This window comes from Caenimonas sp. SL110, from assembly GCF_001044395.1.
Taxonomy (GTDB): domain Bacteria; phylum Pseudomonadota; class Gammaproteobacteria; order Burkholderiales; family Burkholderiaceae_C; genus Ramlibacter.
In genome coordinates, this window is record NZ_JANU01000039.1 from 57304 (window position 1) to 166384 (window position 109081).

94 protein-coding genes, 1 tRNA gene and 1 pseudogene (1 of these 96 cut by a window edge) are annotated in these 109081 nt (G+C 63.1%); 45 read left to right on the plus strand and 51 right to left on the minus strand.

The annotated features are described in order from the left end of the window. A protein-coding gene (locus AQ12_RS17255; protein ID WP_048441193.1) for an Hsp70 family protein crosses the window boundary here: on the plus strand, positions 1 to 1197 show its 3' portion. The gene continues 84 nt to the left of window position 1, outside the view; the window shows 1197 of its 1281 coding nt (coding positions 85–1281); its start codon lies beyond the left edge, outside the window; the stop codon is at positions 1195 to 1197. On the opposite strand, the gene nagZ is transcribed toward AQ12_RS17255, so the two are convergent. The 22 genes from nagZ to AQ12_RS17370 form a co-directional block, all read right to left on the minus strand. After that, positions 1194 to 2276, minus strand: coding sequence for a beta-N-acetylhexosaminidase (nagZ, locus tag AQ12_RS17260; RefSeq protein ID WP_048441194.1), 1083 nt, complete (start codon positions 2274 to 2276; stop codon positions 1194 to 1196). The two genes, AQ12_RS17255 and nagZ, sit on opposite strands and share 4 nt — an antisense overlap. Positions 2277 to 2298: 22 nt before the next feature. Then, positions 2299 to 2694: a holo-ACP synthase gene (acpS, locus tag AQ12_RS17265; protein ID WP_048441195.1), complete on the minus strand. Its 396-nt coding sequence runs from the start codon at positions 2692 to 2694 to the stop codon at positions 2299 to 2301. After that, positions 2691 to 3461, minus strand: coding sequence for a pyridoxine 5'-phosphate synthase (locus AQ12_RS17270; protein ID WP_048441196.1), 771 nt, complete (start codon positions 3459 to 3461; stop codon positions 2691 to 2693). Before AQ12_RS17270 ends, acpS begins: the two co-directional genes overlap by 4 nt. Next, positions 3458 to 4210: a DNA repair protein RecO gene (gene recO, locus AQ12_RS17275; protein WP_048441197.1), complete on the minus strand. Its 753-nt coding sequence runs from the start codon at positions 4208 to 4210 to the stop codon at positions 3458 to 3460. The genes AQ12_RS17270 and recO overlap by 4 nt, the downstream gene beginning before the upstream one ends. Positions 4211 to 4233: 23 nt before the next feature. Continuing rightward, the gene (gene era, locus AQ12_RS17280) at positions 4234 to 5208 is read right to left on the minus strand and encodes a GTPase Era (RefSeq protein ID WP_082151656.1); all 975 of its coding nucleotides are present in this window, start codon (positions 5206 to 5208) and stop codon (positions 4234 to 4236) included. Continuing rightward, positions 5205 to 5888 (minus strand): ribonuclease III, encoded by a 684-nt coding sequence (rnc, locus tag AQ12_RS17285; RefSeq protein WP_048441198.1) that lies wholly within the window; start codon positions 5886 to 5888, stop codon positions 5205 to 5207. The genes era and rnc overlap by 4 nt, the downstream gene beginning before the upstream one ends. 2 nt (positions 5889 to 5890) lie before the next feature. Next, positions 5891 to 6250: a DUF4845 domain-containing protein gene (locus AQ12_RS17290; RefSeq protein ID WP_048441199.1), complete on the minus strand. Its 360-nt coding sequence runs from the start codon at positions 6248 to 6250 to the stop codon at positions 5891 to 5893. A 30-nt stretch (positions 6251 to 6280) separates the two neighbouring features. After that, the gene (lepB, locus tag AQ12_RS17295; RefSeq protein WP_048441200.1) at positions 6281 to 7237 is read right to left on the minus strand and encodes a signal peptidase I; all 957 of its coding nucleotides are present in this window, start codon (positions 7235 to 7237) and stop codon (positions 6281 to 6283) included. A gap of 7 nt (positions 7238 to 7244) precedes the next feature. Further along, positions 7245 to 9056, minus strand: coding sequence for a translation elongation factor 4 (gene lepA / locus AQ12_RS17300; RefSeq protein WP_048441201.1), 1812 nt, complete (start codon positions 9054 to 9056; stop codon positions 7245 to 7247). A gap of 515 nt (positions 9057 to 9571) precedes the next feature. After that, positions 9572 to 11065: a DegQ family serine endoprotease gene (locus tag AQ12_RS17310; protein ID WP_048441278.1), complete on the minus strand. Its 1494-nt coding sequence runs from the start codon at positions 11063 to 11065 to the stop codon at positions 9572 to 9574. A gap of 124 nt (positions 11066 to 11189) precedes the next feature. Then, a complete protein-coding gene (locus tag AQ12_RS17315) occupies positions 11190 to 12239 on the minus strand; it encodes a MucB/RseB C-terminal domain-containing protein (protein ID WP_082151669.1) in 1050 nt (349 codons plus the stop codon). Between the two features lie 16 nt (positions 12240 to 12255). Continuing rightward, positions 12256 to 12855 (minus strand): sigma-E factor negative regulatory protein, encoded by a 600-nt coding sequence (locus AQ12_RS17320; protein ID WP_238587753.1) that lies wholly within the window; start codon positions 12853 to 12855, stop codon positions 12256 to 12258. A gap of 59 nt (positions 12856 to 12914) precedes the next feature. Next, the gene (rpoE, locus tag AQ12_RS17325) at positions 12915 to 13556 is read right to left on the minus strand and encodes an RNA polymerase sigma factor RpoE (RefSeq protein WP_048441204.1); all 642 of its coding nucleotides are present in this window, start codon (positions 13554 to 13556) and stop codon (positions 12915 to 12917) included. Further along, positions 13553 to 13996, minus strand: coding sequence for a hypothetical protein (locus tag AQ12_RS17330; RefSeq protein ID WP_048441205.1), 444 nt, complete (start codon positions 13994 to 13996; stop codon positions 13553 to 13555). The genes rpoE and AQ12_RS17330 overlap by 4 nt, the downstream gene beginning before the upstream one ends. 25 nt (positions 13997 to 14021) lie before the next feature. After that, a complete protein-coding gene (fabF, locus tag AQ12_RS17335; RefSeq protein WP_048441206.1) occupies positions 14022 to 15275 on the minus strand; it encodes a beta-ketoacyl-ACP synthase II in 1254 nt (417 codons plus the stop codon). A gap of 10 nt (positions 15276 to 15285) precedes the next feature. Then, the gene (acpP, locus tag AQ12_RS17340) at positions 15286 to 15525 is read right to left on the minus strand and encodes an acyl carrier protein (RefSeq protein ID WP_048441207.1); all 240 of its coding nucleotides are present in this window, start codon (positions 15523 to 15525) and stop codon (positions 15286 to 15288) included. Between the two features lie 109 nt (positions 15526 to 15634). Beyond that, on the minus strand, positions 15635 to 16378 hold the full coding sequence (fabG, locus tag AQ12_RS17345) for a 3-oxoacyl-ACP reductase FabG (RefSeq protein WP_048441208.1): 744 nt from the start codon (positions 16376 to 16378) through the stop codon (positions 15635 to 15637). Next, positions 16375 to 17325: an ACP S-malonyltransferase gene (gene fabD / locus AQ12_RS17350; RefSeq protein ID WP_048441209.1), complete on the minus strand. Its 951-nt coding sequence runs from the start codon at positions 17323 to 17325 to the stop codon at positions 16375 to 16377. The genes fabG and fabD overlap by 4 nt, the downstream gene beginning before the upstream one ends. A gap of 37 nt (positions 17326 to 17362) precedes the next feature. Further along, a complete protein-coding gene (locus tag AQ12_RS17355) occupies positions 17363 to 18340 on the minus strand; it encodes a beta-ketoacyl-ACP synthase III (RefSeq protein ID WP_048441210.1) in 978 nt (325 codons plus the stop codon). A gap of 5 nt (positions 18341 to 18345) precedes the next feature. Beyond that, the gene (plsX, locus tag AQ12_RS17360) at positions 18346 to 19395 is read right to left on the minus strand and encodes a phosphate acyltransferase PlsX (RefSeq protein WP_048441211.1); all 1050 of its coding nucleotides are present in this window, start codon (positions 19393 to 19395) and stop codon (positions 18346 to 18348) included. Positions 19396 to 19475: 80 nt separating this feature from the next. Continuing rightward, a complete protein-coding gene (gene rpmF / locus AQ12_RS17365) occupies positions 19476 to 19658 on the minus strand; it encodes a 50S ribosomal protein L32 (protein ID WP_048441212.1) in 183 nt (60 codons plus the stop codon). 114 nt (positions 19659 to 19772) lie between these two features. Then, a complete protein-coding gene (locus AQ12_RS17370) occupies positions 19773 to 20324 on the minus strand; it encodes a DUF177 domain-containing protein (protein ID WP_048441213.1) in 552 nt (183 codons plus the stop codon). Between the two features lie 26 nt (positions 20325 to 20350). Between AQ12_RS17370 and AQ12_RS17375 the strand changes: the two genes are divergently transcribed. Continuing rightward, on the plus strand, positions 20351 to 20956 hold the full coding sequence (locus AQ12_RS17375; protein WP_048441214.1) for a Maf family nucleotide pyrophosphatase: 606 nt from the start codon (positions 20351 to 20353) through the stop codon (positions 20954 to 20956). 12 nt (positions 20957 to 20968) lie between these two features. After that, entirely contained in the window at positions 20969 to 21724 is a 756-nt protein-coding gene (locus AQ12_RS17380; RefSeq protein ID WP_048441215.1) for an SAM-dependent methyltransferase, read from the plus strand. A gap of 22 nt (positions 21725 to 21746) precedes the next feature. On the opposite strand, the gene AQ12_RS17385 is transcribed toward AQ12_RS17380, so the two are convergent. From AQ12_RS17385 to AQ12_RS17395, 3 genes are read right to left on the minus strand one after another with little or no spacing between them, the layout of a single operon-like run. Beyond that, positions 21747 to 22751, minus strand: coding sequence for a S49 family peptidase (locus AQ12_RS17385; protein ID WP_048441216.1), 1005 nt, complete (start codon positions 22749 to 22751; stop codon positions 21747 to 21749). 1 nt (position 22752) lies between these two features. Continuing rightward, positions 22753 to 23118 carry a Rieske 2Fe-2S domain-containing protein gene (locus AQ12_RS17390; protein WP_048441217.1) on the minus strand — a complete coding sequence of 122 codons (366 nt, stop codon included), beginning with the start codon at positions 23116 to 23118 and terminating at the stop codon, positions 22753 to 22755. A 26-nt stretch (positions 23119 to 23144) separates the two neighbouring features. Then, entirely contained in the window at positions 23145 to 23813 is a 669-nt protein-coding gene (locus AQ12_RS17395) for an HAD family hydrolase (protein WP_048441280.1), read from the minus strand. Between the two features lie 125 nt (positions 23814 to 23938). Between AQ12_RS17395 and AQ12_RS22250 the strand changes: the two genes are divergently transcribed. Beyond that, positions 23939 to 29695, plus strand: a complete 5757-nt coding sequence (locus AQ12_RS22250) for a tetratricopeptide repeat protein (RefSeq protein WP_053076781.1) — start codon at positions 23939 to 23941, stop codon at positions 29693 to 29695. Here the strand turns inward: AQ12_RS22250 and AQ12_RS17405 are convergent. After that, positions 29642 to 30658, minus strand: a complete 1017-nt coding sequence (locus tag AQ12_RS17405) for an RluA family pseudouridine synthase (RefSeq protein WP_082151658.1) — start codon at positions 30656 to 30658, stop codon at positions 29642 to 29644. The two genes, AQ12_RS22250 and AQ12_RS17405, sit on opposite strands and share 54 nt — an antisense overlap. A 498-nt stretch (positions 30659 to 31156) precedes the next feature. Here AQ12_RS17405 and AQ12_RS17410 point away from each other — a divergent pair, with 498 nt between their 5' ends. Beyond that, on the plus strand, positions 31157 to 34492 hold the full coding sequence (locus AQ12_RS17410) for an Rne/Rng family ribonuclease (protein ID WP_048441218.1): 3336 nt from the start codon (positions 31157 to 31159) through the stop codon (positions 34490 to 34492). A 149-nt stretch (positions 34493 to 34641) separates the two neighbouring features. Here AQ12_RS17410 and AQ12_RS17415 read toward each other — a convergent pair whose 3' ends face one another. Genes AQ12_RS17415 through hemC form a run of 4 tightly spaced genes read right to left on the minus strand, consistent with a single transcriptional unit; the run spans position 34642 to position 38640 of the window. Next, complete coding sequence (locus AQ12_RS17415; protein ID WP_048441219.1) at positions 34642 to 35895, minus strand: heme biosynthesis HemY N-terminal domain-containing protein; 1254 nt, start codon at positions 35893 to 35895, stop codon at positions 34642 to 34644. Between the two features lie 5 nt (positions 35896 to 35900). Further along, positions 35901 to 36971 carry a uroporphyrinogen-III C-methyltransferase gene (locus tag AQ12_RS17420; protein WP_082151659.1) on the minus strand — a complete coding sequence of 357 codons (1071 nt, stop codon included), beginning with the start codon at positions 36969 to 36971 and terminating at the stop codon, positions 35901 to 35903. Next, entirely contained in the window at positions 36968 to 37741 is a 774-nt protein-coding gene (locus tag AQ12_RS17425; RefSeq protein WP_048441220.1) for a uroporphyrinogen-III synthase, read from the minus strand. The genes AQ12_RS17420 and AQ12_RS17425 overlap by 4 nt, the downstream gene beginning before the upstream one ends. Continuing rightward, complete coding sequence (gene hemC, locus AQ12_RS17430; protein ID WP_048441221.1) at positions 37738 to 38640, minus strand: hydroxymethylbilane synthase; 903 nt, start codon at positions 38638 to 38640, stop codon at positions 37738 to 37740. Before hemC ends, AQ12_RS17425 begins: the two co-directional genes overlap by 4 nt. An 88-nt stretch (positions 38641 to 38728) precedes the next feature. On the opposite strand from hemC, the gene ppc reads away from it, so the two are divergent. Continuing rightward, positions 38729 to 41524: a phosphoenolpyruvate carboxylase gene (ppc, locus tag AQ12_RS17435; RefSeq protein WP_048441222.1), complete on the plus strand. Its 2796-nt coding sequence runs from the start codon at positions 38729 to 38731 to the stop codon at positions 41522 to 41524. A 128-nt stretch (positions 41525 to 41652) separates the two neighbouring features. Here the strand turns inward: ppc and AQ12_RS17440 are convergent, their stop codons facing one another. The 3 genes from AQ12_RS17440 to AQ12_RS17450 form a co-directional block, all read right to left on the minus strand. Next, positions 41653 to 42777 (minus strand): AI-2E family transporter, encoded by a 1125-nt coding sequence (locus tag AQ12_RS17440; protein WP_238587754.1) that lies wholly within the window; start codon positions 42775 to 42777, stop codon positions 41653 to 41655. 125 nt (positions 42778 to 42902) lie between these two features. Continuing rightward, positions 42903 to 43643 (minus strand): LytTR family DNA-binding domain-containing protein, encoded by a 741-nt coding sequence (locus AQ12_RS17445; RefSeq protein WP_048441224.1) that lies wholly within the window; start codon positions 43641 to 43643, stop codon positions 42903 to 42905. Beyond that, entirely contained in the window at positions 43640 to 44680 is a 1041-nt protein-coding gene (locus tag AQ12_RS17450) for a sensor histidine kinase (RefSeq protein WP_048441225.1), read from the minus strand. Before AQ12_RS17450 ends, AQ12_RS17445 begins: the two co-directional genes overlap by 4 nt. A 43-nt stretch (positions 44681 to 44723) precedes the next feature. Here AQ12_RS17450 and argH point away from each other — a divergent pair, with 43 nt between their 5' ends. The 4 genes from argH (at position 44724) to AQ12_RS17470 (ending at position 55735) form a co-directional block, all read left to right on the plus strand. After that, entirely contained in the window at positions 44724 to 46115 is a 1392-nt protein-coding gene (gene argH / locus AQ12_RS17455; RefSeq protein ID WP_048441226.1) for an argininosuccinate lyase, read from the plus strand. A 226-nt stretch (positions 46116 to 46341) separates the two neighbouring features. Further along, on the plus strand, positions 46342 to 52260 hold the full coding sequence (locus AQ12_RS17460; RefSeq protein ID WP_048441227.1) for an MG2 domain-containing protein: 5919 nt from the start codon (positions 46342 to 46344) through the stop codon (positions 52258 to 52260). Positions 52261 to 52325: 65 nt separating this feature from the next. Then, positions 52326 to 54560 carry a penicillin-binding protein 1C gene (gene pbpC / locus AQ12_RS17465; protein WP_369799032.1) on the plus strand — a complete coding sequence of 745 codons (2235 nt, stop codon included), beginning with the start codon at positions 52326 to 52328 and terminating at the stop codon, positions 54558 to 54560. 26 nt (positions 54561 to 54586) lie between these two features. Beyond that, positions 54587 to 55735: an alpha-hydroxy acid oxidase gene (locus AQ12_RS17470; RefSeq protein ID WP_048441228.1), complete on the plus strand. Its 1149-nt coding sequence runs from the start codon at positions 54587 to 54589 to the stop codon at positions 55733 to 55735. A 24-nt stretch (positions 55736 to 55759) separates the two neighbouring features. On the opposite strand, the gene AQ12_RS17475 is transcribed toward AQ12_RS17470, so the two are convergent. Continuing rightward, a complete protein-coding gene (locus AQ12_RS17475; RefSeq protein WP_048441229.1) occupies positions 55760 to 56653 on the minus strand; it encodes a cytochrome c in 894 nt (297 codons plus the stop codon). A 181-nt stretch (positions 56654 to 56834) separates the two neighbouring features. Here AQ12_RS17475 and AQ12_RS17480 point away from each other — a divergent pair, with 181 nt between their 5' ends. The 4 genes from AQ12_RS17480 (at position 56835) to AQ12_RS17495 (ending at position 60346) form a co-directional block, all read left to right on the plus strand. Continuing rightward, positions 56835 to 58025: a DNA polymerase IV gene (locus tag AQ12_RS17480; RefSeq protein ID WP_048441285.1), complete on the plus strand. Its 1191-nt coding sequence runs from the start codon at positions 56835 to 56837 to the stop codon at positions 58023 to 58025. A gap of 274 nt (positions 58026 to 58299) precedes the next feature. Further along, positions 58300 to 59037 (plus strand): hypothetical protein, encoded by a 738-nt coding sequence (locus AQ12_RS17485; RefSeq protein WP_152682846.1) that lies wholly within the window; start codon positions 58300 to 58302, stop codon positions 59035 to 59037. A 133-nt stretch (positions 59038 to 59170) separates the two neighbouring features. Next, positions 59171 to 59434, plus strand: coding sequence for a hypothetical protein (locus AQ12_RS17490; protein WP_048441231.1), 264 nt, complete (start codon positions 59171 to 59173; stop codon positions 59432 to 59434). An 81-nt stretch (positions 59435 to 59515) separates the two neighbouring features. After that, positions 59516 to 60346: an enoyl-CoA hydratase-related protein gene (locus AQ12_RS17495; protein WP_048441232.1), complete on the plus strand. Its 831-nt coding sequence runs from the start codon at positions 59516 to 59518 to the stop codon at positions 60344 to 60346. 2 nt (positions 60347 to 60348) lie between these two features. On the opposite strand, the gene queF is transcribed toward AQ12_RS17495, so the two are convergent. From queF to AQ12_RS17520, 5 genes are read right to left on the minus strand one after another with little or no spacing between them, the layout of a single operon-like run. Continuing rightward, positions 60349 to 61209 carry an NADPH-dependent 7-cyano-7-deazaguanine reductase QueF gene (queF, locus tag AQ12_RS17500; protein WP_048441233.1) on the minus strand — a complete coding sequence of 287 codons (861 nt, stop codon included), beginning with the start codon at positions 61207 to 61209 and terminating at the stop codon, positions 60349 to 60351. Further along, positions 61209 to 62102 (minus strand): alpha/beta fold hydrolase, encoded by an 894-nt coding sequence (locus AQ12_RS17505; protein WP_048441234.1) that lies wholly within the window; start codon positions 62100 to 62102, stop codon positions 61209 to 61211. Before AQ12_RS17505 ends, queF begins: the two co-directional genes overlap by 1 nt. Next, positions 62099 to 62962 (minus strand): 2OG-Fe(II) oxygenase, encoded by an 864-nt coding sequence (locus AQ12_RS17510; RefSeq protein ID WP_048441235.1) that lies wholly within the window; start codon positions 62960 to 62962, stop codon positions 62099 to 62101. Before AQ12_RS17510 ends, AQ12_RS17505 begins: the two co-directional genes overlap by 4 nt. Beyond that, a complete protein-coding gene (gene yaaA, locus AQ12_RS17515; RefSeq protein WP_048441236.1) occupies positions 62959 to 63732 on the minus strand; it encodes a peroxide stress protein YaaA in 774 nt (257 codons plus the stop codon). Before yaaA ends, AQ12_RS17510 begins: the two co-directional genes overlap by 4 nt. A gap of 8 nt (positions 63733 to 63740) precedes the next feature. Further along, complete coding sequence (locus tag AQ12_RS17520; RefSeq protein WP_048441237.1) at positions 63741 to 64016, minus strand: hypothetical protein; 276 nt, start codon at positions 64014 to 64016, stop codon at positions 63741 to 63743. A gap of 62 nt (positions 64017 to 64078) precedes the next feature. On the opposite strand from AQ12_RS17520, the gene hemA reads away from it, so the two are divergent. From hemA to AQ12_RS17545, 5 genes are all read left to right on the plus strand, one after another. Continuing rightward, positions 64079 to 65338, plus strand: a complete 1260-nt coding sequence (gene hemA, locus AQ12_RS17525; protein ID WP_048441238.1) for a glutamyl-tRNA reductase — start codon at positions 64079 to 64081, stop codon at positions 65336 to 65338. Positions 65339 to 65487: 149 nt separating this feature from the next. Further along, positions 65488 to 66585: a peptide chain release factor 1 gene (gene prfA, locus AQ12_RS17530; protein ID WP_048441239.1), complete on the plus strand. Its 1098-nt coding sequence runs from the start codon at positions 65488 to 65490 to the stop codon at positions 66583 to 66585. Next, a complete protein-coding gene (prmC, locus tag AQ12_RS17535) occupies positions 66582 to 67409 on the plus strand; it encodes a peptide chain release factor N(5)-glutamine methyltransferase (RefSeq protein WP_048441240.1) in 828 nt (275 codons plus the stop codon). The genes prfA and prmC overlap by 4 nt, the downstream gene beginning before the upstream one ends. A 45-nt stretch (positions 67410 to 67454) precedes the next feature. Next, the gene (grxD, locus tag AQ12_RS17540) at positions 67455 to 67781 is read left to right on the plus strand and encodes a Grx4 family monothiol glutaredoxin (protein ID WP_048441241.1); all 327 of its coding nucleotides are present in this window, start codon (positions 67455 to 67457) and stop codon (positions 67779 to 67781) included. Positions 67782 to 67885: 104 nt separating this feature from the next. After that, entirely contained in the window at positions 67886 to 68881 is a 996-nt protein-coding gene (locus tag AQ12_RS17545; RefSeq protein ID WP_048441242.1) for an AAA family ATPase, read from the plus strand. Between the two features lie 6 nt (positions 68882 to 68887). Here AQ12_RS17545 and AQ12_RS17550 read toward each other — a convergent pair whose 3' ends face one another. Beyond that, positions 68888 to 69568, minus strand: a complete 681-nt coding sequence (locus AQ12_RS17550; protein WP_048441243.1) for a lytic transglycosylase domain-containing protein — start codon at positions 69566 to 69568, stop codon at positions 68888 to 68890. Further along, entirely contained in the window at positions 69565 to 71310 is a 1746-nt protein-coding gene (locus AQ12_RS17555) for a proline--tRNA ligase (RefSeq protein ID WP_048441244.1), read from the minus strand. The genes AQ12_RS17550 and AQ12_RS17555 overlap by 4 nt, the downstream gene beginning before the upstream one ends. A gap of 112 nt (positions 71311 to 71422) precedes the next feature. Between AQ12_RS17555 and AQ12_RS17560 the strand changes: the two genes are divergently transcribed. Together AQ12_RS17560 and AQ12_RS17565 are read left to right on the plus strand one after the other, a co-directional pair. Continuing rightward, positions 71423 to 72073: an RNA pyrophosphohydrolase gene (locus AQ12_RS17560; RefSeq protein ID WP_048441245.1), complete on the plus strand. Its 651-nt coding sequence runs from the start codon at positions 71423 to 71425 to the stop codon at positions 72071 to 72073. Further along, positions 72063 to 72566 (plus strand): CNP1-like family protein, encoded by a 504-nt coding sequence (locus AQ12_RS17565; protein ID WP_161799043.1) that lies wholly within the window; start codon positions 72063 to 72065, stop codon positions 72564 to 72566. The genes AQ12_RS17560 and AQ12_RS17565 overlap by 11 nt, the downstream gene beginning before the upstream one ends. Before the next feature lie 23 nt (positions 72567 to 72589). On the opposite strand, the gene proB is transcribed toward AQ12_RS17565, so the two are convergent. The 4 genes from proB to rplU all read right to left on the minus strand — a co-directional run bounded on the left by proB (position 72590) and on the right by rplU (position 75508). Beyond that, entirely contained in the window at positions 72590 to 73714 is a 1125-nt protein-coding gene (gene proB / locus AQ12_RS17570; RefSeq protein WP_048441246.1) for a glutamate 5-kinase, read from the minus strand. After that, on the minus strand, positions 73711 to 74778 hold the full coding sequence (gene cgtA / locus AQ12_RS17575; RefSeq protein WP_048441247.1) for an Obg family GTPase CgtA: 1068 nt from the start codon (positions 74776 to 74778) through the stop codon (positions 73711 to 73713). The genes proB and cgtA overlap by 4 nt, the downstream gene beginning before the upstream one ends. Before the next feature lie 102 nt (positions 74779 to 74880). Next, the gene (rpmA, locus tag AQ12_RS17580; RefSeq protein WP_048441248.1) at positions 74881 to 75138 is read right to left on the minus strand and encodes a 50S ribosomal protein L27; all 258 of its coding nucleotides are present in this window, start codon (positions 75136 to 75138) and stop codon (positions 74881 to 74883) included. A 58-nt stretch (positions 75139 to 75196) separates the two neighbouring features. Beyond that, positions 75197 to 75508, minus strand: coding sequence for a 50S ribosomal protein L21 (rplU, locus tag AQ12_RS17585; protein WP_048441249.1), 312 nt, complete (start codon positions 75506 to 75508; stop codon positions 75197 to 75199). A gap of 208 nt (positions 75509 to 75716) precedes the next feature. On the opposite strand from rplU, the gene AQ12_RS17590 reads away from it, so the two are divergent. The 9 genes from AQ12_RS17590 to AQ12_RS17630 all read left to right on the plus strand — a co-directional run bounded on the left by AQ12_RS17590 (position 75717) and on the right by AQ12_RS17630 (position 84326). After that, positions 75717 to 76646, plus strand: a complete 930-nt coding sequence (locus AQ12_RS17590) for a polyprenyl synthetase family protein (protein WP_048441287.1) — start codon at positions 75717 to 75719, stop codon at positions 76644 to 76646. 94 nt (positions 76647 to 76740) lie between these two features. Beyond that, positions 76741 to 76817 (plus strand) — tRNA-Pro (locus AQ12_RS17595). 185 nt (positions 76818 to 77002) lie between these two features. Continuing rightward, a complete protein-coding gene (locus AQ12_RS17600; RefSeq protein WP_161799044.1) occupies positions 77003 to 78715 on the plus strand; it encodes an acetate--CoA ligase family protein in 1713 nt (570 codons plus the stop codon). Positions 78716 to 78889: 174 nt separating this feature from the next. After that, on the plus strand, positions 78890 to 80626 hold the full coding sequence (gene pilB / locus AQ12_RS17605) for a type IV-A pilus assembly ATPase PilB (protein WP_048441250.1): 1737 nt from the start codon (positions 78890 to 78892) through the stop codon (positions 80624 to 80626). A gap of 32 nt (positions 80627 to 80658) precedes the next feature. Then, complete coding sequence (locus AQ12_RS17610) at positions 80659 to 81876, plus strand: type II secretion system F family protein (protein ID WP_048441251.1); 1218 nt, start codon at positions 80659 to 80661, stop codon at positions 81874 to 81876. After that, positions 81876 to 82718, plus strand: a complete 843-nt coding sequence (locus AQ12_RS17615) for an A24 family peptidase (RefSeq protein ID WP_048441252.1) — start codon at positions 81876 to 81878, stop codon at positions 82716 to 82718. The genes AQ12_RS17610 and AQ12_RS17615 overlap by 1 nt, the downstream gene beginning before the upstream one ends. Positions 82719 to 82720: 2 nt before the next feature. Further along, on the plus strand, positions 82721 to 83323 hold the full coding sequence (gene coaE / locus AQ12_RS17620) for a dephospho-CoA kinase (RefSeq protein WP_048441253.1): 603 nt from the start codon (positions 82721 to 82723) through the stop codon (positions 83321 to 83323). A 29-nt stretch (positions 83324 to 83352) separates the two neighbouring features. Beyond that, positions 83353 to 84108: a cell division protein ZapD gene (zapD, locus tag AQ12_RS17625; RefSeq protein ID WP_048441289.1), complete on the plus strand. Its 756-nt coding sequence runs from the start codon at positions 83353 to 83355 to the stop codon at positions 84106 to 84108. Between the two features lie 2 nt (positions 84109 to 84110). Further along, complete coding sequence (locus AQ12_RS17630; RefSeq protein ID WP_048441254.1) at positions 84111 to 84326, plus strand: DNA gyrase inhibitor YacG; 216 nt, start codon at positions 84111 to 84113, stop codon at positions 84324 to 84326. A gap of 35 nt (positions 84327 to 84361) precedes the next feature. On the opposite strand, the gene AQ12_RS17635 is transcribed toward AQ12_RS17630, so the two are convergent. From AQ12_RS17635 to AQ12_RS23565, 6 genes and pseudogenes are all read right to left on the minus strand, one after another. Beyond that, positions 84362 to 86404: a hypothetical protein gene (locus tag AQ12_RS17635; RefSeq protein WP_048441255.1), complete on the minus strand. Its 2043-nt coding sequence runs from the start codon at positions 86402 to 86404 to the stop codon at positions 84362 to 84364. Between the two features lie 110 nt (positions 86405 to 86514). After that, positions 86515 to 86994 (minus strand): NUDIX domain-containing protein, encoded by a 480-nt coding sequence (locus AQ12_RS17640; protein ID WP_369799033.1) that lies wholly within the window; start codon positions 86992 to 86994, stop codon positions 86515 to 86517. Beyond that, positions 86991 to 87863: an ATP-binding protein gene (locus AQ12_RS17645; RefSeq protein ID WP_048441256.1), complete on the minus strand. Its 873-nt coding sequence runs from the start codon at positions 87861 to 87863 to the stop codon at positions 86991 to 86993. Before AQ12_RS17645 ends, AQ12_RS17640 begins: the two co-directional genes overlap by 4 nt. Further along, the gene (gene argJ, locus AQ12_RS17650) at positions 87860 to 89086 is read right to left on the minus strand and encodes a bifunctional glutamate N-acetyltransferase/amino-acid acetyltransferase ArgJ (RefSeq protein WP_048441257.1); all 1227 of its coding nucleotides are present in this window, start codon (positions 89084 to 89086) and stop codon (positions 87860 to 87862) included. Before argJ ends, AQ12_RS17645 begins: the two co-directional genes overlap by 4 nt. 54 nt (positions 89087 to 89140) lie before the next feature. Further along, positions 89141 to 89563, minus strand: a complete 423-nt coding sequence (locus tag AQ12_RS23560) for a rhodanese-like domain-containing protein (RefSeq protein WP_369799035.1) — start codon at positions 89561 to 89563, stop codon at positions 89141 to 89143. 201 nt (positions 89564 to 89764) lie between these two features. After that, positions 89765 to 90265 (minus strand): annotated as a pseudogene (locus AQ12_RS23565) (MBL fold metallo-hydrolase); the annotation flags it as partial. Between the two features lie 177 nt (positions 90266 to 90442). Between AQ12_RS23565 and AQ12_RS17660 the strand changes: the two are divergent. The 15 genes from AQ12_RS17660 to AQ12_RS17730 form a co-directional block, all read left to right on the plus strand. Beyond that, positions 90443 to 91561, plus strand: a complete 1119-nt coding sequence (locus tag AQ12_RS17660) for a TRAP transporter substrate-binding protein (protein WP_048441259.1) — start codon at positions 90443 to 90445, stop codon at positions 91559 to 91561. A gap of 99 nt (positions 91562 to 91660) precedes the next feature. Then, complete coding sequence (locus AQ12_RS17665; RefSeq protein ID WP_048441260.1) at positions 91661 to 92281, plus strand: TRAP transporter small permease subunit; 621 nt, start codon at positions 91661 to 91663, stop codon at positions 92279 to 92281. Then, the gene (locus AQ12_RS17670) at positions 92278 to 94311 is read left to right on the plus strand and encodes a TRAP transporter large permease subunit (protein WP_048441261.1); all 2034 of its coding nucleotides are present in this window, start codon (positions 92278 to 92280) and stop codon (positions 94309 to 94311) included. Before AQ12_RS17665 ends, AQ12_RS17670 begins: the two co-directional genes overlap by 4 nt. Next, the gene (locus tag AQ12_RS17675) at positions 94311 to 95144 is read left to right on the plus strand and encodes a phosphate--nucleotide phosphotransferase (protein WP_048441262.1); all 834 of its coding nucleotides are present in this window, start codon (positions 94311 to 94313) and stop codon (positions 95142 to 95144) included. The genes AQ12_RS17670 and AQ12_RS17675 overlap by 1 nt, the downstream gene beginning before the upstream one ends. 75 nt (positions 95145 to 95219) lie before the next feature. After that, positions 95220 to 98546 carry a fused isobutyryl-CoA mutase/GTPase IcmF gene (gene icmF, locus AQ12_RS17680; protein WP_048441263.1) on the plus strand — a complete coding sequence of 1109 codons (3327 nt, stop codon included), beginning with the start codon at positions 95220 to 95222 and terminating at the stop codon, positions 98544 to 98546. A 138-nt stretch (positions 98547 to 98684) separates the two neighbouring features. Beyond that, the gene (locus AQ12_RS17685; RefSeq protein WP_048441264.1) at positions 98685 to 99458 is read left to right on the plus strand and encodes an ABC transporter ATP-binding protein; all 774 of its coding nucleotides are present in this window, start codon (positions 98685 to 98687) and stop codon (positions 99456 to 99458) included. Between the two features lie 2 nt (positions 99459 to 99460). Beyond that, positions 99461 to 100165, plus strand: coding sequence for an ABC transporter ATP-binding protein (locus AQ12_RS17690; protein WP_048441265.1), 705 nt, complete (start codon positions 99461 to 99463; stop codon positions 100163 to 100165). Positions 100166 to 100237: 72 nt separating this feature from the next. Beyond that, positions 100238 to 101437: an ABC transporter substrate-binding protein gene (locus tag AQ12_RS17695; protein WP_048441266.1), complete on the plus strand. Its 1200-nt coding sequence runs from the start codon at positions 100238 to 100240 to the stop codon at positions 101435 to 101437. 78 nt (positions 101438 to 101515) lie between these two features. Continuing rightward, the gene (locus AQ12_RS17700; RefSeq protein WP_048441267.1) at positions 101516 to 102400 is read left to right on the plus strand and encodes a branched-chain amino acid ABC transporter permease; all 885 of its coding nucleotides are present in this window, start codon (positions 101516 to 101518) and stop codon (positions 102398 to 102400) included. A gap of 2 nt (positions 102401 to 102402) precedes the next feature. After that, a complete protein-coding gene (locus AQ12_RS17705; RefSeq protein ID WP_048441268.1) occupies positions 102403 to 103356 on the plus strand; it encodes a branched-chain amino acid ABC transporter permease in 954 nt (317 codons plus the stop codon). A gap of 128 nt (positions 103357 to 103484) precedes the next feature. After that, positions 103485 to 104261 carry an SDR family oxidoreductase gene (locus tag AQ12_RS17710; protein WP_048441269.1) on the plus strand — a complete coding sequence of 259 codons (777 nt, stop codon included), beginning with the start codon at positions 103485 to 103487 and terminating at the stop codon, positions 104259 to 104261. 186 nt (positions 104262 to 104447) lie between these two features. Continuing rightward, complete coding sequence (locus AQ12_RS17715; RefSeq protein WP_053076784.1) at positions 104448 to 106223, plus strand: fatty acyl-AMP ligase; 1776 nt, start codon at positions 104448 to 104450, stop codon at positions 106221 to 106223. Between the two features lie 14 nt (positions 106224 to 106237). Further along, positions 106238 to 106480 (plus strand): acyl carrier protein, encoded by a 243-nt coding sequence (locus AQ12_RS17720; RefSeq protein ID WP_048441270.1) that lies wholly within the window; start codon positions 106238 to 106240, stop codon positions 106478 to 106480. Positions 106481 to 106527: 47 nt separating this feature from the next. Further along, positions 106528 to 107661: a fatty acid desaturase gene (locus tag AQ12_RS17725; protein ID WP_082151668.1), complete on the plus strand. Its 1134-nt coding sequence runs from the start codon at positions 106528 to 106530 to the stop codon at positions 107659 to 107661. 35 nt (positions 107662 to 107696) lie between these two features. After that, positions 107697 to 109081 (plus strand): condensation domain-containing protein (locus tag AQ12_RS17730; protein ID WP_048441271.1); only part of this gene is annotated, 1385 nt, incomplete at its 3' end.

Sequence of the window (109081 nt, forward strand, 5' to 3'; positions counted from 1 at the left end):
GCGCAGCTGGTGCCGCTGGAAGGCGGCGAAGGAACGATTCCCAGCGCCGTTTTTTTCAACGCAGAAGAGCGCACGATTCACTTCGGACGTGAAGCCATTGCCCTGTACCTCTCGGGTGTCGATGGCCGCCTGATGCGCTCGCTCAAAAGCCTGCTGGGCAGCAGCCTGTTGCACGAGCAGACGCGCGTGCCCGAGGGCATGGTGAATTTCCAGGATGTGATTTCGCGGTTTCTGAAGGAACTGGCGACGCGCGCCAACCGGCACCTGGGCCACGAGGTACGCCGCGTGGTCATCGGGCGTCCGGTTCACTTCGTCGATGACGCCCCGCAGCGCGACAAGCAGGCGCAGCAGGCGCTGACCAAGGCAGCCACAGCGGCTGGTTTCGATGAAGTGTCGTTCGAGCTGGAACCCATCGCGGCGGCCTTCGACTACGAGCGCCGCGTCACGCGCGAATCGCTGATCCTGATTGTCGACATCGGCGGCGGCACCTCCGACTTCACCGTCGTGCGCCTCGGGCCGGGCCGCATCGCCAAAGCAGACCGCAGCGGTGACATCCTGGCGACGAGTGGCGTGCACATCGGCGGCACGGACTACGACCGCAAGCTCAGCCTGGAGCGGGTGATGCCGCTGCTCGGATTGCGCCATCGCGGACCCACGGGGCGCGAAGTCCCCAGCTCCGTGTTCTTTGACCTGTCCACCTGGCATCTGATCAACTGGCTCTATGCTCCCAAGTCGCTGCGCGACATGCAGGAGCTGCGTACCAGCTACAGCGACACGCGACTGCACGATCGCCTGATGACCGTGCTCAATGAGCGCCTGGGGCACCGGATCGCGAGCGAGGTGGAGCTGGCCAAGATCCGCAGCTCGCAGTCGGATGCCGGCACGGCGATCGACCTTTCGCACATTGAAGCCGGGTTGGGCGCGCAGCTCGACGCGCAAGGCATGGGCGAGGACCTGCGCGGATTGCTCGAACAGGTGGTGGCCTGCGGCCAGGAATGCGCCAAAGCAGCGTCGGCAACCGGTGCCATCGACGCGCTCTACCTCACCGGCGGATCGTCGGCACTCAAATCGTTCCAGCAGGCGCTGGCGGTTGGCTTTCCGGGTGTGCCGATTGTGGAGGGCGACCTGTTTGGCGGTGTCGCATCGGGACTGGCCTACGCGGGACAGCGGCGTCACGGCACCGCGATTCCTCGTTAAGGCAGCAGCGACAGCGCGTGTATGTATTCGGGACTGCGCATGAGCGTGTCCCAATCCAGCGCTGGCTTGGACGGCAGCAGCGACAGGCGGCGATGCTCGCTGGCCGCCCTTCCCCGCCACTGGTCCTTGACCATGGCTTCACCCAGCCCGTCGAGCAACTCATCAACAGCGCTGCCGTCACCTGTTGACTGATTGCACAACAGCACGAGATCGCATCCAGCATTGAGCGCGGCAATGCCGGCCTCGGTGTAGCTCACTTCACGGCCGTCGATCACGCGCGCGCCGGCCATCGACAGGTCGTCGCTGAAGATCGCGCCGCCGAATCCGAGTTGCGCGCGCAGGATGTCGTTGAGCCATTTGCTGGAGAAACCTGCAGGTCTAGAATCGACCTTGGGATACACCACGTGGGCCGGCATCACGCTCGACATCACGGTGTTGAGCCACTTGTAGGGCACAGCGTCGTCATTGAGGATGGCGCGCAGGCCACGCTTGTCGACCGGGATTTCGGTGTGCGAGTCGGCCTTGACGAATCCGTGCCCCGGGAAGTGCTTGCCGCAGTTGGCCATCCCGGCCAGCAGCAGGCCGTGCATCAGGCTGCGTGCCAGCAAGGCGGTGATTCGCGCGTCGCGGTGGAACGCGCGGTCGCCGATGACGCTGCTGCCGCCGTAGTCCAGGTCGAGCACCGGCGTGAAGCTGAAGTTCACGCCACAGGCGCGCAACTCCGCGCCCAGCACAAACCCGGCAGCCGATGCCGCATTGGTTGCGGCCATCGCGCCTGCGCCCTCGCCGCCCCGGCCGTCCTTCATCCACATCTCGCCGAACGCCCGCATGGGCGGCAGGTGCGTGAAGCCATCGGTGCGAAAACGCTGGACCCGCCCGCCTTCATGATCGACGCAGATCAGCAGGTCTTCGCGAATCGAATGGATCTCGGCGGTGAGTTCGGTGAGCTGCTGGCGGTCTTGCCAGTTGCGCGCAAAAAAGATGAGGCCGCCGGTCAATGGATGGGCAAGCCGCTCGCGGTCCACCGCGCTGAGCGTGGTGCCGGCGATATCGAGGATGAGGGGTGCGTGTACGGGCATTTTGTTCACCGGAAAATGGGTTTCACGAATTCTTTTCAACAACGACGAAGCTCGCGGCGTAATCGGTTTCGTCGGTCACGGTCACGTGCGCGGTCAGGCCTTGGCCCTCGAACCATTCCTTGAGCACGCCGTGCAGCACGACGACCGGTTTGCCGCTGGGCAGGTTCGCGATCTCGCACAGCCGCCAGGTCATCGGCATGCGCAGGCCCATGCCGATGGCCTTGCTGAACGCTTCTTTCGCCGAAAACCGCGTGGCCAGATAGCGGACGCCGCGCTCGGGCCAGCGGGCCGAGCGCGCTTTCCAGACGCGCATCTCGCCATCGCTCAAGACCTTTTGCGCGAAGCGTTCGCCGCGCCGCTCCAGCGATTCGCGGATGCGTCGCACATCGCAGATGTCGGTCCCGATGCCGTAAATCATGACGCGCGCGAAAAGGCCCTGTCGATGCTGGCAAGGTAGGCCTTGATCGCACCTGCGTAGCCCATCTCCAGGGCGTCGGCGATGAGCGCATGGCCGATGGAAACTTCTTGCACCTGCGGCGCAGCCTTGAGGAATGCGGTGAGGTTGGCGAGATTCAGGTCGTGGCCCGCATTGACGCCCAGCCCTGCCGCCACTGCCGCTGCGGCTGTGTCGGCGAAGGATTTGAGAATCGCATCTTGCGTTGGTGTGCCGAAAGCCGAGGCGTAGGTTTCGGTGTAGAGCTCGACGCGATCGGCGCCCACGGCGTTTGCGGCTGCCATCGCCTGCGGCAATGGGTCCATGAAGAGGCTGACCCGCACGCCCAGGTAGTGCGCTTCGTCGATCAGCGGCCTGAGCCGGTCCGCATCGGCTTTCAGGTCCCAGCCGTGGTCACTCGTGAACTGGCCTTCGCTGTCGGGCACGAAGGTGCACTGATGCGGGCGCAGGTCGCGCACGAAGTCCATCAGGTTGTGGAACGGGTTGCCCTCGATGTTGAACTCGGCCTGCGGCCAGGACGTCTTCAGCATCGAATGGAGTTCGTACACGTCGCCCCGGCGAATGTGACGCTCATCGGGCCGCGGGTGGACGGTGATGCCCTGGGCGCCCGCTTCCAGGCACAGGGTTGCCGCGCGCGTGACGCTGGGGATTCCAAGGTGCCGGGTGTTGCGCACCAGCGCGACCTTGTTCAGGTTCACCGAAAGGGCTGTGCGGGATGGGGAAGATGTCATAGCGCCTGCAGGTCGATCATGAGCTGGCGGGTGCGCAGCGTGGAGACACCGCAATGGTAGTGCAGCAGCGCGCGCAGTTGGGGCTTGAGCTCAGCCATGACGGGCGCGGCGCGGCGCACGGTTGCATTGAACGGCGCTTCGTCGTCGAGCGCGAGTTGAAGCGCCTGCCATTGCGCGCCCGACAGGCTGCCACGCGCTTCCTGCTCGCGTGAAGCAACCAGGCCGGCTTCAGGCACGAGGCTATAGCGTGCGTCGGCGTCCAGCGGCCCCAGCGTGAGCGTTTGCCGGTCCAGCGCGGGCAACAGCCCAATCTCGCGCAGCAGCATGAGCTCGAACGTGCGCAGCACCGGCTCCAGGGCTTCGGCGTGCTCCGACGCAAGCACCGCGACTGCTGCTGCATAGGTATCGAACAGCTTGGGATGCGGATCGTCGCGTGCGAGCAGGCGGATGAGCAGTTCGTTGAGGTAGTACCCCGACAGCAATGCATCGCCGGTCGGCATCACGTGACCACCGACCCACTCCGCGCCCTTGAGCGTGCGAATTTCCGCGTCGCCACCGAACGAAACTTTGAGCGGCTGCAACGGCAGCAGCACCGGGCGGAAATTGGAGCTGGGCCGCTTGGCACCCTTGGCGACGAGCGCAATACGCCCGTACTGGCGGGTGAATACTTCCAGGATCAGGCTCGACTCGCTCCAGTCGTAGCGGTGGACGACGTAAGCGGGCTCATCGCCGATGCGCTTTGCGGCCATGTCGCTAGGAGCTCAACAGATGATCACTCGTAGCCGAAGCTGCGCACCCGCTGTTCGTCGTCGGCCCAGCCGGATCGCACCTTCACCCACACTTCCAGGAACACCTTGCAATCCATCAGCTTTTCGAGCTCCTGGCGCGCCTCGGTGCCGATGCGCTTGAGGCGTTCGCCCTTGTCACCGATGACCATCGCCTTGTGGCCGTCGCGTTCGACGACGATGGTGGCCGCGATCTTGACGAAGCGCTTGTGCTTGGGGCTTGGCTCTTCCTCGAACTTGTCGATGACGACGGTGGACGTGTAGGGCAGCTCATCGCCCGTGAAGCGGAAGAGTTTTTCGCGCACTGTTTCGCCGGCGAGAAACTTCTCGCTGCGGTCGGTGAGCTCATCTTCTGCGTACATCCACGGTTGCTGTGGCAGGTACTTGTCGAAGATGGCGAACAGCCGCTCCACATCTTTCGCATTCTTGGCCGACATCGGCACGACTTCGGCGAACTCATGCCGCGTGGCCATTTCCTGGATCCAGGGCGCGACGTCACCACGCCTGTGGATTTCGTCCAGCTTGTTGGCCAGCAGCACCACTGGGATACCTGGCTTGAACAGCGCAAGCACCTTCGCGTCGGCCGGCGTGAACTTGCCCGCCTCGACCACGAACACGACCAGGTCCACGTCGCCGACAGCGCCCAGAACCGTCTTGTTGAGCGAGCGATTGAGCGCCGTTGCATGGCGGGTCTGGAACCCCGGCGTGTCGACAAAAACGAACTGCGAATCGGCAACCGTGCGAATGCCGGTGATGCGGTGGCGCGTGGTCTGCGCCTTGCGCGAGGTGATGCTGATCTTCTGGCCGACGAGCGCGTTGAGCAGTGTCGATTTGCCCACGTTGGGCTTGCCGATGATGGCGATCAGGCCGCAGCGCTGGGAATCCGTGTTGGGCGTGGCCGGTTCAGCCGAGTCCGTCGGCGGCACGGAATCATCATCAGGAATGGAAGAAGCTTCGGTCATTTGCCCTTGGATCTGAGGGAGAGCAGCATGGCGGCCGCGGCCGCCTGCTCTCCGGCCCGGCGCGAAGCGCCAATGCCTCGCTCGACCGTGTTGAGTTCTGGAATTTCGCATTCCACGTCGAAAGTCTGCTTGTGCGCAGCACCCAGCGTGGCGGCCACGCGATAGACCGGCAGCTTCATCTTGCGACCCTGGAGCCACTCCTGCAGCTCTGTCTTGGGGTCTTTCGCAGCGGCGGCCATGCCCGGATTCATCTCGACATCCTTGTACAGGCGGTGCACCAGCGCTTCGGCCGGGCCGTAACCGGCATCGACATACACCGCGCCGATCACCGCCTCCAGTGCATCGGCCAGGATGGACGGGCGCTTGGTGCCGCCCGAGCGCATCTCGCCTTCACCGAGCTTGAGGATGTCGGGCAGGCCGAGGCCGACGGACAACTGGTGCAGTGTTTCCTGCTTGACCAGGTTGGCACGCACACGAGACAGATCGCCTTCAGCCAACGTACCCAAACGGGCGTAGAGGAGCGAGGAAACCGCCAGGTTCAGCACCGAGTCGCCGAGAAACTCCAGGCGCTCGTTGTGGTCGGACGAAAAACTTCTGTGGGTCAGCGCGCGCGAAAGCAGGCCCGCGTTTGCAAACTGGTGCTGCAAGCGGGTTTGTAATGCGGCAAGCTGTCCATCCACGGTTACTTTGACTGGCCCTGGTACTTCAGGAGCAGGTGGGCGGGACCGAACATGTGGATCTCGCGGTTGTAGGCGAAAGACACGACCACTTTGTCGTTGACCTTGGAGATCACGAGATCCTTGCCGGTGATGGACTTGATGTCGTCGATCTGCGCGGCCTTGTCAAAGATCTGCCTGACCTCAAGGACCGTGTTTCCGGCCGACGCCTTTTGCGCCGCCTTCAGCGTTGCCTGGTATTCCACGACGGTCGGGAAGGCCTGCGCGCCGAGCACGCCAAGGCAGGCCAGCACGCCGACCACGAAGAGCAGGCCGATGAAGGAAATGCCCCGCTGCCCAGTTCTGATTCCACGTTTCATGCTCATTACCCTCGATGCCTTCAATATCAACCAGACCTATTCAAACGACCCGATGCGCTTGAAGCTGCCGAAATTCATCCAGATGAAAAAGGCCTTCCCCACGATGTTGCGATCGGGAACGAAGCCCCAGTAGCGCGAGTCGAGCGAATTATCGCGGTTGTCGCCCATCATGAAATAGTGGCCCTCGGGGATCTTGCAGACAACCCCCTCGACACTGTAACGGCAATTCTGTTTACCCGGAAAGTTCTCGGCGCCGGGAATGAATGCGGGCCGCCGGTCGTCGTTGAGGATGCGGTGCTTGCGCCCGAGCAGGTCTTCTTCGAATTGCTTGAAATACTCCATCGAGTCTTCTTCGAAGAAATCGGCAACCGCCGTCTTGGTGACCGGCTGGCCGTTGATCGCAAGCTGCTTGTTGAGGTAAGACACTTCATCGCCCGGCACACCGACCACGCGCTTGATGTAGTCCAGGCTGGGCTTGGGCGGGTAGCGAAACACCATCACGTCGCCCCGCTTGGGCGCTGTGCCATCGGTGATCTTGGTGTTGAGCACGGGCAGGCGCAGGCCGTAGGTGAATTTGTTGACCAGGATCAGGTCGCCCACGAGCAGCGTGGGAATCATTGAACCCGATGGAATCTTGAACGGCTCGAACAGAAAGGACCGCAGGACGAAGACCGCGATGATCACGGGGAACAGGCCGGCAGTCCAATCGAGCCACCAGGGCTGCTGCATCTGACGGTGTTCGACGACCGCACGGGCCGACTCGCTGACCTGGCCCCCGCGGGCAAGCTGCTCGCGCTCCCATTGACGCACGACTTCTTCGGCGGCACGCCGCCTCTGCGGCAGGAAATACAGGCGCTCGGCCACCCAGAAAAGTCCGGTGACGACGGTGGCCAGGAAAAGCAGGAGCGCGAAGTTGCCTTCGACAAAACCGAAGTACCAGGCACCCGCGTACCCGAGAAAAGCCGCGAGTACCGCAGCGGTGAGAAATGGCATGTTTGCTTTAATCCTCGACTTGCAGGATGGCGAGGAACGCTTCCTGTGGCACTTCGACCGAACCGATCTGCTTCATTCGCTTCTTGCCTGCTTTTTGTTTTTCAAGGAGCTTGCGCTTGCGGCTGATGTCGCCACCGTAGCATTTTGCCAGCACGTTCTTGCGCAACGCCTTGATGGTTTCGCGCGCAATGATATTCGCGCCAATGGCCGCCTGGATCGCCACGTCGAACATCTGCCGGCTGATGATCTCGCGCATCTTGGCAACCACCGCGCGCGACCGGTACAGCGACTGGCTGCGGTGCACGATGATCGAGAGCGCATCGACCTTCTCGCCGTTGAGCAGGATGTCCACCTTCACGACATCGGAAGCGCGGAACTCCTTGAAGGTGTAGTCCATCGAGGCGTAGCCGCGACTCACCGACTTGAGCTTGTCGAAGAAGTCCAGCACGATCTCGCCGAGTGGCAACTCGTACGTCAGCATGACCTGCTTGCCGTGATACGCCATGTTGAGCTGGACGCCGCGCTTCTGGTTGGCCAGCGTCATCACCGGACCCACGTATTCCTGCGGCATATAGAGATGCACCGTGACGATGGGCTCGCGGATTTCTTCGATGCGGCCCTGGTCCGGGATCTTGGAGGGGTTCTCCACCATGATGGTTTCGCCGTCGGCCTTGACCACCTCGTACACAACGCTGGGTGCGGTGGTGATGAGGTCCTGGTCGAACTCGCGCTCGAGCCGCTCCTGGACGATTTCCATGTGCAACAGGCCCAGAAAGCCGCAGCGAAATCCAAAGCCCAGCGCCTGGCTCACTTCGGGTTCGTAGTGCAGCGATGCGTCGTTGAGCTTCAACTTTTCCAGCGCGTCGCGAAGCGAGTCGTACTGGTTGGCTTCGGTTGGATAGAGTCCCGCGAACACCTGCGGCTGGATTTCCTTGAAGCCGGGAAGCGCCTCGGTGGCCGTGAACGCCGCGCCGCCTGTGCCCGGCTTGATCAAGGTGACGGTGTCGCCCACCTTGGCAGCCTGCAGCTCCTTGATGCCGGCGATGATGAAGCCCACCTCGCCGGCTTCAAGTGCCTGGCGCGGCTCGCTGCCCGGCGTGAACACACCCAGGTTGTCGGCGTTGTACATCGCGCCGGTGGCCATGAGCTTGATGCGGTCGCCGCGCGCCAGGCGCCCGTCGACCACACGCACCAGCATCACGACGCCGACGTAGGTGTCGAACCAGCTGTCGACGATCATCGCGCGCAGCGCACCGTCGGGATTGCCGCGCGGCGCCGGAATGCGCGCGACGACGGCTTCGAGAATGTCGTCGATGCCCATGCCGGTTTTGGCCGAGCATGGAATCGCGTCGGTTGCGTCGATGCCGATCACTTCCTCGATCTCGGCCTTCGCGTTGTCGGGGTCTGCGTTGGGCAGATCCATCTTGTTCAACACCGGCACCACTTCAACACCGAGGTCGAGTGCGGTGTAGCAGTTGGCAACGGTCTGCGCTTCGACGCCCTGGCTTGCATCGACAACGAGCAATGCGCCTTCGCATGCGGACAACGAACGCGACACTTCATATGAGAAGTCGACGTGACCCGGTGTATCGATCAGATTGAGGTTGTAGATCTGTCCGTCGCGCGCTTTGTAGCGCAGCGAAGCGGTCTGCGCCTTGATGGTTATCCCACGCTCTTTTTCAAGATCCATCGAGTCGAGCACCTGCTCTTCCATCTCTCGATCAGACAGACCGCCGCAGCGTTGAATCAAGCGATCAGCGAGCGTCGATTTGCCGTGATCGATGTGCGCGATGATTGAAAAGTTTCTGATGTGATTCATCAACGGGAACGCTTAAGTGATTGAATTCAAAAGGCAGTGGACAAGAAAAAAGGGCGCGTCGAGTAGTGACGCGCCCTAAACCAACAATCTATGGCAACTGCGATAGTTGGAGCTTCATTGTAGGCAAAAAGCCCCGGACGTACAGCCAGTGCCATGCTCAAAAGGGGTCGTTGCAGACCAGCAACACGATTTTTATACACAAGTTATCAACAGAATCAGGGGGCAAGGTTTGGGACAACATGTGGGCGATCTGTGGACTGACTGTGCACGTCGCAGATTTGTCCCGTATCGTGGATTTCGAGCTGGCCGATATGCCGGTAATGGCCAATCTGGTTGCCCGATTCTATCCAAAAAGGTCGTTAGGCTCCGAAAAAGTTAGCGTTCGCAAACTTATCAGCCCGAAATACCGGCACCAAAATTTCGAGTCGAGCACCGTCTTTTTTTTCTGACTCCCCAAAATAAAGCCCCAAACCCGACTCCGGGATGGGGCTTTGTCTCAAGGTGGACCCGGTCTGTTACCGTGCCGGCCGGATCAGCAGGTAGGTTGCCAGCTCGCCGCGGCGAAGCAGAACCGGGATCGCCTTGGTCTTGTCGGCCTTGGCGACTACGGCGTCAAACTCTTTCACGCTGCCTACTTCGGTGTTGCCGATAGCGACGATCACATCGCCTTCGCGGATGCCGGCGCGCGACGCGCCTTCTGCCACAGCCTCGACCTTCACACCGCCCTTGATCTTGAGTTCCTTGCGCTGTGCGTCCGTGAGGTCGCTGACCGTGAGACCCACCGACTGCGCGGCCGGCGACGACTTCGGCTTTTCTTCCTTGGCTGCCTGGGCTGTGCGCGCTGGCTTCTCGGGCTCGACTTCTGCAATCACCACAGCCAGGTCCTTGAATCCACCACGGCGGAACACGGTCACGCTGCTGCGCGTGCCCGGCTTGACGCTGCCCACCAGGCGCGGCAGGTCGGTTGCACGATCGATCACCTTGCCGTCGAACTTCGTGATGATGTCGCCGGCTTCGACGCCCGCCTTGTCAGCGGGCGAGCCGCTTTCGACGCTGCGCACCAGCGCGCCCTGCGCCCGTCCCAGACCGATGGACTCGGCGACGTCCTTGGTCACCTGGTCGATCTGCACGCCGATGCGTCCGCGCTGGACGCGTCCCGACACACGCAGTTGCTCACTCACGCGCATTGCTTCATCGATGGGGATCGCAAACGAGATGCCCATGAAGCCGCCCGAACGTGAATAGATCTGGCTGTTGATGCCGACCACCTCACCTCGCATGTTGATGAGCGGTCCGCCAGAGTTTCCGGGGTTGATCGCCACGTCAGTCTGGATGAACGGCAGGTAGTCGCCGGTGTCGCGGCCCTTGGCGCTCACGATGCCGGCAGTCACGCTGTTCTCAAGGCCGAACGGCGAGCCGATGGCCATTACCCATTCACCGACCTTGAGGCGATTGTTGTCGCCGATCCGCACCGCCGGAAAACCCGCGCCTTCGATCTTCACGACAGCAACATCGGTGCGCTTGTCGGCGCCGATGATGCGCGCCTTGAATTCACGCTTGTCAGGCAGCGTGACGACGACTTCGTCGGCGCCTTCGACCACATGGGCGTTGGTCATCACGAAACCGTCGCTGCTCAGGATGAAACCAGAGCCCACGCCGCGCGGTTGCGTCTGCTCTTCATCCTGCTGCGGACGATTCGGGCGCGGCGCCTGTCGCGGCTGGCCGGGCGTTCCCGGCATGGGCTGGCCGAAGAAGCGCCGGAAAAACTCCTGCATCTCTTCGTCCATGTTGCCGGGAAGGCCGGAAGCGGAGCTGCTGCGAACGCGCTCCACGGTACGAATGTTGACCACCGATGGCCCGACCTGTTCGACCAGGTCGGTGAAATCGGGAAGGCCACGAACTGCCTGTGCGGAGACCGGCCGGGCTGGGACCAGCGCGATGGTCGTGCCCACTGCGAGCGCGGCCACGACCGCATACGCGCGAATTTTTTTCAAGTCGATCGTCTTCATGCTGGACATACTTTCCTTGGGAGATGGCGGGCTCGGGCAGCCCTCTCTGCTGAGAATGAAAACCTGCGAAATGGTTCAGCGGCTGATGTGCGAAACCTGGGTCGCATGGGGCCTAGATGGGGGCTTACTTGCGCCGCTCAAGGCTCTGCGCAAAGGCATTGAGCGTCTGCGAGGGCACTTCACCCACGGCAGTGAGCCACCAGTCCTGGATGCGGCGAGTCAGCGTCTGGGTCGCGCCGGAGGCGAAGATGCCTTCCTGCGCGTGACGCTTGGCGTCGTATTGCTCGACGAAAAGCGAGACAGCTGCAAGACCATCCGAAAAAATCCAGTGAATAGCGCCATCGCTGCCCGCACCGCCAGCGCCAACGGGACGCTTGTAGCAATTGATGGGCTTGAAGCCGGCAATCGCCGACTTCAGGTGCCATCCTTCAGCGGCTGCAGTGGTCTTGAGCGCTTCAGCCTTTTCAATGCGCCAGCCTTCAGTGGCCGACATCATCTGGTTCAACTTGTCGATGCGCACCGGCGCATCGAGCTGAAGCTCCGAGAAAGCGGCCTGCTCCAGCACTGTGCCGTCGGCATCGATGGTTTGAAGTTTCACCACCAGGCCCGACTTGCGTTCGCTCCAGATGCGGTAGCCGTAGCGCAGGTTGTCTTTGGGCGCCAACTGCACCACGTCGGCAGCGAATCCGGCCACACGGTCGCCACCCAGACGGCGTGCCGAGTAGAAATCAGGGATCGAACTGTCGCTGGACTTGATCAGGTTGGGAAACAGCCCGAGCGACTCGCGCTTTTCGGTACGCGCGACGCGCAGCTCCGGCAGGAAGGTCACGACTTCGTTGTTGCGACGGAAGGTCGAACGGGGTGCGCCGGTCAGCGACTCGACGCGCTCGACCTGCTGGTCGCCCTCGCACGCATGCCAGATGCGGGCACTGGACATGCTGCCGTTGTTGGAGAGCACCACAAACGTCCCGATGTAGCTTCGAAGCTTCGAGGCCTCGTGCATGCGAAGCAGCCACTCGCTGACACTGCGCTCGGGATAATGTGCGGCCGACGAAGCCTGCTGTCCGTGTGCAGGCGCCTGTGCCAGGACCAGGGCCTCTTCGGCCTGGGCCATTGCTGCGCCGCCTGTCAGCAGCGCGGCCATGATGAATGAGGTCCGTGGGAAGATTTCCATGCGCGAGCAGCCGCCTTCAGCGGCCCGCACCCTCATAGGTGGCGTTACGCAGGAAGCCTGCTGGCATTTGCAGCGCCGATGCGCCGCCGAGCTGGCGATGGGCCGCGAGGAATTCATCGAGCTTCGGGTCGCGCAACATCACGCCGCCCTTGGTACCGACCGCGCTCGCCAGCACTGGCACCGCCGATGCCGCCGGCGCAGCCGCAAGCTGCGCTTGCCCGGCAGACCCGGCGCCGGAGCCGGTCGCCATCGACCAGCCAATGGCGGCCACCGCAGTCACAGAAGCGAAGCCCGCAACCATCTTCCAGCGAAAGTTCGAGTCGTTGGCGGCCGGGCCATTGGACATCGCTGAAGCCGCCAACGCAGGCACAGGCTTGACTTCGACAGCCGGCAACGCGTGCTCCTGCTGCAAACGCATCTGCAAGCGGCCCATGAACACCGACGGCAAGGTGCCTGCCGCGTGCTCGCCCGATCGCAGGACGTCACCGATCAGGTGATAGCGGTGCCAGAGCTCGCGTGAAGCCTGATCGCCGCTAGCCAACGCCAGCCCCTCGTCGAACTCGACGCCCTGGAGTTGTCCGTCGGCCAATGCCGAGATGATTTCGTTTTTCTGCATGTCGTCCATCACAAACCTCGATCCCCTCGATTCCCTGATTTACCTATACCCATCTGGACTCACCAGCGCTTGCCTGTCTGGTTCTCCAGCATCGGTTTCACCTTCGCCGAAATCGACTCGCGTGCGCGAAAAATCCGCGACCGTACCGTGCCGATGGGGCAGTCCATCACTTCCGCAATCTCTTCGTAACTCAGGCCTTCGATCTCGCGAAGGGTCACGGCCTGGCGAAGCTCTTCAGGCAGCGCTTCCATGGCGGCATTGACCGCATTGGCGATTTCCTTGGCGGCCAACACCGTTTCCGGGGTCTCCGAGGTGGTTAGTTCGTTCTCGACGGCGGAAGTTTCATCTTCGTCGTCACCACTGCCGCCTCTCAGCGCAGATTCAGACACCGTCGGGTCGCGCTTCATGTCCACCAGCGCCTTTTTGGCGGTGTTCACTGCGATCCGGTACAGCCAGGTGTAGAACTGCGCTTCGCCCCTGAACTGCGCGAGTGCACGGTATGCGCGAATGAAGGTTTCCTGTGCGATGTCTTCGACCAGGTCCGAGTCTCGCACCATGCGGCCGATGAGCCTTTCGATACGCCGCTGGTACTTGAGCACCAACAATTCGAACGCCCGCTGGTCACCCGCGACCGTGCGCTCGACAAGCATGAGGTCGGTGTCGGCGGGACTGGGGGGTGGTGCTGGAGGAATCTTCGTCATGATGCCGCCGCGCCTGGCGCTTGCGGTCTGGGGCGCGAATATACCGCACGGCGCATGTCATCCCAGCGCTCAGGCCTTGCGCGGCGTTCAACCCACAACCATTGCGAGCCGGCTTCGGCCCGCCATTGCAGCAAGATCCACTGCTGCAGGTCGAGCGCCACTGCGACCGCGCCACCCGACGGCGTCTGGTGGGCCGACAGGTTCCATTTCTCGCCGTCCCACGCCATGCTACCGACCGGACTGCTTCGCCAGGTGATCGCTGCCAGACAACCGCTCCCTGCCACGAGCAGGCAGGCCACGACTGTGCGCCAACCCGGTGTTTGCGCCTGTAGCCACCACGCGCCAACAGCGGCCGCGCCGAGCAGCCACAACGCAATCATGGCAAAGCCTGCAAAGCGCGAACGCCCCACCGGATAGGTCACCGATGGGGCGCTGTGCATGGATGGCTGGATTTCAGGACAGCTGCTACTGGAGGCGCTTGAACACGAGTGTGCCGTTCGTGCCGCCGAAGCCGAAGTTGTTCTTCACTGCGATATCGATCTTCATCTCCCGCGCCTCATTGGCGCAGTAGTCCAGGTCGCACTCGGGGTCCTGGTTGAAGATGTTCATCGTTGGGGGACTCTTTTGCTCGTGCAAGGCGAGTACGGTGAAGACGGATTCGATTCCACCTGCGCCACCGAGCAAATGCCCCGTCATCGACTTCGTGGAATTCACCACGAGCTTCCTGGCGGCATCGCCAAAGGCTGCCTTGATCGCATTGGTCTCGTTGAGGTCACCCAGCGGTGTCGATGTGCCGTGCGCGTTGAGATAGTTCGCCTGGTCCATGTTGAGACCTGCATTGCGCATCGCATTCACCATCGAACGGCGCGGGCCGTCGATATCGGGTGCCGTCATGTGAAACGCATCGGCGGTCATGCCGAAACCGACCAGCTCCGCATAGATCTTCGCGCCGCGCGCCTTTGCGTGCTCGTACTCTTCGAGAACGACAACGCCAGCACCCTCACCGAGAACGAATCCGTCGCGGTCCTTGTCCCAGGGACGGGACGCCGTGGCGGGATCGTCATTGCGCGTGGAAAGTGCACGAGCGGATGCAAAGCCGCCAATACCCAGGGGGGAGATGGCGGCCTCGGAACCACCGGCGATCATCACGTCCGCGTCACCTGCCTGAATGAGGCGGGCAGAAAGACCGATCGCATGCAGGCCGGTTGTGCAGGCCGTGACAACGGCGATGTTGACGCCCTTGAAACCATACTTGATCGACACGTGACCGGAGATCATGTTGATGATCGAAGCCGGCACGAAAAACGGGGAAATGCGGCGCGGTCCGCGATTGGTAAGCTCGGCGTGCGTGTGCTCGATCATCGGCAAGCCACCGATGCCCGCACCGATGTTGCAGCCGATGCGGGTCGCTTCCTCCTCGCCCAGCGCATCGCCGGTGGGAAGTCCCGAGTCAGCAACGGCCTGGCAGGCCGCAGCCATCCCAAGATGGATGAAGCGATCCATGTGACGGGCTTCCTTCTCGGGAATGTAGTCCCCGATATTGAACCCCTTGACCTCGCCGGCAAACTTGCACGCAAAGTTCGACGCATCGAACAATGTGATCGGGGCAATGCCCGACTTGCCCGCCAGCAGGTTAGACCAGGACTCGCCCACCGTGTTGCCCACGGGGCTCACACAGCCCAGTCCCGTAACGACGATCCGGCGTCCGGTTCCAGTCATCGGCAATCCGTCAGGCCTTCTGGTGCGTGTTCGCGTAGTCGATCGCGTTTTGCACCGTGGTGATCTTCTCGGCGTCCTCGTCGGGAATCTCGATGCCGAACTCGTCTTCGAGCGCCATCACCAGTTCCACGGTGTCAAGGGAGTCTGCGCCCAGATCTGCCACAAAGGCTTTTTCACTGGTGACCTGGGACTCTTCCACGCCGAGTTGCTCGGCGATAATTTTTTTGACACGTGCTTCGATATCGCTCATGGTTCCCTCAGAGGGTTGTAAATGAATCCGCGATTTTAAGCTGCCCACGCCTTGGATTTCTGTAGGCCAGCACCGGGCGGATCAACCGGTGGGGAAAATCAATGCATCGTCACATGTACATGCCGCCGTTGACGTGTATTTCTTGTCCGGTTACGTAGCCGGCCTGCGGCGATGCCAACCATGCCACGGCATGTGCAATGTCGGCTGGCTTGCCCAGGTGCCCAAGGGGGATCTGGCCTAGCAATGCCTTTTGCTGCTCTTCGGGCAGGCTGGCTGTCATGTCGGTTTCTATGAAGCCGGGTGCAATGCAATTGACGGTGATGCCGCGGCTGCCCAGCTCCCGGGCGAGCGATCGGCTCATTCCCGCGACGCCGGCCTTCGCAGCCGCATAGTTCGCCTGCCCCGGATTTCCTGACGCACCGACCACCGACGTGATGCTGATGATGCGGCCGTAGCGCTGCTTCATCATCGTGCGCATCACCGCGCGACTCATCCGGAACACGGCCTTCAGGTTGGTGTCGAGCACCGCGTCCCAGTCGTCGTCCTTCAGGCGCATGGCAAGCATGTCGCGCGTAATGCCGGCGTTGTTTACCAGAACCTGCAGGCCGCCGTGCTCCTTGGCGATGGCGTCGATCACGGCTTCGGCAGCCTTTGCATCATTGACGTCGAGGGTGGCTCCCCTGCATCCCGCGTACGCCGACAAAGCAGCCGAAATCTTCGCGGCGCCGTCGTCGGTGGTTGCAGTGCCGATCACCTTCAGGCCGCGATGCGCCAGCTCCAGCGCGATGGCAGCGCCGATCCCACGGGAGGCGCCGGTGACCAGGGCAACCTGCCCTTCAAATTGGATACTCATTGAACCAGGCCCTTCACTTCGGCCAGCGACGCCGGATCGAACATCGCTGCGCCTGTCAGCTCCCCATCAATTCGCTTGACCATGCCCGCCAGCACCTTGCCCGGACCGCACTCGACAATCGTCGTGATGCCACGTGCCTTGATGGCCTGAACGCACTCGACCCAGCGCACGGGGCCAAAGGCCTGCGCGTAAAGCGCCGCGCGAATGCGGTCAGCATCGGTCTCGACCTTGACCTCGATGTTGTTGATCACCGGAATTTGCGGTGGCGAGAAAGACGTCGCAGCCAGTTTCTCACGCAGTTTTTCAGCCGCCGGTTTCATGAGGCTGGAGTGAAAAGGCGCCGAGACGGCCAGCGGCAGTGCTCGCTTGGCGCCGTTGGCCTTGAGCACCTCGCACGCCCTGTCCACTGCCGCCTTGCTGCCGGCAATGACCGTCTGCGCCGGATCATTGAAATTCACGGCCTCGACGACTTCCGGGGTGCCGGGCCCGAAGCTGCGAACAACTTCTGCGCAACCTTCAATGACCTTCTCGGCGCCCATGCCAAGGATGGCAGCCATCGCACCCGTGCCCACTGGCACCGCCTCCTGCATCGCCTGCGCCCGAAACCGCACCAGCGGCGCGGCCTGTGCGAGTGTCAACACACCAGAAGCAACCAGCGCCGAATACTCACCCAACGAATGACCGGCGACAACCGAGGGAACTGAACCGCCTTCAGCCAACCATGCGCGATAAGCGGCGACGCCAGCTACCAGCATCACAGGCTGCGTGTTCGTGGTGAGGCCCAGCACTTCCTTGGGCCCAGCCTTGATGAGCTGGCCAACGTCCTCACCCAGCGCGTCCGATGCTTCCCTGACAGCTTCCGTGACCGCCGGATGGTCGCCCCATGCGTCAAGCATGCCGACGGATTGGGAGCCTTGCCCCGGAAAGACAAATGCGAACGGTTTCATGAATGGAATGTGATTTGGGTTGGGGGCCGGGACAACGCTAGAAATCAACCAGCACCGCGCCCCAGGTGAAGCCGCCGCCCACGCCTTCGAGCATGAGCGTGTCACCCTTTTTGATCTTGCCACTGCGCACTGCAGCATCGAGTGCCAACGGAATCGAAGCGGCTGATGTGTTGCCATGCTGGTCCACCGTGACAATCAATTTGTCCAATGGGAGCTTCAGCTTCTTCGCCGTGCCCTGCATGATGCGGATGTTGGCCTGGTGCGGGATCAGCCAATCGATATCTTCTGCCGTCCGGCCAGCTTTGGCGAGCGTTGCACGCGCGGCATCCTCCAGCACGCCGACCGCGAGTTTGAACACGGCCTGGCCATCCATTTTCAGGAGCGGGTCGCCCATGACTTTGCCACCAGAGACCGTTCCCGGGACGCACAGGATGCCGACGTGCTTGCCATCGGCGTGAAGGTCGCTGGCCAGGATGCCCGGTGTGTCGGAAGCCTCGAGCACCACGGCACCAGCCCCGTCTCCGAAAAGCACGCAGGTTGTCCGGTCGGTGAAATCGAGAATGCGCGAGAACACTTCCGCGCCGATAACCAGCGCCTTGCTGGCTGCACCTGTCTTGATGAGGGAGTCGGCCACCGTCAGCGCATACACAAAGCCACTGCAGACGGCCTGCACATCAAATGCAGCGCAGCCGGCAATGCCGAGCTTGTTCTGCAGGATGCACGCCGCCGATGGAAACACCATATCCGGCGTCGACGTCGCAACGATGATGAGGTCTATCTCACCTGCGGCGATTCCCGCCGCTTCCAGCGCGTTGCGTGCTGCTTGCGCACCCAGATCGCTGCTGGTGACATCGGTCGCTGCGAAGTGCCGGGCGTGAATCCCGGTTCGGTCGACGATCCACTGGTCTGACGTTTCGACGCCGCTTGCCCCAAGTTCGGCCGCAAGGTCGGCATTCGTCACGCGGCGCGGCGGCAGGTAGCTGCCAGTGCCGGTAATTCGCGAATATCTGTTCATGTAAGTCAGGTGACGACGGCATCGGCCGTTGCTTGGGTCTCTTCACTGGCTGCCAGCAAGGGCCGCGCATGGGCGATCCGGGCCTGCACACGTTCCAGCAGCTTGTTTCGGGCCGCATCATACGCCCGGTTCAAAGCCTGCTCGAAAGCAAACTCATCTGCAGAGCCGTGACTCTTGAAGACAAGCCCCCGCAGGCCCAGCAATGCAGCTCCATTGTATCGACGGTAATCGACCCGGTTTTTAAACGCAGATAGGATGGGATAAGCAGCAATTGCCGCAATTTTCGTCAATGCGTTACGGGAAAACTCTTCCTTGAGGAACCCTCCGATCATTGAAGCCAGGCCTTCGCTGGTTTTCAGCGCGACGTTTCCGACAAAACCGTCACACACCACGATTTCGGTCGTTCCCTTGAAGATATCGTTACCTTCGACGTTGCCGTAAAAATTGAGATCGCCATTGTTGGCGGCAGATCGAAGCAATTCACCTGCCTTTTTGATCACTTCGCTACCCTTGATGATTTCCTCACCAATGTTGAGCAGACCCACGCTGGGCGACTCCACATTGTTCAGCGCAGAAACCAGGGCGGACCCCATGACCGCAAACTGCAGCAGATGATGCTCCGTGCAGTCCACATTGGCGCCGAGGTCCAGCACAGTGGTAGACCCGCCTTTGGCGTTCGGCAACGGAGATGCAATGGCTGGGCGATCAATGCCGTCTTCAGTCTTCAGGAGATAGCGAGCCAGCGCCATGAGCGCGCCGGTATTGCCCGCTGAAACGGCGACCTGCGCGTTGCCATCCTTGACCTGCTGGATCGCGACGCGCATGGATGAATCTTTTTTTCGCCGCAATGCCACTTCGACGGAGTCATCCATGGCAACCACTTCGGTCGCTGCGATGACTCGAGCGCGGGAGTGCTTGAAAGCGGCCAGCCTGTCGGCTGCACCCACCAGAAGCAGTTGGGCTTGCGGGTGATGATCCAGGAAATTCTTGCAGGCGGCGAGTGTGACGACAGGGCCGTGGTCACCACCCATGCAATCGACGGCCAGAGTAGTCATGGCACTAAATGTAATCGCGACTGACAAATGAAAAGGCCCGCACTGCGAGGCAGTCGGGCCTTAATCGATGCCTGTCAGGTTCAGGCGTCGTGCTTTGTTTTGAGCACCTTGCGGCCACGATAAAAGCCGGTGGGGCTGATGTGGTGGCGAAGATGGATTTCGCCGGTGGTCGGCTCGACTGCAATGCCTGGCGTCACCAGGGCATTGTGCGAACGGTGCATGCCGCGCTTGGACGGCGATTTCTTGTTTTGCTGGACGGCCATGATGGGCTCCTGGATTCAAGGCCCAGTGCCATGAAACATGACGCAAGGGCGGTTGGTTGGTGATTGCTGGGCGAAGCCCGCGATTATAGCCCACCGTCTCCCGCACGGCCATCACTAGCCCTTCTTGACCCCGGACTTGAGCGTCTCCAGGACGGCAAACGGGTTTTCCCGCGCGCCCCCAGCCTCCTCAAAACCGTCATCGACTGCAGACAATTGCACGCTTTCCGGGCAGATTTCATGGAACGGGGCGATTGGCATCTCCATCAGGATTTCGTCCTCGATGAGCTCCACCAGGTCGAAAGTCCGGCTCAGCGCGAGCACGTCTTCTTCCGACTCGTCATCCTGCGTGGCGGCGGTTTCCTCGTCGGCGACAAAGCGAAAGGACCGGTCGAAAGCAATGGGCACGTCCACCGGGCCCATGCATCGCTGGCAGGTCAGGGGCAGCTCGGTCGAAGCCTTCAGATGCAGCCAGACCTGCGGATTCACGTGACCAGGGTTGCGCAACTCCCCTTGGGCGCTCCAGGCCACCTGCGAATCGACTGCGCGACCTTGCGTTTCCGCAAAAATGCGCGCGAACTCGCGCACCGGGACTTCACCGTGGAGTGACGATCCATCTTCCGCAAAAGACTTCACATCGAGCCGACCTGCCGAGAACTGCCTTGTCATGCGGCCCAGTGTAAGAGAATCGAACGATGCCTGAAGCCGCCACCATGCCCACCAACCGCTCCATCGTGCTGGGTTCGAGCTCCATTTACCGCCGTGAGCTGCTGTCGCGCTTGCGATTGCCATTCGAGGTCGCAGTGCCTGACGTGGACGAATCGCCACTGCAAGGCGAGTCGCCGCGCGAGCTGGCCTTGCGGCTGGCGCGCGCGAAGGCTCTTGCAGTCGCAGCACGATTTCCGGATGCGGTCGTGATCGGGTCGGACCAGGTCGCAGATCTGGAAGGCGAGCCACTGGGAAAACCCGGCAATCACGCCAACGCAGTTGCCCAGCTCGGACGAATGAGCGGCCGCAGGGTCGTCTTCCAGACGGCGGTCGCGGTGGTTTGCAGCGCTACCGGGTTTGAGGCGGTCGACCTTGCGCCGGTCGAAGTGCGTTTTCGCGACCTCGGCGCTGCCGAGATCGAAAGTTACCTGAGGGCAGAGCAGCCCTACGACTGCGCAGGCAGCGCCAAGAGTGAAGGCCTGGGCATTGCACTGCTGGAATCGATCGAAAGCGACGACCCCACAGCGCTGGTCGGCTTGCCGCTCATCCGCACCTGCCAGATGCTGCGCGAAGCCGGCATCCGGCTGTTCTGAATTCAGCCCCCCATGCCACACGGCAAACTCTTTCTCGTCCCCGCGCCCCTGGATTTCGGCACCGGCTCACCGGGGCCCCTGTCGGGCGTGATGCCCGACAAAACACTGCACACGGCCTCGCTGGTCACGCACTGGATCTGCGAAAACGCCAAGAGCGCGCGGGCTTACCTCAAGCGCATTCATGAGGTTCATCCGCTCGCGCTGTCCCTGCAGGAGCAGTCAATCGTTGAACTCCCGCGCGAGGTGCACAAAAAGGGCGACCACGGCGGCGAATTCGATGCGCGACCCCTGCTTGCCGCAGCCCTGCAAGGCAGGGACATGGGACTGCTGAGCGAAGCCGGAATGCCTGCAGTGGCCGATCCGGGCTCGTCGGTCGTGCGCGCCGCTCACGACCTCGCCATCGACGTGGTGCCGCTGGTGGGTCCGGTCTCGCTCCTGCTGGCGCTGGCTGCCAGCGGATTGAACGGGCAGAACTTCGCCTTTGTGGGCTATCTGCCCCAGGATGCAACGCAGCGCGCCCAGCGCATTCGGGAGCTGGAGGCGGCGGCGTTGAAAGGACAAACCCAGATGTTCATCGAGACGCCCTACCGCAACCTCGCGATGTGGGAAGCGCTCGTGAAGACGCTGCAGACCCAGACCCGGCTTGCCGTGGGCAGCGCCCTGACGCTGCCAGCCGAGGTCACCGCAAGCCGCGCGGTGAAAGCATGGCGGGGCGCCCCCTGCCCGGTCGCCAACGATACGCCCGCCGTCTTCCTGATTGGCCGCTGAAGGGCCGGCCCGGCTACAGCAATCAGCGAATCGCCGGAATTGCCTTGAGGGCGCGCACGGCACCTTCGCCGATGGAAGCGCCGAACTTCTTGGCCAGCCGCTCTGCCACATTGTCACGACGGGTGTAGTCCACCAGGTCTTCGGCCTTGACCACTTCGCGGGCCACATAGTCGAGATTGCCCAACTGGTCGGCCAGACCCATGTCCACGGCCTGTTGGCCGGTCCAGAAGAGGCCGGTGAAGAGCTCAGGTGTTTCCTTGAGGCGCTTGCCACGGCCTGCCTTGACGGCATCGATGAACTGCTTGTGAATCTGGTCGAGCATCCCCTGGGCGAACACGCGGTGCTTTTCGGTCTGGGGGCTGAACGGGTCGAGAAAGCCCTTGTTCTCGCCGGCCGTCATCAGGCGGCGCTCGACGCCAAGCTTGTCCATGAGGCCGGTGAATCCGAAGCCGTCCATCAGCACGCCAATGCTGCCCACGATGCTCGCCTTGTCGACGTAGATGCGATCGGTGGCTGCTGCGATGTAGTAAGCCGCAGATGCGCACGACTCCTCGACCACTGCATAAACAGGCTTCTTGTACTTGGCCTTCAGGCGGCGGATTTCGTCGTTGATGATGCCGGCCTGCACCGGGCTGCCACCGGGCGAGTTGATGAGCAACACCAGCGCCTGCGCACCGGTGTCCTCGAATGCGCTGCGCATGGCGGCGACCACCGTCTCGGCGCTCGCATCGCTGCCCGAGGCGATCTCGCCCTTGATCTCGATGACGGCGGTGTGGGGCAGCGACTTGTCGGTGCTCGCGCCACGATGCATCAACGACCAGAACAGCACGACAAAGAACAGCAACCACGCCATGCGCGTGAACAGGCGCCAGCGGCGGTTCGTGCGCTGCTCTTCCAGCGTCGCAAACATGAGCTTTTCGAAGGTGGCGCGCTCCATGGCCAGGAGGCGTTCGGTTTCCCGTGCCGCAGCAGATGCCTGCGCGTGCGGCTCCTCCGGATAAGTCGCCGGAGGCTGTGTATCTTGCATGTCAGAACTCGATCGGTTTTAGGTTGTAGTCAGTATGCCAGTGCACCACACCCCCGTGTTCCGAGAGGATGATGCGAACAAGCCCTCCGCGGCAGGGCCCACTGGCACATTCGCCCGTGTCGGGCTGGTACACCGCGCCGTGCGTGCTGCAAAGCAGCCATCGGCCAGAGTCGTCGAAGAACCGGTTGGGTTGCCAGTCCATTTCCATCGCCACGTGCGTGCAGCGGTTGAGGTATGCATGAACCTGCCCCTGCCAGCGCACAGCAAACGCCCGGCAGGTCTGGCCGCCATAGGAAACATCAAACGGCACGGCCATGCCGCCATCTGCCAGATCGGTCGAACTGCAAAGGGGAATGACTTCTTCCATGGGGCTATCGCAGGCGCTGGGGATGGTCACGCATTTTCAAGTAGCCAGGCCCGCAGTTCGCTGACGCGGTGCGCGACGAACAACGGAGAAAGCGCATCGAATGCAGCGGGTTCGTGCGCGCCATAACTCACGCCGACAGACGCGCAACCGGCGTTCACGGCCATCTGCAAATCGTGCGTCGTGTCGCCGATCATGAGTGTGCGCTGCGGTGTGCAGCCGAACTCCTGCATCAGCTCCCTGAGCATCAGGGGGTGGGGCTTGCCGGCGGTTTCATCAGCGGTGCGCGAGCCGTGGAACCGGCCCTTGAGTTGCACGGTGCGAAGCGCGTCGTCCAGGCCGTGGCGCGACTTGCCCGTGGCAACCGCCAGCAGGTGCTGCCGGCCCCGCAGTTCGTCCAGCATTTCCAGCACGCCGTCGAACAGGACCAGGTCGTCCTGGTGCTGCGCGTAATAGTGCCGATAGCGCTGGCCCAGTTCAGGGTGTTTTTCCCTGGGCACGTCAGGCGCTGCGTGAGCCAGCGCCTGCGATAGCGCCATGCCGATGACATAGGAGGCGGCCTCCTCGGTCGGCTCGCGTCCGCCCACGTCGACCACGGCGCGCTGTATGCAGCGCACGATGATCTTCGTGGAGTCGAAAAGGGTGCCATCCCAATCGAATGCAATCAGGTCGAAACGGCGGGGGCGCGGCTGGGTCATGACCTGATTATCAAGGGCGCGCTGTGGCAGCGCTTGCAGGTATAAAGATGCAGCCATTGACACCGCCCTTGAAAAAAGCCCGACCGACCGCCCCGACCCCACAAGCAATTGCAACGGACCAGGCAATGAACCTGCTTGCGGGCGCGACTTCAGCACTGCGGGGCGGCAGGTTCGAGCAGGCCCGAGCAGCGTGCCTGAACGTGCTGGCCGATGACCCGGCAAACCCGCACGCCTGGCATTTGCTGGGCGGCGTGTTACTCCAGTTGGCCGACTTTGCAGGTGCGCAAGAGGCATTCCTGAAGGCGCTGGCGCTGCGCGACGACCCGCTCTTCCACCTGAACCTGAGCCGGGCGCTCCGGGCGCAAAAAAGACTGGATGCCTGCGAGAAGGCCCTGCGGCGCGCAATCGAGCTTGCGCCAGCCGCCGTTGAGATGCGGCACGAACTCGCTGACGTCCTGTACCGTGCCGGCCGATTCGAAGCGGCAGAAGGCGAACTGCGCAAGGCCATCAGGCTCAGCCCGCCATTTGCGCAAGCCTGGTTCCTGCTCGGCCACGTCCTGGGGCGTCGCGGGCGAGTGCGCGAGTCTGAACAATGCCATCGCAAAGCCCTCGAACTGGGACTCGCCACGGCGCAGTCCTGCCAGGGGCTGGCCGTCGCCTTGCATCGCCTGCGCCGCTGGGACGAAGCCGAAGCCATGTTCCGCAAGGCGCTGGCCCTCCAGTCCGACTTCGCAGCCGCCCTGAACGGCATCGGGACCTCCCAACGCGAGCGCGGCCAATTCCACGAGGCGGAAAGCGCATTCAGGCGTGCGGTCGAACTGGAGCCGGACAATTTCTGGGCCCTGAACAACCTGGGCATCGTGCTCGCGGACATGGGCCGCCGCGAAGAATCTGAAGCGGTCGTGCGGCGCGCCCTGGCGCTGCGACCGGAAAGTGGCGACTTGCAGCACGACGCCGATGTGCTGCTCAACATGGGAATGCTGCTGCTGTCGATGGGCCGGATGCAAGAAGGCTGGCCCTACTACGAAGCCCGGCACAAGCCGGACCTGTTCGATGGATCTATCCGTTCACCCGGCTATGCGTTTCCCCAATGGGCGGGCGAGCCTCTTGAAGGCAAATCGCTCATCGTCTGGAGTGAGCAAGGCCATGGCGACACCCTGCAGGTCGTGCGCTACGTGCCCATGCTCAAGCAGTTGGGCGTATCGAAGCTGACGTGGGTTTGTGGCGAACCACTGCGCGAGCTGATGGCAGCCGTGCCCGGCATCGACCAGGTGACGACAAGAGACACCGCTGCGCAGCCGCACGACTACTGGTGCTACGCGATGAGCCTGCCCATGCGCATGGGGACCACGCTCGAAACGATTCCCGCCCAGCTTCCTTACCTGCGCGCAGACCCGAACAAGGTGAGGCAGTGGCGCGACAGGATTCCCACAACGGGCATCAAGGTCGGGCTGGCCTGGAAGGGTTCGGCCAGCCATATCAACGACGCCCGCCGCTCGCTTGCGGGCCTGGCTGATCTTGCGCCCCTCTGGTCGATACCGGGCATCACCTTTGTGAGCCTGCAAAAAGGCGCGGGCGAAGACCAGGCGGTGAACCCTCCGCCGGGGCAGACCATCGTGGCGCTCGGTCACCTGTTGCAGGATTTCAGCGACACTGCTGCCGTCATTGACCAACTCGACCTGGTCATCGGTGTCGACACATCGGTGATTCACCTTGCAGGTGCGATGGGCAAGCCGACCTGGGTGATGCTGCCTTCGCTCGGCGTGGATTGGCGATGGCTCATTGGCCGGGACGATTCGCCGTGGTATCCGGGCACGATGCGTCTGTGGCGAAATGACGATCAACGCATTTGGGCGCCACTCGTGGAGCGCGTCCGAGCGGCGCTGGAACAATTTGCGAATGACCGTGCGGCAACGTCTATGAAACCCGTCCCTGCAATTGCTTCCCCCGTCGCAGAAGAATTCAAGGCCGCATTTGCTGCCCACCAGGCGGGGCGCGTGGACGAAGCGAAGGCCGGCTACGAAAGAGTCCTGCAAGCCGATCCCTCCCACGCCGATGCCTGGCACCTGCTGGGCGGCGTGATGCTGCGCGAAAAACGCTACGCCGAGGCCGAGCAGCACATGCGCAAGGCACTGTCGCTTCGCGAAGACCCGGTGTTCCTGAACAACCTGGGCCAGATGCTGCACTCGCTGCGACGCGTGGCGGATGCCAGGGCTGTCTTTCACCGCACCCTGGAGATCGACCCACACAATGCCGACGCGCATCACCTGCTGGCGGTGCTGCTGCTGCAGACCGGCAAGGTCGATGAAGCCCTGGCCGCACTCAGGGCGTCGATCGACTCGCAGGCCGACAACCCATCGACCCATCGACTCCTGGGCCACCTGCTGGAGCATTGCGGTCGCTTTGACGAATCGGAAGCCGCGCTACGCAAGGCCGAAAGCCTGGACCCCGATTCACTCGATACGCAGCTGTATCTTGGCAACACCTTGAACAACGCGGGCAAGCTGCCTGAGGCCGAGGCAGCCTACCGCCGCGCGATCGCGTTGCGGGACGATTCGGCGCCGGCCCACCACGGCCTTGGACTCGTCCTGCAGAAGCTGGGCCGCATGGACGAGGCCTGCGCTTCGTTTTCCCGCGCGATCGAAATCAGGCCCGACTTCGGCGCGGCAATCAATGGCCTTGGAATTGTCTTTCTGCACCGGGGCAAATTCCAGGAAGCCGAAGCCGCTTTCCGGCGCGCCCTTGAACTCTCGCCCAACGACTTCTGGGCCCACAACAATCTTGGCGTCCTGCTGCAACACACCGAACGCCGGGAGGAAGCGCAGGAGCGGTTTGCAAAGGCGATGAGCATCAAGCCGGGCCCGGACCAGCGCCTCAACGTCGCCATGCTGCACCTGGGCGACGGCCGGTTTTCCGAGGGCTGGGAGCTGTATGAAGCGCGGTTTGAAGCGCGGGCCGACTTCAAGACCGGCAAGCCCGACCTGCCCTTTCCGATGTGGCAAGGCGAGCCCCTGAACGGCAAGAAGCTGCTGGTCTGGCCGGAGCAGGGTTTCGGCGACATCATCCAGATGGCCCGATATGCACCCATGCTGCGTTCACTGGGTCTGGCGCGCCTCACCTGGGCCTGCGGCAAGTCACTGCGGCCGTTGCTGCTCCAGTTACCCGAGATCGATGAAGTCGTGGACCCGAAAGCAGCCCAGGCAAGCCATGACTACTGGTGTTACGCGATGAGCTTGCCGCTTCGCCTGGGCACCGAACTCGAAACCATTCCTGCGAAACTGCCCTACCTGCAGGCGCCACCAGACCGGATCGCTCCCTGGAAATCCCGCTTGCCCAAAAAAGGAGTGCGGGTCGGCCTGGTCTGGAAGGGCTCCAAGGTCCACAAGAACGACCAGAACCGTTCGCTGCCGGGCCTGGCTGCACTGGCATCGCTGTGGACGGTGCCGGGCGTCTCTTTCGTCAGCCTGCAAAAAGGCGCTGGCGAAGATGAAGCACTGAGCCCGCCCGAGGGCCAGCCGATCACTGCGCTGGGCAAACTGCTGCGGGACTTCGGGGACACGGCTGCGGTGATTGCCGGACTCGACCTGGTGATCGGCGTGGACACGTCCGTGATCCACCTGTCGGGCGCAATGGGCAAGCCGACCTGGGTGATGCTGCCCTCGTTCGGTGCCGACTGGCGCTGGCTGGTCGATCGTGAAGACTCCCCCTGGTATCCGGGCGTGATGCGCGTGTTTCGCGACAAACGCGCGCGCGACTGGGCGCCACTGATAGCGCGGGTGCGAAGCGAGCTGGAGCAATTCGTGCGCAGCAAAAAGCGTCCGCCCCCGTTCGTCCTCACGCCTGTGGGCGCCGCATCCGCGATTGCCAGCATCGACTCCGAAGAGGTGACGCCGGAAGTGCCCCTGTTCAAGCTGGTCATCACGTCGGCCATAACGACGCCCGCACCCGTTCCAGCACCAACCACCGCCGAAGAAGTCGTGCGCCTGGGCAATGAAGGCAGCCGGCTTCGCAAACTCGGCAAGACCGTCGAGGCAGAAGCTGCGTATCGCCGCGCACTCGACCTCGATCCGCAGCACGTCGAGATCGCTTTTTCGATGGCCAACCTGCTTCGCGCGCAGGGCCGTCACATCGAGGCCGAGGCGTTCTACCGACAGGTCATCCGGCTCGCACCCCAGCTTGCGAAGGCACACAACAATCTCGCCGTCTTGCTGCGTGCGATGGGACGCAGCGACGAAGCACAGGCGTCCTATCGCAAGGCCATCGAAACAGCGCCGGACTACGCCGAAGGCCATGCCAACCTGGGTAACCTGCTCGTCGCGTTGGGGCGCGAGGACGAAGCCGAGCAAAGCTATGAGCGAGCGATACAGGTAAGACCCGGCTTCGCCGCAGCTCACAACGGCCTGGGTGCCCTCTACATCCGGCAAAAACTCTGGCCGCAGGCCGAAGCGAGCATCCGGCGGGCGCTGGAGCTGCAGCCGGACCATGCCGATGCGTGGAACAACCTGGGCACGGTGCTGCAGGAATCCAGGCGCCTGGCCGAATCGGAGATGGCGTACTCGCGCGCGCTTGAACTCAAACCCGATTTTGCGGATGCAAGCAACAACCTGGGCACCGTCATGCAACGCGCAGGCCGCATCGACGACGCTGGCCAGGCCTACAAGCGCGCGATGGAATTGAAACCGAACGATCCGTCGTACGCCAACAATTTCGCCACCGTGCTCATGGACTGGAAAAACTGGGCCGAGGCTGAAGCGGCCTACACCCGCGCGATCGCGCTCAAGCCCGACTATGCCGATGCACACAGCAACCTGGGTGCGCTCTTGCTGCAGGTCAATCGCGTGGACGAAGCGCAAGCGTCGTTCAGGCGCGCGCTGCAGGTGCAACCCGACCTTCCCGAAGCGCGCCTGAACCTGGGTGTGCTGTTGCTGGGTCAGGGTCGATTCGAAGAAGGTTGGGAACACTACGAGTACCGCCATTCGAATCTGCTCAAGAACGCTGTCATGGCACAAGAGAAACTGCCGGGCCGCGAATGGAAAGGTGAACCACTCGAAGGCAAGACGTTCCTGATCTGGCCTGAACAGGGATTTGGCGATTCGATCCAGTTCGCGCGATATGCGAAGCAGTTGAAGGCACTCGGGGTCAAGCACCTCACGCTCGTTTGCCATCAACCGCTCAAGGCCCTGCTCGAAACGCTGGAAGATGTCGACACGGTGATTTCGGACCTGCGCGAAGTGGGCGAGTACGACTACGGCGCGTATGTCCTGAGCCTGCCGATGCGATTCGCAACCAACGGCGCCAACATTCCGGCCGCGCTGCCCTATCTGCAGGCGGACCCCGATCGGGTTGCGAAATGGAAGCCACGCCTGCCCGTTGCCGCAAGGCGGATCGGCCTCGTCTGGAAGGGCGCGAAGGGGCACCGCAACGACAAGGCCCGCTCGTTGCCATCGCTGGCCAGCCTGGCGCCGCTGTGGGCCGCTGCTGACACAGCGTTCGTGAGCCTGCAAAAAGGACAGGGCGAAGATGAAGCGCTCAATCCACCAGCAGGGCAACCCATCACGGCACTGGGCAGCGAAGTACAGGACTTCGCCGATACGGCGGCAATCATCTCGCAGCTCGACCTCGTCATCTGCGTGGACACGTCCATCGCCCACCTTGCAGGCGCGATGGGCAAGCACACCTGGGTGCTGCTCCCTTCCATAGGCACAGACTGGCGCTGGCTGACCGAGCGCACCGACTCGCCCTGGTATCCCGGCGTCATGCGGCTGGTGCGCCAGTCCACGCCGGGCGACTGGACGACCGCCATACAGGAGGTCGCCGATGCGCTGAAGTCAGTGGTCGCCAGCAAACCCCGCAAGACCGGGCGGAAGCGGCGAGGAGAGTGAAACCGGCTCACCCGTCGCAGGATGGGTGAACGTCAGCTTCCAGGCGTGCAGAAACATGCGCTTCAATCCCGCCTTCTGCAGCGCCTTGTTCAATTCGAAGTCGCCGTACTTGTCGTCGCCCAGTATCGGGAAGCCTTGTGAAGACAGGTGAACGCGGATCTGGTGGGTGCGGCCGGTCTTGATGGTGACTTCAAGCAGGGAGGCTGCGCAAGAATCACCCTCACCCCGACCCTCTCCCGCTCGCGGGAGAGGGAGACGAATCCGCTGGGCGACTTTGACCAGTGTGATCGAACGCATCCCGTCCGGGTCGCCCTGCGCCACCACTTTCACCCGGCGCTCTCCATCGGCCTGCAGGTATTTGTGCAGCGGTACGTCAATCACCTTCTTGTTGGCGGGCCAGTCGCCTGCCACCAGCGCGAGATAGGTCTTGCCGGTCTCGCGTTCCCGGAACTGGTCTTGCAGGTTGGTGAGCGCTGACCGCTTCTTCGCGATCAGCAGGATGCCCGAGGTTTCGCGGTCCAGCCGGTGCACCAGCTCCAGGAAACGGGCAGCCGGACGCGCCCGGCGCAATTGCTCGATCACGCCAAAACTCACACCGCTGCCGCCATGCACCGCCACACCCGCAGGCTTGTCGATGGCCATCAGGTGCTCATCTTCGAACAGCACCGGAAACTCACGGCCTGGCACGACGGCCTCGGCCTTTTCAGCGACCCTCTCGGAAATCCGGACCGGTGGCAGCCGAACCTTGTCCCCTGCCGCGACGCGTGTATCGGCCTGGGCGCGACCCTTGTTCACGCGCACCTCGCCACTGCGGATGATCCGGTAGACGTGGGTTTTGGGCACACCCTTCAAGTGCCGGATGAGGAAGTTATCCAGCCGCTGGCCGGCGGAATCTTCGTCCACATCCAGCCATTTCACCTGTGCACTTGCGGGGACAGGATCGCCCCCTATAATGTGTTTCACTAGCGTAACGCTGTAAGTGGTTGATTTGCCTTGGAGTTTAGTCCACGCACTCACCACGGGCACGCTGGAAGGTCGATGCCGCCATCGCGACTGAAGAAGTCGATGGCCAAGCCGGCACTTTGAAACATTTCGGAATATGAGTACGCCAAACCAAGATTTGGCGGACGGAACGAAGCGAGAACTCCTGTGTTGATGGCGATCCTCCTTGCATGCTGGCGGTGGCTTATGGGCCCTGCTGATGTGCCAGTGTCGCCGCTGGTTCGCCTAGCGTGGACCCCACACATCGCGCCACTAGCAGTGGCCACCCGGGCGCGCCCACGCGGCGCACCGCCTCTCGCCTTACTTCACGCCCCACTCCTCGCCCTGACACCACGCCAGCCCGGCTAACCGCCCGGCTGCTGCGTCGCGCCATCGCGATTCCTTCTCGTTTCAAAGCCGCCTGCAGGCATCGTTGGCCCGTTTTCGGGCCGTGATGTTTGAAAAGAAAAAGGTGACGCTATGAAGCGGATGCTGATCAATGCGACCCAGGCGGAAGAACGCCGGCTCGCCATCGTCGATGGACAAAAACTCCTCGACTACGAAATCGAAATCGAAGGGCGCGAACAGCGCAAGGGCAACATCTACAAGGCCGTCGTGACTCGCGTCGAGCCTTCGCTCGAAGCCTGTTTCGTCGACTACGGCGAAGACCGCCACGGGTTCCTGCCGTTCAAGGAAATCTCCAGGAGCTACTTCGCGCAAGGTGTGCCGGTCTCGCAGGCCCGCATCAATGACGTGATCAAGGAAGGCCAGGAACTGCTGGTCCAGGTCGAAAAGGAAGAGCGCGGCAACAAGGGCGCAGCCCTCACGACCTTCGTGTCGCTGGCCGGCCGCTATGTCGTGCTCATGCCCAACAACCCGCGCGGCGGCGGCGTCAGCCGGCGCATCGAGGGCGACGACCGGGCCGAGCTCAAGGAGAACATGGACCAGCTGGAATACCCGAACGGTATGTCCATCATTGCGCGCACCGCCGGCATCGGCCGCAGCGCACCAGAGCTCCAGTGGGACCTGAATTACCTGCTCAAGCTGTGGAACGCCATCGAAGGCGCGTCCAAGGGCGGCAAGGGCGCCATGCTGATTTACCAGGAATCGAGCCTGGTGATCCGCGCGATCCGTGATTACTTCAATCACGACATCGGCGACATCCTGATCGACACCGACGACATCTATGACCAGGCGCAGCAGTTCATGGCGCACGTCATGCCCGAGCACGCAGCCCGGGTCAAGCGCTACCGCGACGACGCACCGCTTTTCTCGCGCTTCCAGATCGAGCACCAGATCGAATCGGCCTACGCACGTGAAGTGAAGCTGCCGTCCGGCGGCGTGGTCGTGATCGATCACACCGAAGCGCTCGTCTCCATCGACGTGAACTCGGCCCGCGCCATCAAGGGCGGCGACATCGAAGAGACCGCCACCCGCACCAACCTGGAAGCCGCCGACGAAGTCGCGCGCCAGATGCGACTTCGCGACCTGGGCGGCCTGATCGTCATCGACTTCATCGACATGGAAGAGTCGAAGAACCGCCGCGAAGTCGAAAACCGCCTGCGCGACGCACTGCGGCAAGACCGCGCCCGCGTGCAGTTCGGCACCATCAGCAAATTCGGCCTGATGGAAATGAGCCGCCAGCGCCTGCGCCCGGCCCTGTCCGAAGGCGCATCGATTCCCTGCCCGCGTTGCGGCGGCCACGGCCACATCCGCGACACCGAAAGCTCGGCGCTGCAGATCCTGCGAATCATCCAGGAAGAGTCCATGAAGGACGGCACGGCCGCAGTTCATGTGCAGGTTCCGGTTGAAGTCGCTTCGTTCCTGCTCAACGAGAAGCGCCCTGAAATCTCCAAGATCGAACTCAAGCAGCGCCTGAACGTGATCATGGTGCCCAACAAGACGCTGGAAACGCCGAACTACCGGCTCGAGCGCCTGAAGCACGACGACCCGCGCCTGGACAACCTGCAGGCCAGCTATGCCATGGCCGAGGAAATCGAAGATCCGACGGCCGTGACGCGTCGCTCGCATGAGCGCACCAACAAGCAGGAGCCCATCATCAAGGGCGTGCTGCCGGACGCTCCTGCTCCCGTCGCAGTGCCCCGGCCTGAAGTCGTGAAGGTCGAGACCCCAGAGGCCATCAAGGCTGAACCCGCCGCAAAGGCACCGGCCGCCGCACGCGCTCCTGCACCAACGCCTGCGCCGGCTCCTGCCGAGACCGGTTTCATGGGCTGGCTCAAGGGCTTGTTCGGTGGTGCACCGGCACCCGCTGCAGCACCTGTTGCCGCGACTGTTTCGGATGCAAAGAAGCCGGAGCCGCGCGACGGCCGTGGCGGCCAGGGCGGCGAGCGCCAGGGTGGACGTGGCGACAGCCGCCGAGGCGGTCGTGGCGGTGAGTCCCGGGGCAATGGCCAGGGCGGCCAGGGCGGCCAGGGCAGCCGTGATGGCGAGCGCCAGGGTGGACGCCGTTCGGACGGACGCAATGAAGGACGCACCGATGGTCGACGCCCTGAGGGCGAGCCAAGGCGCGAACGCGTCGCAGCCGAAGGCGACAACCAGCAGCAACAGCGCGCAGGCGAAGGCCAGCGCCAGCGCGAAGGTGGCGAACAACGCCGTGACGGCCGTGGCGCAGAGCGCCAGGATCGTGGCGGCGAGCGCGGCGGTGATCGGGGCGAAGCCGGACGCGAGCCGCGCGAAGCACGCCCCCCGCGCGAGGCACGTGAGCCCCGCGAAGCGCGAGGTGACCAACGCGAGCCGCGCGAGCCACGTGAGCCGCGCGAACCCCGCACCGACGCTCGCCCGGACAACCGTGGCGAGCGACGCGATGACCCGCGCCAATCTTCCGAAGGCGTGATGCCAATGGACCCGCAGGGAACCGAGGCACAGGGCGAGCAACGTACAGACCGCGCACCGCGTGGTGATGGACGCCGTGAACGTGGTGGCCGTGGCGGCCGTGGCGGCGATCGCGGTCCACGTGACTCGGCGCAGCCCAACAGTGCACAAGAGGCCGAGGTCTCCGCACTCGCAGGCGCTTCCGGTTCAGTCGGAACCATATCCGAAGTGGGCGATTTCCAGGCACCTGCGGCAAACGCGGTGATGGAGTCGCACACCCACCAGGACGCCGCGCGACCTGACGCAGCCACCGGCGAAGAGCAGCCACGCGAGCGGCGCTCCCGCGACCGTTATGGCCGCGATCGCCGCGAGCGTGGTGACCGCGCACCGCGCGAAGAAGGTGCTACTTCACAGCTCGACGCTGAGCAACGTCCTGCCGATGCAGCCGAAGCAGCTCCGACCGGCGAGCGCCTGCGCTACCCGACCGGGTTCGCCAACGAAGATGCGTCGCACGCGCCGGCCCCAGAGGCGGTGCAGCAGGCAGAGCGCCCGGCTGCTCCTGCCCGTGAGGAGGCAGACGTCGAGCCGGCACGCGAGGCAACCCCCGCGCCGCGTGAGGCGATTCAAGCACCTCGCAGCCCAGTGCAAGCACCTGACCGTGCGGCCCCTGCACCGATCCAGACCCAGCCCCAGACCCAGCCGAAGAGCGGCATGCCCGTCGTGTCGAAGTTCGATCTTCCGGTTTCGGACCTCGCGCAAGTTGCGCAGGGCTCTGGCCTGGAGTGGGTGAACTCTGACGCCCAGAAGATCGCAGCCGTGCAGGCCGCGATCGCAGCGGAACCCAAGCCGGCGCATGTGCCGCGCGAACGTGCTCCGGCAGTCGTCTCTGAAGACGGTCCGCTGGTGCTGGTGGAAACCAAGCGCGACCTGCGCGACATGAAGCTGCCGTTCGAGCAGCCCCAGCAAGGGCAATTGCCGCTGTAAGGTGATGACATGCCGGACTTGATCCGGCATCCACCGCGCAGCGGCGTTGCGCCTGATTGACGATGGATTGCGGATCAAGTCCGCAATGACAGAAAAAACTCCCTGCCATGCAAGCCCCGGATCGATTCCGGGGCTGCAATTCATCCGGCTTACTCGGTAGCCGCGCGCTTCCAGGCCTTCGCGGCTGCGTCTTCATCGCCCCGCTCTTCCGCCAGTAACGCCAATGCGCGCCACGCGTTGCGGTGGAGGCGCACGTCACGCAGGCCCATCGCGGCCTGTCCCATGAGTTGCTGTGCCTTGCCCCAGAGCTGGCGCTTCATGCAAGCCATGCCCGCAAGGTATTGAAGCGTGGCATCTCGCGGGTTGGCTTGCTGCGCTGATTCGATACGAGCCAGCCAGGCTGCGTCCAGCGTATCGAGACCGGCTTCCAGCGCCTGCACCAGCTTCACCTTCACGGAATCGCCCAATTCGGCCTGGCGCTCCCACACCGGCGCGAGCCAGTCACGCGCCAACGCCGAATCCCCGCCCAGCGTCGTGAGCCGCTGCGCGGCATGCACGGCGAGTTCAGGCATCAGTCGCTCGGAACCCTCCAGCGAATTCCACGCGCGCTTGAGCTGCGCGACATCGTGCGCAGCATTGAGCAAGTCGATAGCGAGTCCGCGGATGATGCTCTGCGCAGCGCCGGCTGAAAACGCACGGTGTTTTGCAAGTAGTCGCGCTGTTTCCATCGCATCGGCCGAACGACGCGCCAGACGTGCCGCCTTCAGCTTGATGCGCAGGGCGATCGTGCGGCGCGACGCACCTTGCGACAGGCTGTTCAGCCACGTCATCGCGGCATCGGGTTCGCGATCTTCGAGCGACCAGCGCGCCGCACGCATCAGCGCGCCTTCGTGCGTTTCGATGGCGTCGCGCGCAGAGCTTTGCTCCAGCGCCTGCGTCAAATGCTCTTCGCGCGAGGGCCTGTCCTGCAATGCCTGTGCGCTTTCTGCGGCCAGCAAGTGTGCGAGCGTTCGCAGTTGCGTACCGTGAGGCACGCGCTGTCCCGCAGCATCCAGCGATTTCTCCTGGGCGAGTGCAACTTCAGCTGACTTGCGCGCACGGATGAATCGCCCTGCGAGCAGGTGTGACATGCCATCCAGAAAGGATGCATGCATCGCACGTTCCCTTTGCTGCGCGCGCCACCGCATGGCCTGCCTGGGCAAGTCGAACAATGCCGACAACGCCCCCAGGGCCAGGTGCAGCAGCACGAAGGCCCCGACCAGCAACAACAGCACCAGGTTCAATGAAAAATCGACACGGTACGGCGGCCAGTACAGCGTGATCGTGCCCTGGTTGTTGCCGGCGAACAGCGCCACCGCAACCGCGATGGCGAACAGGAGGAGAAGCCAGATGGCGGCGCGCAAACTGCTTACCTTCCCGCAGCTGCAGTGGCAATGACTGCCAGCGATTCATCAATGCGCGGCAACTCGACCACGCGCAGCTGCGACTGCATCTGCTGCAATTGCGCCACCGCCGCCTGGGTCTTTCGAGATGACGGATCGAAATATTTGCGCAGGGCCTGCACGGATGCCTCGACGTCGGTGCGCGCCGACTCCACCTGGCGCGAAAGCAGCGCCAGGCGCGCATTGAGCAGTCGCAGCTTGAGGTTTTCGCGCAGGAAGAACGATTGCTCGGGTGCCAGCAGGACGGCCTCAGGCTGGTCGATGCGGTTCACGCGCACGAGGCTGCGCGCTTCTTCTCGCAGGTCGTTCAGCGCGCGCTCCCACCACTGGGCCGCGCTGGTGACCTCGGCCTTGCGCGGAATCGGCGGGGGCGCGTTGCTCACCGCATTGGCCAGGGGCATGTCGTCAACTTGCCGCACCAGTTCGTCGAGCTTGACGAGCAGCCCGGGGATATCGGTGGTGCTGGCGGTGCGGATGCGGTCCATGTCGCGTCCGACGGCACCCCGCACGCGCGACAGGCGCGGCTGGCCCGAACGCTCCAGGCGCTGGTCGGCGGCGCGCAATGCCGACATCAGCGGCTCCACGCTGCCGGTGGCAAGCGCCTGCTGCTGCGCAAGCCGCAAGGCCGCCTCGATATCGACCAGGACGTTCTCATCACGGGAGCGCGACATGCTCTGCACGAGCTCCTCGACCTGCGAGCGCTGCATGGCGACTTCGCTGAGTTTGGTATCGGTCAGGGCTTGCCGCGCCGCGGTCTCGCGTGCAATTTCCTGCGCCTGCCGCGCCAATGCGCGCGCCTCGATGGCATTGGTTCCGGAGTCCTGGCTTTGGCGCGCGAGCTGCTCCTGGATGTTGGAGAGTTTTTGCCACAGCACCAGGCTCGTGCCCAGCGCCAGCGCTGCGAGGCCGAGCATGAGATAGAGCGCCCCACGCGAGACCAGCACACCGGCCGGGCGCACGATGGCGGCAGGCTCGGCGACCTCGATCGCCTGCACTGCTGTCGAGGTTGCGGGCTCGGTGCCGGGCTCTTGAGTCATCGCAAAGATTCTAGGGCCGCGCTCACTGCATCCATGTCAGGACGTGACTCGCAAACAACACCGAAACCGGCACTGCGCGCAGCTTGTGCAATGCGTGGATGAGTCGCAACGGCTCGCGACGACGACCAGTCGTGCCCGGGCAACAGCGACTGGAGATTGGCGATCGCCTGCGAGCTGCTGAAGAGCCAGACATGCGCCTGCCCTCCTGTGACCAGCGCCGAAATTTCAGCGCCCAGGCGCGGAGCCCCCCGCGCATAGGCCACGACGGTTCGAACATTCGCCCCTGCCGCTGCCAGCTGGCCCGACAGCCAGTCACGCCCTGTACCGTCAGCATCCGCGCCGCGAACAATCATGACCTCGTCGCCCTTGCGGACACCGGACGACACCAGCGTCCAGAGCGTTTCCGAATCGAACTGCGCCGAATCCGCGTCGGGCGATGCGATGAGCGCCTGGGCGACGCCCTCATCGATCAGGGCCTGGCGCGTACCCGGCCCGGTCGCCCAGGCCTGCAGGCCCTGCGGCCACTCCAGCTTGTGTCCCGCCTCACCAAAGAAATGTCGCACTGCGTTGCCGCTGACAAACATCACAGCGCGGCAAGTCGCCAGCGACGCGCGGGCGGCGTGCAGCTGCTGTGGATCAGGTGCAGGAAGAATATCGATGAGGGGCAGCGCCACCGCATCGAATCCGCGCTGGCCCAGTTGGGCCACCCAGCGGGGCGCCTCGTGCCCGGGGCGGGTGACGATGACGCGCACGGCGCGGGAGCCCGTCAACGCGCGCCAGCGGCTTGCAGCTTCGCCGCCACCTCAGCGCCCAGGTCCAGGGCGGCGCGCTGGTCGGCCACTGCCGAAGCGGACTGCACGCGGATCAGGGCGTCGGCGCGCTCAGGGTCGCCCCAGGCCGCGCGCAATTGCAGGTGCTCACCCGACCAGATCGCGTGCGCCGCCAGCGGCATCGAGCAACTGCCGCCCATCGCGCGGCTCACTTCACGCTCGGCGGTAACAGCGAGCCAGGTGGACTGGTGCGCCAGCGGCTCCAGCGCATCAAGCAGTCCCTTGTGACCGGACCTGATTTCAATTCCCAGCGCTCCCTGGCCTGCAGCGGGCAACATCGCCTCGGGCTCGAACACATGGCGGATACGCGATGCCAGGTCCAGCCGCTTCAAGCCAGCAGCCGCCAGAACGATGCCGTCGTACAACCCCTCGTCGAGCTTGCGCAGCCGTGTATCCAGGTTGCCACGCAAGGGCTCGATCTGCAGGTCCGGGCGCAGCGCGCGCAACAGCACCACGCGGCGCAAGCTGGACGTGCCCACCACCGCACCCTGCGGCAAGGCCATCACGTCGGCGTACTTGTTGGAGACAAATGCATCGCGCGGATCTTCGCGCTCCATGACGCAGGCCAGCACAAAACCCTCGGGCAGTTCCATCGGAACGTCCTTGAGCGAATGAACGGCCAGGTCTGCGCGGCCTTCCTGCAGCGCGACCTCGAGCTCCTTGACGAACAGCCCCTTGCCGCCGACCTTGGACAGCGAACGGTCCAGGATCTGGTCGCCGCGCGTGGTCATGCCCAGCAACGAAACCTCATGACCGCGTTGCTCCAGCAGCGATCTGACATGCTCTGCCTGCCAAAGTGCGAGGCGGCTTTCGCGGGTGGCGATGACCAGCTTGCTCAATCTCGTAACCTGTCTGTAATGGGTGGGGGGTTGTCGATGCTAGCATGTGCGCTGCTCAAAAACTAAGCACATCACCGTCTTGCACCCCATGCCGCAAAACCCGGAATCACCCAAGCGAAGAGCCCGAGACAACGAGCGGCCCCTGGTCGAGGACATCCGGTTTCTCGGCCGTGTGCTGGGTGATGTGATCCGCGAGCAGGAAGGCGTGCAAGCCTATGAGCTGGTCGAGCGTGTGCGCAAGCTCTCGGTGGCGTTCCGGCGCGATGCCGACCAGGACGCGGACAAGGCGCTGCGCAGCCTGCTGAAATCGCTTTCCAGCGACCAGACGGTGAGCGTGATTCGCGCCTTCACCTACTTCAGCCACCTGGCCAACCTCGCAGAAGATCGTCACCACATCCGGCGGCGCGCGGTGCATGAGCGCGCGGGCGATACGCAGGAAGGCAGCATCGAAGTTGCGCTGGCGCGCCTGCGCTGGGCCGGCATCACGACGCGCACCGTGTCGCAGACGCTCGCGCAGAGCTACGTATCGCCCGTGCTGACCGCCCACCCGACAGAAGTCCAGCGCAAGAGCATCCTGGACGCCGAGCGCGGCATTGCCAACCTGTTGACTGCTCGCGACGAGGTCAAGGCGCAGGCCTTGCCCAAGGACGCGCTGGCTCCACGCGAACTCGCATCGAACGAAGCGCAGATACGCGCACGCGTCATGCAGCTGTGGCAAACGCGCCTGCTGCGTTTTTCCAAGCTCACGGTCGCCGATGAAATCGAGAACGCCCTGAGCTATTACGAATCGACTTTCCTGCGCGAGATCCCCAGGCTGTACGCCGACCTGGAGCGTGCGCTCGGCACGCACCCCGTGGCGTCGTTCCTGCGCATGGGCCAATGGCCCGGCGGCGACCGCGACGGCAACCCGAACGTCAATGCCGAGACACTGGAATACGCACTGCGTCGCCAGAGCGAAGTAGCGCTGCGCCACTACCTGACCGAAGTGCACTACCTGGGCGCCGAACTCTCGCTGTCGGCGATGCTGGTGAACGTCTCGCCAGCCATGAAAGCGCTCGCCGAAAGCTCACCCGACACCAATCAACACCGTCTCGATGAGCCTTATCGCCGCGCGCTGACCGGCATCTATGCCCGGCTGGCCGCGACGCTCAAGGAGCTCACCGGTGGCGATGCCGCGCGGCACGCCGTCGCGCCGCAAAACGCCTACCAGCGCGCCGAAGAATTCCTGGCTGACCTGCGCATCATCGAAGCGTCGCTGCTGGCCGAACATGGGGAGGCATTGGTGCAGCAGCGCCTGCATCCGCTCATTCGGGCGGTCGAAGTGTTTGGCTTTCATCTGGCAACGGTGGACCTTCGGCAAAGTTCGGACCAGCATGAACTGGTGATCGCGGAACTGCTGGCCACCGCACGCGTCGAGGCGAAATATGCCGACTTGCCGGAAGGCGCACGACGCGAGCTTCTGCTCAAGCTGCTGAGCGATGCGCGCCCCCTGCGCGTGATCGGCGCCGCGTACTCGCAACACACACAGCGCGAGCTGGCGATCTTCGAATCGGCTCGCCGCATGCGCGATCGCTACGGCGCGCAGGCCATTCGCCACTACATCATCAGCCACACCGAATCAGTGAGCGACCTGCTCGAAGTGCTGCTGCTGCAAAAGGAAGTGGGCCTCGTGTCCGGCACGCTCGACGACAAGGCTGCAGTGCAGCTGATCGTGGTGCCGCTGTTTGAAACCATCGAAGACCTGCGCAATGCCGCGCCCATCATGCGCGAGTTCTACGGCCTGCCCGGCATTGCGAAGCTGGTGCAGCGCTCAGGCGCCGAGCAGGACATCATGCTGGGCTACAGCGACAGCAACAAGGACGGCGGCATCTTCACCAGCAATTGGGAGCTGTACAAGGCCGAGATCGCACTGGTCGCGCTCTTCGATGAACTGGCCAACAGCCACAACATCCAGCTGCGCATGTTCCACGGCCGGGGCGGCACCGTCGGACGTGGCGGCGGGCCGAGCTACCAGGCGATCCTGGCGCAACCGCCGGGCACTGTGCGCGGACAGATCCGCCTGACCGAGCAGGGCGAAGTCATCGGCTCCAAGTACGCGAACCCGGAGATCGGCCGGCGCAACCTGGAAACGCTGGTGGCCGCCACACTGGAAGCCACGTTGCTGCAGCCCACCAAGCCTGCACCGCGCGCATTCCTGCAAGCGGCAGAAGACCTGTCCGCAGCGAGCATGGCGGCTTATCGCGCGCTGGTGTACGAAACGCCGGGCTTTACCGACTACTTCTTCGGCTCCACCCCGATCCGCGAAATCTCCGAGCTGAACATCGGCTCCAGACCGGCCTCACGCAAGGCGCTGGTTCGCATCGAGGATTTGCGCGCAGTGCCGTGGAGTTTCAGCTGGGGGCAATGCCGCCTGACCTTGCCGGGCTGGTATGGCTTTGGCAGTGCGGTGCAGGCATTCCTTGCGCCCGCGCCGAAGGAACGTCTCGCGCTGCTGCAGAAGATGTACCGGACATGGCCGTTTTTGAAGGCGCTGCTGTCGAACATGGACATGGTGCTGGCCAAGAGCGATCTCGCCCTCGCATCGCGTTACGCGAGCCTGGTGACCGACGCGCGGCTTCGCAAGCGCATCTTCGGTGTCATCGAAGCCGAGTGGCACCTGACGGTTTCAGCGTTGCAGCAAGTCACGGGCGAACGCAACCGGCTCGCGACAAACCCCGCACTGCAACGCTCGATCAAGCATCGCTTTCCGTACATCGATCCGCTGCATCATTTGCAGGTGGAACTGGTGCGACGGCATCGCGAAGACGAACTCGACGAGCGGGCCAAGGTCGGCATCCACCTGTCGATCAACGGGATTGCGGCGGCGCTTCGCAATACCGGTTAGCAGAGAACTGAAGACCGGCTGTCATGCCGGACTTGATCCGGCATCCATGCTGCGACAAATCAGACGCAGCGACCGCTTCGCGGTGGATTGCGGATCAAGTCCGCAATGACAGCGGTCCTGTTGAGTTTTCAGGTCCCCAGCAACTCCCCAACCGGCTTCAGATCATCCACCCGGTCACACACCGCCTTGATCACCATCATGATCGGGATGCCCAGCAGCAGGCCCCACACGCCCCACAACCATCCCCACGCCAGCACGCCGACGAACACTGCGACCGCGTTCATCTTGCTGGCCTTGCTGGTCACCCACGGCACGATGAGATAGCCCTCGATGGTGTTGATGAACAGGGACGCGCCTGCAACCGCCAGCGCCATGTTGACCGAGCCGAACTGCAAAAATGCCACCAGCGCCGCCCCGCCCGTCACGACAAACGAACCGATGTACGGAATCAGGTTGAGCACGGCGGCAGCAAACCCCCAGACCGCTGCATGCTGCAAACCGAGCGCCCAGAACGCCAGCCCGGTCGCGACACCCACCACCACACTGGCGAGCACCTGGACCAGCAGGTAGCGCTGCATCTGCTGCGTGATTTCGTCCAGCGCCTGCACGGTGATCTTCTTGTTTGCCAGCGTAGGACCGGTGATCTTGACCAGCTTTCGTCGGAACATGTCGCCGGACATCAGCAGGAAGTAAGTGAGAAAGGTGACGACGACCACCTGCCCGATGAGACTGGCAAGGCCCAGCGTCCCGCTCCAGAGATGCTCGCGGATATCGAAGCGGGGCTTTTCGATCACGACGCGCGTCGCACCGCCGGTGGACGCCGGCGCGCCGCCGGCCTCGGCAGCGGCCTGCTCCAGTTGCGCAGCCGCCTTTTGCACCGTGACGATGGTGTCGGTTTTGGTGCTGCGCGAGCGCAGTGAATCACGCAGCTTGCGCGCCGCATCCGGCAGCGACTGAACCAGCTCATTGGCGTCGTCGCTGAAGGCGTACATCGACGCACCCGTTCCGCCCAGGATGCCGAGAATGAGAACCGCCGCGCTGATGGCACGCGGGATATGCATCTTCTGGAGCCAGTCCACAACAGGTGACAGCGCATAGCTGAACATGAGCCCGACCATCACCGGAATGAAGAATGCCGACGCCCACTTCAATGCGGCCAGCACCGCGAGCACAGTGAGCACAACCAGCATCGTGCTGCGCACGCTCTGCGGAACATGCAGCAGCACATGCGACGGGTCCTGGGGGTCATGCATCACCGAGGCCTCGATCGGGGCGCTTTCGGGTGCAGGCGACGCAGATGGTGCCGGTGGGGGAGTGTTTGAGGAATCAGTCGCCGGATTGGTCACATCTGCCATGCTTGCCCTTGAAAAAACTTCTTCTACCAGGCTGCCAACGCCTCACGAACCGCACTGAGCTGGCGGCGCGAAACGGCCAGCAGCTCATCAATGCCGTTGAGCCGCACGGCCCACCCTTCGCCCTCTTCGGCGTCGTAGTGCTTCTCCAGTGCGCGCATCGCATGCCGGGCAACCAGCGCATTGCGATGCACCCGCAGGAACTGTGCGGCGTGCCGGTCCTCCAGCTCGCTGAGGGCAGCATCCAGAATATAGCTGCGCGACGCGGTGCGTACGGTGATGTACTTGAGTTCGGCCTTGAAATACAACACTTCCGTCAATGGCACGCGCTCCGTGCGCCCGCGGTCCTGGATGAGCAGGACGTCGGCCTGCGCGCCTGCCGGCAACCCGCGCGCATGCACTTGCCGCTCGACCTTTTGCAGCGCTGCCTGCAGGCGTTCGAGCCGCACCGGCTTGGTGAGGTAGTCAACCGCCTCCAGCTCGAACGCCGAGACCGCATGTTCGGCGTGCGCCGTCACGAACACGACGGCCGGCGCATCGAGCCCGTCACGCAGCGCCCGCGCCAGTGCAAGCCCATCGGCCCCCGGCATGTGAATGTCCAGCAGCACCGCGTCGAACCGGTGGCGGCGCAGCATGTCCATGGCCTGAACGGCATTGGCCGCTTCGGCGCCCACCACGGCGGCCGGTGCAGTGCAACCGGCCAGCACGGTTCTAAGCCTTGACCGGGCCAGCGGCTCGTCATCCACCACCAGGACATGAAGCGTCATGCGGGCACCTCCACGCGCACCTGATAAAGGCCGTCCTTGAACACCGCCTGGAACTGCCCCTGCACATCGTGCAGCAACTGCAGGCGATCGCGCACGTTGTCCTGTGCGACACCGTTGCCGCGCTTGCCCTGGCCCCCAGGGGCCGTGTTGGTGACCTTGATGACGACCACGCTGCCACGCTTTTGCGTGCTCACTTTCACCTGCGCGCCTTCTGCGCTGGGCTCGACGCCATGCTTGACCGCGTTCTCCACGAGCGGTTGCAGCATGAGTGCGGGCACGCGCGCACTACCGGCGGCGGGGTCGAGCTGCCACTCGACCTGCAGGCGATCGCCGAAACGAACCTGTTCGATATCGAGATACCTGCGCGCCAATGCGACTTCTTCTGCGAGCGTGACCGATTCGCCCTGCTCCATCAATGCGTGCCGGAACAATTCGCTCAGGTCTTCGAGCACGGCCTCGGCGCGTGCCGGGTCTTCGCGGACCAGCGCAATGGCGCTGTTGAGTGTGTTGAACAGAAAGTGCGGCCGGATGCGCGCCTGCAGTTCCGACAGACGCGCTGCGGTGTCGGCTGGCATGCGGGCACGCGCGCGCAACACCAGGGCCGATACCAGCGCTGCTGCGAGCACCATGCCAGTCAGCGACGAAGCAATCCACGGCAAGCTCGGACTGATGCCGGCCACCGCCAGCACCGCGCAACCGCCCAACCCGGCGAGCCCACCGAGCAGCACACCAAAGACTTTCTGTTTCGGGCGGGACATCCGCGACAGGAACTTCTTCAGGCTGCAGGCGACCAGCAACCAGCCCAGCGTGGCTGGCAGCGCTGCGCCACTGAGGATGGAGACACGCACCAGCCAGTCGAAAGGAGTGGCCGCGCCAAACATCGCGCCCACTGCCATGACGGTTTCGACAAAAAGCACGGCCCGCAGGATCACGCCCAGATGGCACGCGTCGAAGACCAGCGCCGGCGATGCGCTGGTCGCGGACGGTGCCGCAGGGGGCCCGTCCTGGAAGGCCGATAATATTTGGGATTCCATCAAAGATGCCGCGACGTTCCGCCGGATTATTGGTGAATCTTCCCTTATGAACCAATTCGACAAAAAATCCGAGGCCTGGTCGGCCCTTTTCTCCGAGCCGATGAGCGACCTCGTCAAGCGCTATACCGCGAGCGTCTTTTTCGACAAGCGCCTGTGGAAAGCCGACATCGAGGGCTCGCTCGCCCATGCGTCCATGCTCGCGCGCCAGGGCATCATCGGCGCACAGGACCTGAACGACATCGAGCGCGGCATGGCCCAGATCACCCAGGAAATCGAGGCCGGCCAGTTCGACTGGAAGCTCGACCTGGAGGACGTGCACCTCAACATCGAGGCACGCCTGACGCAACTGGTGGGTGACGCGGGCAAGCGCCTGCACACCGGGCGCAGCCGCAACGACCAGGTCGCCACCGATGTGCGACTGTGGCTGCGCGGCGAGATCGACCTGATCTCTGCGCTGCTGGGCGATGTGCAAAAGGCGCTGGTCGATCTGGCAGAGCGCAATGTCGAAGTCATCATGCCGGGCTTCACGCACCTGCAGGTCGCGCAGCCGGTGAGCTTCGGTCACCACATGCTGGCCTATGTGGAGATGTTCGAGCGGGACCAGGACCGCATCGCCGATGTGCGCAAGCGCGTCAATCGCCTGCCGCTGGGCGCTGCGGCGCTGGCCGGCACCAGCTATCCGCTGGACCGGGAGTCGGTCGCCAGGGCGCTTGAAATGGACGGTGTGTGCCAGAACTCGCTGGATGCGGTGAGCGACCGGGACTTCGCCATCGAGTTCACCGCTGCTGCGTCCATTGCCATGGTGCATATCAGCCGGCTGTCTGAGGAGCTGGTGCTGTGGACCAGCCAGAACTTCAGCTTCATCAAGATCGCCGACCGCTTCACCACCGGCTCGTCGATCATGCCGCAGAAGAAAAATCCCGATGTACCGGAACTCGCGCGCGGCAAGACCGGGCGGGTGGTCGGTCACCTCATGGGCCTCATCACGCTGATGAAGGGCCAGCCGCTGGCCTACAACAAGGACAACCAGGAAGACAAGGAGCCGCTCTTTGACACGGCTGACACCTTGAAGGACACGCTGCGCATCTTCGCGGAGATGATTGGCGGGATCACCGTGCAGGCAGAGGCGATGGAAAAGGCAGCGCTGCGCGGCTATGCCACTGCGACGGACCTGGCCGACTACCTGGTCAAGAAGGGCCTGCCGTTTCGCGACGCGCATGAAATCGTCGCGCATGCGGTGAAGGCAGCGACATCGCACAACTGCGATCTGTCGGAGCTTCCGCTCACGGTGCTGCAGGGCTTTCATCCGAAGATCGACAAAGACGTTTATGACGTGCTGTCGCTGCGCGGCTCGTTGAATGCACGCGATATCCTGGGAGGGACCGCGCCTGCGCAAGTGCGGGCACAGATCGCGCGGCATCGCGCGCGACTCGCTTAGGCAGCACTGCCATTGCGGACCTGATCCGCAATCCATGCATTCAACGGCCGCTGCCGCTTCGCGGTGGATACCGGGTCGAGCCCGGTATGACATCCAGAGAGGCTGTCATTGCGGACTGAGACCGGAGGGCTCCTGCGAATCCGCCGCAATCCATGTCTTCGCGGGCCGTCGCCGCTTCGCTCCCGCGCACATTTCAGCTACGCTCATCCCTCACTGGAGGGCTAGCGTGAGTCGCAAAAAGAACATCCTCTCGGGCGCGGTCCTGGCGCTCGCCCTCGGCTGCGCCCATGCCGTCACGGTCACCAGTCTCACGCCGCAGGGCGAAGTGAGCAAGGTGCGGCAAGTCGTCGCGAAGTTCGACGAACCCGCCATCACCTTCGGCGACCCAAAAGCCCCGGTGCCCATCACGCTCAGTTGCAGCGACGCACAAGCCACCAAAGGCACGGCGCGCTGGAACAACGACCGCGAATGGGTGTTCCAGTTCGAGGACGACCTGCCGCCCGGCGTCACCTGCACGCTACAAACCAAAGCCGGATTCAAGTCCCCGAAAGGCGCTGAACTTCCCAAGGGAAACTGGCGCTTTTCCACCGGTGGGCCGTTCGTGCAGCAGCTTCGCCCCGGCACCTACCAGCGCATCGACGAAGAGCAGTTCTTTGCGATGCAGCTCAATGGCGACGCCACGCAGCAGAGCATGAAAGACAACCTCTGGTGCTCGATCGAAGGCTTAGGCGAGCGCGTGCCCGCGAAATTCCTGGAAGGCAAGGAGCGGGCCGACTACCTCAAGTCGCTGGGCATGGACAAGGCCGCAGAGAAACAGCCGCTGCGTTACTTCGCCTTCGCCTGCAATCGCCGCCTGGCTGCAAACGCGCGGGTGCAGATCGTGTACGGCAAGGGCGTCGCCACGCCCAGCGGCGTCGCCAACGCCCTCGAGCGCCGATTCGACTACCAGGTGCGCGAACCGTTCGCAGCCAGCTTCAGCTGCGAGCGGGAAAGCGCCCAGTCGTCCTGCCTGCCGGTCCGACCGATAACGCTGTCGTTCAATGCACCGGTCGCGCGCAAGCTGGCAGAGCAGATCAGGCTGAAGGGCGCGAAGGATTCACTCAAACCGGCTTTTGAAAACCAGGACAGCGACCCGGAAGCGGTGGTGAACGGCGTCACCTTCAAGCCCATGTTTGCAGAGCGTGCCGCGTTCACACTCGAACTGCCGCGCGACTTCAAGGATGCATCGGGCCGCGTGCTTCGTAATGCCGACAGCTTTCCGCTCAAGGTCGCCACCGGCGCGATGCCACCACTGGCAAAGTTTGCCGCCGCGCCCTTCGGCATCGTCGAGCGTTTCGCCGAACCCGATAGCGGGCCGCTGCTGCCGATCACCGTTCGCAACGTGGAGACCGCGCTGCGTGCGCAGACCTTCACCCCCGGCAAGATCAGCGACCTGCAGCCCAGGACCGACGCCGACATCATCGCGTGGTTTCGCAAGGTGCAGCAGTACGACGAGTTCAGGGTCAAGCGCTCGGTCGCTGTGCGCGATATCAAGGGCCCGCTTCCCAAGGTCGTCGACAAGGACGACAGTGAGTGGATCCAGTCCCGCATGGTCTCGCTGTTGGCGGGGCAGAGCGCGGCGAAAACGATGGACATGCCCAAGGCGGCTGAGGGCGACCCCCGGCCGTTTGAAGTGGTCGGTATTCCGCTATCGCCCGGCTTCCACGTCGTCGAGATTGCTTCGCAGCGCCTGGGCACATCCCTGCTCGATGAGCGTCACGGCGCGACTCGCACGATGTACGTGCGCAGCTCTGCGCTGGTCACCAACCTGGCCGTGCACTTCAAGCTGGGACGCGAGAACGCGATCGCCTGGGTCACCACGCTGGACAAGGGCCAGGTCGTCACCAATGCGCGCGTTCGCGTCTCGGACTGCCAGGGCAAGGAACTCGCAACCGCAGTCACCGATGCCCGAGGCATTGCGCAGTTCAAGGACCTGTCGCCCCAGCCACCGCGTTGCAGCGAAGACGACAACATGCGCGAAGCCTACTTCGTCAGTGCACGGGCCAGCGATGCCAAAGGTGGTGAAGACCTCGCCTTCACATGGAGCGACTGGCAGCGCGGCATCGAGCCGTGGCGTTTCAACGTTCCCACGAGCCGCGAGTCGCGTCCCGATGAGCGCATGCACACCATCTTCGATCGCACCCTGCTTCGCGCGGGCGAGACCGTGTCGATGAAGCACCTCGCGCGCACCGAGACACGCACGGGCTTCGGCGTGCCCGCCGCCCTTCCCGCTCAGATGGTGGTGACGCACGTCGGCAGCGGCCAGCAATTCACGCAGGCGCTCAACTGGCGCAAGACGGCAACGGGCGGCCAGAGCGCAGAAAGCGAATTCAAGATTCCGCCTGCGGCCAGGCTCGGCATGTACAGCGTGCAACTCACCCATGAGGGCGGTCGCGCCACCGATTCAGGCGAGTTCCGTGTCGAGGAATTCAGGCTGCCGGTGCTCGAGGGCCGGGTGGTGCCGACCGATCGCAAGTCACTCGTCAACGTCAAGTCCGTGCCCAGCGAGGTGCAGGTCAACTACGTCTCTGGTGGAGGCGCTGCGAACCTGCCGGTACGGGTCACGGCGCAGGTGCGTCGCAAGGGCCTTGCGTTTCGCGACTATGACGAGTTCAGCTTCCAGCCGCCGCGTCAACGTGCCGACGCAGCAAAGAGTGGCGAAGACGACGCCGCCACCGACGCGCGAATCATTGCAGACAAGCTGCCGCTCACGCTCGATCGCAATGGCGCAGGCAAGCTGACGATCGCGGAAGTACCGCCATCGAAGCAGCCGCAGGACTTGCTGCTGGAAGCGAGCTACGCCGACCCGAACGGCGAAGTGCAAACCCTGCGTAGTGTGTCCACCTTGTGGCCCGCCGCCGTCGTCGCCGGCCTGAAGACCGAAGGCTGGGTGTCGGCCCGGCAGAAGATCGGATTCCAGGCACTGGCCCTCGGTCTCGACGGCAAGCCCGCCGCGGGTGTCCCGCTCGAAGTTCATGCGACCGCTCGCATCGTCACGACCAGCCGCAAGCGCATGGTCGGCGGCTTCTATACCTACGACAACAAGACGGAGACCCGGGACCTGGGCAAGGTGTGCAGCGGCAAGAGCGATTCGCGCGGCCTGCTGCTGTGCGAGACCAGGCTCGCCGAAGCAGGCGAGGTGGAACTCGTCGTCACGGCGACCGATCCTCAGGGCAACAGCATCCAGGCGGCGAGTTCGGTATGGGTAACCCGCCAGGGCGAACTGTGGTTCGGTGGCGAAGACCATGACCGCATCGACCTGTTGCCGGAGAAGAAGGCTTATCAGGCAGGAGAGACCGCGAAGTTCCAGGTTCGCATGCCGTTCCGGTTTGCAACTGCATTGGTGAGCGTGGAGCGTGAAGGCATCGTCGATACCCGCGTGGTGCAACTCGACGGACAGGACCCGACCATCAGCTTGCAGGTCAAGGAGAGCTGGGGCCCGAACGTCTATGTGAGCGTGCTGGCGCTCCGGGGGCGTCTGCGTGAGGTGCCGTGGTACAGCTTCTTCACCTGGGGCTTCAAGGCACCTCGCGAATGGTGGACCGCGTTCTGGTACGAGGGCCGCGAGTATGTCGCGCCCACCGCGTTGGTCGACCTGAGCAAGCCCGCGTTCAGGCTGGGCCTGGCCGAGATTCGCGTCGGCAGCAAGGCGCACGAACTGGCCGTGAGCGTGAAGGCAGACAAGGAAAGCTTTCCGGTTCGCGGACAGGCACGCATCACCATCAGCGCGAAGCTGCCCGATGGCAAGCCTGCTGCGAATGCCGAAGTTGCGCTGGCCGCCGTCGATCAGGCCTTGCTCGAACTCATGCCCAACAACAGCTGGAACCTGTTGGAGGCGATGCTGCAACGGCGATCGTGGGGCGTGGAGACGTCGACCGCGCACATGGAGATCATCGGCAGGCGGCACTACGGTCGCAAGGCGGTGCCGGCAGGTGGCGGCGGCGGCAAGAGTCCTACGCGCGAACTGCTGGAAACCCTGCTGCTGTGGAACCCGCGTGTCGTGCTCGATGCGAACGGCCAGGCCGTGGTGACCGTGCCGCTGAACGACGCACTGACTTCATTCCGTATCGTTGCAGTCGCAGATGCAGGCACGGGGCTGTTCGGCACCGGACAGGCCACCATTCGCGCGACGCAAGACCTGCAGATCATCAGCGGCCTGCCACCGCTGGTGCGCGAAGACGACCAGTTCCGCGCGCAATTCACCTTGCGCAACACAACCGCCAAACCGATGAAGGTCGAAGTCACGCCGCGCGCCACGCTGATGACGATGCAGCCGCAGACGGTGGACATTCCTGCAGGCGAAGCCCGCGAGCTTGCATGGACAGTGACCGCACCCGCGCAACTCGGCCAGACGCGCGCCGAGGCCTTGCTCTGGGAGATCGAAGCCAAGGATGCCAACACCGGCGCGCGCGATGCCCTCAAGGCGCGGCAGCGCATCGTGCCAGCGGTGCCGCTCACCGTGCAGCAGGCCACGCTGGTGCAGGTCGAAGGGCCGTACACGCTGGAGGTGGCACCGCCCGCCGACTCGCTTCCCGTCGGCGGACCCCGGCGAGGGGGATTGCGCCTGGCCATGCAACCCAGGCTGGCCGAAGGTCTGCCGGCTGTGCGCGACTGGTTCGCGGCCTATCCGTTCGCGTGCCTGGAGCAAAAGACCAGCAAGGCCGTGGGCCTGCGCGATGCCAGGCTGTGGCAGACCGTCGTGGCGCAACTGCCGACCTACCTCGATAGCGACGGCCTTGCCAGCTACTTTCCGCCGCGTGACGGCGAGGCGAATCGCGGAAGCGACACGCTGACTGCCTACATCCTGGCCGCGACGCATGAAGCGGCATCAGTCAATCCGGCCTTCGCGCTGCCAGACGATGCACGCGCGCCGATGGAACGCGGCCTCATCGCTTTCGTCGAAGGCAAGATCCAGCGCGAGTTCTGGAGCCCGCGCAAGGACCTGGATGTTCGCAAGCTCGCAGCGCTGGAAGCGCTGTCGCGTTACGGCAAGGCTAACGGTCGCATGACGACCAGCATCACCATCGCGCCCAACCAGTGGCCGGCACATGCGGTCATCGACTGGTTCAACATCCTCAAGCGTGTGGCCGATGTACCGCAGCGTGACCAGCGTCTGGCCGAAGCGACGCAAGTGCTGAAGTCGCGCCTGTCGTACCAGGGCACCAAGCTCGTGTTCAGCACCGAGCGCGACGACTACTGGTGGTGGCTGATGGCCAATGGCGATGTCAACACCGCGCGTCTCATGCTCGCCGTGATGGACGACGCGGCGTGGAAGGACGACATGGGCCGCCTGGCCAACGGCTTCATCGCGAGGCAGCAGCGCGGCGCGTGGCTGACGACAACAGCCAATCTGTGGGGCGGTCTCGCGCTTGAGAAGTTCTCTGCGAAGTTCGAAGCCACGCCGGTGGCGGGCACCACACGCGCAGCGCTTGGCGCAAACCAGGCTAGCGTGGACTGGAGCAAGGTCGAGCGCGTGAAGGCGACCGATGCTGCGGGCCTTGCGCACCAGACGAGCTCGTTTGGTGCGCCCGCATCACCGGGCAACCTGCGCGGCAACACGATGTTCCTGCCCTGGGGCAAGGACAAGGAGACGCTCACCGTCACGCAGCAGGGCACGGGCAAGCCGTGGCTCACGCTGCAGTCGGTGGCAGCCATCGACCTGAAGGCACCGTTCAGCGCCGGCTACCAGCTCACGCGCGCCGTCACTCCTGTCGAGCAGGCGGTGCCAGGCAAATACTCGCGCGGTGACGTGGTTCGTGTGTCGATCACGATCAATGCATCAGCCGACATGACGTGGGTTGTCGTGACGGACCCGGTGCCGGGTGGCGCGTCGATCCTGGGCAGCGGCCTCGGGCGTGATTCGCAGATTGCGACCCAGGGCGAAAAGCGTTCGGGCTGGGCAAATCCCGCTTTCGAGGAACGCAGCTTCGAGGCCTTTCGCAGCTACTACGAATTCGTGCCCAAGGGCGTATTGAAGATCGAGTACACGGTGCGGCTGAACAACGTCGGCGACTTCGCGCTCCCTCCCAGCCGGGTGGAAGCGATGTATGCGCCGGAGATGTTTGGCGAGACACCGAATGCGCGCGTCAAGGTGGAAGCCCGATGACCTCACCGGCTGTCATCCCGGGCTCGACCCGGGATCCATCCCCTGCCCCGGCTGTCATCCCGGGCTTGACCCGGGATCCATCTGCGAGTGGGTGGCCCAAGCCCGCCATCACCGCCGTCCTGCTTACGGTACTCAGCGCGGCTGCCCACGCCCTCCCCACCTTCGACGAAGTCAAACGCGCACACCAGCCCTCCGACACCGTCATCCTCGACAGGCAGGGCGAGGTCATCCACCGGCTGCGCACGGACGCCACCATCCGCCGCGGACAATGGATCGCCCTTTCCGATATTTCCCCCGCCCTTCGCCAGGCAATGGTGCTGTCCGAAGACAAGCGATTCCACGAACACAGCGGCGTCGATTGGCGTGCCGTTTCGTCCGCCGCATGGGGCAACCTCTGGAACCACAAGACACGCGGCGCATCGACCATCACGATGCAGCTCGCAGGCCTGCTCGAAGACGACTGGCGAGCCGCCCCGGGTGGGCGTCATGCAGCCCAAAAGCTCGGCCAGGCCGTCGCCGCGCAAGTGCTGGACCGGCGCTGGCGCAAGGACCAGATCCTGGAGGCTTACCTCAATCTGGTGCCCCTGCGCGGCGAGCTGGCCGGCATCGACGCCGTCTCGCGCACGATGTTCGGCAAGGCGGCGCACGGACTCGATGAACAGGAAGCAGCGATTGCCGCCGCGCTGGTGCGCGCGCCCAATGCGAAGCCCCGCCTCGTGGCGCAGCGCGCTTGCGGTGTGCTGCGCGCCATGCGCGGGACCGATGCCAAACCCGATTGCGAAACGCTGGATGTCATCGCAACCAGCGCCTTGCAGCGGCGTGCGTTCGAGCCCGACGAAGGCATCGCTCCCCACTTCGCGCGACGCGCCGTCGCGCAGCAAACGGGCAAGCCTCCGGCACCGTCGCTGAGGACCCCGCTTCGCGCCGACCTGCAGCGCTTTGCCTCGCAATCGCTGCAGCAGCACCTGCGCGAACTGCGCCGCCGCAACGTCGAAGATGGCGCCGTGGTCGTGCTGGACAACGCCAGCGGCGAAGTGCTCGCGTGGGTCGGCTCCTCGGGCGAATTGAGCGGTGCGGCGCAGGTCGACGGCGTGACCGCGCGGCGTCAGGCCGGCTCGACCCTCAAGCCCTTTCTCTACGCGCAGGCCATCGTCGAGCGCCGCGTCACAGCCGCGTCGCTGCTCGAAGATTCGCCCGCCCATCTGGCAACGGCTTCGGGCCTCTATGTGCCGCAGAACTACGACCGGCAGTTCAAGGGATGGGTCTCGGTGCGAACCGCATTGGGCGCATCGCTCAATGTGCCTGCGGTGCGAACCGGCGTGCAGGTCTCTCCTGAATCGTTTGCCCGGCAGCTGCGCAACGCCGGTGTGTCGCTGCGCGAATCGGGCGATTTCTACGGATACAGCCTTGCGCTGGGCAGCGCGGAGGTGACGTTGCTCGACCTGACCAATGGATACCGGACGTTGGCCAATGGGGGACGGTTTTCTGAACCAGGCACCATGCCCTCACCCCAACCCTCTCCCAGAGGGAGAGGGAGCAAGGCAGTGATCGATGCGCGCGCGGCCTTCATCGTCAGCGACATCCTGTCCGACCCCAACGCCCGTGCGCGCACCTTCGGCACCGACAGCCTGCTCGCCACGCGCTTCTGGTCTGCGGTCAAGACGGGCACCAGCAAGGACATGCGGGACAACTGGGCCGTCGGCTGGTCGCAGCGTTACACCGTGGGCGTGTGGGTCGGCAACGCCAGCGGCGCTGCGATGCACGACGTGAGCGGCACCAGCGGCGCTGCGCCGATCTGGGCTTCGGTCATGGCCTTCCTGCATGCGCGCGAGCCCAGCCGCGCACCTTCACCGCCAGCCGGACTCACCCGGGCCTGGGTGCAATTCGCAGACCGCCTGGAGGCGAGCCGCGACGAGTGGTTCATCGACGGCACCCAGCAGGCGATCTTTGCGATGGCACCCGCGCAGCAACGAAACATCGCCGCGCGCATCACCGCCCCCGCCAACGGCACCATCGTCGCGCTCGACCCCGACATCCCGCCGAACCGGCAACGCCTGCAGTTCAGCGCCGCAGGCGACAAGCTGCGATGGCTGATCGATGGCAAGGAGGTGGCGCGGGGGCGCCAGGCGCAGTGGCTGCCGTGGCCCGGCAGGCACAAGGTTCAGATTGCGGGTGAGCGCGGCGAGGTGCTCGACGAAATCCGCATCGAGGTGCGCGGCGCGGGTGTCAGGCCGGTCGTGATGAACAAATTTTCGCCACCACCGAAGATTCTTCAATCCGCCGCGCCGCCAGTTCGCTAGCATCGCTCCAACGAAGGAGACAGCCCGTGCCCGTCATCACCAACATCGAAGACCTGCGAGTGCTCGCACAAAAGCGCGTGCCGCGCATGTTCTACGACTACGCCGATTCCGGCTCCTGGACCGAGAGCACCTACCGCGCCAACGAGGCCGATTTCGACCGCATCCTGCTGCGCCAGCGTGTGGCGGTGAACATGGAAAACCGCAGCACGCGCACCAAGATGATCGGGCAGGACGTGGCCATGCCCGTTGCCATCGCGCCGACTGGCCTCACGGGCATGCAGCACGCCGACGGCGAGATCCTCGCGGCGCGCTCGGCAAAGAAATTTGGCATCCCGTTCACGCTGTCCACCATGAGCATCTGCTCTATCGAGGACGTGGCCAAGGAGACCGACAACCATCCGTTCTGGTTCCAGCTCTATGTGATGCGCGACCGCTCGTTCATCGAAAGCCTGATCGATCGGGCCAAGGCCGCCAACTGCTCTGCCCTCGTGCTCACCCTGGACCTGCAGATCCTCGGCCAGCGTCACAAGGACCTGAAGAACGGCCTCTCAGCGCCGCCCAAACTCACGATTGCCAACATCGCCAACATGATGACCAAGCCGCGCTGGTGCATGGGCATGCTGGGCACCAAGCGGCACCAGTTCGGCAACATCGTCGGCCACGTCAAGGGCGTGGACAACATGGGCTCGCTCTCGGAGTGGACCGCCAAGCAGTTCGACCCTGCCCTGTCGTGGCGCGATGTGGAGTGGATCAAGAGCCGCTGGGGCGGCAAGCTGATCTTGAAGGGCATCCAGGATGCGGAAGACGCCCAACTGGCTGTCGACAGCGGCGCCGATGCGGTGATCGTGTCGAACCACGGCGGCCGCCAGCTCGATGGCGCGCCCTCTTCCATCTCCGCATTGCCCGGCATCGTCGATGCGGTCGGCAGAAAAATCGAAGTGCACATGGATGGCGGCATCCGCTCCGGACAGCACGTGCTCAAGGCCATCGCGTTGGGGGCCAAAGGCACCTACATCGGCCGCTCGATGCTGTATGGCCTGGGCGCGATGGGCGAGCAAGGCGTGGATCACGCGCTGCGCATCATTCACCGCGAGCTGGATCTTTCAATGGCGTTTTGCGGACGCACCGACATCGCCCATGTCGACAAGGGCATCCTGCTACCGGGCACCTTCTGACGGGCGCTGTCCGCTGCTATCGGCCTATTTGTTTCCGGCGGCGCGCGGCGGCACGGTCTTCAGGAATTCATAGAGCGCCTGCGCATCGACATCGTTCATCTTGCTGAGCGAATCGAACGGCATGACCTTGATCGGCGTGCCGTCCGGGCGCTTGCCCGATCGCAGCATCGCGACAAACTGCGCGCTGTCCTTGTAGTTCTTCATGGCCGAACCTTCGCCCGGCGTGATGTTGGCGGCAGCGGGCCAGTCCGGCGGGCCGCCTGCGATCTTGCCGCCCGAGAGATGCTCGCCGTGGCAGCCGATGCACATGTTCGCGACGTAGGCACCGTGCTTTGCGTTCACCGCCTCGGGAATCGGTTGTGCAGGGGGCAAGGTGTGATTGATGCGTTCGGCAGCGTCCGGTATCGCGCCGAAACCGTACATCACGCGCGCGGGTAGCGGAAGCCTGATGACCGCCTCACCCCCTGTGACCGGAGTGAGACTGCGCGCGTAAGCAACCAGTGAGGCCAGGTCCTGGTCGGTGAACCGGTTGTAGTCCTCGCTGGGCATCACCATGGCGGGCTGCCCGTTGGGTTTGACGCCATGGCGGATGATGCGCACCCAGTCTTCGGGCTTGTAGTTGCCCACCACGCCGGCCGAAGTGATATTGGAGCCACGCAGCTGCACGCTGTCGGTCTTGACGAAATCGCGTCCGGCGCCATTGGCTCCGTGGCAGTCGACGCAGCCACGCGATTCAAACAGGTACTTGCCGCGAGCAAGGGATTGCGCATCGGTCGCATAGGGCACAGCCTTGACGTTGACGGCGACGGTGCGCGACTTCTTGCGTTCGAAGAGCTGGAGACCGGCGGCAATGGCCAGCACCAGGAGAAGAACCAGCGCGCCAACGCCGGCGGCGGTCCATTTGAGCCATGGCTTCATGAAGTGCTCCTCGGCCTGCCTTGTGGGCGGCCCCTCGTGTTGTTCGGGTCGAACTCGCGATTCTAGAAACTGGCAGCAAGCTCGTCAGTGAATGATTTCACACGCGCCTGCCGATCCGGTCAAGACGCAAAATCGGGCAGTGCCGCCAGCCACCCCCATCCGCCGAATTGCCCATCTCGACATGGACGCCTTCTTCGCGTCCGTGGAGCTGTTGCGTTACCCGCAGCTCAAGGGCCTGCCGGTGGTGATCGGCGGCGGGCGGCGCAAGGTCGACGAGATGATCCGCGAGCGCTACGACGGCCTGCCGTCTGGCGAGATCCCGGCGTCGGCGTTCCCGCTCCTGAAGGACTATGTGGGGCGCGGCGTCATCACCACCGCCACCTACGCCGCGCGCCAGTTCGGCGTCGGCTCGGCCATGGGAATGATGAAGGCGGCAAGGCTGTGCCCCCAGGCGCTGGTGCTGCCGGTCGACTTCGACGAAGTGCGCAAGTACTCACGGCTGTTCAAGAGCACCATCGCCGAGATCGCGCCGCTGGTGGAAGACAGGGGCGTCGATGAGGTCTATATCGACTTCACCGATGTGCCCGGCGGCCAGCGCGAAGGCGGGCGTGTGCTGGCCCGCCTGATCCAGCGCGCGATCCACGAACGCACCGGCCTCACCTGCTCCATCGGGGTTGCCCCCAACAAGCTCATCGCCAAGATGGCGAGCGAGTTCAAGAAGCCCAACGGCATTTCGGTGGTGTACCAGCAGGACGTGGAGACGATGATCTGGCCTCTGCCAGTGCGCAAGATCAATGGCATCGGTCCCAAGGCGGAGATCAAGCTCACGAAGCTGCACCTGCACACCATCGGTGACATCGCGCGGCAAGAGCGCGACTGGCTGATCGACAACTTCGGCCAGTCGTATGGCGCGTGGATGCACGACGCAGCCTGGGGCCGGGACGACCGCCCTGTCGTCACCGAAAGCGAACCCGTGTCGATGAGCCGCGAGACCACATTCGAGCGCGATCTGCACGCCGTGCGTGACCGCGCCGAGCTGGGTGCCATCTTCACCGACCTGTGCACGCGGGTCGCTGAGGACCTCAGGCGCAAGGGCTACGTCGGAAAGACGATTGGCATCAAGCTGCGCTATGAAGACTTCCGCACCGCCACGCGCGACCTGACGCTGCCCCAATTCACCGACAGTGCGAAAACGATCCGCCAGGCGGCCGGTCAATGCCTCAAGCGCGTGGACCTCAAACAGAAGCTGCGCCTGCTGGGCGTGCGTGTGGGCAAGCTGGCGAAAGCCGGTTCGGACGAAGCGATGGGCATCGCAGCCGAGCCCACCCCGGTCGGGCGCGTGGCCGAAGCAACGCCCGACCTGTTCGGCTGAAGCCGAGACCAAAGGGTTCGCGCGGAACGCCACCGTGGCAGTTCGTTACCCAGTCAGGCATCAACGATTCGCCGCACCGGCCAAGGAATACCCATTGATTCATCTGACTGCCCCTGTCACCGCGCAAGCGCTCGCACCCGCGCCCCAACTGTCTTGCGCCTGCGACGCGCAGCCGCTCGTGATAACGCTCCCGGGTCATGCCCGGGTCGACGCGCACGCATCCGCCGTACAGCACCCGCCCGAGGGGCTGGACGCTGATCGCGGCGGTGCCAGTTTGACGCTGCTGGACTTCGTGGACAGGCCCACGACCCAGCTGCTGACCTATGAATTGCGGCGTCTGCTTCGATTTCCGGTGCCGCTTCAACTTTGGGCCAATGGCGCTCTGGCGCAGGCCGTCAAGGTAGGGAACAGCGAAGCGATCCACTTTTACATGGCGTTCGTTGCCGATAGTGACAAGCTGGCAGAGGGCGACAAGCAGCGCCTTCTTTGCGGTCGCTCCCGTTTCGACCAGGGCACTTCGTTACTGCATCAGGCGGCGCGCGGTTTCGGGACGGGGCGGCCGCTCACCCGCGAGCAAACCTTTTCGGCCGGCATTTACCTGAGCAAACTCCTGTCACTGCCAATGCTGGAAAGCTTCAAGCTGGATGTGATTGGCGAGCTCAGTGTCTACGACAACCTTGGACTTCAGACCAGCGCGCGCGCCGCCATGCTCCGAGGCGATCTCGGCCTGGTCACCACAATGATGTGCGCAATCCTTGATGCACGATCGACGGCGCAGGAACGCGCCGAGCGCCTCGAAGTGCTGGGGGTGCGCCCTGACGCGCTGCTGGAGGCGCTGCAGGGTAGCGGCGATTTTCCGGGTTCGCTGATGACGCTCAAATCACTTCTGGGAGAACCTGGACACCGAGCCATCGATGCGCCGGCCCATCCGGCCCCCTGGACCGCGAGGGTGAGCGCCCGGGCAGCAGCCTTCGTCGCAGGAGCGCGCCGCACATCAGCCCAGGCACGCTGACCGCGCTCCTGAAATGTCCGCCACCGGGTCTCGCCCTTGTCCTACGGCCGGTTGACTTGACAGTGAACTTACGCGGGACTTACATTGTTCTTACGCGATTCTTACAAACAACACCCGACCTTTTGAGCCCGAAATGACCCTCGACCAGATCCAGCGAATCAAGAAGTGGCACGTCGCTCATCGCCTGGATCACCCGGTCGAATACCACCTGTGGGACCTGATCCTCACGCTGTGGGTCATGGGGCTGGTCGGTTGGGTTCCGGGTTATGTTTTCGAGCAGTGGTGGCTGATTCCGCTGAGCGGTATCGCGATGGCCGCACCCAGCCTCTATGTCCAATGGCGCCGGAAGGCCCACCGCGAACGCAGGTTGCGTTGCGACTGGATCGGCCACGCCTGACTAGAAGGCTAGCTGTCTCGCAGTTGGCAGCGCTGCGACAACCGCTGCGCTTACATTGGCGCACCGAACCGAAGGACCGCCATGCAATGCTTTTCCCTCACCGAACAGGATCACATCGCGCACCTGGTGCTCAATCGTCCCGAAGCGATGAACACCATGCATCCGCTCTTCTGGCGCGAGCTCGATGAAGCGCTGACGAAGGTGCACAGGGAAGGCTCGGCTCGCGCGCTTGTCATTTCATCCACGGGCAAGCACTTCAGCGCTGGGATGTCGCTGGACACTTTCTCTGGCAACCACCTGATGGACGACACCACGCCCGCAGGCCGCGCCGCGATCTTCGACGTCGTGACCGATATCCAGACCACGTTCACCAAAATCGAGACCTTGCGCATCCCGGTGATCGCGGCAATACAGGGCGGCTGCATTGGCGGCGCGGTGGACATGGTAACAGCGTGCTGCATCCGCTATGCGACGGCCGATGCCTTCTTCTGCATCCAGGAGATCAACATCGGCATGGTGGCCGACGTCGGCACGCTGCAGCGCCTGCCCAAGCTGATTCCGTTGGGAGTGGTCAAGGAGCTGGCTTACACCGGACGCCGAATGCCCGCAGCCAGGGCGCGCGAATACGGGCTGGTCAACGAAGTGTTCGACACGCAGGCGGTCATGCTGGAAGCCGCCATGCAATGCGCGCGTGAAATTGCAGCCAAGCCGCCTGTTGCCGTATGGGGCACCAAGCAGGTGATCAACTACACACGCGACCACTCGGTGGAAGATTCGCTGCGCCAGATGGGCTGGGTGCAAGGCGCCATCTGGAGCAACGCGAATGTGCGCGAATCGGTGACGGCGATGAAAGAAAAGCGGGCCGCAACGTTTGCAGGCTTGCCGCCAGTCGGCTCGTTCCTGGACCTCTGAAATTACTGCCGTGCGGTGCGTGCGTTGCCCGGCATCGCGCAAGGGTGGCTTGCGCGAAACGGATTGATGTCCAGGCCGCCGCGCCGCGTGTACCGCGCATAGACCGACAGGCGCACCGGTTTGCAGCGAGCCTGTATGTCCATGAACATCCGTTCGACGCATTGCTCGTGAAACTCGTTGTGATTGCGAAAGCTCACGATGTAGCGCAGCAACCCGCCCTGGTCGATCTGCGGGCCGCTGTAGCGGATCTGCACACTGCCCCAGTCGGGCTGGCCGGTGACCAGGCAGTTGCTCTTGAGCAGGTTGCTGGTCAACACCTCGTCGACGGGCTTTTCGTCCGACGCTGCCGACAGCAGTGAGGCATCGGGCGTGTATTGGGTGCACTCGATATCCAGGCGGTCGAGACTGAGCCCTTCGAGCTCCTGGGTCTTCTCGCGCTCGAACATGTCCGGCATCACCAGCCGCACGCCGACAGACGATTGCGAAGGCGCGCCGCGCCAAACCGCCTCGCTGATGTCTGCGCGGATGCGGTCGCGCACTTCATCGGATGATTCAAAACGCGTGTTGGTGAAGCTGCCCAGGTACAGCTTGAACGACTTGCTCTCGACGATGTTGGCGGTTTCGCACGGCACCGTGATGTGCGCGATGGCAACCTGCGGCTTGCCGCGCGGCGTGAGCCAGCTCAGCTCGAACGCGGTCCACAGATCGGCGCCGAAGAACGGGACCACGGGGCCAAGACCCAGTTCGCCTCGCGCCGGCGTGCGCGAGATCGGAAAAAGCAGCGATGCGTCGTAGTGATCCGCATAGGCAGCGGGTTTGCCCAGCAGCGAATCCTGCGGCTTGTTGTCGTTGGTCGTGGTCATCAGGCGAGTTTCATGTGCGGCACGAGCGGCGCGAGCAAGCGCTCCACAACGCCGGGCGGCAGGTCGTGGCCCATGCCTTCGATGCCATGGAGCCTGGCACCGGGTATGCGCCGGGCCGTGTCATGGCCGCAGGCGAACGGCACGAGCGGGTCGGCATGTCCGTGCATCACCAGCGTGGGGGCCTTGATCGACTGCAGTTCGTCCGCGCGCGCGGCATCGGCGGCAATGGCGACCATCTGTCGCATCGTGCCCTGCGGGTGGAAGTTGCGTTTTGTGGAAAGGCGAATGCGGTCACGCAGCACTGACTCGTCAACCGGAAATGCGGGGCTGCCAATCACCTGGAACAGCTTGACGAAGTGATCGACGATGGCGTCTTCGGATTTGCCAGACGGACGGCTCATCAGCGTCCGCAGCACATGCGACTTCGGCCCCGGCAAGAACCGCGCGCCACTTGAACTCATGATGCTGGTCAGGCTCGACACGCGCGCTGGAGCAGCCAGCGCGACTCGCTGCGCAATCATCCCGCCCATGCTCACACCCACAACGTGTGCCTTTGCGATGCCCAGCGCATCGAGCACACCGATGGCGTCGAGCCCCATGTCCTTCAATGCGTAAGGCGGCCTGATCGGAAACCCCACGCGGAACTTGAGGCTTGCCCACACGACATTGGGAACACCCAGTTGATCCATCTTCTGCGACAGGCCGATGTCGCGGTTGTCAAAGCGCACCACGCGAAACCCTGCGTCAACCAGCGCCTGGACAAATTCCTGCGGCCAGGCAGTGAGCTGCATGCCCAGGCCCATGATGAGGAGCACGACCGGGCGAGCGGCCTGGCTGCCATCGGCGCCCGAATCTTCGACTTCGACACGGATGCCGTTGGCCAGGACGATCACTCGAACCGCCTCTCGCGCAGCCACTTGGTGGCGATCCACTTTTCGCCGGCCAGCACCGGTGCGCCCCCGTGCAAGGTCTTGGTGGAAGGGTGCGCGCGCTCGTAGCTGAAAAACACGGCGTTGCCGCGCTTGGGCGCGACTTCAAGGTGGATGTCGGGGAAGCTCGTGCCGCCGCCTTTTTCAGGTTCGCCCAGGTACATGACGATGGTCGCCACGCGCTGGCCGCCACGCTTGAGGATTGTCGGCGTGCCGGGCTCGTTGGGATCGAAATAATCGTAGTGCGGCTTGTACTCAGTGCCCGGCTGGTAGTGCAGCACCTGCAGTCCTTCGCCGTTTTCTTCGGGCCACGAGAAGATATGAGCCAGGCGCTTTTCGATCTTGCGAACGATGTCATTTTCGCCGCGCTGGAAGAACATGCCGTTGCTGGTGCGGTCGGCATTGATTTCTTCGCCGCCGGTCTTGGTCTGCACGGTGAGCGATCGCGCCAGCCGGGGACGCGCCGCCGCGATCAGCTCGTCGCATTCCTCATCGGACAAAAGCCCGCCCAAGACGATGACGCGCGGCGAATGCATCACCTGCAAGACACAGACCTTGCGATCGCCGCCATCGATGTAAAGCGGCGATTCATCCAGGGGTGCATCGGGCACGGGCACAGCCGGTGGAAGCCCCGAATCGACAGCCTTTTGTTCGAGGTGGCCGCGCAGCGTCGACTCCATCGCCTCGATTGCCACATCCTCTGCCCATCCGGAAGCGAGCATCGACTTGAGGACGGACTCAGCGCTGTGACCAGCCTGGGCCTGGTCGACGATCCACTGGCGCAACTGGGGCGTGATCTGCTGTGAGGATTGTGTGGTGCTCATGATGTTCTACGTCGAAAAACAAGACGGTCGGGCCGCGAGGCGGACCCATCGAAAGCATAGCCTTGCTCGGTAAACCCCTCCAGCTGAGCTGGCAGGGTGACCTTGTTGAGGGTAGCGTAACGCGCCATCAGGCCGCGTGCCTGCTTGGCAAAGAAACTCACGATGCGCCAGGCGCCCGGCTTGCCCTCTTCAAACACGCAGTCGATGACCGTGGCCTTCAGGCGCTGGCGATCGACCACTTTCGCGTACTCCAGCGAAGCGAGGTTCACCACCACCGGCGTGAGGTCGGCCGCCAGGCGCCGGTTGAGATAGGCGGCAACGCGCTCATTCCAGAATTCGTAAAGGTTGCGCTTGCCCCCGACTGCAAGCTGCGTACCCATTTCCAGGCGGTACGGCTGCATGCGGTCCATGGGCCTCAGAACGCCGTATAGACCGCTGAGGATGCACAGATGATCCTGCGCCCATGCGAGGTCGTCGGCCGACAGCGTGCGGGCGGCAAGCCCGTCATAGACATCGCCGTTGAAGGCCAGGGCCGCCTGCCGCGAATTGTTCGCCGTGAATCGGGGCGACCATGCCTGGTATCGCGCCACGTTGAGTGCCGCCAGCGCGTCGCTGATGTCCATGAGCTTGCCCACCTGTAGCGGCGATTTTTCGCGCAGCACATGGATGAGTTCCTGCGATTGATCCACGAAAAGGGGCCGGGTGTGGGGCAGGTCGGCGATCGGGGAGTCGTAGTCCAGCGACTTGGCCGGCGAGAGCAGAAACAGCATCCGCCGGATTATCCCTTCCAGGCGCGCCCGGCCAGCCACTGCGCACTGGCGACAGCAAAGACGAGCGCCGCATAGGTGACCATCTTTCCGTCCACGCCAAAGTACGCAAGTCCCACCACCAGGGCCAGCAAACCTGCTGCGGTATTGATAGCAGCATGTCTCCACCACACAAGGGATGCTGCTGCGGGCAGCGCAATGCGGGCGGCAAGCGCGACCATAAGCCCCACCACGGCGGCAGGCGCTGCGAAGGCTGTCAGATGAAGAAGAAATTCCACGGGGCCCATGAATTGGGGTGTATTGATGTGTCGCAAGTGCTTGTCGTGCTGGCAAATTTTATAATCCTGCGATGGCAGTCTGGGCTTTAGGCATTAACCACACCACCGCGCCGCTCGATTTGCGCGGGCGGTTTGCGTTCGCCATCGACCAGGTCGAGCCCACGCTGCGGTCCCTGCGCGAGTCGCTTTCGCGCCAGCCTGAAGCGGCCATCCTGTCGACCTGCAACCGTACCGAGATCTACTGCGCGGGCGATCACGGCGACATCGACAACACGATCGACTGGCTGGCTCACAGTGGCGGCGTTTCGCCCGACATGCTGCGATCCCACGCTTACACGATGCAGGGCGGCCAGGCAGCCCGGCACGCGTTCCGGGTTGCCAGCGGACTTGACTCGATGGTGCTGGGCGAGCCGCAGATCCTGGGCCAGATGAAGGATGCGGTTCGCGTGGCCGATGAGGCCGGAGCGCTCGGCACCACACTCAACCAGCTGTTCCAGCGCTCTTTTGCCGTCGCCAAGGAAGTGCGCAGCTCCACCGAAATCGGCGCGCACTCCATCAGCATGGCGGCTGCCGCCGTTCGACTGGCGGGGCAGCTCTTCGAAGACCTTGGCGAAATCCGCGTGCTCTTCGTGGGCGCAGGCGAGATGATCGAGCTGGCAGCCACGCACTTTGCGGCACGCAACCCCAAGAGCATCGCCATTGCCAACCGCACGCTGGAGCGCGGCGAGAAACTGGCGTCCCGCTTCGGGGGTGAGGTAATGCGGCTGGCTGACCTGCCATCCCGCCTGCACGAATTCGATGCGGTGGTGAGCTGCACGGCGAGCACGCTGCCCATCATCGGACTCGGCGCTGTGGAACGTGCGTTGAAAGCGCGCAAGCATCGCCCGATGTTCATGGTCGACCTGGCTGTGCCGCGCGACATCGAGCCGGAAGTCAAGGCGCTGGAGGACGTGTATCTCTACACCGTCGATGACCTGGCCAATGTCGTGCAGACGGGCCAGGCCAATCGCCAGGCTGCCGTTGCGCAGGCCGAGGTGATCATTGATGCGGGCGTCCAGAGTTTCCTTCACTGGATGGACCAGCGCAGCACGGTTCCGCTCATCCAGCAGCTCAATGCCCAGGCCGATGAATGGCGATTGATGGAAGTCGCGCGCGCCAGGAAGATGATCGCGCGCGGCGAGAACGTCGATGAAGTCCTGGAAGCCCTGTCCAGGGGCCTTACGCAAAAAATGCTGCACGGTGCCATGGCTGAATTGCACACCGGTGACGCAACTGCGCGCGAGCGGGCGACGACGGCGATCAAGCATTTCTTCCTGCGCAAGGAACGTTAGCTGGGCTGACATGGGGCGTGCATCGTGGGCTCGCGCCTTCGATGCAGACCTCGCCCTTTAGCTGTCATGCCGGGCTCGACCCGGCATCCATGACCCCTCCCCGGCCCTGTGCACCGACTCAGGTCCGGCATGACAAAGTCTGAATTCCCATGAAACAGTTTCTCCGCCAGCAACTTGAGCGCTATCCGGTCCGCCTGCAGGAGCTCGATTTTTTCCTGTCGCAAGAAGACATCACCAGGGACATGGAGCGCTATCGCGCGCTCACCCGCGAGCACGCCGAGGTGAGCGAAGTCGCCGGTGTGTTCGAGCAGTTCCGCCAGCGGGAAAGCGCCCTCGCCCAGGCCAGGGAGATGCTGGACGATCCGGAAATGGCCGACATGGCCAAGGACGAGATCACCGCGCTCGAAGCAGAGATCCCCGCATTCGAAGACGCCCTGCAAAAGCTGCTGCTGCCCAAGGACCCGGACGATGTCCGCAACACTTTCCTTGAAATTCGCGCGGGCACCGGAGGCGATGAATCGGCGCTTTTCGCGGGCGACCTGCTGCGCATGTACACGCGCTATGCCGAGCGGCAAGGCTGGCGCTGCGAGATCGTGAGCGAGAGCGAAGGCGAGGTCGGCGGCTTCAAGGAGGTCGTCATTCGTGTCGTGGGCAACAACGTCTACGGCAAGCTCAAGTTCGAGTCCGGCGGCCATCGCGTGCAGCGTGTGCCCGCCACCGAAACGCAAGGCCGCATCCACACCAGCGCCTGCACCGTCGCCGCGCTGCCCGAGCCGGACGAAGCGCAGGCCATCGAGATCAACCCCGCCGACCTGCGCATCGACACCTATCGTGCAAGCGGTGCGGGAGGCCAGCACATCAACAAGACCGACTCGGCGGTGCGCATCACGCACATCCCGACGGGCATCGTCGCCGAGTGCCAGGACGACCGCTCCCAGCACCGCAACAAGGCCAAGGCGCTGCAAGTGCTCGCAGCGCGCATCAAGGAAAAAGACCGCAGCGAGCGCGCAGCCAAGGATGCCGCCATGCGCAAGGGCCTGATTGGCAGCGGCGACCGCAGCGATCGCATCCGCACCTACAACTTTCCGCAAGGTCGCCTGACCGACCACCGGATCAACCTCACGCTGTACAAGCTGCAGTCCGTCATGGAGGGTGACCTCGACGAAGTGGTCGAGGCCCTGCTGCTGGCGCGCAAGGCCGAGCAGCTCGAAGAGCTCGAGCTCGGATTGGCCGCGGGCCGGACATGACGATCGCGCAGGCGCTCGCCGCTGCCGCTGCACTCGGGCTGGAACGGCTCGACGCGCAGTTGCTGCTGCTGCATGTGCTGGGAAAGGCGCAGTCGGATCGCGGCTGGTTGCTGGCGCATGACCGCGACGAACCGGATGCCGATGCACAGGCTCGTTACGCCCAGCTTTGCGCGCGAAGGGTGGCAGGAGAACCGCTCGCGTACATCGTCGGCCGCAAGGAGTTCTTTGGTTTGGACCTTCTGGTGGATGCGCGCGTGCTCGTTCCGCGTCCTGACACCGAGGTGCTGGTGGAGTGGGCGCTGGATCTGCTGCCGCAGCAGTTGCCTTGCAAGGTGGTCGATCTGGGCACCGGGAGCGGTGCCATTGCACTGGCGCTCAAACACCAGCGGCCGCTGGCCCTGGTGGACGCGGTCGATTCGAGCGCAGGGGCGCTCGAAGTGGCGCAGGTCAACGCCCGCCGGCTCGGGTTGCAGGTCACGTTTCAACTCGGCAGCTGGCTGAGGGCTTCCACCAGCCGCTACGACCTCATCGTGAGTAATCCGCCTTACATCCGGGCTGACGATTCGCACCTCGCGGCCCTGGTTGCCGAACCGCTGTCCGCTTTGGCTTCGGGAACCGACGGGCTTGATGACTTGCGCCAGATCATCGGACAGGCGCCTTCGCACCTCACTGGGGGTGGATGGCTGCTGCTCGAGCACGGATGGGACCAGGCTCCAGCTGTCCGCGACCTGTTGGCGACCGCCGGATTCACCGAAGTCGCTACCCGCCGCGATCTGGCGGGTCATGAGCGATGCTCCGGCGGACGATGGCTTGAACTGGGATAATCGGCCCCAAGGTATGACGGGCGCTACGCCCCAGGAGACTTATCAATGAGCGACACCCAGCAACGCATCGACGACCTTGTGAAGAACAGCGACATCGTTCTCTTCATGAAGGGCAATGCCAGTTTTCCCATGTGCGGCTTTTCAGGCCGGGCTATCCAGATCCTGAAAGCGTGCGGCGTGGATCCGAAGGCGGTCACCACGGTCAACGTGCTTGAAGACGACGCGATTCGCCAGGGCATCAAGGACTACAGCAACTGGCCCACGATCCCGCAGTTGTACGTCAAGGGCGAATTCGTCGGCGGCTCGGACATCATGATGGAGATGTACCAGAGCGGCGAGTTGCAGCAGGTGTTGACGCCACCCCAGGCTTGATCACGCGCGGTGTCGGCAATTGCTGACATCGCCATAGGTATCGCGCGCTAGACGTTGTTCTTGAACTCAGCTTATGCTGGAATCAAGTTCAAGGAGTGGCCGTGATGGAAACAGTCAGTCTCGATCCCCAGCCTGCAGCCTCATTCAAGCTGCCCATAGCGAACCTGCGCAGCGTGTTCCGCACGCACGACGTAGAGCGAAAATTGGCTCGCCTTCCTGAACGCGAATACGAGAGCCTTCGAACCACCTACGAGCGCATGCTCGAACGCGGTCCCGACCGGTTCCAGGTCAAGCCCAGCGGCGTGCCCGACATGGCCGAGCTCTATGACCAGCTTCCCAATTTTTCTGATGCCCTTGATGATGTGAAGCGCCATGTTGCGCTGTCATCCGGCTCGGGCGACGGCCTTGATGTCACGCCCATGCTATTGCTCGGGCCGCCCGGCATTGGCAAGACGCACTTCGCACGCAAGCTGGCGCATCTCCTGGGCACCGGCATGTCCCTGGTTCCGATGAGTTCGATGACGGCTGGATGGCTGCTGTCTGGTTCGTCTTCGCAATGGAAGGGGTCTCGCCCCGGCAAGGTGTTCGAGGCACTCGTCGAAGGACAGTATGCAAACCCGGTGATCGTCGTCGACGAAATTGACAAGGCCAGCGCAGACGCCCAGTACGACCCGCTCGGCTCGCTCTACAGCCTGCTCGAACACGACACGGCCGGATCGTTCGTCGATGAATTTGCAGAAGTCGCGATCGATGCCAGCCAGGTCATCTGGATCATGACGGCCAACGACGATCGGTGCATTCCCGAGCCGATTCTCAATCGCATGAATGTGTTCGAGATCGAGGCGCCCTCGTTTGACGCTGCGCGACATATCGCCCGCAACATGTACCTGTCCATCAGGGGCGGACATGGCTGGGGCGCAGGATTTGACGCGGAGCCACCTGACAATGTACTGGATGCCCTGGCAGAACTCGCGCCGCGCGACATGCGGCGCGCACTGATGACGGGATTTGGCAACGCCCAACTCGATTCGCGCAGCGCGATAGCCCTGGACGACTTGCCCAAGGTCGCCTCCAAAGGCAAGCTCGGGTTCCTGCAGTAGACCGGATCAGTTCGGGCCGGCAGGCGCCCTGTCCAGGGGACGGGTTGGGTCGGTAGGGCGCTCTTGTGCGGGCTGCTTGTTGAAGTCCCAGTTGGTGGCGGCAGCGAACACCGCATTCGGGTACGGCGGCTTGCCCCGGCTGCCGTTGTATCGGCCCAATGCCATGAACAGGTCGCCTCGCTCCCGGTCGATGTAATGGCGCAGGATCACGCAGCCAAAGCGAAGGTTGGTCTGCATGTGAAAGAGCTTGCTTGCATCGCCATCGCCAATGACACGCGTCCAGAACGGCATCACCTGCATGTAGCCTCGCGCGCCCACAGAGCTCACGGCGTATTTGCGGAAGGCGCTCTCAACCTGGATCAGGCCCAGCACCAGCCCCGTATCAAGTCCGGCCCGCTTGCTTTCGTACCAGACCGTCTGCAGGAATTCCTTGCGCTCGATCCACTCGGTCTTGCGTTTGGAAAGCTGCCGACTCATCACGCCCATCCAGCGCAAATACGCGAGCCGCGACTCTGTGTCGCGGAATTCAGGAACGGGGGGCGCTGAATTGGCAATGGCCGAACTCAGCGCACTGCGCACGGAATCAGCCAGCGGTTCCTCCAGCTGGCCGCCGGCATGCGCCCCGGCAGTCCAACCCAGTGGCAACAGCGCCGGCGCCAGGCGCAGGCAGTGCCGTCGGTCGATCACGCCTGCAGTCGGCTCTTGAGGAAGCCGAGCACTTCGGCAGCTGCGACCTTGGTGGCAGCTGCATCGCGACGATGCTGGTATTCGAGCTGGCCTTCCTTCAGGCCGCGATCGGAAATCACGACGCGATGCGGCACACCCACCAGTTCCCAATCGGCAAACATGGCACCGGGACGCTCGCCGCGGTCGTCGAGCAGCACATCGATTCCGCAGGCAGACAGTTCGTCATGCAACTTCTCGGCCATCGCCTTGACTTCTACGCTCCGGTCCATGCCGATGGGGCAAACGACCACGGTGAACGGCGCGATGGCATCGGGCCAGATGATGCCGCGCTCGTCATGGTTTTGTTCGATGGCAGCTGCGGGCAGGCGCGTGATGCCAATGCCGTAGCAACCCATCTCCATCAGCTGCGGCTTGCCGTTCTCGTCCAGGAAGGTCGCGTTCATGGCCGCGCTGTACTTGGTGCCGAGATAGAACACATGCCCGACTTCGATTCCGCGCTCGATGGCCAGCGGTCCCTTGCCATCAGGCGACGCGTCGCCTTCGACCACGTTGCGCAGGTCGGCGACGGACACCGGCTCCGGCAGGTCACGGCCCCAATTCACGCCGGTGTAATGGAAGTCTTCTTCGTTGGCGCCGCAAATCCAGTCGGTCATTGCGGCAACCTCACGGTCCGCGACGATGTTGACCGGCTTTTTCGTCCCGATCGGTCCGAGGTAGCCAGGCTTGGTACCAAAATGATCGACGATTTCGGCAACGGTTGCAAAGCGGAAGCCCTTGTCGAGTCCTGCCACCTTGGCGGCCTTGATCTCGTTCATGTCGTGGTCGCCGCGCAGCAGCAGCAGCCACACGTGCGACTTCACGATCTCGCCCTTGTCGTTGGTTTCGTCCGTAGCCAGCACCAGCGACTTGACCGTGGACTGCAACGGCACGTTGAGCAGCGCCGCCACATCGGCGCAGGTGCTCTTGCCGGGGGTCGGCGTCTTCACGAGCGTGGTCACACCGGACTTGCGCTCGCCCTGCGGCGCCAGCGCCTCGGCCTTTTCCATGTTGGCCGCGTAATCGCTATTGGGGCAAAAGACGATGGCGTCTTCACCCGTCTTGGCAATGACCTGGAATTCTTCACTCAGGTCGCCGCCAATGGCGCCGCTGTCGGCCGCGACGGCGCGATACCGCAAACCGAAGCGGTCGAAGATGGCACGGTAAGCCTTGGCCATGATCTGGTAGCTCGCCTTGGCGGCCGGTACATCGCGGTCAAAGCTGTACGCATCCTTCATGATGAATTCGCGGCTGCGCATCACGCCGAACCGCGGACGACGCTCATCACGGAACTTGGTCTGGATGTGGTACAGGTTCTTGGGCAAGAGCTTGTAGCTACGCAGCTCCTGGCGCGCCACGTCAGTCACCACTTCTTCGCTCGTGGGCTGGATGATGTAGTCGCGGTCATGCCGGTCCTTGACTCGCATGAGCTCCGGGCCCATCTTGTCCCAGCGACCGGTTTCCTGCCAGAACTCAGCCGGCTGGACCACCGGCATGAGCAGTTCGACGGCGCCGGCCCGATTCATCTCTTCGCGCACGATGGCTTCGATTTTTCGAACCACGCGCAGCCCCATCGGCATCCAGGTATAGATGCCCGCGCCGAGTTTCTTGATCATGCCGGCACGCGTCATCAACTGATGGCTGACGACCTCAGCATCGGCCGGAGCTTCCTTAAGGGTGGAGACGAGGAACTGGGAGGCTTTCATCAGGCGTAAGGAACGGGGGGTTGGGGAGCCAAAGAAGGCAAGCACTGAGCCTGTAGCCGGGCTGTGTAGCGCCGTGCATAATGAACTCAGTTTACAAATTTGAGGTTTGATTATGCTTGACCGGGACGGCTTTCGGCCGAACGTCGGCATCATCCTGCTCAACCAGAAGAACCAGGTTTTCTGGGGCAAGCGCATACGCACGCACAGCTGGCAGTTTCCGCAGGGCGGCATCGACCGGGGAGAGACCCCGGAGCAGGCGATGTTTCGCGAACTGCACGAAGAGGTGGGGCTTGCAGCCGAGCATGTGCGCATCATTGCCCGTACCCGCGACTGGTTGCGCTATGAGGTGCCTGATCGGTATATACGCCGCGATGCGCGCGGTCATTACAAGGGACAAAAGCAGATCTGGTACCTGCTCCAGCTGATGGGGCAGGACTGGGACCTGAACCTGCGTGCGACCAACCATCCGGAGTTCGACGCGTGGCGCTGGAACGATTACTGGGTTCCCCTTGACGTGGTCGTGGAGTTCAAGCGCGGCGTCTATGAAATGGCGCTGACCGAACTCGCGCGCTTTCTTCCACGCAACGACCATCGCAATCGATATCTCAGAAGCGGCATGCGTACACGCGACCACGACAACCACGACGGCGCGCACGATGCGCTCCCGGGCGCCGGTTTCGAGCTGCCGCCTGGCGCCACGTTCGAACCAGACCCGCAATCCGCGCTGAAAACACATGCGCCGGAAGACAAACATGCCCTGTAGATTTTTAAAGCTGCTGCCCGCTGCTCTGGTGTGCCTCGCAACAACGGCAGCGTTCGCCCAGCTGTCCCCTCTGGATCCGGACTGGCGGGAAGCAGATGCACCGCCACCGCCTGCTTTGCGTACGGAAGGCTTGATCGACCTGGAAATGCCGGGAGCCCTGCTGCGATTCGGCGTCGACCCCCAGTCGATCTCCGTCGGCAAGGATGGAGTGGTGCGTTATGTCATCGTCGCAAAGAGCACCAGCGGCGCAGTCAACGCAAGCTACGAAGGCATCCGGTGCGCTGCCAGCGAGGTCAGGACCTACGCTCGCCACACGCCCGGCGCTGGCTGGACCCAGACGCCCGAAACAAAGTGGGTTGCCTTGTCGCGACACAGCCTGCAGGTGGCCAAGAGCGGCGGATGCATCGGAGCCGGGACCAACCTCACGGCCGCCGATGTGGTGCGGGACATGCGTGCGCCCGTCCACATGCGCTATCGACCTGAATACCGCTAGCCAAAACACAACCCGCTGAAATTTCAGCGGGTGAGCACCAGGTTCGTGCGGTGGATCATCTCGGGTTCAGCTACGTAGCCGATCAGACGCTCGATTTCGCCCGAAGGCTTGCGGCACAGCATCCGCGCTTCCGAGCTCGCATAGTTTGCGAGTCCGCGCGCAATCTCCACCCCAGATGGATCACGTACAGCGATCACATCACCGCGCGAGAACTCGCCGTCGACTGCAATCATGCCGATCGGCAGCAAGCTTTTGCCGCCATCACGCACTTTTGAAACTGCGCCTTCGTCGACTGTCACTGCGCCGCGAAGCTGAAGCTGGTCGGACATCCACCGCTTGCGCGCCTGGCTCTTTTGTGTCGGTGCAACGAGCAGCGTTCCTATCGACTCACCCGCCACAAGACGCAGCAGGCAGTCGGGTTCACGCCCCCAGGCGATGACCGTCGATGCGCCGGAACCGGCCGCCCTTTTCGCGGCAAGAATCTTCGTGATCATGCCGCCCCGGCCAAGGCTGGAGCCCGCGCCGCCGGCCATTGCCTCGAGAGAAGGCTCGCCGGCGCGCGCTTCGTCGATGAACTTCGCGGCAGGGTCCTTGCGTGGATCGGCGCTGTACAGGCCGCGCTGGTCAGTGAGGATTACAAGTACATCGGCCTCCACCAGGTTGGCAACAAGCGCACCCAGCGTGTCGTTGTCGCCAAACTTGATTTCGTCGTTGACGACAGTGTCGTTCTCGTTGATGACCGGTACGACGCCCAGGCGCAAAAGGGTAAGGAGCGTGGATCGCGCGTTGAGGTAGCGCTCGCGATCGGCCAGGTCGGCATGCGTGAGAAGCACCTGCGCAGACCCCATGCCATTCTCACGAAGCTTGGTCTCGTACATCTGCGCCAGACCCATCTGACCGACAGCCGCAGCAGCCTGCAACTCGTTGATCTCGTGCGGACGAACCGTCCAGCCCAGGCGCTTCATGCCCTCGGCGATCGCACCGCTAGACACCATGATGACTTCACGGCCGTCTCGGGCAAGCGCGGCGAGCTGACGGCACCATTCGCCAATGGCGCCCTCGTCCAGGCCACGCCCTTCGTTGGTGACCAGGCTGGACCCCACCTTGACCACGATGCGCCGCGCATCGGGCAGCACCTTCGATTTCATTCCGGCGCTTCTCCGGCGAATCGGGGATCGATGTAGACAGCGGGTTGCTCGGCTACTTGCTGCGCCTTGATGTGCTTGTAAATTTCGCGAATGAGATGCTCACAGCCTTCGCGCGTGAGGGCGGAAATCTCGAACACCGGCCCCTTGTGCTTGAAGCGCTTGACGAAATCCTTCACGCGCGCCGCACGCTCGTCCTTGTCGACCATGTCCAGCTTGTTCAGGACAAGCCAGCGCGGCTTCTCGTACAGGCCGGCATCGTACTTCTTCAGTTCCAGCGCAATGGCTTTTGCCTGCGCGACCGGATCGGCGCCATCGAAAGGTGCCAGGTCCACGATATGCAACAAGAGGCGCGTGCGCTGAAGGTGCCGCAAGAACTGGTGACCCAGGCCTGCCCCTTCCGACGCGCCTTCGATCAGGCCAGGCAAATCGGCCACTACGAAGCTCTGCTCCGGGCCGACGCGCACGACACCAAGATTCGGGTGGAGCGTGGTGAATGGATAGTCGGCGATTCGCGGGCGCGCGTTGGAGATGGCCGAAATCAGCGTCGACTTGCCCGCGTTGGGCATGCCGAGCAAGCCGACATCGGCCAGCACCTTCAGTTCAAGCTTGAGATTCTTTTTCTCACCGGGCCAGCCCGGCGTCTTCTGGCGAGGCGCACGGTTGATGGCGCTCTTGAAGCGCATGTTGCCGAAGCCACCGTCGCCGCCCTTGGCGATCGTGATGACCTCGCCGGGCTTGAGCAGTTCATACAGCACTTCGCCAGTTTCGACGTCGCTGATGATGGTGCCGACCGGCATCTTGAGCGTGATGTCTGAACCTGCCGCGCCAAACATGTCCGAGCCCATGCCGTGCTCGCCGCGTTTGGCATCGTGCCTGCGCGAGTAGCGGTAGTCCACCAGCGTATTCAGATTGGGGTCGGCAACAGCAAAGACATGGCCGCCACGGCCGCCGTCGCCGCCATTGGGGCCGCCGAATTCCTTGTACTTTTCGTGCCGGAACGAGACGCAGCCGTTCCCGCCGTCTCCTGCGGAGATGTCGATGAACGCCTCGTCAACGAATTTCATGTCTGGGACAGTATAAAAAACAAAGCCCCGACGGGGTCGGGGCTTCGATATTCAAGAACGCGTCAGGCGCCACGGAGTGGACGCCTGAGTCGAAGTGACCGGTCAGGCCGGCACGATGTTCACGGTGTGCTTGTTCATCGAACCCTTGATGGCGAAAGCCACATGGCCATCAACAAGCGCAAACAGTGTGTGGTCCTTGCCCAGGCCGACGTTGGTGCCGGGATGGAACTTGGTGCCGCGCTGGCGAACAATGATGGAGCCGGCGCTGATGAGTTCACCGCCGAAAGCCTTCACGCCGAGCATCTTGGGCTGGGAATCCCGCCCGTTTCGCGTAGAGCCGCCGCCTTTTTTCTGTGCCATTTCAAAACCCCTTGATCAGTTGGGGACAGAGCTGAAGATCTGTCCCCAAGTCCTTCGTTTAGCCAGCGATAGCGCCGATTTGCAGTTCGGTGAACTGCTGGCGATGGCCCTGGCGCTTCTGATAATGCTTGCGACGACGCATCTTGAAGATGCGAACCTTGTCGTGCTTGCCGTGAGCCACCACAGTGGCAACTACAGTTGCGCCGGACACCAGGGGTGAACCGATTTTGATGTCGCTGCCGTTTCCGACGGCGAGCACCTGATCGATCACAATTTCCTGGCCTACGTCCGCAGCAATCTGTTCTACTTTAATTTTTTCGCCGGAAGCAACGCGATACTGCTTGCCACCGGTTTTTATGACCGCGTACATGAGAACCTCTTGGAAAGGAACTGCGGACGGATTTCCGCAGAGCCCAACACTATAGCACGGTTTGCGACCACTCACATTGCGCGCGACTGGGGCCAATTCACCTGAGCCCCCGCTTCCTATAATGAGCTGAACCTCCCGCAGTGCCCAAAGCCCCTTGACCGCCAATTCTTCCAACACCGGACACGTACTCTCGCTCATCGCCGATGACATGGCGCAGGTCGATGCAGTGATCGCACAACGGCTCGATTCGGCTGTACCTCTTGTTGGCGAGGTCTCGCGCTACATCATCAGCGCCGGCGGAAAGCGGCTGCGGCCTGCGCTCCTGCTGATGGTCTGCGGCGCCTTGGGCCATACCGGCGCGCAGCGCTTCAACCTGGCCGCTGTCGTTGAATTCATCCACACCGCAACGCTGCTGCACGACGATGTCGTCGACGAATCCACGCTCAGGCGCGGGCGCGCAACCGCCAACGAAAGCTTCGGAAACCCGGCCAGCGTGCTCGTTGGTGACTTTCTCTACTCTCGCGCATTCCAGATGATGCTGGACGCCGGCCAGATGCGCATCATGGCCATTCTTGCCGAGGCAACCAACGTGATCGCCGAAGGCGAAGTGCTTCAGTTGATGAACATGCATGACGCATCACTGGACGAGGCGGCGTACCTGCGGGTCATCCGCTCCAAGACAGCCAAGCTGTTCGAAGCCAGTGCGCGCCTGGGGGCCGTGCTTGCCGGGGCGGACTCGACTGTTGAGGAGGCGTGCGCCACCTACGGCCAGGCATTGGGCACCGCCTTCCAGGTCATAGACGACGTGCTCGACTACGACGGCGACGCGGGTGAGATGGGCAAGAACCTGGGCGACGACCTGCGCGAAGGCAAGGCCACCCTGCCGCTGATCGCGGCGATGGAGCGCGGCACCGAGGAACAACGGGCTCTTATTCGCCATGCGATCGAGACCGGCGGCGTTGGCGAGCTGGACCGGATCGTTGCGATCGTGCGCGACACCGGCGCCCTCGACGTGACGCGCGATGCGGCGGCAGCGGAAGCACGCCGAGCCATAGAGGCAATCGCGGTTCTGCCCGTCAATGCGTACAGCCAGGGGATGCACGAACTCGCGTCCCAATTGCTTGGCCGCCGCCACTAGGCGCCCCTCATTTGACTGCAAGACGTTTGCTACAATCGCCGGCTTGACTGCGGGAGCTCCAGCGCATTTTCATGTAGAGGGCGCCCGTGCAAAGCGGGGTGTAGCTTAGCCTGGTAGAGCGCTACGTTCGGGACGTAGAGGCCGGAGGTTCGAATCCTCTCACCCCGACCAGGTCTGCCGCAATTCCATCGAGTTCTTCATTGCCTCACAGCGCCTGACAACTCCTCAGCGATCGGATACCGAGCCGCATGCCAACTCCGGACCCCCAGGAATCTGATCGCAGGGTCCGGCTCACCTCCAAGTTCAGGTTCTTGCGCGGCTGCGCTTACGGCAGCAGCCGGCCAACTGCCGTGGCCATGCTCGAAGTCACCCCCTTGGGCAACCTGGATTTCGCTGCACTCGACACCTTCATGGCGTCACTTTTCGAGGCCGCACCCAGCATCCCCGCAAAGCCCGCCGGGCTAGAGCACGCGCTCGTGCAGCGCCTGGCGAACTGGGTCGCAGCGGTCCAGCGACTGCAGCGCATTCCCGCATTCGGCCGCGGTTACGTCGCTCCAGCCCATGGCGAGTCTGGCTGCCAAAGCTTCACCGTCGCAACCGAAGTCCATACGCCGCAAGCCACGCTCGAGTCATTCGAATGGATGCGCGGCGCCCTCAACCTGCTGCTACCCAATCCTTCCAACGTGCAAGTGCAGCAGCAACTGCGTACCAGCTTCGACGCCTTCATGATCCGCCTGCAGAAACTCGCACCGGCAGGCATCAACAACTTCCACCTTCTCGGCGCCGCCAACAGCATGGACATTCCGGTGCGGATGATCGTGCCCGATATCTATTGCTACGGCCAGGGAGCGCACGCGCGGATGTTCAACAGCACCCTGAGCGAGCGCACCTCGATCATCGGGACCAACATTGCGCGACGCAAGGCAAGCTCCGCCCGCGTCCTGGGCCAGCACGGCGTTCCCGTGCCGCGCCACCGTTTTGCCACCACGCCAGACCAGGCTGCCAGAATCGCCGGGCAACTGGGCTATCCGGTCGTCGTGAAGCCAGACGACCAGGAACAGGGGCGCGGCGTGGAAGCCGGACTGAAAGACGAGGCGTCCGTTCAGCGGGCATTCGAAGCGGCCAGCAAGTTTTCAAAGAGCATCCTGGTCGAGAAGCACCACTTCGGCGAGGACTACCGGATCACCGTCCTGCGCGACCGGGTCGTGAAAATCCTGCATCGCCGAGCGGGTGGGGTCGAGGGCGATGGCGCTTTGACCATCGCGCAACTGGTGGCGAGGGAGCAGCAGGGACCGAGATTGCGGCGAGTGCTTCGCCAAACCGGCAAGCTGCTGCTGGCCTTGGACGAGGAGGCCCTCGGCCTGCTGCGCGAGCAGGGCCTGGCTTCGAGCGACGTACCTGCAGCTGGCCGATATGTCACGCTGCGCCGGCGCAGCAATATCTCGGCTGGCGGAATCCAGACGCTTGTGCCGCTGGACGAAGCGCATCCCGACAACCTCCGGCTCGCCGTTCGCGCCTCGCAGGCCGTGCGGCTCGACCTGTGCGGCGTCGACATGCTGATCCCGGACATCAGGCAATCCTGGTTCCAGAGCGGCGCCGTCATCATCGAGGTCAACGCCCAGCCGCAGATCGGCATCATGACCGCCCCTGAGGTCTATCGCACCATCCTGCAGGATTTCGTCGTTGGCACCGGGCGCATTCCACTGCACCTGTTGCTCTGCGCCAGTCCCCAGGACATCCCGGATGAACCGGGCCTCCTCGAAATGGCCGCCCAACTCGGATGCGATGCGGTTTCGGCACCCGACGGCCTGTGGGTTCATGGAGTCCGTGTCGGTGCGGCTCGCACAGACGGTTTCGAGTCTGGCGTGGCACTGGCACTGGATCGCCAGGTCGCCAGCGGACTCGTCGTCATGACACTCCAGGATGTCGTCAGCCACGGCCTGCCTTCGGATCGTTTTGAGACAGCCAGGATTTGTGGGGCAGCAGCGTCCGCCAGCGATACCCTGGAAGCGGTCCAGGCCATGGTCGCACCCCATGTACGCGAGCCCGTTCAAAACAACCTTTCGTAACACAAAGACCGGTTTTTCCCGCGCCTCAAAAGGCAGCGTGACATTGTTCCAACTCCCCGGAGATGCCAAGGGCTGAGAAGATTTACAGCCCCTTGCCAATGAGCGATGATCAACAGCCGTTTGCTCCCTGGTGTGAGGGGTGACGTCCAGCTAACCGAAATCTAAAACCTCTCAATGGCCGCAGTCGATCCCATCGCAGTTGAACCGCAATCAATGGCTTTGCCGGGCCTGGCTCGGGCATTGATTTCAGCCGGCAAGCTCGGGCAGAAGTCGGCCGAAGACATTTCGCGCAAAGCGCAGACCAATCGCGTCAGCTTCATCCAGGAGCTGACCGGTTCCGGCGCGGTATCGGCGTCCGACCTCGCCCATACGATGTCCACGGCGTTCGGAGCGCCGCTGCTGGACCTCGACGCCATCGACCTGCAGCGCCTGCCCAAGAACCTGCTGGACAACAAGATCTGCCAGGCGTTCCGGGTCGTGGTCCTGAGCAAGCGCAACAACCGCCTCATTGTTGCCACGGCCGATCCGTCGGACCAGCAGGCTGCAGAAAAAATCAAGTTCGCCACGCAGATGGGCGTGGACTGGATCATTGCCGAATACGACAAGCTCACGAAGATGGTGGAGACCAACACCACCACCGCTTCGGAGGCCATGGACAGCATCATCGGCGACGACTTCGAGTTCGACGAGTCGACGATGGAGGCTCCCGGCGACGATGAAAAGGATTCTGCCGCCTCCGAAGTCGAAGATGCGCCGGTCGTCAAATTCCTGCACAAGATGCTGCTCGATGCCTTCAGCATGCGCGCGTCCGACCTGCACTTCGAGCCCTACGAGCACAACTACCGCGTGCGATTTCGCATCGATGGCGAGTTGCGCGAAATCGCCTCACCGCCCATTGCCATCAAGGACAAGCTCGCATCGCGGATCAAGGTGATCTCGCGCATGGACATCTCCGAAAAGCGGGTGCCGCAAGACGGCAAGATGAAGCTCAAGGTCGGACCCGACCGGGTCATCGATTTCCGGGTCAGCACACTGCCCACGCTGTTCGGCGAGAAGATCGTGATCCGTATCCTGGACCCGTCCAGCGCGCGGCTGGGCATTGAAGCCCTGGGCTACGAGCCCGAAGAAAAAAAACGCCTGCTCGAAGCAGTCGCCAGACCCTACGGCATGGTGCTGGTCACCGGCCCGACCGGCTCGGGCAAGACGGTGTCGCTCTACACCTGCCTGAATATCCTGAACAAGCCCGGTGTGAACATTTCGACGGCCGAAGATCCGTCCGAAATCAACATGCCCGGTATCAACCAGGTCAACGTCAACGACAAGGCCGGCCTCACATTCGCTGCCGCACTCAAGTCCTTCCTGCGCCAGGATCCGGACGTGATCATGGTCGGCGAAATCCGCGACCTCGAAACCGCCGATATCGCGATCAAGGCAGCGCAGACCGGCCACATGGTGCTGTCTACCCTGCACACGAACGACGCACCGACCACACTCACGCGGATGCGCAACATGGGCATCGCCCCGTTCAACATCGCCTCCAGCGTGATCCTGATTACGGCGCAGCGCCTGGCGCGGCGCCTGTGCACCAACTGCAAGGCGCCGGCCGACATTCCACACGAGACCCTGCTCGAAGCGGGCTATCCCGAAGAAGAAGTCGACGGCACCTGGACCCCTTACCGGCCGGTCGGCTGCACGATGTGCAACAACGGCTACAAGGGCCGCGTCGGCATTTACCAGGTGATGCCCATCAGCGACGACATCCAGCGAATCATCCTGGCCGACGGCAGCGCGATGGACATCGCGGCGCAAGCGGCTGCAGAAGGCGTTCGGAGCCTGCGCCAGTCTGGCCTGCACAAGGTCAAGCTGGGCGTCACCTCGCTCGAAGAGGTCCTGGGCTGCACGAATGTATAACGTATAACGGCAGGCATTAGAGGAGCACGCGCATGGCAACGGCCGCAATCAGCAAGGTCACCGATTTCCTCTACGAGTGGGAAGGCCGCGACCGAAACGGCAAGCAGGTGCGCGGCGAAACCCGCGCTGCCGGCGAAAACCAGGTCAACGCGGCGCTCAGGCGCCAGGGCATCACGCCCACCAAGGTCAAAAAGCGCCGGATGCGCTCTGGTGCCAAGATCCGCGCCAAGGACATCGCCATCTTCACCCGACAGCTCGCCACCATGATGAAGGCCGGCGTGCCGCTGCTGCAGGCCTTCGACATCGTGGGCCGCGGCAACGCCAACGCCAGCGTCACCAAGCTGCTCAACGACGTGCGCACCGACGTCGAAACCGGCACCTCGCTGTCTGCTGCGTTTCGCAAGTACCCGCTGTACTTCGACAGCCTGTATTGCAACTTGGTGGAAGCCGGCGAGGCCGCTGGTATTTTGGAAGCCCTGCTCGATCGCCTGGCGATCTACATGGAAAAAACCGAGGCGATCAAGTCCAAGATCAAGTCGGCGCTGATGTACCCAATCTCGGTGGTGGTGGTCGCGTTTGTCGTGGTTGCCGTGATCATGATCTTCGTGATTCCCGCGTTCAAGGAAGTGTTCACCTCCTTTGGCGCCGACCTGCCCGCACCAACCCTCTTCGTGATTGCACTCAGCGAGATCTTCGTGAAGTGGTGGTGGCTGATCTTTGGCGGCCTGGGCGGCGGCTTCTACTTCTTCATGCAGGCCTGGAAGCGCAGCGAGAAGGTGCAGATGTTCATGGACCGCCTCATGCTGAAGGTGCCGGTTTTCGGCGACCTCGTCTACAAGTCGGTCATCGCGCGCTGGACGCGAACGCTCGCCACGATGTTCGCCGCCGGTGTGCCCCTGGTCGAGGCGCTCGATTCCGTGGGCGGCGCGTCGGGCAATTCGGTCTATGCAATGGCGACAGAAAAGATCCAGATGGAAGTGTCCACCGGCACCAGTCTCACGGTGGCCATGCAGAACGCCAATGTGTTCCCGACCATGGTGCTGCAGATGTGCGCGATCGGCGAGGAATCCGGCTCCATCGACCACATGCTGGGCAAGGCAGCGGACTTCTATGAGGCCGAGGTTGACGACATGGTTGCCGGCCTGTCCAGCCTGATGGAGCCCATCATCATCGTGTTCCTGGGTGGCCTGATCGGGGGCATCGTGGTCTCGATGTACCTGCCGATCTTCAAGCTGGGCCAAGTCGTCTGATGCTCGTCTCGCCAGTGATCGACGCCGCAATAGCCGGCGTCCTGGGCCTGCTCGTTGGCAGCTTCCTGAACGTCGTCATCTACCGCCTGCCCAAGATGCTGGAGCGGCAGTGGGCCGCCGAGGCGGCGGACCTCACGGGGCAACCCGTCAAGCAAGAGCCCGAATTCAACCTGATGCGTCCGCGCTCGAAGTGCCGGCAGTGCGGCCACATGATCCGCTGGTACGAGAACGTGCCGGTCGTCAGCTACCTGGCGCTGCGCGGTAAGTGTTCGCAGTGCGGCACATCCATCGGGCTACGCTATCCGCTGGTTGAGCTGGCCACTGGCGCCCTCTTTTTCTTTTGTGTCCACAAGTTCGGGATGACGCCGACCGGTCTGGCCTGGTGCGGCTTTTCCGCCGCGATCATCGCTTTGGCCATGATCGACTGGGATACCACGTTCCTGCCCGACGACATCACGCTGCCGCTCGTGTGGGCGGGCCTCATCGCCGCAGCCCTCAAATGGACATCGCTGCCCCTGGCGCAATCGATGTGGGGCGCAGTGGCCGGCTACATGTCGCTCTGGCTGATCTACAAGGCCTTCAAGCTCATCACCGGCAAGGAAGGCATGGGTTACGGCGACTTCAAGCTGTTCGCTGCGCTTGGGGCCTGGTTTGGCTGGCAGGCGCTGGTGCCCATCATCCTGATGGCGTCGGTCATCGGCGCGATCGTCGGCATTGCGATGAAGCTGTCGTCGGGTCTGCGAGAAGGCGGCGTCATGCCGTTCGGCCCGTTCCTGGCGGGTGCCGGTCTCACCGCGCTGATCTTCGGCCCCACCGCCATCCTAGAGGTCGTGGGGCTCTGACGATGGCGCTGCGGGTCGGCCTCACCGGCGGCATCGGCAGTGGCAAGAGCACGGTGCTGCAGATGCTCGCCAAGCTCGGCGCGGCCGTCATCGACGCTGACGCCATCTCGCGCTCGACAACCGCCTCGGGCGGCGCGGCCATCGAGGCGATCCGCCAGAAATTCGGCCCGGAATTCATATCGCCTGACGGTGCGCTGGACCGCGCAAGGATTCGCGACCACGTCTATGCCGACCCGCAAGCTCGCAAGGACCTCGAGGCCATCATCCACCCGCTGGTCGGCGCAGAAAGCGCGCGACAGGTCGAGGCCGCCCTGCAGGCGGGCGCAGCCTGCATCGTTTTCGACATCCCGCTGCTGGTCGAATCGGGCCGCTGGCGCGCCCAGCTCGACCGTGTGATGGTGGTGGACTGCTCGCCGCAAACGCAGGTCGAACGAGTGGTCGCGCGCAGCGGTCTCAAGCCCGAAGCAGTGCACGCCATCATGGCCGCGCAGGCGCCCAGGGCGCTGCGCCTGGCTGCCGCCGACATCGTGATCTGCAATGAAGGACTCACGCTGGAAGAACTCTCACAAATTGTGGGACAGGTTGCGCCTCGCTTGGGGCTATGATTGGTCGCTTTGCGGTGGACCCAACGCGCGTGATCCTCTACGAATATCCTTTCAACGAACGCATCCGCACGTACCTGCGACTGGAGCACCTGTTCCGTCGTCTCGCTGAACTGGTGCCGCGATCCCATCCCATCGATCATCACTATGCGCTGGCGACCATCTTTGAAGTGATGGACGTGGCAGCCCGTGCCGACCTCAAGTCGGACGTGATGAAAGACCTGGAAAAGCAAAAGAACATCCTCAACGGTTATCGCGGCAATCCTGCGATCTCCGAAGACGTGCTCGACGAAGTCGTCGGCAAGCTCGACCGTTACTTCAACGCGCTGAACACCATCCCCGGCAAGGCCGGCCAGGCGCTGACTGAAAACGACTGGCTCATGAGCATCCGCAGCCGGGTCAACATCCCCGGCGGCACCTGCGAATTCGACTTGCCTGCGTACTACGCGTGGCAACACCGCGACCCCGACTCCCGCCGTGAAGACCTCGAACGATGGTCCTCCACACTCGGCCCGCTGGTCGAATCGATCCATATGTTGCTCAAGCTGCTGCGCGACTCCGGCACGCCGCAGAAGGTCATGGCCACGCACGGCCAGCTCCAGCAGAACCTGCCCCAGGGCCGCACCTTCCAGCTGCTGCGAATGAAGCTCGATCCCGCCAGCGGACTGGTTCCAGAAATCAGCGGCAACCGCTTGATGATTTCGGTGCGCCTCATGCACCAGGAAGCGCCGGACAAGCTGGTCCCCAGCCACGACAACTCGCAGTTCGAGCTCACGCTCTGCTCCTGAACATGCAAGCGCCTGCCACTGGCCCTGGAAAGCCGCGCATCGTGCGTTGCCCTGCATGCGGCGGCGACAGTGTTTACGGCGAGACCAACCCGTTCCGGCCGTTTTGCTCAGAGCGCTGCAAGAGCATGGATTTCGGCGCGTGGGCGAGCGAGAGTTTTCGCGTCCCCGATCCGACGCCGCCCGACGACCAGCCATTTGGCGATCCGAAAGAGCAGTGAGCAAGAGCGGCCGCTGCCGCTACGAAGCACCGTTGCTAAAGACCCCATTTCGCATGTCCCTGCGCCGGCCTGCTTGCGGCCGATCGGCTCGCCCGCTCTTGCTCGATCGCTTTGGGCGTCGCAAGCAGCACATAAACATCTTCCGAGCCGGGAGCGGCATCGGCCATCGCGAACCAGCTAACGGTAAAGCCCAGCTCCTTGCAATAGTCGACCAGCGCGTTTCGTTCGGCCTGACCGCTCACCGATGCCGACCCACCATTGACCACGAGCGCCGTAGGGGTGACGGCATTGGCCCGGACCAGGCCTTCGAACATGCTCTTTTGTGCAGTGACCATGCGTGCGCGCTCCTCGCCCTGCACTTCCGGGCCGATCACCAGGTTTTCCGTTGGGTTGAACCGGTAAGGATCATCGGCTGGCAGCCAGCGCTCCTCGATCAGGTTCACCTCGGAGATCCTCCCCAGCACATGCGAGAGGCCACAGCTCGCCACCGCCCTGCCCGGCACGGCGACGAATTCATCCATGGGATGCGTCTGGCTGTTGCGCCAGAAATTCAGCACGCGCATGTCCAGATGATTCCGGTCGGCCAGGACCTCCATCAGGAGCGCGTCGCCCATCGGCTCGCTGGTCTCATTGCGCAGAATGCGCGCATCACGCTGAAGCATTTCAACGATGTCGCTGGCGACCAAAGTCGGATCGTCGGCCCAAGGATCGACTTGCTCCCTGAAAAAGTGAACCGGCTCGCCAGCGCCCGCTATCGCCCCCTGCAACACACGCGCAATGACTTCAGCCAGATTCGGGCTTCCGTGCAACTCGCCAACGAAGACCTTGGTCACCCCAAGCGAAAAGAGCTGCTCGATCTGCACTGCAAGGAACTTGCTCCGATCGAGGTTCACGGTTGCACCGCACGCCGTCCCAATCTTCGTCAGCGTCTGTGCGGGCTCTGCGAAAACTACCGCAGGCTGATGCGCAGCCAACTCCCGCACCGGCTGCAGTTTGTCGGCTCCCACCAGGACCGTCAGGTGCTCGCCATCGTCGGCCGGCACATCCATCACACCGTATCGCTGGCTGCGCCAGAACGAGGCAAAGTGCTCGCCATCGATCCCGCCTTCTGCCAGATCGCTGTTGCGAACGACAAGTGCCGCCGCACCCGCGCGACGGGCACGCGCCAGGCCATCGTGCATGGCGAGCGTCCACGCTGAAGGCTGCTCCTCGAAGGCCGCGCGCGGATGCTCCTTATTCCACGGCGTGGCGAGCGTCCAGCCACGCTCGGCACAAGGCGCAGCCATTGCCTCTTGCGGTGTGACAACAATAACGGCAACCCCCGATTCGCGGTCGATCGCTTTATCCATATCACGCAATCGATCATCGCCGGACTGCCAACCAGAGTAGCGTATGCCACGGCAATCCAGAGTTTCGCAAAGCGCGTTGATCTGCTCCATTGATGCGGCGATGACATCGGCGTCGCGCCCGGCAGAAACGCTTTGCGCATCGATTTGCGCCATCGTGGGATCACCTCGCCCTGGCATTTGATCGGTGTGTGCCTTGAGGTCCGTCCTGGCGTGCAGCGTAACGCCACCAGGCGCGCGATCCAGGGCGCGCAGCACGCCATTGACCAGGGGAATTTCGCGCGGCGTGAAACCGTCGCGACCTATGACGAAAAATTTGCGGACACCTGCTTCGTACAGCGCTGCCGTCGTTTGTTCCAGGAGCTTGGGCGCGGACTGCGTGACTTGCGGCGATTGCGTGTGTACAACGACCGGGGCGCTTTCAGGACCGTCGGCCGCCAATTCCATGCCCGCGAACATCGCCTGCGCATCCAGGGTGCCAGAAAGCGGTTGCAGATCGACGAACGCTTCCTTGAGAACGGCCGCCGTCTCCCCGTTGCGATCGCGGATCACCAGCGTCGCGGCCGTCGCTGCTCCGAGGGTCAACAACAGGCCCCGTTTGAGTGATACGGACGGACGCGTCAGCGTCAGCAGATTGCCGGTGGTCGCGCGTGCCACTGGCGACGGCTGCTGTGCGAATCCCGCCTCGACATCGTGAACCGGCGCGGCATCCGGGGTGCGTCCTACTTGCATGGGAACTCCTGAAAAGGGCGTGCTCCAGTAGGTGACTGGACGCGTGATCGGGTTCCCTTGCCAAACGTATGCGCGCCGCAATCGCGCCTCTCGCCCCTGGGCCTGACGCCTCAGGTTTGCGAATGCGTAGCCCCTTCGAAATTCCGTTCCTGCGCAAACCACCTCAGCACAGGCACCGTTCCTGGCAGCACAGGTTGCACCTGCACCGGTAGCTGCTCCCACGAAAAGCGCTGGCCCTCGTGCATCTGCAGCTCGCCGCTCCACTCGAACACCTTGCAGAAGTTCAGACGCACCAGCGCGTGCGGATAGTCGACCCGCTCGACGCGCCAGGGATGCACGATTCCAATCGTGACGCCAATCTCTTCGATCAACTCGCGCCGCAGCGCTTGCTCGATGGTTTCGCCCGCCTCGACCTTGCCACCCGGAAATTCCCAATAGCCCTCGTACACCTTGCCTGGCGGGCGCGATGTCAGAAGGAAGGCCCCATCTGCGCGGATCAGCACCCCGACTGCGACCTCAACCTCCTTGCGATCGATCCCACCCTCGCGCGGCCTGTCGCCATCGGCAACGAGCAGCTCGCGTTCACTCACGAGGCGTGCCGACCGGCATAGTCGCGCGCGAACTGATAGGCCACGCGACCACTGCGCGAGCCGCGCTCCAGCGCCCAGACGAGCGCCTCGCCGCGCGCTGCACCTATCGCCTCATCCGACACGCCAAACGATTGCAGCCACTGCGCCGTGATCACCAGATACTCATCCTGCGTGAACGGGTAGAAGCTCACCCACAACCCAAAGCGCTCCGACAGCGAGATCTTCTCTTCGATCACCTCGCCGGGATGCACTTCACCATCGTCCGTGTGGGTGTAGCTCAGGTTCTCCTTCATGTACTCGGGCAAGAGGTGACGCCGGTTGCTGGTCGCATAGATCAGCACATTGGGCGTTGACGCTGCCACCGAGCCATCCAGGATCGACTTGAGCGCCTTGTAGCCGGGCTCGCCGTCTTCAAAGCTCAGGTCATCGCAGAACACGATGAACTTCTCATCGCGCGGCGAGACCACGTCGACGATATCGGGCAGGTCAACCAGGTCAGCTTTGTCCACCTCGATCAGGCGCAAGCCCTGCGACGAATATTCATTCAGGCACGCCTTGATCAGCGACGACTTGCCAGTGCCGCGCGCACCCGTGAGCAGCACGTTATTGGCGGGTTGCCCGGCGACGAACTGCAGCGTGTTGCGCTGGATTTTTTCCTTCTGCGGCTCGATTTCTTTGAGGTCGGCCAGACGGATTGCGGCGACGTGGCGCACCGGCTCCAGAACGCCGTGGCCGGAAGAACGCTTGCGGTATCGCCACGCCACCGACTGGCTCCAGTCGGGACCTGACAAGGGCTGCGGAAGAATCGCTTCCAGTCGATCAATGAGCTGCGCAGCGCGCTCGATCAGGTGCTCGAACTTCTCGTTCATGACCGGTAGTCCGCGTTGATCGTCACATAGTCGTGACTGAAATCGCAGGTCCACACCGTGTCGGATTCCGAGCCTCGTCCAAGCCCCACACGCACCGTGATTTCACTTTGCTTCATCACGCGCTGCCCGTCCTCTTCGCGATACGCCGGGTTGCGGCCGCCGTTCACGGCCACATGCACGTCATCCAGGAAAAGATCGATCTTCGTCTGGTCGAGATCGTCGATGCCGGCATAACCCACGGCCGCCAGGATGCGCCCCAGGTTCGGGTCGCTTGCAAAGAACGCTGTCTTCACCAGCGGCGAATGCGCGATCGCGTACGCGACCTTGCGGCACTCCGCCGCCGTCTTGCCGCCCTCTACCCGCACGGTGATGAACTTGGTCGCGCCCTCTCCGTCGCGCACGATCGCCTGCGCGAGCTTGCGTGCAACACCCAGCATCGCCTGCTGCAACGCGCGGCCCGCATCGCTATCGAGCGAAGTCACAGTGGCATTGGCCGCCTTGTTGGTGGCGATGACCACGAACGAATCGTTGGTCGATGTGTCGCCGTCCACCGTCACGCGATTGAACGATCCTTCGGCGAGTTCGAATGCAAGTTGCTGCATCACCGACGGGTCGACCCTGGCATCGGTGGCCATGAAGCCCAGCATCGTCGCCATATTGGGCCGGATCATTCCCGCGCCCTTGCTGATGCCAGTGACCGTGACGGTGACGCCGCCAACTTGCGCTTTCACGCTGTAAGCCTTGGCAACCGTGTCGGTGGTCATGATGCCCTCGGCGGCGCGCAGCCAGTTGTCTGCTTTGGCATCATCGAGCGCAGCGGGCAGGCCCGCTTCAATGCGATCCACAGGCAGCGGTTCCATGATCACGCCAGTGGAAAACGGCAGCACCTGCTCAGGCGCGATCTCCAGCTTGCGGGCGAGCGCGATGCAACTGCGTCGGGCGCGAATCAAACCGTCCTCCCCCGTTCCCGCATTCGCATTGCCGGTGTTGATCACCATGGCGCGGATGCTGCCGCGTGCCAGATGTTCGCGGCAAACCTGTACCGGCGCTGCGCAAAAACGGTTCTGGGTGAACACCCCGGCCACCGACGAGCCTTCGTCAATCAGCACCACGGACAGGTCCTTGCGATTGGCCTTGCGGATGCCTGCTTCGGCAACGCCGATACGCACGCCGTCCACAGGAAAAAGGTCACGCGCCTGGGGCGCAGACAGGTTCACTGGCATGGAATCTCTCGCTCTGGAAAAGGGAAGTATTTGAAATGTGCAAGGAAAAAGAGCTCAGCCCTGACGCCACGGCAGGCCACGAAGCCGCCAGCCGCCGCGCTTGCCGCGTTGCCCGCTCTCATCGGGGTCGCCCTCGAAGCCTTCGAGGATGTTGTAGGCCTCGATACCCAGCTCGGTTGCGCGCCGCGCCGCAGCGATCGACCGCACGCCACTGCGGCACAGCAGCACAGCCTTCTTGCCGGGCGGCACCGCAGCCTTGATGCCGTCATCGAACGACGGGTTCATCGCCATGCCCGGCCATTGCTTCCACGCCAGGGGCACGGCATTGGGCACGAAGCCCACCCATTCGCGCTCTGCGTCAGTGCGCACATCGACGAGCACCGCATCGCCAGCCTTCCACCAATCGTGAGCCAGCTGCGGGGTCACATCACCGGCGTAGCCTTGCGCAGGGCGAGGTTCGAGCGAGATTGACGGCATGCCGGGCCCGCCTGCGTCGTGGCGCAGTCCCGAGACCTGGTTGGCGGGTACAGCCTCGTCGATGCGACGAGGCCTGGGCAGGTTGAGTTCATCCATGATCGCCTTGAATTCTGCCAGCGTCTTTCCGGCGACACGCGCGTTGGAGGCCCGCTCCGCGCCGATTGTGGAATGCGTTCGACCCTGATAGTCGTGCGCAGGCCACACGGTGGTTTCGTCAGGGAGCGCGAACAGCACTTCTGTGATGCTGCGATACAGCGCCGCTGCACTGCCGGACTGGAAATCCGTCCGGCCGCATCCATTGATGAGCAGTGTGTCACCGGTAAAGACATGGTCGCGCCACACAAAACACATGCTGCCCGCCGTATGCCCCGGCGTGTGCAAGGCCCTGATCTCTTCACCGCCAAATGCGAGCGTGTCGCCGTGGCGCAACTGCACAGCAGCAGTCCCGATGCCGCATCCCTCAGGCGCCGCCGTCCGCGCGCCCGCGTGCTCGGCCAGCTGGCCGGCGCTGGTGATGTGGTCGGCGTGCGCGTGCGTCTCGACGCTCCAGATGAGCTTGAGCTTGTGTTCCTGCAACACCGCCAGGTCACGCGCGAGCTGGTCATCGACCGGGTCGATGATCAGTGCCTCGCGCGTTGCGGGGTCAAAGAGAACGTACGTGTACGTGCTGGAGGCGGGGTCGAACAGTTGTAGAGGTTTCACGATGCCTTTATACCTTCACGTTTGGGTGCATGACTTTTGCCCTGGCGTGCACCAATCCGGGTAAGCCGATAGCTGACATCCAGCTAACGCTTGGTGAAAACCCTGTTTCACATCCCGGCCATGCGGACCAAAGATAGCTTGCTAACGATTTCACATCAACTACAGGAGACAAAACCGATGACCGATGCAAAAACTCCCCGCCGCCGCAGCCTGCTCAAAGGAGCCGCTGTCGCCGCCGGCGCGATGTCCGTCCCCATGGTCTCGGTTGCGCAGACCACGTCCCTGCGCTTCCAGAGCACATGGCCTGCCAAGGACATCTTCCATGAATACGCCAACGACTTCGCCAAGAAGGTGAACGACATGGCGGGCAACCGCCTGAAGATTGAAGTGCTGCCAGCCGGTGCCGTGGTGCCGGCGTTCCAGTTGCTGGAGGCCGTCAACAAAGGCACGCTCGACGGCGGCCATGGCGTGGTGGCCTACCACTACGGCAAGAATTCGGCGCTCGCTCTCTGGGGTTCAGGACCTGCCTTCGGCATGAACGCCAACATGGTGCTGTCCTGGCACGAATACGGCGGCGGCAAGGCTCTGCTGGAGGAAATCTACAAGGGCATCAACATGGATGTCGTGTCGTTCCTGTACGGCCCGATGCAGGTCCAGCCCCTGGGCTGGTTCAAGAAGCCCGTCTCCAATGTCGCGCAGCTCAAGGGCCTGAAGTTCCGCACGGTGGGCCTTGCCGTCGACGTGTTCAACGAACTGGGCGTTGCGGTCAACCCGCTGCCGGGCGGCGAAATCGTGCCGGCACTGGATCGCGGCCTCATCGACGCGGCCGAGTTCAACAACGCGTCGTCCGATCGCGTGCTCGGCTTCCCCGACGTCGCCAAGAACTGCATGCTGCAAAGCTTCCACCAGTCCGGCGAGCAGTTCGAAATCCTGTTCAACAAGACCAAGTACAACGCGCTCGCTCCCGAGCTCAAGTCGATCATCACGTACGGCGTGCAGGCCGCCAGTGCCGACATGAGCTGGAAGATGATCGATCGCAACTCGAAGGACTACATCGAGCTCAAGAACAAGGACAAGGTCAACTTCTACAAGACGCCTGACGCCATCCTGAAGGCACAGCTGGATGCGTGGGACAAGGTCATCGGCAAGAAGGGCGGCGAGAACCCGCTGTTCAAGAAGGTGCTCGATTCGCAGAAGGCATTTGCCGAGCGCGCCGTGGCCTGGGACAACGACTACAACACCAATTTCCGCATGGCCTACGACCGCTATTTCGGCAAGGGCGCCAAGAAGTCCTGAGCAAGCAGCCAGACAAGGGCGGCTGGCTCACGAGGCCCAGCCGCCTTTTTTTCGCGTGCTCCGCGCGGTCCGCTCGCCAATTTCGACGTCTGACAAAAAATGCAAAAAATCCTTCTCGGCGTGGACCGTTTCTCCACCTGGATCGGCCAGCTCTTCGCATGGTCCATCGTCTTGCTCACCGTGGCGATTTCGTGGGAAGTCTTTTCCCGCTACGTGCTGGGTAAACCGCACGGCTGGATGCTCGACGCGCAGATCATGATGTACGGCGTCCTGTTCATGATGGCGGGTGCCTACACGCTTGCAAAGAACGGCCATGTGCGCGGCGACGTGCTCTACGGCTTTTTCAGGCCCCGCACGCAGGCGACGCTCGACCTCATCCTCTATTTCGTGTTCTTCCTGCCAGGCGTATTTGCGCTGACCTGGGCGGGCTGGAACTATTTCACCGATGCCCTGGCCATCCGTGAGCAAACCTTCAACGCGGACCCGATTCCGGTGTACCCCTTCAAATTCTTCATTCCGTTTGCTGGCGCGGTCCTGCTTTTGCAGGGTTTCGTCGAAATCGCGCGCTGCATCATCTGCATCCGTCAGGGCTACTGGCCTTCCCGGGAGCAGGACGTCGAAGAAGTTGACGTTGAAAAGCTCAAGGCCATGGTCCACGTCAAGGACGAGGACATCGCCGCACTCGACAAGTACGTACACACGGAGGGCGCCAAGTCATGAAAGTGCGCAAGGAACTCTGGTTCGGCTTCACGCTGATGGGAATCATCATCCTGGCAGCGCTCTACATGCTGGTAAGCGTGCCGAAAATCGAAAGCGGCCACATCGGCCTGCTGATGCTGTCGCTGGTCGTGGTGGCCATCATGCTGGGCTTCCCCACGGCGTTCACGCTGATGGGCATGGGAATGATCTTCACGCTCGCCGCCTACGACGGCAACATGACCAACACGCTCAACCTGATGGTGCAGGCGGCGTTCAAGACCATGAGCAACGATGTGCTCATCTCGATCCCGCTGTTCGTTTTCATGGGCTATCTGGTCGAGCGTGCCAACCTGATCGAGAAGCTGTTTCGCAGCCTGCACCTGGCGCTGGTCAGGCTGCCCGGTGCGCTCGCAGTCGCAACGCTGGTGACCTGCGCCGTCTTTGCCACCGCAACCGGAATCGTCGGGGCCGTGGTGACACTCATGGGGCTGCTGGCACTGCCCACCATGCTGAAGTCCGGCTATAGCGTCCAGTTGTCGGCTGGTGTCATCACCGCTGGCGGATGCCTTGGAATCCTGATACCGCCCTCGGTCCTTCTGATCGTTTACGGTGCCACGGCGGGCGTTTCAGTGGTCCAGCTTTACGCGGGCGCGTTCTTTCCGGGACTGATGCTGGCGGGGCTGTACATCCTGTACGTGATCATCATTGCGAAGATCAAGCCGTCGATGGCACCTCCGCTGTCACTGGCCGACCGCTTCGTGCCCTTGCCACCCATGAGCGAGAAGATCGCACCGTCGCATGCTTCGCGCGCGCTGCCTGTGCTGCTGGGTGCGCTCAAGGGCAGCCGCAATGCGGACGTCCCGACCTCGTACGTGCTCAGGCAACTCGCGATCGTGATGCTGCCGGCGGTACTCTTCGTGATCGTTGCGCTGTGGAGCTACAAGTCCGTGACGACCCCGGTCGTCGAGGAGGTCTCGACGATGACGCGTATCGGCGAGGCCGCCTCGCCGCCTCGAGAAGGTGGGCTGGCAGAGCCTCCATCCTCGGGTGGGCTGGCAGAGCCTCCATCTTCCGGCGGGCTGGCAGAGCCGCCCGCCGACGGCGGATTGAAGGAGCCCCCCGCTGAAGCTTCGAGCCCAAGCCCGACACCCAGCGCAGGCGGGCTCGCGGAGCCACCCGCTGCTGGCGGCGTGCAGGAACCTCCTGCGGCTGCGGCTTCGATCCCTGCTGCGGCAGCCACCCCATCCCCCGCTGCGGCGTCCGTGCCAGCTGCAGCAGAGCCGATCACCAAAGTACCGGCGCCTACGTCCTACTGGCTGAGCCTGGGCATCGCCGCCGGTGCGCTGGCGGTGTTCTATGCACTGCTGAGCTTCACGCGGCTCGAAGTCTTCAAGATGCTGCTCACAAGCTTCTTCCCGTTGCTCGTGCTGATCATGGCGGTGCTGGGCTCGATCGTGATGGGCCTGGCAACACCGACGGAAGCCGCAGCTGTCGGCGCATTGGGTGGTTTCCTGCTGGCAATCGCGTATCGGCAGCTGACCTTCACAGTGGTCAAGGAGAGCGTGTTCCTCACGGCCAAGACCTCTGCGATGGTGTGCTGGCTCTTTGTGGGATCGGCCATCTTCTCGGCCGCCTTCGCGCTGCTGGGCGGCCAGGAGCTGGTGGAGCGCTGGGTGCTCTCGATGAACCTGAGCAAGACCCAGTTCCTGATCCTTTCGCAAGTCATCATCTTCGTGCTGGGCTGGCCGCTGGAGTGGACCGAGATCATCGTGATCTTCATGCCGATCTTCATTCCACTGCTCGACAACTTCGGCGTCGACCCGCTTTTCTTCGGGCTGCTGGTGGCACTGAACCTGCAGACTGCATTCCTGAGCCCGCCTGTCGCAATGGCGGCCTTCTATCTGAAAGGAGTGAGTCCGCCGCATGTGTCGCTCAACCAGATTTTCCTGGGGATGCTGCCGTTCATGGGAATCCAGATCATTGCGATCGTGCTGCTCTATGTGTTCCCCGAGATCGGCCTGTGGCTGCCTCAAGTGCTGTATAGCCGCTGATGCCAGCAACCCCGAAAGACCCGCTGTCCGGCTGGCGCGTGGAGCGCACTTCAGGCAAGCCGTGGTCGCTTGCAAAGTGCGACCCCGGCGCCAGGCCGTTCTCGGATGGTGACAAGGACAGGGACAAGGCGGCCGTCGATACCCTCGCCACCGAAATCGACCAGCTGCAGGACATGCTGTTCGCCGACAGGCGCTTCAAGGTGCTGGTGGTCCTGCAGGGCATGGATGCCTCGGGCAAGGACGGCACGGTTCGCGGTGTGTTTGGCAAGGTGAGCCCGCTGGGGGCCCACACCATGAGCTGGAAGGCACCGACGGCCGAAGAGCGAGCGCATGACTTCCTGTGGCGCATCCACCAGAAGATGCCCGGCGCGGGCGAGCTGATGATCTTCAATCGCAGCCACTACGAAGACGTGCTGGTGCCGCTGGTCGATGGGCAGCTCACCAAGTCCGCCGTGCAGCAGCGCTACTCGCAGATCAACGACTTCGAACGCTTGCTGGCCGAAACCGGCACGGTGCTGCTGAAGTTCATGCTGCACATCAGCCCGGATGAGCAGCGCGAGCGTTTACAGGAGCGGATCGACGATCCGGCCAAGGGCTGGAAATTCATGCCGCGCGACCTGGAAGTGCGCAAGCAGTGGGCCGAGTACCAAAAGGCTTACGAAGGTTTGCTGGGCGCGACCAGCACGCCTCATGCGCCGTGGATCGTGGTGCCCGCCGACTCCAAGACCCATCGAAATCTGATGATCGCCACGGTCGTGCGCGACGCGCTGAAAGCGCTCAAACTCCAGTACCCGCCGCTGGACCCTGCGCTGGTGAACACCCGCGTGGTGTGAGCTGCAGTCGCATGGCTCTTAGTTGACGTTTACGTAAACGTCAACTAAGCTGGCGGCCTGCTGGAGACACTGCCCATGACCGACCTGTCCGCCGAATTCAAGGCGCTTGCCAACTACCGCCCGACCCACAAGGTGCGTTTCGTCACTGCCGCAAGCCTGTTCGACGGCCACGACGCGGCCATCAACATCATGCGGCGCATCCTGCAGGGCATGGGCGCCGAGGTGATCCACCTGGGCCACAACCGCAGCGTCGATGAGGTCGTCACTGCCGCCCTGCAGGAAGACGTGCAGGGCATCGCGATCAGCTCTTACCAGGGCGGTCACGTCGAATATTTCAAGTACATGGTCGACCTGCTCAGGCAGCGCGGCGGTGAGCACATCCAGGTGTTCGGCGGCGGCGGCGGCGTGATCGTGCCACCTGAAATCCGCGAACTGCACGACTACGGCGTTACGCGCATCTACAGCCCCGAAGACGGCCAGCGCATGGGCCTGGCCGGCATGATCGGCGAGATGGTGATGCGCTGCGACAAGGACATCACCGGCTACGCGCCAAAGAGTGTCGAAGGCATACAGGGTCACGGCGAGATGAACTGGCGCGCGCTGGCGCAACTCATCACCGCGCTGGAAAGCGGCAAGGCCGACCCCGCCCTGGTGCAGGCGGTGCAGCAGGAAGCCGGCAAGAAAAATATCCCGGTCATCGGCATCACCGGCACCGGCGGCGCGGGCAAGTCGTCGCTCACCGACGAGTTGATTCGCCGCCTTCGACTGGATCAGGATGACGCGCTGCGCATCGCGGTGATCTCCATCGATCCGTCGCGCAGGAAGAGCGGTGGCGCCTTGCTCGGCGACCGCATCCGCATGAATGCGATCAGCCCGTGGCGCACGGCAATCTCTCCTTCCCCCAGCGGTGAAGGGAGTGAACAGCGTGTCTTCATGCGCTCGCTGGCAACCCGCGACTTCGGCAGCGAAATCTCGGCTGCCCTCCCCGACGTCGTCTCGGCCTGCAAAGCCGCAGGCTTTGACCTCGTCATCGTCGAAACCTCTGGCATCGGCCAGGGCGACGCGGCCATCGTGCCGCTGGTCGATGTGCCGATGTATGTGATGACGCCCGAATTCGGTGCCGCCAGCCAGCTCGAAAAAATCGACATGCTCGACTTTGCCGAGTTCGTGGCGATCAACAAGTTCGACCGCAAGGGCGCTGCCGATGCGCTGCGCGATGTCGCCAAGCAGGTGCAGCGCAACAAGGAGGCCTGGGGCAAGCGCCCCGACGAGATGCCCGTGTTCGGCACCATGGCCGCACGCTTCAACGACGACGGTGTCACTGCGCTGTATCAGGCACTCAAGCCGCGTCTGGCTGAACTCGGCCTCAAGCTCACCGATGGAACATTGCCTCGGGTCGATGTCCGCCACAGCACCAACCAGACGCCTGTGGTCCCAGCCGCCCGCACCCGCTACCTCGCTGAAATCAGCGACACCGTTCGCGCCTACAAGAAGCGTTCGCGCGAGCAGGCCCGGCTCGCGCGCGAAGTGCAGCAACTCAAGGAAGCAGCGCGCATGCTCAAGGTCGACAAGCCAGAGCGCGCGCCGGCCGCAGAAGCCACGCTCGACCTCGCAGGCAAGCGCCTGTCGCTGATGGACCGCGATGCCTTGCAGCTGCTCAAGCAGTGGCCCGACATGCAAAAGGCCTATGCGGGCGACGAATACGTCGTGAAGATCCGCGACAAGGAACTGCGCACCGCCCTCACCACCAAATCGCTTTCAGGCACCGTGATCCGCAAGGTGGCCTTGCCCACCTACGAAGACCACGGCGAAGTCCTCAAATGGCTGATGCTCGACAACGTGCCGGGCAGCTATCCCTACACCGCCGGCACCTTCGCATTCAAGCGCGAAGGCGAAGACCCGACGCGCATGTTCGCCGGTGAAGGCGATGCGTTTCGCACCAACACGCGCTTCAAGCTTTTGAGCTCGGGCATGCCCGCCAAGCGCCTGTCCACCGCGTTCGATTCGGTCACGCTGTACGGCAACGACCCCGATCCGCGTCCCGACATCTATGGCAAGGTCGGCAACTCCGGCGTGTCGATTGCAACGCTGGAAGACATGAAGGTGCTGTACTCGGGGTTCGACCTGTGCAACCCGAGCACGTCGGTCTCGATGACCATCAACGGCCCTGCCCCTTCGATCCTGGCGATGTTCATGAACACCGCCATCGACCAGAACCTGGAAAAGTTCAAGGCCGACAACGGCCGCGAACCCACCGACACAGAAGCCGCAAAGATCCGCGAATGGGTGCTGGCCAATGTGCGCGGCACGGTGCAGGCCGACATCCTGAAAGAAGACCAGGGCCAGAACACCTGCATCTTCTCCACCGAGTTCTCGCTCAAGGTCATGGGCGACATCGCAGAGTATTTCGTGCACCACAACGTGCGCAATTTCTACTCGGTGTCGATCTCGGGCTATCACATCGCCGAAGCCGGCGCGAATCCGATCTCGCAGCTTGCATTCACGCTGTCCAATGGCTTCACTTTCGTGGAGGCTTACCTCGCGCGCGGGATGCACATCGACGACTTTGCGCCCAACCTTTCCTTCTTCTTCTCCAACGGCATGGACCCCGAGTACACCGTGATGGGCCGCGTCGCGCGTCGCATCTGGGCCGTGGCGATGAAAGAAAAATACGGCGCGAACGAGCGCTCGCAAAAGCTCAAGTACCACATCCAGACCTCGGGCCGCAGCCTGCACGCGCAGGAGATCCAGTTCAACGACATCCGCACCACGCTGCAGGCGCTGATCGCGATCTACGACAACTGCAATTCGCTGCACACCAACGCATTTGACGAAGCCATCACCACGCCGACCGAAGAGAGCGTGCGCCGCGCGATGGCCATCCAGCTCATCATCAACCGCGAGTGGGGCCTGGCCAAAAACGAGAATCCGAGCCAGGGCTCTTTCATCATCGAGGAGCTCACCGAGCTGCTCGAAGAAGCGGTGCTGTCCGAATTCGAGCGCATCGCCGAGCGCGGCGGCGTGCTCGGCGCGATGGAGACCGGCTACCAGCGCGGCCGCATCCAGGATGAGTCGATGCACTACGAAATGCTCAAGCACACCGGCGAGCTGCCCATCGTGGGCGTCAACACCTTCCGCAACCCGCACGGCGACAAGGTGCAGGACAAGCTCGAACTCGCGCGCTCGACCGATGAAGAAAAGCAGAGCCAGCTCACGCGCCTGCACGACTTCCACCAGCGCAACGCCGCAGTGGCACCCGCGATGCTCAAGCGCCTGCAGCAAGCGGTGATCGACAACCGCAATGTGTTCGAAGTGCTGATGGATGCGGTGCGCGTCTGCTCGCTGGGGCAGATCACCAACGCGCTATTTGAAGTCGGCGGCCAGTACAGGCGCAACATGTGAATTCGTCAGATCACTGACAGCATCGGCGAGTCACGCAAAACTACTTAAGGTCTTACCCCCTACCGCACTGCAGCACGCGTCCCTAGCATTCGGCATCTTCTCCGGGATGTACCGGAAAGATGCAATCAGGAGCGCGATTTGTCGGGTGAGTTCATTCTAGAGACGAAGGGTCTGACCAAGGAGTTCAAGGGCTTCGTGGCGGTCAACAACGTCGACCTGAAGGTGCGCCGCGGCCACATTCATGCGCTCATTGGCCCCAATGGCGCAGGCAAGACGACGTTCTTCAACCTGCTGACCAAGTTCCTGCCGCCCACGCGCGGCACGATCACCTACCAGGGCGTGGACATCACGCACGAGAAGCCCGCACAGACGGCACGCCGCGGCATCGTCCGCTCGTTCCAGATCTCTGCGGTGTTCCCGCACATGACCGTGCTGGAGAACGTGCGCGCCGCGCTCCAACGCAACATGGGCACGTCGTTTCATTTCTGGCGCCCCGAAAAATCCCTCTTCCATCTGCATGAGCGCGCGCAGCAGTTGCTCGCCTCTGTCGACCTGCAGGATTTTGCGGATGAGCTGACGGTCAATCTTCCCTATGGCCGCAAGCGCGCGCTCGAACTGGCCACCACGATGGCGCTGGAGCCCGACCTGATGCTGCTGGACGAGCCGACACAAGGCATGGGTCACGAAGACGTGCATCGTGTCACCGAACTCATCAAGAAGGTCTCAGCAGGCCGCACCATCCTCATGGTCGAGCACAACATGAATGTGGTCGCCAGCATTGCCGATCGCATCACCGTTTTGCAACGAGGCGCAATCATTGCCGACGGCCCGTACGCGGAAGTGTCCGCCAACCCCCTCGTGATCGAGGCCTACATGGGCACGGCTGACACCGCCCTGCAAGGAGCCCACTGATCATGACCCAGGAAATCCTCAAGATCGAAGGCCTGCACGCCTGGTACGGCGAGTCGCACATCCTGCACGGCGTCGATCTCACGGTGAACGAAGGCGAAGTGGTTTGCCTGCTCGGGCGCAACGGCGCTGGCCGCACCACCACCATGCGCGCCATCGTCGGCCTGACCGGCGCGCGCAAGGGCTCGATCCGCATTGGCGGCGTCGAAGCCATCAAGCTGGCACCGCACAAGGTTGCGCGCCTGGGCGTGGGCTACTGCCCCGAAGAGCGCGGCATCTTTGCGAGCCTCTCGGCCGAAGAAAACCTGATGCTGCCGCCCGTCATCAAGGCCGGCGGCATGTCGATCGACGAAATCTACGGCATGTTCCCCAACCTGAAAGAGCGCGCGAACAGCCCCGGCACGCGCCTGTCGGGTGGCGAGCAGCAGATGCTGGCGGTCGCGCGCATCCTGCGCACCGGCGCGCACCTCTTGCTGCTCGATGAAATCTCGGAAGGGCTTGCGCCGGTCATCGTCCAAAAGCTGGCCGACATGATCCGCACGCTCAAGGCCAAGGGCTACACCATCGTGCTGGTCGAGCAGAACTTCCGCTTTGCCGCGCCGCTGGCCGACCGCTTCTATGTGATGGAACACGGCGCGATCGTCAAGCAGTTCGAAAAGCACGAACTGCAAGACAACATGAAGATGCTGCAGGAGTTCCTTGGCATCTGAAACCTGTTTCGAGGGCCGTTTTGGCGCGCCTCTCTTCCTTTTGTGTCACACGTTTTACCCAGGAGACTATTCATGAAACTCAAGACAATCGTCGCCGCGCTGGCTGTCGGCTTCGGCACCTTCAGCGCCGTTGCACAGAGCAACACCGGTCCGATCAAGATCGGCATGATCACCGACATGTCGAGCCTCTATGCCGACATCGACGGACCCGCAGGCGCCGAGATGGTCAAGTGGGCGATCCAGGACTTCGGCGGCAAGGTGCTGGGCCGTCCGGTCGAAGTGCTGTCGGCTGACCACCAGAACAAGGCCGACGTCGCCAGCTCCAAGGCGCGCGAGTGGATGGACAAGGAAAACCTCGCCATGCTCGTGGGCGGCACCAGCTCCGGCACGGCCCTGGCCATGTCCAAGGTTGCTTCCGAGAAGAAGCGTCCCTTCATGGTGATCGGCGCCGGCTCGGCACGCCTGACCAACGAAGACTGCTCGCCCTACACCGTGCACTACGCTTACGACACCGTGGCCCTGGCCAAGGTTGCAGGCAACGCGCTGGTGAAGGCCGGCAACAAGAACTGGTACTTCCTGACGGCTGACTACGCGTTCGGTCACTCGCTCGAAGGCGATGCTTCCACCGTGGTCAAGGCCAACGGCGGCACCGTGGTCGGCGCTGTGCGTCACCCGCTGAACGCATCTGACTTCTCTTCGTTCCTGCTGCAGGCTCAAGGCTCCAAGGCCCAGATCCTGGGCCTGGCCAACGCCGGCGGTGACTTCACCAACGCGATGAAGGCTGCCAAGGAATTCGGCATCACCAAGACGATGAAGGTCGCCGGCCTGCTGGTGTTCATCAACGACGTGCACAGCCTGGGCCTGTCCAACACCGAAGGCCTGCAACTGGCCGACAGCTGGTACTGGAACCAGGACGACGCATCGCGCAAGTTCGCCAAGCGCTTCTTTGACAAGTACAAGCGCATGCCGTCCAGCCTGCAGGCTGCCGACTACTCGGCCACCCTGACCTGGCTCAACGCAGTCAAGACCGTGGGCTCGACCGACGCCGACAAGGTGATGGCCGAGATGAAGAAGACGGGCGCCAACGACTTCTACAGCAAGGGCAAGATCCGCGCTGACGGCCGCATGATCCATGACATGTACCTGTTCCAGGTCAAGGGCCAGAAGGAATCGACGACGCCGTGGGACTACTACAAGCTCGTGGCCAAGGTTCCTGGTGACCAGGCCTTCACGACGGTTGCCGAGTCCAAGTGCTCGCTGCTGAAGAAGTAAGCAGACCCTCACCCCAGCCCTCTCCCGCAAGCGGGAGAGGGGGCAAGAAGCTCCGTATCGCTCACTAGAGGCAATCCCTTGGAAATTTTCGGCATCCCCCACCAGGCATTCCTGGGCCAGCTCATGCTGGGGCTGGTCAATGGCGCGTTCTACGCCATGCTCAGCCTCGGACTGGCTGTGATCTTCGGCCTGCTGGACATCGTGAACTTCGCGCACGGCGCGCTGTACATGCTGGGCGCGTTCGCCGCGTGGATCATGCTGGACAAGTTCGGCGTGAACTTCTGGTTCGCGCTGATCCTCGCTCCGCTCATCGTCGGCGCCCTGGGCGTTGCGATCGAGCGCACATTTCTCAAGCACCTGTACGGCCTTGATCCGCTGTACGGGCTGCTGCTCACTTTCGGCCTGTCGCTGATCTTCGAAGGCATCTTTCGCGAGATGTACGGCGTATCGGGACAGTCCTATCCGGTTCCTGAACTGCTCTCGGGTGCGACCAACCTGGGCTTCATGATCCTGCCGAACTACCGCGCATTCGTGGTGGTCGCATCGCTGGCAGTGTGCCTGGGCACCTGGTTCCTGATCGAGCGCACACGGCTGGGCGCCTACCTTCGCGCCGGTACCGAAAATGCAAAGCTGGTGCAGGCCTTCGGCGTGAACGTGCCGCTGATGGTGATGCTGACCTACGGTGCGGGCGCTGCCCTGGCCGCACTGGCCGGCGTGCTCGCCGCGCCCATCATCCAGGTGACACCGCTCATGGGCTCCAATCTCATCATCGTGGTGTTCGCGGTGGTGGTGATCGGCGGCATGGGTTCCATCCTCGGCTCCGTGGTCACGGGTCTGGGGCTCGGCGTGATCGAAGGCATGACGCGCGTGTTCTACCCCGAAGCATCCAGCGTCGTCGTGTTCGTGGTGATGGTGATCGTGCTCATCATTCGCCCTGCAGGCCTCTTCGGCAAGGAAGCCTGATCATGAACCTCACCAACGACAACAAACTGATCCGCATCACCTACGCGGTGATCCTCGCCATCCTGCTGATTGCACCGTTCCTGGGCCTGTACCCGGTGTTCGTGATGAAGCTGCTGTGCTTCGCCCTCTTTGCCTGCGCGTTCAACCTGATGCTGGGCTTCACCGGACTGCTCTCTTTCGGACACGCTGCCTTCTTCGGCAGCGCCGCCTACGTCACCGGCTGGGCCATCAAGTCGCAAGGCTGGTCGCCCGAGCTTGCGCTCATCGGCGGCACCGTGGCCTCTGCATTCCTGGGCCTGGTGTTCGGCCTTGTAGCCATCCGCCGCCAGGGCATCTACTTCGCGATGATCACGCTGGCGCTCGCGCAGATGGTGTACTTCATCGCGCTGCAGGCGCCCTTCACCGGCGGTGAAGACGGCCTGCAAGGTGTGCCGCGCGGCAAGCTCTTCGGCCTGATCGACCTCACCGGCGACACGACGATGTACTACGTCGTGGTCGTGATCTTCGTGGCGTGTTTCATGGCCATCGCTCGCATTGTCACTTCGCCTTACGGCCAGGTGCTCAAGATGATTCGCGAGAACGAGCCGCGCGCTGTTTCGCTCGGCTATGAGGTGGACAAGTACAAGCTGCTCGCGTTCGTGCTGTCTGCGGGTCTTGCAGGGCTTGCAGGTGCGCTCAAGACGCTGGTGATGGGCTTTGCCACGCTGTCCGATGTGCACTGGTCGATGTCGGGCGAAGTGATCCTGATGAGCCTGCTGGGCGGTGTCGGCACCTTGTTCGGGCCTGTGTTTGGCGCGGGCATCGTGATTGCGTTGCAGAACCTGCTGGCCGACAAGGTCGGTGCCTGGGTCACGGTGATCATCGGCGCGATCTTCGTGATCTGCGTGCTGGCCTTCCGCAAGGGCGTGGTCGGTGAGTTGCGCGCGTATATGGACAGGCGCCGGGCGCGGGCCTGATCCAGGCAGTTGTGGATTGCGGGTCGAGCCCGCAATGACAGCCATTGGGGTTGTCAGGAGTGTCATCCATGTGATTGGAGCCAGGCGTTGCCCGCGCTACGCTTTGCCCATTACAACGGAGACACCACATGAGCGACCCCACTTCACTCTTCTCGCTGCAAGGCCGCACGGCCCTCATCACCGGTGGTTCACGAGGCATCGGCCGCATGATCGCGGCCGGGTTTCTCGCACAAGGCGCGAAGGTGTACATCTCGTCGCGCAAGGCCGCAGCCTGCGATGCGACTGCGAGTGAACTGTCTGCCATCGGCCCATGCTTCTCGCTGCCGATGGACGTGTCCACCGTGGCAGGTGCCAAGGCGCTGGCTGCTGCCTACGGCGAAAAGGAATCGTCACTCGACATCCTGGTGAACAACGCGGGCGCGGCATGGGGCGAGTCGTTCGACACCTTCCCCGAAAGCGGCTGGGACAAGGTTGTGGACCTGAACCTGAAGTCGCCGTTCTTCCTCACGCAGGCGCTGCATGGGCTGCTGAAAAAAGGCGCTGCAAACCGGCCCGCGAAAGTGATCAACATCGCGTCGATCGACGGCGTTTCGGTCAACCCGCAAGAGACCTACTCATACGCCGCGAGCAAGGCCGGTTTGATCCATCTGATCAAGCGGATGTCGCTACGGCTCGCGCAAGACAACATCGTCGTGAGCGGGATTGCACCGGGTGCGTTTGCCTCGGAGATGAATCGCACGGCGCGCGACCACGCAGATGAAGTCGCCAAGCGGATTCCAGCGGGTCGTATTGGTGTCGACGATGACATGGCCGGCGTGGCGATTTATCTGGCTTCGCGGGCAGGCGATTACGTCGTGGGCGAAACGATCGTGGTGGATGGTGGGGTGACGATCGCGCGGGGGTGAATTGAGAACTTAATAGTCAGCAATAGTTGATAACGCTTAATCGAAGAAGTAGTCCCTTGCGATCAGTAATCTCCGCTTTTCGCGGTCTCAACCCATCCGTATAGCTCCATTCAAAACAGAGGGTCCGCAACATGTCCGTAGGCCGATGCACTTCGAATGCATCGGCCCTTTTCAAAGGACTGTTGCATGCAAGACCTCATCACTGCAGAACGAATCGCCAACAGCCCGAGCGCCCGGGTAACGCGTAACCGCACGCTCGTCGACATTCTGGTTGAGCGCGCGGCGTTACAGCCGGATGACGTCGCGTTCACCTTCATCGGCGAGGGAGCGACCGGCGGCGAGAGCGGCCTCACCCTCACCTATCGCGAACTCTATGAGCAGGCGGCGGGTTTCGCCAGCTTGCTGCAAGCGCACGGCCTGACCGGCGAACGCGTGCTGCTGGTCTTCAAGTCCAACGCCTGGTTCGTCATCTCGTTTTTTGCGTGCCTGATGGCGGGTGCGATCGCAGTGCCCACCGCGCCACCGCGGCGCGAACAGATGGCGCAGCGCCTTCGCACCATCGCCGGAAATGCCGGGGCCCGTGCGGGCATTCCCGATTCGGACGAAGTGATGCAGACGGCGATTGGCCTGGGTCATGACGATGTGCACTGGTTCGATGTGCGCCAGTTGAGCAAGGACGGTGCGTTGGCTGCGCGTGCGACGAATTGGAGGCCGCCGCTGCTGCGCAGCGACTCGCTGGCGTTTTTGCAGTACACGTCGGGTTCGACCGGGGATCCAAAGGGGGTGATGGTCAGTCACGGGAACTTGATGGCGAACTCGCGCCACCATACCGTGGCATGCGGCAACGACTCTGAAACGCGCGCACTCTTCGCCCTGCCGCTGTATCACGACATGGGCCTGATTGGTGGCATCGTGCAAACCGTGTACGCGGGCTTTCCGGCGCACGTGATGAGCCCGGCGCACTTCGTGCAGAAGCCCCAGCGCTGGTTGCAGCTGATTTCGCAGTTGCGCATCTGCTCGAGCGGCGGTCCCAACTTCATGTATGACCTTGCGGCGCAGGTGATCCAGCCCGAGCACCTCGAAGGAGTTGATCTGTCGAGCTGGCGCATCGCCTACTGCGGCGCTGAACCCATTCGTGCTTCGACAATTGAACGCTTCACCAGCAAGTTCGCGCCTTACGGCTTTCGCGCAGGCTCATTTTTTCCGTGCTACGGCATGGCCGAAGCCACACTCTTCGTCACAGGCAGCAAGCTCGGGACCGCGCCGCAACTGGCCACCTCAGCCAGCGGCGGCCAACCCGTGGTCGGTTGTGGCTTTCCCGATCCCGACACCACGATCGAGATCGTCGACCCCGCCAACCGACAGCCGCTGCCCGAGGGCCAGGAAGGCGAAATCTGGGTCAGCGGAGTAACCGTCGCGCAGGGTTACTGGAAAAACCCCACGGCGACGGAGCACACCTTCAAGGCCCGACTTGCCAAATCAAACGCCGGTCCGTTCCTGCGTACCGGCGATCTGGGATATCGCAAGGACGGCAACCTCTTTGTCACGGGGCGCCTGAAGGACCTGATCATCGTGCGCGGTCGCAACTTCGCGCCGCATGACCTGGAACTCGAGGCCGAAGGAAGTCATCCGGGCCTGCAGCCAGGTGGCGGCGCCGCATTCACGCTGACCGAGGGTGATCAGGAGCGATTGATCCTGGCCTTCGAATTGAAGCGTGAATGGAGACGGCGAGAAGACGAATGGGGCGTCGTGGAGGCCGCTGTGCGCGCCAGCATTGCGCGTGGCTACCAGTTGCGTGTTGACGACGTCGTGCTGCTCGCACCGGGCGCACTGCCGCGAACATCCAGCGGCAAGGTCAGGCGTACCCAGTGTCGGGTCGATTACCTCGGAGGTCGGCTCATGCCAATGGCACCTATGGCGCCGCGGGTGGTGACGCCTTCGAGCGCACTGAATCCAACTTGAAAAAGGAACCATCAATGACCGTCGATCCACTTACCTCCTGGTTACAGGTCGAACTCGCCCGCATGCTTGACGTTCCCGCGGAGCGCATCCAGAACGATACGCCGTTGATGGCACTGGGCCTCGATTCACTCATAGCCGTGCGCCTTTGCGGCGCACTTTCGGAGAAGGTTGGCTTCGAGGTCGATCCGATGACCGTGTTCGACGGCGACACGATTGCCCAGATTGCGGCGAACGTGCGTGCCGTCCGTACGACATGACCCCAAACGCCTAACCGCATAGACGACGTCAATACACGGTACCTCGCATGCAAGCATCAAATAGTTCGGCAGCGCACCCTGAATCGGTCGTTCCGTCCGATGACGCACTCTCTACCGCGACTTTGCGTCGCCGCCTGCGTGCGGAGCTTCCTGCCGCCACGTTCGAGGCTCGCCCCTGGCGCGCGCTGTGGTTCATTCCCCTCTTTGGCACCGCCGCTGGACTGATGACATTCATCATCATGGCGCAGCCCGCCTGGTATTGGTCGACCCTTCTGGGAACCGTGGTCGGACAGTGCCTTGCCGGCATGATCTTTCTCGGGCACGAGGCGATGCACGGATCGATGATGTCTTCTACCAGGCTACAGACATTTCTTGGCTATCTCGGATTTTGGCCCGTTGGCATCTCTCCAACACTGTGGAGGGTATGGCACAACCAGATCCACCACAGCAAGACCAATATGGCCAACGCCGACCCGGACTGCTTTGGAACACTCGAACGCTACCAGGGCATGCGCTCCACCCGGTTCGTAGCGCGCCTTGGTCCAGGATCGCGTCACTGGAGCAGCGTGTTCTTCCTCGGGTACTGGTTCAGCTTTCAGGGCCAGGTGATGCTTTGGATCCAGTCGAAATACATGTGGTCGTTCAAGAGCCTTAACCGCAGGCGCGCCAAGCTCGACACCTTCGGCTCGCTCGCCTTCTGGATCGTCATTGCGGTGCTCGCCGGTTGGCAGTCGCTGTACGTGGTCGTCATTCCGCTGGTCGTTGCGAACGCAACCATGATGGCCTACATCGCAACCAATCACATCATGCGGCCGCAGACCACCACCAACGATCCCCTCGATAACTCGATGAGCGTGACCACAACGAGGCTCATGGACGGCATTCACTTCAACTTCAGCCATCACGTCGAGCACCACCTGTTTCCACGCATGAGTCCCGCCTGTGCACCGGTCGTGCGCGCATGGCTACAAGAGAACGCGCCGGAAAGGTACATCTGCCCTCCTCACCACGTTGCACTTGCGGCGATCTACCGGACACCAAGAATCTATCTCGACGCGACCACGCTTTGTGATCCCGAGGACCTTAGCTACACAGCGAGTACTGACGACCTTGCTGCCGCGTTTCGCCGCGATCGATCGCAGCGCATGTCTGAACAACATCGTCAACCGCACGCGCATTGAACGCAATGACTCGCACGACATCAAGGAACTGATAGATGGCTTACGACCGCACGGCTACAAACACTTCGAGTAACTGCGAAATTGCCGCCGAAGCGGTCCACGCCACCAAGCAACCCTGGCACCCTTTGTCGGCGGGGCAGCTCAGTCCCTGGTTTCACTACCGTGTGGCACCCGAAAGCCAGGGTGCGCACAACCCCGGTATGTGCATGCGGGTGCGCGGGACGCTTGATTGCACGCATCTGGCCAGCGCCCTGCGTACGCTGATCGCTCGCCACCCAATGTTGACGGCTGAGTTTTCGGAGATCGACGGGCAACCTGTGCAACGCGTCCGGCCTGATGCCGTGCCCGAGATCGTTCGCATCGACGCTCGCAGCTTCACCACGGAGCAGTTGATCAAGGCGGTGGACGAAACCATGCGGACGGCTTTCGATTTGCATGCTCCTCCTCACATGCGGGTCTGCATTTATGACACTGGCCCCGATGAGGCAGCACTGCTCCTGGCCTTCGACCACATCGTCTGCGACGGCTGGTCGTTTTGGCTGCTGCTCGAAGAACTCGGCGAGTTGTTGAGCGAGCCGGCAGGCGTCGCGCCTGCGAACCAGACGAACGATGTGACCGTCCAGTACTTCGACTACATCGAAGTGCAGCGGCAGGCTCTCGCGGGCGCCAAGGGTGAGCAACAGTGGGACTACTGGCGTCACCAACTCAAAAATCTGCCAGCGCTCGATCTTCCGGTTGATCGGCCACAGCGCCCGAGCGTCGGCTATCGCGGAGGCACGCTGATTTTTATGCTGGATCCAGCGCTCACGGCGCAGGTCAAACAGTTATCAGCGGCAAATGCGGGTTCGGCGTTTTCGACCCTGTTGGCCGCATTCCAGGTTCTGCTGCACCGTATCAGTGGTCAGGACGAGGTGGTCATCGGCACGGTGATGCCGGCGCGCGGCACCGGGGAGTGGGATCGCGTCGTGGGGCAATTCATCAATCCTGTTGTGCTTCGGGCTGACCTGTCCAATGAACCAACAGTGCGCGCGGTGTTACGCGCAACACGCAATACCGCGATGCTCGCACTCAAGAATCAGGACTTTCCGTTTTCGACGCTAGTGCAGCGTCTGGGACTTGCGCGCGATTCCAACCGGCATCCGATGTTTCAGGTGATGTACAACTTTCAGAAAGCCCGCCACGGACAGGATCTGCTGACGCTGTGGGCCGGCGACGAGAGTGCCCCGCCGGTGCGTTGGGGTGGGCTCGACCTGACAACTTTTCCGTCGGCTGACAGCGACGGGCTTTTTGACCTGACGCTCGAAGTGATGGACCTGGGCGACAGGATCCGCGCTGGCTTGAAGTACAACGCCGATCTGTTTGATGCAGCGACGGTTGAACGCATGGCGAGCAACTTCACAACGCTGCTGGCTGCGATGGT

Bases quoted from the DNA above. Each gene is read 5' to 3' on its own strand.
- nagZ (WP_048441194.1), bottom strand. From the start codon at position 2,276: ATGCCCGTACACGCACCCCTCATCCTCGATATCGCCGGCACCACGCTC.
- acpS (WP_048441195.1), bottom strand. From the start codon at position 2,694: ATGATTTACGGCATCGGGACCGACATCTGCGATGTGCGACGCATCCGC.
- AQ12_RS17270 (WP_048441196.1), bottom strand. From the start codon at position 3,461: ATGACATCTTCCCCATCCCGCACAGCCCTTTCGGTGAACCTGAACAAG.
- recO (WP_048441197.1), bottom strand. From the start codon at position 4,210: ATGGCCGCAAAGCGCATCGGCGATGAGCCCGCTTACGTCGTCCACCGC.
- era (WP_082151656.1), bottom strand. From the start codon at position 5,208: ATGACCGAAGCTTCTTCCATTCCTGATGATGATTCCGTGCCGCCGACG.
- AQ12_RS17290 (WP_048441199.1), bottom strand. From the start codon at position 6,250: ATGAGCATGAAACGTGGAATCAGAACTGGGCAGCGGGGCATTTCCTTC.
- lepB (WP_048441200.1), bottom strand. From the start codon at position 7,237: ATGCCATTTCTCACCGCTGCGGTACTCGCGGCTTTTCTCGGGTACGCG.
- lepA (WP_048441201.1), bottom strand. From the start codon at position 9,056: ATGAATCACATCAGAAACTTTTCAATCATCGCGCACATCGATCACGGC.
- AQ12_RS17310 (WP_048441278.1), bottom strand. From the start codon at position 11,065: ATGAAGACGATCGACTTGAAAAAAATTCGCGCGTATGCGGTCGTGGCC.
- AQ12_RS17315 (WP_082151669.1), bottom strand. From the start codon at position 12,239: ATGGAAATCTTCCCACGGACCTCATTCATCATGGCCGCGCTGCTGACA.
- AQ12_RS17320 (WP_238587753.1), bottom strand. From the start codon at position 12,855: ATGCAGAAAAACGAAATCATCTCGGCATTGGCCGACGGACAACTCCAG.
- rpoE (WP_048441204.1), bottom strand. From the start codon at position 13,556: ATGACGAAGATTCCTCCAGCACCACCCCCCAGTCCCGCCGACACCGAC.
- AQ12_RS17330 (WP_048441205.1), bottom strand. From the start codon at position 13,996: ATGCACAGCGCCCCATCGGTGACCTATCCGGTGGGGCGTTCGCGCTTT.
- fabF (WP_048441206.1), bottom strand. From the start codon at position 15,275: ATGACTGGAACCGGACGCCGGATCGTCGTTACGGGACTGGGCTGTGTG.
- acpP (WP_048441207.1), bottom strand. From the start codon at position 15,525: ATGAGCGATATCGAAGCACGTGTCAAAAAAATTATCGCCGAGCAACTC.
- fabG (WP_048441208.1), bottom strand. From the start codon at position 16,378: ATGAGTATCCAATTTGAAGGGCAGGTTGCCCTGGTCACCGGCGCCTCC.
- fabD (WP_048441209.1), bottom strand. From the start codon at position 17,325: ATGAAACCGTTCGCATTTGTCTTTCCGGGGCAAGGCTCCCAATCCGTC.
- AQ12_RS17355 (WP_048441210.1), bottom strand. From the start codon at position 18,340: ATGAACAGATATTCGCGAATTACCGGCACTGGCAGCTACCTGCCGCCG.
- plsX (WP_048441211.1), bottom strand. From the start codon at position 19,395: ATGACTACTCTGGCCGTCGATTGCATGGGTGGTGACCACGGCCCTGTC.
- rpmF (WP_048441212.1), bottom strand. From the start codon at position 19,658: ATGGCCGTCCAGCAAAACAAGAAATCGCCGTCCAAGCGCGGCATGCAC.
- AQ12_RS17370 (WP_048441213.1), bottom strand. From the start codon at position 20,324: ATGACAAGGCAGTTCTCGGCAGGTCGGCTCGATGTGAAGTCTTTTGCG.
- AQ12_RS17375 (WP_048441214.1), top strand. From the start codon at position 20,351: ATGCCTGAAGCCGCCACCATGCCCACCAACCGCTCCATCGTGCTGGGT.
- AQ12_RS17380 (WP_048441215.1), top strand. From the start codon at position 20,969: ATGCCACACGGCAAACTCTTTCTCGTCCCCGCGCCCCTGGATTTCGGC.
- AQ12_RS17385 (WP_048441216.1), bottom strand. From the start codon at position 22,751: ATGCAAGATACACAGCCTCCGGCGACTTATCCGGAGGAGCCGCACGCG.
- AQ12_RS17390 (WP_048441217.1), bottom strand. From the start codon at position 23,118: ATGGAAGAAGTCATTCCCCTTTGCAGTTCGACCGATCTGGCAGATGGC.
- AQ12_RS17395 (WP_048441280.1), bottom strand. From the start codon at position 23,813: ATGACCCAGCCGCGCCCCCGCCGTTTCGACCTGATTGCATTCGATTGG.
- AQ12_RS22250 (WP_053076781.1), top strand. From the start codon at position 23,939: ATGAACCTGCTTGCGGGCGCGACTTCAGCACTGCGGGGCGGCAGGTTC.
- AQ12_RS17410 (WP_048441218.1), top strand. From the start codon at position 31,157: ATGAAGCGGATGCTGATCAATGCGACCCAGGCGGAAGAACGCCGGCTC.
- AQ12_RS17420 (WP_082151659.1), bottom strand. From the start codon at position 36,971: ATGACTCAAGAGCCCGGCACCGAGCCCGCAACCTCGACAGCAGTGCAG.
- ppc (WP_048441222.1), top strand. From the start codon at position 38,729: ATGCCGCAAAACCCGGAATCACCCAAGCGAAGAGCCCGAGACAACGAG.
- AQ12_RS17440 (WP_238587754.1), bottom strand. From the start codon at position 42,777: ATGCATGACCCCCAGGACCCGTCGCATGTGCTGCTGCATGTTCCGCAG.
- AQ12_RS17445 (WP_048441224.1), bottom strand. From the start codon at position 43,643: ATGACGCTTCATGTCCTGGTGGTGGATGACGAGCCGCTGGCCCGGTCA.
- argH (WP_048441226.1), top strand. From the start codon at position 44,724: ATGAACCAATTCGACAAAAAATCCGAGGCCTGGTCGGCCCTTTTCTCC.
- AQ12_RS17475 (WP_048441229.1), bottom strand. From the start codon at position 56,653: ATGAAGCCATGGCTCAAATGGACCGCCGCCGGCGTTGGCGCGCTGGTT.
- AQ12_RS17480 (WP_048441285.1), top strand. From the start codon at position 56,835: ATGGACGCCTTCTTCGCGTCCGTGGAGCTGTTGCGTTACCCGCAGCTC.
- AQ12_RS17490 (WP_048441231.1), top strand. From the start codon at position 59,171: ATGACCCTCGACCAGATCCAGCGAATCAAGAAGTGGCACGTCGCTCAT.
- AQ12_RS17495 (WP_048441232.1), top strand. From the start codon at position 59,516: ATGCAATGCTTTTCCCTCACCGAACAGGATCACATCGCGCACCTGGTG.
- queF (WP_048441233.1), bottom strand. From the start codon at position 61,209: ATGACCACGACCAACGACAACAAGCCGCAGGATTCGCTGCTGGGCAAA.
- AQ12_RS17510 (WP_048441235.1), bottom strand. From the start codon at position 62,962: ATGAGCACCACACAATCCTCACAGCAGATCACGCCCCAGTTGCGCCAG.
- yaaA (WP_048441236.1), bottom strand. From the start codon at position 63,732: ATGCTGTTTCTGCTCTCGCCGGCCAAGTCGCTGGACTACGACTCCCCG.
- AQ12_RS17520 (WP_048441237.1), bottom strand. From the start codon at position 64,016: ATGGGCCCCGTGGAATTTCTTCTTCATCTGACAGCCTTCGCAGCGCCT.
- hemA (WP_048441238.1), top strand. From the start codon at position 64,079: ATGGCAGTCTGGGCTTTAGGCATTAACCACACCACCGCGCCGCTCGAT.
- prfA (WP_048441239.1), top strand. From the start codon at position 65,488: ATGAAACAGTTTCTCCGCCAGCAACTTGAGCGCTATCCGGTCCGCCTG.
- prmC (WP_048441240.1), top strand. From the start codon at position 66,582: ATGACGATCGCGCAGGCGCTCGCCGCTGCCGCTGCACTCGGGCTGGAA.
- grxD (WP_048441241.1), top strand. From the start codon at position 67,455: ATGAGCGACACCCAGCAACGCATCGACGACCTTGTGAAGAACAGCGAC.
- AQ12_RS17545 (WP_048441242.1), top strand. From the start codon at position 67,886: ATGGAAACAGTCAGTCTCGATCCCCAGCCTGCAGCCTCATTCAAGCTG.
- AQ12_RS17555 (WP_048441244.1), bottom strand. From the start codon at position 71,310: ATGAAAGCCTCCCAGTTCCTCGTCTCCACCCTTAAGGAAGCTCCGGCC.
- AQ12_RS17560 (WP_048441245.1), top strand. From the start codon at position 71,423: ATGCTTGACCGGGACGGCTTTCGGCCGAACGTCGGCATCATCCTGCTC.
- AQ12_RS17565 (WP_161799043.1), top strand. From the start codon at position 72,063: ATGCCCTGTAGATTTTTAAAGCTGCTGCCCGCTGCTCTGGTGTGCCTC.
- proB (WP_048441246.1), bottom strand. From the start codon at position 73,714: ATGAAATCGAAGGTGCTGCCCGATGCGCGGCGCATCGTGGTCAAGGTG.
- cgtA (WP_048441247.1), bottom strand. From the start codon at position 74,778: ATGAAATTCGTTGACGAGGCGTTCATCGACATCTCCGCAGGAGACGGC.
- rpmA (WP_048441248.1), bottom strand. From the start codon at position 75,138: ATGGCACAGAAAAAAGGCGGCGGCTCTACGCGAAACGGGCGGGATTCC.
- rplU (WP_048441249.1), bottom strand. From the start codon at position 75,508: ATGTACGCGGTCATAAAAACCGGTGGCAAGCAGTATCGCGTTGCTTCC.
- AQ12_RS17590 (WP_048441287.1), top strand. From the start codon at position 75,717: ATGGCGCAGGTCGATGCAGTGATCGCACAACGGCTCGATTCGGCTGTA.
- AQ12_RS17600 (WP_161799044.1), top strand. From the start codon at position 77,003: ATGCTCGAAGTCACCCCCTTGGGCAACCTGGATTTCGCTGCACTCGAC.
- pilB (WP_048441250.1), top strand. From the start codon at position 78,890: ATGGCCGCAGTCGATCCCATCGCAGTTGAACCGCAATCAATGGCTTTG.
- AQ12_RS17610 (WP_048441251.1), top strand. From the start codon at position 80,659: ATGGCAACGGCCGCAATCAGCAAGGTCACCGATTTCCTCTACGAGTGG.
- AQ12_RS17615 (WP_048441252.1), top strand. From the start codon at position 81,876: ATGCTCGTCTCGCCAGTGATCGACGCCGCAATAGCCGGCGTCCTGGGC.
- coaE (WP_048441253.1), top strand. From the start codon at position 82,721: ATGGCGCTGCGGGTCGGCCTCACCGGCGGCATCGGCAGTGGCAAGAGC.
- AQ12_RS17630 (WP_048441254.1), top strand. From the start codon at position 84,111: ATGCAAGCGCCTGCCACTGGCCCTGGAAAGCCGCGCATCGTGCGTTGC.
- AQ12_RS17635 (WP_048441255.1), bottom strand. From the start codon at position 86,404: ATGCAAGTAGGACGCACCCCGGATGCCGCGCCGGTTCACGATGTCGAG.
- AQ12_RS17645 (WP_048441256.1), bottom strand. From the start codon at position 87,863: ATGAACGAGAAGTTCGAGCACCTGATCGAGCGCGCTGCGCAGCTCATT.
- argJ (WP_048441257.1), bottom strand. From the start codon at position 89,086: ATGCCAGTGAACCTGTCTGCGCCCCAGGCGCGTGACCTTTTTCCTGTG.
- AQ12_RS23560 (WP_369799035.1), bottom strand. From the start codon at position 89,563: ATGCCGTCAATCTCGCTCGAACCTCGCCCTGCGCAAGGCTACGCCGGT.
- AQ12_RS17660 (WP_048441259.1), top strand. From the start codon at position 90,443: ATGACCGATGCAAAAACTCCCCGCCGCCGCAGCCTGCTCAAAGGAGCC.
- AQ12_RS17665 (WP_048441260.1), top strand. From the start codon at position 91,661: ATGCAAAAAATCCTTCTCGGCGTGGACCGTTTCTCCACCTGGATCGGC.
- AQ12_RS17670 (WP_048441261.1), top strand. From the start codon at position 92,278: ATGAAAGTGCGCAAGGAACTCTGGTTCGGCTTCACGCTGATGGGAATC.
- AQ12_RS17675 (WP_048441262.1), top strand. From the start codon at position 94,311: ATGCCAGCAACCCCGAAAGACCCGCTGTCCGGCTGGCGCGTGGAGCGC.
- icmF (WP_048441263.1), top strand. From the start codon at position 95,220: ATGACCGACCTGTCCGCCGAATTCAAGGCGCTTGCCAACTACCGCCCG.
- AQ12_RS17690 (WP_048441265.1), top strand. From the start codon at position 99,461: ATGACCCAGGAAATCCTCAAGATCGAAGGCCTGCACGCCTGGTACGGC.
- AQ12_RS17695 (WP_048441266.1), top strand. From the start codon at position 100,238: ATGAAACTCAAGACAATCGTCGCCGCGCTGGCTGTCGGCTTCGGCACC.
- AQ12_RS17705 (WP_048441268.1), top strand. From the start codon at position 102,403: ATGAACCTCACCAACGACAACAAACTGATCCGCATCACCTACGCGGTG.
- AQ12_RS17710 (WP_048441269.1), top strand. From the start codon at position 103,485: ATGAGCGACCCCACTTCACTCTTCTCGCTGCAAGGCCGCACGGCCCTC.
- AQ12_RS17715 (WP_053076784.1), top strand. From the start codon at position 104,448: ATGCAAGACCTCATCACTGCAGAACGAATCGCCAACAGCCCGAGCGCC.
- AQ12_RS17720 (WP_048441270.1), top strand. From the start codon at position 106,238: ATGACCGTCGATCCACTTACCTCCTGGTTACAGGTCGAACTCGCCCGC.
- AQ12_RS17725 (WP_082151668.1), top strand. From the start codon at position 106,528: ATGCAAGCATCAAATAGTTCGGCAGCGCACCCTGAATCGGTCGTTCCG.